This is a genomic window from Pseudomonas sp. BP11-1-1 (assembly GCF_052112105.1).
GTDB lineage: Bacteria > Pseudomonadota > Gammaproteobacteria > Pseudomonadales > Pseudomonadaceae > Aquipseudomonas > Aquipseudomonas alvandae.
In genome coordinates this window covers 110768-201247 of sequence record NZ_JAUTYU010000009.1, presented here as the reverse complement: position 1 = coordinate 201247, position 90480 = coordinate 110768, and the positions used below count along the sequence as shown (strand labels likewise).

The 90480-nt window shown below is 61.4% G+C and carries 86 protein-coding genes, 1 tRNA gene, 1 pseudogene and 1 riboswitch (1 of these 89 running past the window's edge); of the genes and pseudogenes, 44 read left to right on the top strand and 44 right to left on the bottom strand.

Annotation, left to right across the window (positions count from 1 at the left end; genetic code table 11):
• Positions 1–45: 45 nt before the first annotated feature.
• The gene (gene alaC / locus Q7C33_RS18945; protein WP_030139333.1) at positions 46–1263 is read right to left on the bottom strand and encodes an alanine transaminase; all 1218 of its coding nucleotides are present in this window, start codon (positions 1261–1263) and stop codon (positions 46–48) included.
• A gap of 206 nt (positions 1264–1469) precedes the next feature.
• Between alaC and Q7C33_RS18940 the strand changes: the two genes are divergently transcribed.
• Both Q7C33_RS18940 and Q7C33_RS18935 read left to right on the top strand, forming a co-directional pair.
• On the top strand, positions 1470–2132 hold the full coding sequence (locus tag Q7C33_RS18940; RefSeq protein WP_258648158.1) for a LysE family translocator: 663 nt from the start codon (positions 1470–1472) through the stop codon (positions 2130–2132).
• 79 nt (positions 2133–2211) lie between these two features.
• Positions 2212–2700, top strand: a complete 489-nt coding sequence (locus tag Q7C33_RS18935; protein WP_030139331.1) for a GyrI-like domain-containing protein — start codon at positions 2212–2214, stop codon at positions 2698–2700.
• A 36-nt stretch (positions 2701–2736) separates the two neighbouring features.
• Here Q7C33_RS18935 and Q7C33_RS18930 read toward each other — a convergent pair whose 3' ends face one another.
• Positions 2737–3339 (bottom strand): pyridoxamine 5'-phosphate oxidase family protein, encoded by a 603-nt coding sequence (locus Q7C33_RS18930; RefSeq protein ID WP_030139330.1) that lies wholly within the window; start codon positions 3337–3339, stop codon positions 2737–2739.
• Positions 3333–3857: a GNAT family N-acetyltransferase gene (locus Q7C33_RS18925; RefSeq protein ID WP_051065940.1), complete on the bottom strand. Its 525-nt coding sequence runs from the start codon at positions 3855–3857 to the stop codon at positions 3333–3335. The genes Q7C33_RS18930 and Q7C33_RS18925 overlap by 7 nt, the downstream gene beginning before the upstream one ends.
• A gap of 141 nt (positions 3858–3998) precedes the next feature.
• Between Q7C33_RS18925 and Q7C33_RS18920 the strand changes: the two genes are divergently transcribed.
• The 3 genes from Q7C33_RS18920 (at position 3999) to Q7C33_RS18910 (ending at position 6159) form a co-directional block, all read left to right on the top strand.
• Positions 3999–4433 carry a YybH family protein gene (locus Q7C33_RS18920; protein WP_407683928.1) on the top strand — a complete coding sequence of 145 codons (435 nt, stop codon included), beginning with the start codon at positions 3999–4001 and terminating at the stop codon, positions 4431–4433.
• A 56-nt stretch (positions 4434–4489) separates the two neighbouring features.
• A complete protein-coding gene (locus Q7C33_RS18915) occupies positions 4490–4834 on the top strand; it encodes a YciI family protein (RefSeq protein ID WP_030139327.1) in 345 nt (114 codons plus the stop codon).
• 89 nt (positions 4835–4923) lie between these two features.
• Positions 4924–6159 carry an RNA polymerase sigma factor gene (locus Q7C33_RS18910; RefSeq protein ID WP_407683927.1) on the top strand — a complete coding sequence of 412 codons (1236 nt, stop codon included), beginning with the start codon at positions 4924–4926 and terminating at the stop codon, positions 6157–6159.
• Between the two features lie 215 nt (positions 6160–6374).
• Here Q7C33_RS18910 and Q7C33_RS18905 read toward each other — a convergent pair whose 3' ends face one another.
• The 4 genes from Q7C33_RS18905 to Q7C33_RS18890 all read right to left on the bottom strand — a co-directional run bounded on the left by Q7C33_RS18905 (position 6375) and on the right by Q7C33_RS18890 (position 11835).
• Positions 6375–7718 (bottom strand): imelysin family protein, encoded by a 1344-nt coding sequence (locus Q7C33_RS18905; protein ID WP_030139325.1) that lies wholly within the window; start codon positions 7716–7718, stop codon positions 6375–6377.
• 264 nt (positions 7719–7982) lie between these two features.
• A complete protein-coding gene (locus Q7C33_RS18900) occupies positions 7983–10034 on the bottom strand; it encodes a putative bifunctional diguanylate cyclase/phosphodiesterase (protein WP_198798228.1) in 2052 nt (683 codons plus the stop codon).
• 428 nt (positions 10035–10462) lie between these two features.
• Complete coding sequence (locus tag Q7C33_RS18895; RefSeq protein WP_030139323.1) at positions 10463–11059, bottom strand: superoxide dismutase; 597 nt, start codon at positions 11057–11059, stop codon at positions 10463–10465.
• A 173-nt stretch (positions 11060–11232) separates the two neighbouring features.
• On the bottom strand, positions 11233–11835 hold the full coding sequence (locus Q7C33_RS18890; protein WP_198798227.1) for a LysE/ArgO family amino acid transporter: 603 nt from the start codon (positions 11833–11835) through the stop codon (positions 11233–11235).
• A gap of 96 nt (positions 11836–11931) precedes the next feature.
• On the opposite strand from Q7C33_RS18890, the gene Q7C33_RS18885 reads away from it, so the two are divergent.
• The 4 genes from Q7C33_RS18885 (at position 11932) to Q7C33_RS18870 (ending at position 15884) form a co-directional block, all read left to right on the top strand.
• Entirely contained in the window at positions 11932–12825 is an 894-nt protein-coding gene (locus Q7C33_RS18885; protein ID WP_407683926.1) for a LysR family transcriptional regulator ArgP, read from the top strand.
• 55 nt (positions 12826–12880) lie between these two features.
• The gene (locus tag Q7C33_RS18880; protein WP_407683925.1) at positions 12881–13873 is read left to right on the top strand and encodes an NAD-dependent epimerase/dehydratase family protein; all 993 of its coding nucleotides are present in this window, start codon (positions 12881–12883) and stop codon (positions 13871–13873) included.
• A gap of 107 nt (positions 13874–13980) precedes the next feature.
• Positions 13981–14859, top strand: a complete 879-nt coding sequence (locus Q7C33_RS18875) for a hypothetical protein (protein WP_030139319.1) — start codon at positions 13981–13983, stop codon at positions 14857–14859.
• A 188-nt stretch (positions 14860–15047) separates the two neighbouring features.
• A complete protein-coding gene (locus Q7C33_RS18870; RefSeq protein ID WP_217860177.1) occupies positions 15048–15884 on the top strand; it encodes a cache domain-containing protein in 837 nt (278 codons plus the stop codon).
• A 239-nt stretch (positions 15885–16123) separates the two neighbouring features.
• Here the strand turns inward: Q7C33_RS18870 and rapA are convergent, their stop codons facing one another.
• Positions 16124–18970 carry an RNA polymerase-associated protein RapA gene (gene rapA / locus Q7C33_RS18865; RefSeq protein ID WP_198798224.1) on the bottom strand — a complete coding sequence of 949 codons (2847 nt, stop codon included), beginning with the start codon at positions 18968–18970 and terminating at the stop codon, positions 16124–16126.
• Between the two features lie 247 nt (positions 18971–19217).
• Here rapA and Q7C33_RS18860 point away from each other — a divergent pair, with 247 nt between their 5' ends.
• The 3 genes from Q7C33_RS18860 to ccoM all read left to right on the top strand — a co-directional run bounded on the left by Q7C33_RS18860 (position 19218) and on the right by ccoM (position 20056).
• On the top strand, positions 19218–19559 hold the full coding sequence (locus tag Q7C33_RS18860; RefSeq protein ID WP_030139316.1) for a hypothetical protein: 342 nt from the start codon (positions 19218–19220) through the stop codon (positions 19557–19559).
• A 16-nt stretch (positions 19560–19575) separates the two neighbouring features.
• Positions 19576–19794, top strand: coding sequence for a hypothetical protein (locus Q7C33_RS18855; RefSeq protein WP_033864460.1), 219 nt, complete (start codon positions 19576–19578; stop codon positions 19792–19794).
• Positions 19795–19939: 145 nt separating this feature from the next.
• A complete protein-coding gene (gene ccoM, locus Q7C33_RS18850; protein ID WP_030139315.1) occupies positions 19940–20056 on the top strand; it encodes a cytochrome c oxidase subunit CcoM in 117 nt (38 codons plus the stop codon).
• 255 nt (positions 20057–20311) lie between these two features.
• Here ccoM and Q7C33_RS18845 read toward each other — a convergent pair whose 3' ends face one another.
• On the bottom strand, positions 20312–21787 hold the full coding sequence (locus Q7C33_RS18845; RefSeq protein ID WP_198798223.1) for an inorganic phosphate transporter: 1476 nt from the start codon (positions 21785–21787) through the stop codon (positions 20312–20314).
• 363 nt (positions 21788–22150) lie between these two features.
• Entirely contained in the window at positions 22151–22351 is a 201-nt protein-coding gene (locus Q7C33_RS18840; RefSeq protein WP_030142302.1) for a hypothetical protein, read from the bottom strand.
• Positions 22352–22918: 567 nt separating this feature from the next.
• Between Q7C33_RS18840 and pcaR the strand changes: the two genes are divergently transcribed.
• The 11 genes from pcaR to pcaC all read left to right on the top strand — a co-directional run bounded on the left by pcaR (position 22919) and on the right by pcaC (position 33993).
• A complete protein-coding gene (gene pcaR, locus Q7C33_RS18835) occupies positions 22919–23761 on the top strand; it encodes a pca regulon transcriptional regulator PcaR (RefSeq protein ID WP_030142301.1) in 843 nt (280 codons plus the stop codon).
• 122 nt (positions 23762–23883) lie between these two features.
• The gene (locus Q7C33_RS18830; RefSeq protein ID WP_258648153.1) at positions 23884–25230 is read left to right on the top strand and encodes an MFS transporter; all 1347 of its coding nucleotides are present in this window, start codon (positions 23884–23886) and stop codon (positions 25228–25230) included.
• A gap of 240 nt (positions 25231–25470) precedes the next feature.
• Positions 25471–26331, top strand: coding sequence for a CoA transferase subunit A (locus Q7C33_RS18825; protein ID WP_217860175.1), 861 nt, complete (start codon positions 25471–25473; stop codon positions 26329–26331).
• The gene (locus Q7C33_RS18820; protein ID WP_258648152.1) at positions 26328–27107 is read left to right on the top strand and encodes a CoA-transferase subunit beta; all 780 of its coding nucleotides are present in this window, start codon (positions 26328–26330) and stop codon (positions 27105–27107) included. The genes Q7C33_RS18825 and Q7C33_RS18820 overlap by 4 nt, the downstream gene beginning before the upstream one ends.
• Positions 27104–28309 (top strand): 3-oxoadipyl-CoA thiolase, encoded by a 1206-nt coding sequence (gene pcaF, locus Q7C33_RS18815; protein ID WP_198798231.1) that lies wholly within the window; start codon positions 27104–27106, stop codon positions 28307–28309. The genes Q7C33_RS18820 and pcaF overlap by 4 nt, the downstream gene beginning before the upstream one ends.
• Before the next feature lie 37 nt (positions 28310–28346).
• On the top strand, positions 28347–29051 hold the full coding sequence (gene pcaH / locus Q7C33_RS18810; protein WP_030142296.1) for a protocatechuate 3,4-dioxygenase subunit beta: 705 nt from the start codon (positions 28347–28349) through the stop codon (positions 29049–29051).
• A 1-nt stretch (position 29052) separates the two neighbouring features.
• Positions 29053–29619 (top strand): protocatechuate 3,4-dioxygenase subunit alpha, encoded by a 567-nt coding sequence (gene pcaG / locus Q7C33_RS18805; RefSeq protein WP_407683924.1) that lies wholly within the window; start codon positions 29053–29055, stop codon positions 29617–29619.
• Between the two features lie 280 nt (positions 29620–29899).
• Entirely contained in the window at positions 29900–31195 is a 1296-nt protein-coding gene (locus Q7C33_RS18800) for an MFS family transporter (protein WP_258648151.1), read from the top strand.
• A gap of 217 nt (positions 31196–31412) precedes the next feature.
• Positions 31413–32777 (top strand): 3-carboxy-cis,cis-muconate cycloisomerase, encoded by a 1365-nt coding sequence (locus Q7C33_RS18795; RefSeq protein ID WP_217860172.1) that lies wholly within the window; start codon positions 31413–31415, stop codon positions 32775–32777.
• Between the two features lie 12 nt (positions 32778–32789).
• Positions 32790–33590 (top strand): 3-oxoadipate enol-lactonase, encoded by an 801-nt coding sequence (gene pcaD / locus Q7C33_RS18790; protein WP_030142292.1) that lies wholly within the window; start codon positions 32790–32792, stop codon positions 33588–33590.
• Positions 33591–33600: 10 nt separating this feature from the next.
• Positions 33601–33993 carry a 4-carboxymuconolactone decarboxylase gene (gene pcaC, locus Q7C33_RS18785; protein ID WP_030142291.1) on the top strand — a complete coding sequence of 131 codons (393 nt, stop codon included), beginning with the start codon at positions 33601–33603 and terminating at the stop codon, positions 33991–33993.
• Positions 33994–34201: 208 nt separating this feature from the next.
• On the opposite strand, the gene Q7C33_RS18780 is transcribed toward pcaC, so the two are convergent.
• The 4 genes from Q7C33_RS18780 to Q7C33_RS18765 all read right to left on the bottom strand — a co-directional run bounded on the left by Q7C33_RS18780 (position 34202) and on the right by Q7C33_RS18765 (position 41605).
• The gene (locus tag Q7C33_RS18780) at positions 34202–35455 is read right to left on the bottom strand and encodes an OprD family porin (RefSeq protein ID WP_334598177.1); all 1254 of its coding nucleotides are present in this window, start codon (positions 35453–35455) and stop codon (positions 34202–34204) included.
• Positions 35456–35825: 370 nt separating this feature from the next.
• Positions 35826–37283 (bottom strand): AdeC/AdeK/OprM family multidrug efflux complex outer membrane factor, encoded by a 1458-nt coding sequence (adeC, locus tag Q7C33_RS18775; RefSeq protein ID WP_407683923.1) that lies wholly within the window; start codon positions 37281–37283, stop codon positions 35826–35828.
• A complete protein-coding gene (gene emhB, locus Q7C33_RS18770; RefSeq protein WP_198797099.1) occupies positions 37280–40444 on the bottom strand; it encodes an efflux RND transporter permease subunit EmhB in 3165 nt (1054 codons plus the stop codon). Before emhB ends, adeC begins: the two co-directional genes overlap by 4 nt.
• A gap of 3 nt (positions 40445–40447) precedes the next feature.
• A complete protein-coding gene (locus Q7C33_RS18765) occupies positions 40448–41605 on the bottom strand; it encodes an efflux RND transporter periplasmic adaptor subunit (RefSeq protein WP_198797100.1) in 1158 nt (385 codons plus the stop codon).
• Between the two features lie 264 nt (positions 41606–41869).
• On the opposite strand from Q7C33_RS18765, the gene Q7C33_RS18760 reads away from it, so the two are divergent.
• Entirely contained in the window at positions 41870–42502 is a 633-nt protein-coding gene (locus tag Q7C33_RS18760) for a TetR family transcriptional regulator (protein ID WP_030142282.1), read from the top strand.
• A gap of 208 nt (positions 42503–42710) precedes the next feature.
• Here the strand turns inward: Q7C33_RS18760 and Q7C33_RS18755 are convergent, their stop codons facing one another.
• The 4 genes from Q7C33_RS18755 to Q7C33_RS18740 all read right to left on the bottom strand — a co-directional run bounded on the left by Q7C33_RS18755 (position 42711) and on the right by Q7C33_RS18740 (position 46102).
• Positions 42711–43220: a hypothetical protein gene (locus Q7C33_RS18755; RefSeq protein ID WP_407683922.1), complete on the bottom strand. Its 510-nt coding sequence runs from the start codon at positions 43218–43220 to the stop codon at positions 42711–42713.
• A 313-nt stretch (positions 43221–43533) separates the two neighbouring features.
• Entirely contained in the window at positions 43534–44583 is a 1050-nt protein-coding gene (locus tag Q7C33_RS18750; protein ID WP_323154531.1) for an alkene reductase, read from the bottom strand.
• Between the two features lie 32 nt (positions 44584–44615).
• Positions 44616–45782: an MFS transporter gene (locus Q7C33_RS18745; RefSeq protein ID WP_198797102.1), complete on the bottom strand. Its 1167-nt coding sequence runs from the start codon at positions 45780–45782 to the stop codon at positions 44616–44618.
• 17 nt (positions 45783–45799) lie between these two features.
• On the bottom strand, positions 45800–46102 hold the full coding sequence (locus Q7C33_RS18740; RefSeq protein ID WP_030138446.1) for an ArsR/SmtB family transcription factor: 303 nt from the start codon (positions 46100–46102) through the stop codon (positions 45800–45802).
• 155 nt (positions 46103–46257) lie between these two features.
• Between Q7C33_RS18740 and Q7C33_RS18735 the strand changes: the two genes are divergently transcribed.
• Positions 46258–46836: an acyl carrier protein phosphodiesterase gene (locus Q7C33_RS18735; RefSeq protein WP_198797103.1), complete on the top strand. Its 579-nt coding sequence runs from the start codon at positions 46258–46260 to the stop codon at positions 46834–46836.
• A gap of 110 nt (positions 46837–46946) precedes the next feature.
• Here the strand turns inward: Q7C33_RS18735 and Q7C33_RS18730 are convergent, their stop codons facing one another.
• Both Q7C33_RS18730 and olsB read right to left on the bottom strand, forming a co-directional pair.
• Complete coding sequence (locus Q7C33_RS18730; RefSeq protein ID WP_198797104.1) at positions 46947–47741, bottom strand: lysophospholipid acyltransferase family protein; 795 nt, start codon at positions 47739–47741, stop codon at positions 46947–46949.
• Positions 47741–48496, bottom strand: coding sequence for an L-ornithine N(alpha)-acyltransferase (gene olsB, locus Q7C33_RS18725; protein WP_030138449.1), 756 nt, complete (start codon positions 48494–48496; stop codon positions 47741–47743). The genes Q7C33_RS18730 and olsB overlap by 1 nt, the downstream gene beginning before the upstream one ends.
• A gap of 155 nt (positions 48497–48651) precedes the next feature.
• On the opposite strand from olsB, the gene Q7C33_RS18720 reads away from it, so the two are divergent.
• From Q7C33_RS18720 to Q7C33_RS18700, 5 genes are all read left to right on the top strand, one after another.
• Complete coding sequence (locus Q7C33_RS18720) at positions 48652–49527, top strand: acyl-CoA dehydrogenase (RefSeq protein WP_030138450.1); 876 nt, start codon at positions 48652–48654, stop codon at positions 49525–49527.
• A gap of 183 nt (positions 49528–49710) precedes the next feature.
• A complete protein-coding gene (locus tag Q7C33_RS18715) occupies positions 49711–50805 on the top strand; it encodes a serine hydrolase domain-containing protein (RefSeq protein ID WP_407683921.1) in 1095 nt (364 codons plus the stop codon).
• Positions 50802–51110 (top strand): amidase, encoded by a 309-nt coding sequence (locus Q7C33_RS18710; protein ID WP_407683920.1) that lies wholly within the window; start codon positions 50802–50804, stop codon positions 51108–51110. Before Q7C33_RS18715 ends, Q7C33_RS18710 begins: the two co-directional genes overlap by 4 nt.
• 250 nt (positions 51111–51360) lie before the next feature.
• Entirely contained in the window at positions 51361–51951 is a 591-nt protein-coding gene (locus Q7C33_RS18705) for a YceI family protein (RefSeq protein WP_198797108.1), read from the top strand.
• A gap of 1 nt (position 51952) precedes the next feature.
• Positions 51953–53110 (top strand): phospholipase D-like domain-containing protein, encoded by a 1158-nt coding sequence (locus Q7C33_RS18700; protein WP_030138454.1) that lies wholly within the window; start codon positions 51953–51955, stop codon positions 53108–53110.
• 129 nt (positions 53111–53239) lie between these two features.
• On the opposite strand, the gene bglX is transcribed toward Q7C33_RS18700, so the two are convergent.
• Positions 53240–55531, bottom strand: a complete 2292-nt coding sequence (gene bglX, locus Q7C33_RS18695) for a beta-glucosidase BglX (RefSeq protein WP_030138455.1) — start codon at positions 55529–55531, stop codon at positions 53240–53242.
• Between the two features lie 261 nt (positions 55532–55792).
• On the opposite strand from bglX, the gene Q7C33_RS18690 reads away from it, so the two are divergent.
• The 5 genes from Q7C33_RS18690 (at position 55793) to Q7C33_RS18670 (ending at position 60142) form a co-directional block, all read left to right on the top strand.
• Complete coding sequence (locus Q7C33_RS18690; protein WP_030138456.1) at positions 55793–56401, top strand: LemA family protein; 609 nt, start codon at positions 55793–55795, stop codon at positions 56399–56401.
• Between the two features lie 107 nt (positions 56402–56508).
• Entirely contained in the window at positions 56509–57258 is a 750-nt protein-coding gene (locus Q7C33_RS18685; RefSeq protein WP_198797109.1) for a TPM domain-containing protein, read from the top strand.
• Positions 57259–57286: 28 nt separating this feature from the next.
• Positions 57287–57904, top strand: coding sequence for a TPM domain-containing protein (locus Q7C33_RS18680; protein WP_407683919.1), 618 nt, complete (start codon positions 57287–57289; stop codon positions 57902–57904).
• Positions 57905–58130: 226 nt separating this feature from the next.
• Positions 58131–59357: a class I SAM-dependent methyltransferase gene (locus Q7C33_RS18675; protein WP_217860160.1), complete on the top strand. Its 1227-nt coding sequence runs from the start codon at positions 58131–58133 to the stop codon at positions 59355–59357.
• A gap of 203 nt (positions 59358–59560) precedes the next feature.
• Positions 59561–60142: a DJ-1/PfpI family protein gene (locus Q7C33_RS18670; RefSeq protein WP_030138460.1), complete on the top strand. Its 582-nt coding sequence runs from the start codon at positions 59561–59563 to the stop codon at positions 60140–60142.
• 14 nt (positions 60143–60156) lie between these two features.
• Here the strand turns inward: Q7C33_RS18670 and Q7C33_RS18665 are convergent, their stop codons facing one another.
• Positions 60157–61176, bottom strand: coding sequence for a DUF4917 family protein (locus Q7C33_RS18665; protein ID WP_030138461.1), 1020 nt, complete (start codon positions 61174–61176; stop codon positions 60157–60159).
• A gap of 142 nt (positions 61177–61318) precedes the next feature.
• On the opposite strand from Q7C33_RS18665, the gene yiaY reads away from it, so the two are divergent.
• A complete protein-coding gene (gene yiaY / locus Q7C33_RS18660; protein WP_030138462.1) occupies positions 61319–62467 on the top strand; it encodes an L-threonine dehydrogenase in 1149 nt (382 codons plus the stop codon).
• Here yiaY and Q7C33_RS18655 read toward each other — a convergent pair.
• A complete protein-coding gene (locus Q7C33_RS18655; protein WP_407683918.1) occupies positions 62464–63627 on the bottom strand; it encodes an MFS transporter in 1164 nt (387 codons plus the stop codon). The two genes, yiaY and Q7C33_RS18655, sit on opposite strands and share 4 nt — an antisense overlap.
• A 12-nt stretch (positions 63628–63639) precedes the next feature.
• Positions 63640–64875: an aminotransferase class I/II-fold pyridoxal phosphate-dependent enzyme gene (locus Q7C33_RS18650; protein WP_217860157.1), complete on the bottom strand. Its 1236-nt coding sequence runs from the start codon at positions 64873–64875 to the stop codon at positions 63640–63642.
• Positions 64876–65318: 443 nt separating this feature from the next.
• On the opposite strand from Q7C33_RS18650, the gene Q7C33_RS18645 reads away from it, so the two are divergent.
• From Q7C33_RS18645 to Q7C33_RS18635, 3 genes are all read left to right on the top strand, one after another.
• Positions 65319–66668, top strand: coding sequence for a sensor domain-containing protein (locus Q7C33_RS18645; protein WP_198797113.1), 1350 nt, complete (start codon positions 65319–65321; stop codon positions 66666–66668).
• 349 nt (positions 66669–67017) lie between these two features.
• Positions 67018–67521: a DUF4142 domain-containing protein gene (locus tag Q7C33_RS18640; RefSeq protein ID WP_198797114.1), complete on the top strand. Its 504-nt coding sequence runs from the start codon at positions 67018–67020 to the stop codon at positions 67519–67521.
• A 77-nt stretch (positions 67522–67598) separates the two neighbouring features.
• Positions 67599–68507: an SDR family oxidoreductase gene (locus Q7C33_RS18635; protein ID WP_030138467.1), complete on the top strand. Its 909-nt coding sequence runs from the start codon at positions 67599–67601 to the stop codon at positions 68505–68507.
• Between the two features lie 45 nt (positions 68508–68552).
• Here Q7C33_RS18635 and Q7C33_RS18630 read toward each other — a convergent pair whose 3' ends face one another.
• Positions 68553–68957 carry a low affinity iron permease family protein gene (locus Q7C33_RS18630; RefSeq protein ID WP_030138468.1) on the bottom strand — a complete coding sequence of 135 codons (405 nt, stop codon included), beginning with the start codon at positions 68955–68957 and terminating at the stop codon, positions 68553–68555.
• A 176-nt stretch (positions 68958–69133) separates the two neighbouring features.
• Here Q7C33_RS18630 and Q7C33_RS18625 point away from each other — a divergent pair, with 176 nt between their 5' ends.
• The gene (locus Q7C33_RS18625; RefSeq protein WP_217860155.1) at positions 69134–69280 is read left to right on the top strand and encodes a hypothetical protein; all 147 of its coding nucleotides are present in this window, start codon (positions 69134–69136) and stop codon (positions 69278–69280) included.
• A 123-nt stretch (positions 69281–69403) separates the two neighbouring features.
• Here the strand turns inward: Q7C33_RS18625 and Q7C33_RS18620 are convergent, their stop codons facing one another.
• From Q7C33_RS18620 to Q7C33_RS18610, 3 genes are all read right to left on the bottom strand, one after another.
• Positions 69404–69814, bottom strand: coding sequence for a type II toxin-antitoxin system HicB family antitoxin (locus Q7C33_RS18620; protein ID WP_323154539.1), 411 nt, complete (start codon positions 69812–69814; stop codon positions 69404–69406).
• A complete protein-coding gene (locus Q7C33_RS18615) occupies positions 69815–70030 on the bottom strand; it encodes a type II toxin-antitoxin system HicA family toxin (RefSeq protein ID WP_030138470.1) in 216 nt (71 codons plus the stop codon). It abuts the gene before it with no gap.
• Positions 70031–70306: 276 nt separating this feature from the next.
• Positions 70307–70936 carry a LysE family translocator gene (locus tag Q7C33_RS18610; protein ID WP_217860153.1) on the bottom strand — a complete coding sequence of 210 codons (630 nt, stop codon included), beginning with the start codon at positions 70934–70936 and terminating at the stop codon, positions 70307–70309.
• Positions 70937–71080: 144 nt separating this feature from the next.
• Between Q7C33_RS18610 and Q7C33_RS18605 the strand changes: the two genes are divergently transcribed.
• On the top strand, positions 71081–71557 hold the full coding sequence (locus Q7C33_RS18605; protein ID WP_030138472.1) for an Lrp/AsnC family transcriptional regulator: 477 nt from the start codon (positions 71081–71083) through the stop codon (positions 71555–71557).
• Between the two features lie 172 nt (positions 71558–71729).
• The gene (locus tag Q7C33_RS18600; protein WP_198797119.1) at positions 71730–71915 is read left to right on the top strand and encodes a hypothetical protein; all 186 of its coding nucleotides are present in this window, start codon (positions 71730–71732) and stop codon (positions 71913–71915) included.
• Between the two features lie 6 nt (positions 71916–71921).
• Here Q7C33_RS18600 and Q7C33_RS18595 read toward each other — a convergent pair whose 3' ends face one another.
• From Q7C33_RS18595 to Q7C33_RS18535, 13 genes and pseudogenes are all read right to left on the bottom strand, one after another.
• Positions 71922–72518, bottom strand: coding sequence for a hypothetical protein (locus tag Q7C33_RS18595; protein WP_407683917.1), 597 nt, complete (start codon positions 72516–72518; stop codon positions 71922–71924).
• Positions 72519–72639: 121 nt separating this feature from the next.
• Positions 72640–72713, bottom strand: a tRNA-Gly gene (locus Q7C33_RS18590).
• A gap of 145 nt (positions 72714–72858) precedes the next feature.
• On the bottom strand, positions 72859–73743 hold the full coding sequence (locus Q7C33_RS18585) for an alpha/beta fold hydrolase (RefSeq protein ID WP_030138315.1): 885 nt from the start codon (positions 73741–73743) through the stop codon (positions 72859–72861).
• Between the two features lie 309 nt (positions 73744–74052).
• Positions 74053–74745 carry a pseudouridine synthase gene (locus Q7C33_RS18580; RefSeq protein ID WP_407683916.1) on the bottom strand — a complete coding sequence of 231 codons (693 nt, stop codon included), beginning with the start codon at positions 74743–74745 and terminating at the stop codon, positions 74053–74055.
• A gap of 35 nt (positions 74746–74780) precedes the next feature.
• Positions 74781–74999, bottom strand: coding sequence for a cysteine-rich CWC family protein (locus Q7C33_RS18575; protein WP_030138313.1), 219 nt, complete (start codon positions 74997–74999; stop codon positions 74781–74783).
• Positions 74992–75648 (bottom strand): annotated as a pseudogene (locus tag Q7C33_RS18570) (GGDEF domain-containing protein); the annotation flags it as partial. The pseudogene Q7C33_RS18570 and the gene Q7C33_RS18575, both read right to left, overlap by 8 nt.
• 211 nt (positions 75649–75859) lie before the next feature.
• Positions 75860–77638: an allophanate hydrolase gene (gene atzF / locus Q7C33_RS18565; RefSeq protein ID WP_407683915.1), complete on the bottom strand. Its 1779-nt coding sequence runs from the start codon at positions 77636–77638 to the stop codon at positions 75860–75862.
• A gap of 22 nt (positions 77639–77660) precedes the next feature.
• Positions 77661–81341 carry an urea carboxylase gene (gene uca, locus Q7C33_RS18560; RefSeq protein ID WP_407683914.1) on the bottom strand — a complete coding sequence of 1227 codons (3681 nt, stop codon included), beginning with the start codon at positions 81339–81341 and terminating at the stop codon, positions 77661–77663.
• 300 nt (positions 81342–81641) lie between these two features.
• Positions 81642–82283 carry an urea amidolyase associated protein UAAP2 gene (locus tag Q7C33_RS18555; protein ID WP_334598155.1) on the bottom strand — a complete coding sequence of 214 codons (642 nt, stop codon included), beginning with the start codon at positions 82281–82283 and terminating at the stop codon, positions 81642–81644.
• Between the two features lie 11 nt (positions 82284–82294).
• Positions 82295–83020 carry an urea amidolyase associated protein UAAP1 gene (locus Q7C33_RS18550; protein ID WP_217860144.1) on the bottom strand — a complete coding sequence of 242 codons (726 nt, stop codon included), beginning with the start codon at positions 83018–83020 and terminating at the stop codon, positions 82295–82297.
• Positions 83021–83033: 13 nt separating this feature from the next.
• Positions 83034–83822, bottom strand: coding sequence for an ABC transporter ATP-binding protein (locus Q7C33_RS18545; protein WP_407683913.1), 789 nt, complete (start codon positions 83820–83822; stop codon positions 83034–83036).
• Positions 83819–84634: an ABC transporter permease gene (locus tag Q7C33_RS18540; RefSeq protein WP_030138307.1), complete on the bottom strand. Its 816-nt coding sequence runs from the start codon at positions 84632–84634 to the stop codon at positions 83819–83821. Before Q7C33_RS18540 ends, Q7C33_RS18545 begins: the two co-directional genes overlap by 4 nt.
• A 15-nt stretch (positions 84635–84649) precedes the next feature.
• The gene (locus tag Q7C33_RS18535) at positions 84650–85717 is read right to left on the bottom strand and encodes a putative urea ABC transporter substrate-binding protein (protein WP_407683912.1); all 1068 of its coding nucleotides are present in this window, start codon (positions 85715–85717) and stop codon (positions 84650–84652) included.
• Between the two features lie 60 nt (positions 85718–85777).
• Positions 85778–85879, bottom strand: a riboswitch (guanidine-I (ykkC/yxkD leader).
• A gap of 304 nt (positions 85880–86183) precedes the next feature.
• On the opposite strand from Q7C33_RS18535, the gene Q7C33_RS18530 reads away from it, so the two are divergent.
• A complete protein-coding gene (locus Q7C33_RS18530) occupies positions 86184–86588 on the top strand; it encodes a hypothetical protein (protein ID WP_198797128.1) in 405 nt (134 codons plus the stop codon).
• Positions 86589–86758: 170 nt separating this feature from the next.
• Here the strand turns inward: Q7C33_RS18530 and Q7C33_RS18525 are convergent, their stop codons facing one another.
• Positions 86759–87871: an enoyl-CoA hydratase/isomerase family protein gene (locus Q7C33_RS18525; protein WP_407683911.1), complete on the bottom strand. Its 1113-nt coding sequence runs from the start codon at positions 87869–87871 to the stop codon at positions 86759–86761.
• Between the two features lie 131 nt (positions 87872–88002).
• Here Q7C33_RS18525 and ung point away from each other — a divergent pair, with 131 nt between their 5' ends.
• Positions 88003–88695, top strand: a complete 693-nt coding sequence (ung, locus tag Q7C33_RS18520; protein WP_109755900.1) for a uracil-DNA glycosylase — start codon at positions 88003–88005, stop codon at positions 88693–88695.
• Between the two features lie 107 nt (positions 88696–88802).
• Here the strand turns inward: ung and Q7C33_RS18515 are convergent, their stop codons facing one another.
• Entirely contained in the window at positions 88803–89843 is a 1041-nt protein-coding gene (locus Q7C33_RS18515; RefSeq protein ID WP_407683910.1) for an AbrB family transcriptional regulator, read from the bottom strand.
• Positions 89836–90480, bottom strand: partial view of a tripartite tricarboxylate transporter permease gene (locus Q7C33_RS18510; RefSeq protein WP_053178420.1) — the 3' portion only. It continues 870 nt past the right edge of the window; only the last 645 of its 1515 coding nucleotides appear in the window; its start codon lies beyond the right edge, outside the window; it ends in the stop codon at positions 89836–89838. The genes Q7C33_RS18515 and Q7C33_RS18510 overlap by 8 nt, the downstream gene beginning before the upstream one ends.

Sequence of the window (90480 nt, the reverse complement as noted above, 5' to 3'; positions counted from 1 at the left end):
ACACTCAGCCTTCGCGAGCAAGCCCGCTCCCACATTAATTTTGTGTCAGGCCTCAGGTTTTTTGATCAACCCATCCGCCCGAAACATCCCCCGAATCCCCCGCACCGCCTGGCGAATCCGGTCCTGGTTCTCGATCAGTGCAAAGCGCACGTGATCATCCCCATATTCCCCGAACCCCACCCCCGGCGAGACGCAGACCTTGGCCTCGGCCAACAGCTTCTTGGCGAACTCCAACGACCCCAGGTGCGCATAGGCATCGGGAATCTTGGCCCAGACGTACATCGACGCCTTCGGGTTTTCCACCATCCACCCCAGTTCATGCAGGCCCTTGACCAGCACATTGCGGCGCTGGCGGTATTGCTCGGCGATATCGCGCACGCATTGCTGGTCGCCTTCGAGGGCGGCGATGGCGGCGACTTGCAGCGGGGTGAAAGTGCCGTAGTCGTGGTAGCTCTTGATTCGCGCGAGGGCGCTGACCAGTTCCGGGTTGCCGACCATGAAGCCGATGCGCCAGCCGGCCATGTTGTAGCTCTTGGACAGGGTGAAAAATTCCACCGCGATGTCTTTCGCGCCGGGCACCTGCATGATCGACGGGGCTTTCCAGCCGTCATAGACGATGTCGGCATAGGCCAGGTCGTGGATCACCAGCACGTCGTACTGCTTGGCGAGGGCGATGACCCGCTCGAAAAAATCCAACTCCACGCATTGCGCGGTCGGGTTGGAAGGGAAGCCGAGGATCATCATCTTCGGCTTCGGGATCGAGCCGCGAATGGCCCGTTCCAGCTCATCGAAGAAATCCACGCCAGGCACCAGCGGCACCGAACGCACCTGGGCGCCGGCAATCACCGCGCCGTAGATGTGGATCGGATAGCTGGGGTTGGGCACCAGCACCGTGTCGCCCTGGTCCAGGGTGGCCAGCATCAAGTGCGCCAGGCCTTCCTTGGAACCGATGGTGACGATGGCTTCGCTTTCCGGGTCGATGTCGACTTCGTAGCGGTCCTTGTACCAGCGCGAAATGGCGCGGCGCAGGCGTGGGATGCCTTTGGACGTGGAATAGCCGTGGGTGTCTTCACGCTGGGCGACGGTGACCAGTTTCTCCACGATGTGTGGGGGCGTGGCGCCGTCGGGGTTACCCATGCTCAAGTCGATGATGTCTTCGCCGCGCCGACGCGCAGCCATCTTCAGCTCGGCAGTGATATTGAATACGTACGGGGGGAGTCGATCGATGCGCGCAAAGCGGCGCGGCGAACCTTGTTCGGCCATTGTTGCCTCGAGATACGTGAGCGCCCGGAACCGTCCGAGCGACGTTGGCCACTGCGGTGGCCTGCGGCGCAAGATAATCGGGCTGATGTCAGATTGTCCAGTAGCCGCATCGAACTATTTTCGACGACACTGTTGCCCCGGCTGCGGTGCCGCCGCCGGTCCGTGGATCGGTAAACACTGCACACCCAATCTTGATGGAACGAATGATGGAATTTTCCAGCGGTTTCCTGCTGAGCCTTTCGCTGTGCCTGGACATTGGCGTGGCCAATATCGCGATGATCACCCTGGCGATGCAACGCGGCTATTTCCAAGGCTTTGCCCTGGGCCTGGGCACCTGTGTAGGGGATTTGATCTACGCACTCCTGGCGTTGGCCGGGATGACTGTGTTGTTGCAATACGACACGGTGCGCTGGGTGCTGTGGATCGGCGGCTCGGTCCTGTTGTTGTATTTCGCCGCGAAGATGGTTCATTCAGCGATCTACCATCATGCAGTGTTGGCCGAGGCCGGCGAAACTCGAGGCAACTCGCCACGGCAGGAGTTCTTTCGTGGAATCTTCCTCGCGATGTCATCTCCCAGTGCCATTCTCTGGTTCGCGGCGGTGGGCGGGACGCTGATTGCCCGCTCTGGTGGTGGCACTGTGCTCAGTTCGGCGTTGTTCCTGGGAGGATTTCTCAGCGCCGGGTTGCTTTGGAGCGCGGGCCTGTGCCTGGCGGCGACCCAAGGCGGAAAATTGTTAGGGGACAAGTTGCTGCGCTACTCCTATTGGGCTTCCGCGGCGATCTTCTGTTATTTCGCCGTTTACGTGATTGTTTCTGGCTACAACGAGTTTGTAGGAAAAAACGCTACGGCTATCCTGCCTGGACTTTGACAAGCGAAACGGTCTGGCAATCACGGTTTGGCTTCTATACTGCCAAGCCCGACTTCAAGTTTTCCGGAGTGTTGAAGCAATGGAAACGCAAAAACGCGTTAACGCAGGCGAGCCGCGCTTTGAACAGGGACGCTTTCAGCTGATCGCCGGTTTCGGCGCGCGTTTTACCCAGGACACTGCCCAGGACATCCCGCAGCTCTGGGAAAAATTCCTGCCTTGGCTCGGCAAGGTGCCGGGGCAGAAAGACGAAGTCACCTACGGGGTGTGCTGCAACCCGGACGGTCAAGGTGGCTTCGAATACATTGCCGGGGTGGAAATCAGCCGGCTCGACGACCTGCCCGAACAGTACCGCTGGATAGAGGTCCAGCCCGGGCCGTACGCGGTGTTCGAGCACAAGGGGCCGCTGAAAAACCTGCCGGACACCTTCCAATACATCTGGAAGGAATGGCTGCCTCGATCCGGCCACGAAGCGGCGGACGAGCCGGAATTCGAGCGCTACAGCGAAGACTTCAATCCCCGGACCGGCGAAGGCAGCCTGGAAATCTGGATTCCCCTCAAGCCAAAGTAACCCGCCCCATGCGTCCTCAGGCGCGAAGAGGATTATTCAATACAGGCTGGCCTGCACCCGCGCAGGTGTTTCACGGTCATAAGCCTCGGCATCGAACCCCTCATTCAAACGCTTGTGGATCGCTCCGGCGCTGGGAACTGCCGAGCGATCAAGGTAGCGCTCCGGGTTCCACAGCTCTGAGCGTACGATAGCCTTGGAGCAATGAAAAAACGCCGCTTCGATCGCGATCAGCAGTACCGTGCGAGGCAACTTCCCGTTGACAGCGAAGCGCTCGAGCAGCTCGGGTTCGACGCTGATGCGCGCGGTGCCGTTGACTCGCAACGTCTCACCGATTCCGGGGATGATGAACAGCAGGGACACCCGAGGGTCATGAAGGACGTTGCGTAGGGTGTCGATGCGGTTATTGCCCGGGCGGTCGGGGAGCGCCAGAGTGTGTTCGTCGAGGATCTGCACGAAACCCGGTGCGTCGCCACGGGGCGAACTGTCCAAGCCATCAGGCCCTGCCGAGCCGATGATCACCATTGGCGAGGCCCGGACCATCGCCTGGTAATCCTCGTTGAGAAAAGGGATCTGTTTGCGCACTGCCCGCTCATGGGGCTGGCCGTAGATCGCTTCCAGTTGTTCAATCGAGGTCAACATGGATCAGTCCTCCCGGCGGCTGATCCGCCTGGTTGAAACACCAACCCCATCCGCCGCTCATAACCGATGCGGCCCTTGTAGGCCTCTCCGCTGTCGACCCAGCCCAGCCGGGCGTAAAGGGCGATGGCCGAGTCGTTGTCGGCATCGACCGAAAGCTCCAATCCCTTGATTTCCGGCCACGCTGCCCGTGCCACGGCGGGGAGCGCTTGCAGGCAGGCCTTGCCATAGCCTTTGCCCTGGGCACGATGGTCGACTTGCAAGGCGTGCAGAGTCGCGCTGTGTTCGTTGGCCCAGGCCGGCAACACGGGCGGACGCTTGAGCAACAGGAATGCCACCGGAACCTCGCCGGCCAGCAACGCGAAACCCTTGACCCCTGGGCCGGGCTTGGACAGCAGCGTGTGCAACGCGCCGTGGATGTCGCCGGAAAACTTGATTTGTTCGGGGTGGATTTCGATGGATTCGACCTGTTGCCGTTGCAGCGGGGTCAGGTCTTCATAAGGCACGAGCTGGGCGGTCATCAAAACGTCCGTTGTTTGCCGACAGAATGGACTCTGGATTCTAGCGAAATTTTTTCTTTGGATTATTTTTGTTTGGCTGTCGATTCGCCGTTTCTCCAAACGACAAAGGATGTCTCTAACAAAAAACTGCGGAGAACCACCATGAACACCCAAGCCACCGAAACCGAAATCCAGGCGCTGATCGACACCTATCGCCAGGCTGTCATGGCCAAGGACGTGGAAAAAGTCATGGCGCTCTACGACGACAACATTGTCTCGTTCGACGCCATCCAGGCCCTGCAATTCAAGGGCAAGGTCGCCTACCGGGCCCACTGGGAGGCCTGCATGGAAATGTGCCCCGGCCCGCACAAGTTCGATTTCCATCAGGTGCAGATCACGCCAGCCGACAATATTGCGTTCGCCCACTGGCTGGCCTATTGCGGCGGCACCAACGACAAAGGCGAGGAGCAGGCTTGCTGGATGCGCGTAACGGCGTGCTACAAACGTTCCGCCGGGCAGTGGAAAATCGTCCATGAGCATTGGTCGGCGCCGTTCGATCCGATGGCCGGGACGGCGATTTTCGATCTGCAGCCCTGAGCGGCTGCGGTTCGCTTCTGCCATCCTTGTCGATCAGTCCGATCACGGAGTTTTCCATGAAGTATTTATGCCTGGTGTACAGCAACGAACAGGTTCTGCATAACTCGCCGGACAGTCCCGAGGACGCCGAATGCATGGCCTACGCCGAATCGATCCAGGGCAGCGGCCGGATGGTCGCGGCCGAAGCCCTGGAGTCGGTCCAAACCGCCACCACGGTGCGCATGCGCGGCGGCAAGTTGTCGATTACCGACGGCCCGTTCGCCGAAACCAAGGAGCAACTGGCGGGCTTCTATCTGATCGATGCCAAGGATCTGAACGAAGCTATCCAGGTCGCCGGCAACATACCGGCGGCCCGGGTTGGCTGCGTCGAGGTCCGGCCTGTGCGGCAATTGAATCCCTGAACGTTCATCCTCCACGGGAGCGCTTTCATGAGGCTTGAGCCTGTTTCCAGCCGAGCCATCAGGCCGGTGACCCAAGGCCTGTCCGCCTGATGCCCGCCGACGCGGTCAAGGCACGGGTCGAGCAGGTTTATCGCCAGGACTCGCGGCGAATCCTGGCGACCCTGATTCGCCTGCTGGGGGATTTCGACCTCGCTGAAGAAGCCCTGCACGAGGCCTTCTTTATCGCGGTCGAGCGCTGGCAGCGTGACGGTGTGCCCGATAACCCGCGGACCTGGCTGGTATCGGCCGGACGCTTCAAGGCGATCGACAGCTTGCGTCGGCGGGCGCGCTTCGCCGCCTCGCAGCCGATGCTGATTGCCCAGCTTGAAGAACTGGAGCAAACCGAGTGGAGCGATGAAGACGTGGAAGACGATCGGCTGCGGCTGATTTTCACTTGTTGTCACCCGGCACTGGCAGCCGATGCGCAGGTGCCGTTGACCCTGCGTGAAGTCTGCGACCTGACCACCGAGGAAATCGCCCGGGCCTTCCTCGCCGCGCCAGCGACCATTGCCCAGCGCATCGTGCGGGCCAAGGCAAAGATTCGCGACGCGAAGATTCCCTATCAGGTGCCGTCCCGTACGGAGCTGCCTGAGCGGCTCGACAGTGTGCTTCGGGTCATTTACCTGGTGTTCAACGAGGGCTATTCGGCATCGATGGGCGCCGAATTGACCCGCGAAGACCTGACGCGCGAAGCCATCCGTTTGGCGCGCCTGTTGATGGAGTTGCTGCCCGAAGCCGAAGTCATGGGGTTGCTCGCATTGATGCTCTTGCACGAATCGCGGCGGCCGGCACGAACCTCAATGACTGGCGAGTTGGTTTTGCTGGACGAGCAGGACCGGTCGCTGTGGGATCGCGCCATGATCACCGAAGGCTGCGCCATGGTCGAGGCCGCGCTCAATACCCGGCGGTTCGGGCCTTATTGCCTGCAAGCGGCGATCGCTGCGGTGCACGCCGAAGCACCGACGGCGCAAGAGACCGACTGGCCGCAGATCGTCGGCCTCTACGACGTGCTCTTGCGCGCGGTACCATCACCGGTGATCGAACTCAACCGGGCGGCCGCCCTGGCCAAGCGCGACGGGCCACAGGCGGGGCTGCAGCTGGTCGACGGGATATTGGGCCGGGGCGAATTGACCGACTATCACCTGGCCCATTCGGCGCGGGCGGAGTTCTGTCGGCAGTTGGGGCGGGTTGAAGAGGCGAGGGCGGCGTATCGACGTGCGCTTGAACTGACGCAGCAGTTGCCGGAACGGCGGTTTATCGAAGCCAGGCTTGCCGGGTTGCAATGAGGTGGCGCCGGGCACAGCCCCGTGGCGAGGGAGCTTGCTCCCGCTGGGTCGCGAAGCGGCCCCCCGCGGTGTGCCAGTTAAATGAAAGGAGCTGCTGCGCAGCTCAGCGGGAGCAAGCTCCCTCGCCACGGGTTTTTGCTTATGTCCGTGCGCAGAAGGGCACTCAAACAAAAAAGGCGACCCGAAGGTCGCCTTTTTCAATCGTCCAACGTTGATCAGAACTCGTGATCAGCATTGTCCGGGTTCAGGTCGCTGATGCCCAGCTTGCCCGCGGCCTGTTCGATCGAACCGGTCTGCTTGACCAGGGCGGCGATGGCGTCGCGTACGATCTGGTTGCCCGCGGTGTTGCCAGCAGCGATCAGTTGGTCGTAGTGCTCACCCTTGTTGGCGTGATCGACCATGACCTGGATCTTGGCTTCGGTGTCGGCCAGGTCGGTCTTGAGCGCGGTGTCGGCGGCCGGGTCGGCCTTGGCCACGAGGGACGACAGGCTGGCGCCAGTCATCTTGGTGCCGTCGACGCGGGTGTATTCGCCCAGGTAGACGTTACGCACGCCCTTGGCATCGTAGAAGTGCGAGTTGTGGGTGTTATCGCTGAAGCAATCCTGTTCGTCTTCCGGGGAGTTGGCTTCCAGGGAGACTTTCATACGCTCGCCCGCCAGTTCGCCCAAGGACAGGCTGCCCATGCCGAACAACATCTTGCGCAGGCCGGTTTCGGCAGGTTCGGCTTCCAGGGTGGCGCGGTAGTTGTCGGCCACGTTCGGCTTCCAGTTGCCGACCATTTCCTGCAGGTCGTTGACCAGCAATTGGGTCACGGACTTCAGGTAGGCACGACGACGGTCGTTGTGGCCGCCAGTGGCGCCGGCGCCTTCCAGGTAATCCGAGGCCGGGCGATTGCCGGCGCCAGGGCCGGTACCGTTGAGGTCTTGGCCCCACAGCAGGAATTCGATGGCGTGGTAACCGGTGGCAACGTTGGCCTCGGAACCACCCAGCTCGTTCAGGCTGGCGAGTTTTTCCGGGGTGATGTCCTTGACGTCGACCTTGTCTTCGCCAACCTGGACTTCGGTGTTGGCGATGATGTTGGCGGTGGCGCCCGGGTTGCCCAAGGCGTGTTCGTAGGATTTGTCGACGTAGTCGATCAGGCCTTCGTCCAGGGGCCATGCGTTCACTTGGCCTTCCCAGTCATCGATGATGGTGTTGCCGAAGCGGAACACTTCGCTCTGCAGGTAAGGCACGCGCGCGGCAACCCAGGCAGCCTTGGCGGCTTTCAGGGTGTCGGCATTCGGCTTGGCGAGGAAGGCGTCGACGGCGGTTTGCAGGGTCTTGGCGGTGGATTCGGCATCGCTGTAGACGGCATAGACGATGTCGGCGTAGTGCGCGACAACAGCCTTGGCGGCGGTTTCGTCGATCTTGCCAGCGGCAGCGGGGGCCGCCGGTGCAGCGGCGCTGGCGGCCGGCGTTGGCGCTTGCGGCGCGGCGGCCTTGTCTTTGCCTTCGCCGCAACCGGCGAGGGAAATGGCGATGGCCAACAGACTGGCGGTAGCCAGAGGCATACGAATCATGGCGTAGATCCTGCTTCGATGATGAGTGGGGCTGGCGCGAGGGTGCGCAAAAACTGCGACATAATGCGAAAGATTTGCATTATGTGTAAAGGGTGCGGCTGTAAATATTTCTTGTTTGATAATGCAGATCGCCGCCTTTCGGCGGCGTCTGTAGGCGCTGCCTCGCGAAGCGAGGCTGCGATCCTTTGATTGACCCTTGAATCCCAAGCGAACATCAAGGGATCGCAGGCTTCGCCAGCGCCTACAGGTGCATGGCAGCAGGGATCAGACGATGGAGGCCTTGATGCGCTCCGCCTGCTTCAGATAGAGGCCCAGCTCCCGGGCCGGCAGGGGTTTGCTGTAGTAGTAGCCCTGGCCTTCGTGGCAGCCCTCGGAAATGATGTAGGCCTCTTGCTCGATCGTTTCGACGCCTTCGGCAATGACCTGCATCCCCAGGCTTTTGCCCAACTGGATAATGGCGCGGACGATGGTCGCGTCGTCTTCGTCATCGAGCAGGTCCTGGACGAAACTCTTGTCGATCTTGATCTTGTCCAGCGGCAGGCTCTTGAGGTAACTCAGCGACGAATAACCGGTGCCGAAGTCATCAATGGCGATCAGCGCTCCGGAGCGACGCAGGCTCAGCAGATGCTGGGCAGCAGTGGTGATGTCTTCCATCAGGCCGGTCTCGGTGACTTCCAGTTCCAGGCTCCGTGGCGGCAAGCGGTACATCTGCAGGAAGTTGTTCACCACCCGTGGCAGCTCGGCGTGGTGCAACTGCACAGTGGACAGGTTCACCGCCATGCGCATGTCGACAAAGCCCTGGTCGTGCCACTCGCGCAATTGCTTGCAAGCCTGGTCCAGCACCCATTCGCCGATGGCGATGATGGTGCCGTTCTGCTCGGCCAGGGGAATGAACAGGTCCGGCGGCACCAGGCCGTGTTCGGGATGATGCCAGCGAATCAAGGCTTCGGTGCCCACCACGCGCAAGTCGCGGTAACTGATCTGCGGCTGGTACACCAGCGTGAACTGTCCACGGGCCAGGGCTTCGCGCAGGTCTTTTTCCAATTCGCGGCGCCGCCGCATCTCGCTGTCGACGCTTGCGATGTAGAACTGGTAGCGATTGCGCGAGCGGGTCTTGGCCAGGGTCATGGTCTGCTCGGCTTTCTGCAGCAGTTTCTCCGTGCTGTCACCGTCTTCGGGAAACAAGGTGATACCAATCGTGGCGCGCAGGCGGATCTCGTGATCATCGATCGCGAACGGCGCTTCCAGGTCGTCGAGGATACTCTGGGCCAGTTCGGCGGCCTCGTAGGGTTGCTCGATATCGGCCTGGACCAGGGCAAACTGGTCACCGCCCAATCGCGCCAGCGCGCCGAGACGCCCGCTGTGGGCGCGCAGTCGATCGGCCAGGGCCAAGAGCAACTGGTCGCCAGTCTGATAGGTGAATTGTTCATTGATGCTCTTGAAATCATCCAGACCTACGCACAACACCGCTACGCGACGTTGCAGGCGCCCGGCATCCACCAGGATCTTGTCCAATTGCTGCTGAAGTTGCTGGCGATTGGGCAGGCCGGTCAGGAAGTCGTACTGGGCCATGCGCAGCAGGCTGTTTTCTGCTTCATGGCGCAGGTGCGTGTTGCGCTCGATGGAGGCGAGTAACTGGTTGGCGGTATTGATCCACAGGCCCAGCTCATTGTGCTCGTGCCCCGGCAATTGCGGGATCTTGTGCGCGCTGGGGCGGTCGGGATTGATTTCGGTCAGGTGCTGGATAATCCGCGACAGGGGTTTGGTCAACAGCCAGTGATAAACCAGGTACAGCACCAGGCCCATCGCCAAGGCGCGCAGCATTCCGGAAGTAAAGATGATCACCGAACTGATGATGAAACCCTGGCCATAGGTGGCGGTGTCCAGGGTAATGCTGAGGTCGCCGTAATATTCGCTGTAGGGGCCACGACCCACCAACTGCGTGGTGAAGGTTCGTTCCTGGCCGAGAATCAGGTCGGTCAGCCAACGGCTTTTGGAATGCTGCAAAGGCCGGGTCTTTTCCGCGAGCATGGTTTCACCGGGGTGGCCGATGGACGCCATGCGCACGGCTTCGTCCCGGAACAGCCCTTCGATCACCTGCATGCCCATTTCCCGGTCCAGGCTGTAGACCGCCTGGGTAGAAGGATCGCGGAACATATCGAGGATGCGCTGGGCGTCGTCAGTAACGGCCTGGTTGGTTTTGTAGGCATCGAACACGATCTGGGCACAGCTCAAGATCATGCCAACGATCAATGCCGAGAGGAGCACGACCCGGAGCAACTTCACAGACAAGCTGTTCTTGAGTTCCAGCTTCAAAGAGAGATTCCTTGTTCCGTGCGGGTAGCGTCAAGTTGCCATGAGTATTGGCAATCCTGTGATGTCAGTCAAAGGGACAATCAAACACAAGGGTTTTCGCCTGAAACCTGGCCGTTATACGGTGTTTACAGAGTGATTACTCTACGACCATTGTTTCGGTTGGAAGGGCCTGCAACTTGAGGCCTGGCGGGATTTTTTCTTGGATTTCAGACGCGAGGTCATCTGCCCTGGGCGATTGTTGCTCGTTCACCGCGAAGCTTGTGGTGGGAGCGGGCTTGCTCGCGAAAGCGGAGTATCAGCCGACGGACAGGTTGCCTGCCACTCTGCCTTCGCGAGCAAGCCCGCTCCGACACAACAATCCAAGCGCCCCCCCAAAAAAAACGGCGCCTTCCCGTCGGGAAAGCGCCGTTTTTTATTGGCATCACAACTTACGCAGTAAAGGCCTTGCCTTCGAACTGCTCAGCCACGAACTTCCAGTTGACCAGGTTCCAGAACGCTTCGACGTACTTTGGACGAAGGTTGCGGTAGTCGATGTAGTAGGCGTGTTCCCAGACGTCGCAGGTCAGCAGCGGGGTGTCGCCGCTGGTCAGCGGGTTGCCGGCGCCGATGGTGCTGGCCAGGGCCAGGGAGCCGTCAGCTTTCTTCACCAGCCAGCCCCAGCCGGAACCGAAGGTGCCGATGGACGTCTTGCTGAATTCTTCCTTGAACTTGTCAAACGAACCGAAGGCGGCGTTGATGGCTTCAGCCAGGGCGCCGGTTGGTTGACCGCCGGCGTTTGGCGCCAGGCAGTTCCAGTAGAAGGTGTGGTTCCAGACCTGAGCGGCGTTGTTGAAGATACCGCCCGAGGAAGTCTTGACGATTTCTTCCAGGGTCTTGCCTTCGAACTCGGTGCCAGGCACCAGGTTGTTCAGGTTCACGACATAGGTGTTGTGGTGCTTGTCGTGGTGGTATTCCAGCGTTTCTTTGGAGATGTGTGGCGCCAGTGCGTCGTGTGGGTACGGCAGCGGCGGCAATTCGAAAGCCATGGTGATTCTCCTAATCAGGTCAGTTGCGGTGAGCGCAAGGCCGATCACGGGCGGCCAGACTAGCGCCAGCGAGTTTGTACTCTTTGGGCGCAGGAGTCGGATCATAGCACCGGGGGTGCGGCATAACCACGCAACAACTGTGTGGGATAGAGGTTCCAGAGCGGTTTGGAATATCAGCCCGAGACGATTAATTGCATCGCCACGGTGAACATCATCAGCGCCACCAGCAGGTCCAGGACGCGCCAGGTAGCGGGCCGGGCCAACCAGGGCGCCAACCACGCGGCACCGATGGCGAGAACGGAAAACCACAGCAGCGAGGCGCTGGCCGCCCCCAGGACATACGCACCGGGCACGCTTTGCTGGGCACCTAGGGAGCCGATCAGCAGCACGGTGTCGAGGTAGACGTGAGGATTGAGCAACGTGACCGCCAACGCACTGAGCAGCACCGTGCGCAATGAGCGCGCCGCCTGTTTCTCGTCCCGTTGCAGGCTTTGTTTCGAAAAGGCCCGGCGCAATGCCTGGCTGCCGTACCAGAGCAAGAATACGGCGCCCCCCCAGCGGGCGATCGACAGCAGCAGCGGACTTTGGGCCAGCAGGGTTGCCAGCCCGAATACCCCGGCAGCCACCAACAGCGCATCGCAGGTCACGCAGAGCGCCGCCACGGGCAAGTGATGCTCGCGGCGCAAGCTCTGGGCGAGGACGAAGGCATTCTGGGCGCCAATCGCCATGATCAACCCGAGGGCCACCAGCAGGCCGTTCACATAGCTTTGCCACATAAGTATTTCTCCATCCGAGTTCGCAATGCTGGCCATTCTCCGGTTCGTCGAGTTATAAGAAAAACCAATCTTGCTGATTGCTCATTAGGAAAACTGATGTTCGACTACAAATTGCTTTCCGCCCTGGCGGCCGTGGTCGAGCAGGCCGGTTTCGAACGTGCTGCGCAGGTCCTGGGGTTGTCGCAATCGGCCATTTCCCAGCGGATCAAATTGCTCGAGGCGCGCGTTGGCCAGCCCGTACTGGTGCGCGCCACGCCGCCGGCACCGACCGAGATCGGCCGTCGCCTGCTCAACCATGTCCAGCAGGTCAGGTTGCTGGAGCGTGATCTGCAAAGCCTGGTACCAGCGTTGGACGAGGAGGGACTCCCCGAGCGCCTGCGGATTGCCTTGAATGCCGACAGTCTGGCGACGTGGTGGGCCGGCGCCGTGGGGACATTCTGCGCCGAACAGCATCTGTTGCTGGACTTGGTGGTAGAGGACCAGACCGTTGGCCTCAAGCGCATGCGTGCTGGCGAAGTGGCGGCTTGTGTTTGTGCCAGCGAGCGTCCCGTGGCGGGTGCCCGCAGCGTATTGCTGGGGGCCATGCGTTACCGTGCCCTTGCCAATCGGGCCTTCATCGCCCGGCATTTCCCCGATGGAGTGCGCGCCGATCAACTGGCTCGCGCGCCGGCCCTGGTGTTCGGCCCGGATGATTTCCTGCAGCACCGATACCTTGCGTCCCTCGGCGTCGAAGGCGGTTTCGAGCATCACCTGTGCCCTTCATCCGAAGGTTTCATTCGCCTTGCCGAGGCGGGGCTTGGCTGGGGGCTGGTGCCTGAATTACAGGTCCGTGAGCAACTGGAGCGGGGCGAACTGGTGGAGCTGGTGGCAGATAAACCGATCGATGTGCCGCTGTACTGGCATCATTGGCGCAATGGCGGGCAGTTGCTCGGCTTGTTGACCGAACAACTGGTTCGCGCGTCTGGGCAGTGGCTGGTGCCGTTGGGCTGATTCGCAGCGTCAGGATTGCACGCAATACGCAAAACCTTCTTCATCGGAGCACTACATGAAAATTCTCGTCACCGGCGCGAGCGGCTTCATCGGCGGACGCTTTGCGCGTTTCGCCCTGGAGCAAGGCCTGGATGTTCGGGTCAACGGCCGCCGGGCCGAAAGCGTCGAGCACCTGGTGAGGCGCGGCGCCGAATTCATCCCAGGCGACCTGAGCGACCCGAAACTGGCCCGTGAACTGTGTCGGGACGTTGATGCGGTGGTGCATTGCGCCGGCTCAGTGGGGCTGTGGGGCCGCTATCAGGATTTTCACCTGGGTAATGTCCAGCTCACCGAAAACGTTGTCGAGGCTTGCCTCAAGCAGAAGGTTCGGCGGATGGTGCACCTGTCGTCCCCGTCCATTTATTTCGATGGCCGTGACCACGTGGGACTGACGGAAGAACAAGTGCCCAAGCGCTTCAAGCATCCCTACGCCGCCACCAAATACCTGGCGGAACAGAAAGTCTTCGGCGCCCAGGAGTTCGGCCTGGAAGTGTTGGCGCTGCGGCCGCGCTTCGTCACCGGGGCCGGAGACATGAGCATTTTCCCGCGCCTGTTGAAAATGCAGCGCAAGGGTCGGCTGGCGATTGTCGGCAACGGACTGAACAAAGTGGATTTCACCAGCGTCCAGAACCTCAATGAAGCGCTGCTCAGCAGCCTGCTGGCCACGGATTCGGCGTTGGGCAAGGCCTACAACATCAGTAACGGGACGCCGGTTCCGCTGTGGGACGTGGTCAACTACGTGATGCGAAAAATGGAAGTCCCGCAGGTCAGGCGTTATCGGCCCTACGGGCTGGCCTACAGCCTCGGTGCCGTGAACGAAGGTTTGTGCGCGCTTTGGCCCGGTCGCCCCGAACCGACGGTGTCGCGCCTGGGCATGCAGGTCATGAACAGAAATTTCACCCTGGACATCAGTCGGGCCAGGCACTATCTCGATTACGATCCACAGGTCGGTTTGTGGACCGCCCTCGATGAATTTTGCGCCTGGTGGCGTGTCCAGGACGCCCGCTGATCGCCCCGTCATGAACCGAGTGCCCGGTTCGGGGTCAATGGGTGCGGCGGGCGAGGGGGTTATACTCGCCACATCAAGCCATCCCCGGTTTCCCAAAGGTTAGACCCATGCCCATGCGTAACGATGCCAACGACGACTTCGATGATGTACCGAGCCTGCGGATGCGGGCCGACATTCCCGATGACGATGACTTCATGCCCAACCGCCAGCCCCACGTGCAAGCGCGTCCGGCGCCCGTTGCGGCCGCCAAGGTCAAGGGCCCGAGCACAGGGCCGTTGTGGGCACTGATCGGCGCGCTGCTGTGCGCCTTCGCGTTCCTGGCGTGGTGGAGCTTCCAGCAGATTTCCCTGATGGAACAGCAACTGGTGGCCACCCAGGAAAGCTTCGCCCGGATCAGCGAGGATGCGGCGGGGCGCTTGCAGGACATTTCCGGCAAGGTTGTCGCCGGCCAGTCAAATGTCATGAGCGACAGTGAAGCCTTGAAACTGCAGATCAAGCAGTTGGACAACAAGCTGCAGGAGCAGGGCCGGCAATTCGAAAGCCGGTTGCAGGAGGTGAACAAGCCGCAGCAAGGCGCGTTCGGTCCGTCCGATGACCTGGGCAAGGAACTGGCCCAGATCATTACCCAGGCCAGCGCACAGGAAAACGCCACCGCTCAGTTGCAGGCGGCCAACAAAGAACTCCAAGCCCAGCTCAAGACGCTGACGGCTGAAGTGACTGCCCTGAAGAACCAAGGCGAGGGCGGTGCCCTGGATGCCCAGCTCAAGAGCATCGGTGCCGACATCACGGCCCTGAAGCGAGCCACTTCCAACTCGGCCATCGAGCGCCTGGAGCAGGACATGGTCGTGCTCAAGAGCCAGCAGGACAACCGTTCGGGCAACACCGCCGAATTCGATGCGTTCCGTGGCCAGGTCACCCGCAACATCAACACGCTGCAATCGCAGATTCAGTACCTGCAGCAGCAACTGAGCGCTCGGTCCCAATAAGCCTGGGTAGCTCTTGGCCAGCGCCTACCCCGTAGGCGCTGGCGAAGGCTGCGATCTTTTGATCTTCAGGTCTTTCGCTCAAAACTCAATTGTCAGGGAAAAGATCGCAGCCTCGTTGCACTCGGCAGCTCCTACTTATCCCACGCCGTCTACGCTCTTGAAACACCAACAAGAACGAGGGCGCGCGCATGGGGTTTATTCGAAGGCTGGCCGGGCTGGCCGCACTGCTGATATTGGTCCAGGCCCAGGCCGCCGCGCCGGACGACGGCCAGGCCGCCCGGGCATTGCTGGAAAAGGCCCTGGCCTACTACCACGACAACGGCGACAAAGCGTTCGCCGCGTTCAGCCGCCAGGGCGAATTCGTCGACAAGGACCGCTACGTGTTCGTGGTCGATACCCAAGGCGTAATGCTTGCCAGCGGCGGTCCTTCATCAGCGTTGATCGGGCGTGACGTTTCCGAGGTGCTGGGACCTGACTTGCGCAAGGCTTTCAAAGAGGCGCTGAAAACCCCCGAGGCCAGCGGTATCCAGCAGGCTGACTATCGTTGGCAGAACTGGGCAGACGGCAAGGTCGAGCGCAAGCATGTGTATTTCCAGCGGGTCGGCGAGCGAATCCTCGCGGTTGGCTACTACCTGCCAAGGGCCTCCGCCGAACAGGCGAGGGCGCTGTTGGACAAGGCGGCGGGTGATTTGCTGAAGAACGAGAAAGGCACGCTGACGGCGATCAACTCGCTCAAGGGCGGCTACCTTCAGGACGACTTGTATGTATTTGTCGTTGACCTCGATACCCGTCGCTATGTTGGGCACGGCACCAACCTGCGGCTGATCAATACCGATTTCGCCAAGATCAAGGATCCGGACGGCAAGCCTGTGGGCGAGCCGATCCTGGCCATGATCGGCAAGCAGGACGCTGGGGAATATGAGTATCGCTGGAAGAATCCGGTGACGGGGAGGGTTGAGAACAAGCATGCGTATTTGAAGAAGGCGGGACATTTCCTGGTGGCGGTGGGGTATTACAGTCCTTGAGTTTCTAACATGAGACTCGTGACTGTTGGAGAACCCCTGTGGGAGCGGCGTACGCAAGACCAGTGGCTGTTGATAAGCCAGTGTGGGAGCGAGCTTGCTCGCGAAGGCGGCAGCACAGTCGATGAAGGTGCTGGACGTGCCGGCCTCTTCGCGGGCAAGCCCGCTCCCACAGGTGAAAACAGAACCAGGTCAGCTTTAAGGCCGAAGATACGGATATACACCCATAACCCAGCCGAAAATCACCCGGCCACCAACACCCGAATCGCCTCCAACCGCAACGCCGCCTTCTCCAGCATCGCCAACCCCTGCTCACGTTGCCGGCGCAGTGCCTCCAGCTCACTGTCCCGAACAGTAGGGTTAACCGCTTGCAGCGCGGTCAAGCGGGCCAGTTCTTCCTCGGTATCAGCCGCCAGGCGACGTTGAGCCTCGGCCACGCGTTCGGCGTGACGCGGGGTGATCTTCTCTTCGCCGGCATTGATCCGCGGCGCGAGCTGGTCACGCTGGGCCTGGATGAACTTGTTGGCGCTGGCGCGAGGCACGCTTTCGAGCTGGTCGTTCAAGGTCTCGAACGAGACCCGGGCCGCCAGGTCGTTGCCGTTCGCGTCCAACAGGCAGCGCAAGGCGGCCGGTGGCAGGTAGCGGCCCAGTTGCAGCGAGCGCGGGGCAACCACTTCGCTGACGTACAGCAGTTCCAGCAGCACGGTGCCGGGCTTGAGCGCCTTGTTCTTGATCAGCGCCACGGCGGTGTTGCCCATGGAGCCGGACAGCACCAGGTCCATGCCGCCTTGCACCATCGGATGCTCCCAGGTGATGAACTGCATGTCTTCGCGAGACAGCGCCTGGTTGCGGTCATAGGTGATGGTCACGCCTTCGTCGTCGCCCAGCGGGAAACTGGCGTCGAGCATTTTTTCGCTCGGCTTGAGGATCAGCGCGTTGTCGGAGTGGTCCTCGCTGTCGATGCCGAAGGCGTCGAACAGGGTCTCCATGTAGATCGGCAGGGCGAACTGGTCGTCCTGTTCGAGAATCGCTTCGACCAGCGCGTCACCTTCGCCTGCGCCGCCGGAGTTGAGCTCCAGCAGGCGGTCGCGACCGGTGTGCAGCTCGGCTTCCAGGCGCTCGCGCTCGGCGCGGGCCTCATCGATCAGCGCTTGCCAGTCGCCATCGTCGGCTTCTTCCAGCAACGGCAACAGGCGCGGACCGAACTGATGCTGCAAGGCGTTGCCGGTCGGGCAGGTGTTGAGGAAGGCATTCAGCGCTTCGTGATACCACTGGAACAGCCGCGCTTGCGGGCTGGTTTCCAGGTAGGGCACGTGCAGCTCGATGGTGTGTTTCTGGCCGATCCGATCCAGGCGGCCGATCCGCTGCTCCAACAGGTCCGGGTGCGACGGCAGGTCGAACAGGACCAAGTGGTGAGCGAATTGGAAGTTGCGGCCTTCGCTGCCGATTTCCGAACAGATCAGCACTTGCGCGCCGAACTCTTCATCGGCGAAGTAGGCGGCGGCACGGTCACGCTCGAGGATATTCATGCCTTCGTGGAAAACCGTGGCCGGAATGCCGGAGCGCACGCGCAGGGCGTCCTCCAGGTCCATGGCGGTTTCCGCGTGGGCGCAGATCACCAGGACCTTGGTGCGCTTGAGCATTTTCAGTTGGTCGATCAGCCACTCGACGCGCGGGTCGAATTTCCACCAGCGCTCTTCTTCGCTGGCGTCCGGCTGGGCCTGGAAGCTGACTTCCGGGTACAGCTCGGCGTGATCGCCCAACGGCAGTTCGAGGTATTCGTCCGGGCACGGCAGTGGATAGGCGTGCAGCTTGCGCTCGGGGAAGCCTTGTACGGCGGCGCGGGTATTGCGGAACAGCACGCGGCCGGTGCCGTGGCGGTCCAGCAGCTCGCGAACCAGGCGGGCGCTGGCTTCGATGTCGCCATCGTTGACGGCGGTCAGCAGTGCTTCGCCTTCGTTACCCAGGAAACCCTGGATGGTCTTGTGGGCTTGGGGCGAGAGTCGACCTTTGTCCAGCAGCTCCTGGACGGCCTCGGCCACCGGGCGATAGTTTTCGCTTTCGGCGCGGAAGGCCTGCAGGTCATGGAAACGATTCGGGTCAAGCAGGCGCAGGCGGGCGAAGTGACTGTCCTGGCCGAGTTGCTCCGGGGTCGCGGTGAGCAGCAACACGCCGGGGATGGTTTCGGCCAGCTGCTCCACCAGCGCATATTGCGGGCTGACGTGATCTTCATGCCACACCAGGTGGTGGGCTTCGTCGACGACCATCAGATCCCAACCCGCGGCAAACAGCGCGTCCTGGGCTTTCTCGTCTTCCACCAGCCATTCCAGTGCCACCAACGCCAGTTGGGTGTCTTCGAACGGGTTGCTGGCATCACTTTCGATGAAACGCTCTTCGTCGAACAGCGCCACCTGCAGATTGAAGCGCCGACGCATTTCAACCAGCCATTGGTGCTGGAGGTTTTCCGGCACCAGGATCAGGATGCGGTTGGCACGGCCGGAGAGCAGTTGCCGATGAATGATCAGTCCGGCTTCGATGGTCTTGCCCAGGCCCACTTCGTCCGCCAGCAACACGCGCGGCGCGATGCGGTCGGCCACTTCGCGGGCGATGTGCAGTTGATGGGCAATCGGCTGGGCACGTACGCCACCCAGGCCCCATAGCGGGGACTGCAATTGGCGGCTGGTGTGTTCCAGCGTGTGGTAGCGCAGGGAGAACCACGCCAGGGGATCGATCTGGCCGGCGAACAGGCGGTCGCTGGCCAGGCGGAACTGGATGAAGTTCGACAGTTGGGTTTCCGGCAGCGTGACGACTTCGTTCTGTGCGTTGAGGCCGTGATAGACCAGCAGCCCGTCGACGTCATCGACTTCGCGCACGGTCATTTTCCAGCCTTCGAAGTGAGTGATCACGTCACCCGGCGAAAACCGCACGCGAGTGAGGGGCGCATTCCGTAGCGCGTACTGGCGAGTGTCGCCAGTGGCCGGATAGAGCACGGTCAACAAGCGGCCGTCCTGTGCCAGAACGGTGCCTAAACCCAGCTCGGCTTCGCTGTCACTGATCCAGCGTTGCCCCGGTTGATACTGCTGCGCCATGCTGCCTGACTCCCGCCTTGAAAAAGCCGGCTATCTTAACGGAATGCTCCGTCAGACCAAAGGATTTACGCACGCATGCAGCCTTCGCGGCGACTTGTCATCCAGTGATCCAAGGGAACTTAAGCGGGCTCGGTGATCAAACAAGCTTGTGTCCTGCCGGGGCGTAATGCCAACCAGGTCACAAGTTTCGGACCAGCGGTTCAAGCCACACCTCCCTTGGCCGACAACCTGAAGACAGGAGACCTTTATGTTGCCACCCATGCTCCCTTTGAGCGCCGTACCCATCACCGCTCAACAGGATCCGGTTCGCCAGCGACCGGACATACCGCCCGTGGTCCCGGTGCAACAGAGCTCCAACGAAAGCACCATCGACCTGCAGAACCGCGATCCGGAAGAGGCCGCGCTGCTATTGCGCGAGGAACAGCAGCGCCAGCAGGAGCGCAACCGGCGCCGCCGTGAAGCGGATGAGGATCCCGAGGAGCACCTGGCGGTCCCCGGCACGGAACTGAACGCCGATAACACCGTTCCGGTTGTCCCGCTGGTGGAGGGGGAATCGCGCCAGGGCCTGTGGGTCGATATCCAGATCTGATGCGGGCTTTGCCAATATGGCCGACAGCCCGCATCATGGGCGCATCGCCATTCACTGCACGATGCCGTACGCCATGAGCCAAGACGACAAACTGATCGACTTCAGTGCTGAACGCGCCAAGCGCGTCCATGACCTCAACGAAAAGCGCCTCAATGAAGTTCGCCAGGCATTCGAACAGGCGATGCCTTTGGGCAAGGCGAAGAAAAAGCCGAAAAACAAACCGAAAAAGCGCTGAAATCCCCTCGATCCATTGATGCAGATCAGTTATTTCCCCCTCTTCGCGCCCCGTTGCGGGCGTTATTGACGCCGGTCAATTTTCATCCAGGCCTGATTGGTTAACTTGAACCCATCGCAACAGGGACAAGACCAGGAGGCCAGTCATGTTTATCGATAATGTGGTGTTTGCCGGTGTATTGACGGTTGGCCTCATGTTCGTGTTTTTCGCAGGTTTCGGATTATTCATCTGGAAAGACGCTCACAAGCGCAAAAAGCCGTAGGTCTTTCCAGCGACAACGAGCACGCAAGGCATTTTGGGCGACTTCGGTCGCCCTTTTTTTTGTGCGCATTTTTTCTAGGGCAACGCTAAATCAGTGTGGGAGCGGGCTTGCTCGCGAATGCGGCATGTCAGCCACTGCATCGCTAACTGACCCGCCGCCTTCGCGAGCAAGCCCGCTCCCACAGTTGTCAGGTGTGCGGGCATAAAAAAAGGTGCGAACCGCAAGGAACGCACCTTTTTTTGTGAGCCGCTGGAATCAGCTGCCCAAGGCCTTGGACGCCAGCCAGAACAGCCCGGCCGACAGGGCGACTGTCGCTGGCAGGGTCAGCACCCAGGCCAGGAGAATGTTGCGCACGGTGCCACCTTGCAGGCCGCTCTTGTTGGCGACCATGGTGCCCGCCACGCCGGAAGACAGCACGTGGGTGGTGGAAACCGGCAGGCTGAAGATGTTCGCCGCGCCAATCATGCAGGCGGTGGTGATCTGCGCCGACATGCCTTGGGCATAGGTCATGCCTTGCTTGCCGATCTTCTCGCCAATGGTCAGTACCACGCGTTTCCAGCCGACCATGGTGCCCAGGCCGAGTGCCAGGGCAACCGCCAGGATCACCCAGAACGGGGCGTATTCAGTGGTGGCGGTCAGGTCCTTGCGCAGCTTGTTCAGGTCGTCTTTCTCGCGGGCCGCCAGGCCTGGCAACTTGCCGACCTTCTTCGCCGTGTCGTCCAGGCAAAGTAGGTAGCGACGAACCTCGATGCGTCTTTCCGACGGCAGCGAGTGGTAGTCCGCCACGCCTTTGAGGGTGTCGAGCAGGGCGTTGATCGTCGGTTCGGTCTGTTGCGGGTTGCAACGGAATTTCTCCGGCAGATCACCTTCGACGCTTTTGCCCAGCGCCAGGAACTCACCGAGGGAGTCGCTGTTGCGCGTGTAGAACTGGCTCAGGTGCAGGGTCGCATCACGAGTACGCTCGATCTGGTAGGTGGTGCTGGTCAGGTCGAGTACGAACTGCGCCGGCACGATACCGATCAGCACCAGCATGATCAGGCCGATACCTTTTTGGCCATCGTTGGAACCGTGGACAAAGCTGACCGCCATGGCCGAGATCACCAGGACCAGGCGATTCCAGAACGGCGGGTGCTTCTTGTCGTCGATCTTGCGACGCTGCTCTGGCGTCTTGTGCATCTTCGACAATGGACGCCACCACTTCAGGCCAATCAACACCAGGGCGGCGATGAGGAAGCCGGCCATGGGCGAGAACACCAGGGAAGCGCCGATATCGATCGCCTTCTGCCAGTTCACCCCGTCGGCCAACGGGATATCGTTGATCAGCGCATTGGCCAGGCCGACGCCGAGGATCGAACCGATCAGCGTGTGGGAGCTGGACGCTGGAATACCGAAGTACCAGGTGCCCAGGTTCCAGGTGATGGCCGCTGCGAGCAGCGAGAACACCATGGCCAGCCCGTGTCCGGTGTTCACATTGATCAGCAGTTCCACCGGCAGCAAGTGAACGATGGCATACGCCACCCCCACGCCGCCCAGCAGCACGCCGAGGAAATTGAACACGCCGGAAAAGAACACCGCCAGGTGAGGTGGCATGGCTTTGGTGTAGATAACAGTGGCAACCGCGTTAGCGGTGTCATGAAAGCCGTTGATGAACTCGAAGGCGAGGACAAAAGCCAGGGCGAGCAAGAGGCTCACAAGCACCCAAGCATCCAGTCCGCTGAATAAATCGATCATGAAGGTTTTCTGACCCGGGAATAAGGGGGCGCGATTATGCCAGAAAACCTCGGTAATCGATGCACTGCCTGCTCATCGGTCACATTCTTCTACGAAGTAATCGGGAGGAAACCGTGCGTGGCATGGTTTTGCCGGGGAGCTGCAAGCCTTTGTTTACAAGGCAGAAAGCCCTGCGGACACGCTTCTCCTCGGGGTAGGAAGGGGCCTGAAAATGTGTATGAAATATCTGGAAGAGAGGTCGGGCATGAACGCCCCCAACCGGCGGTGGCGAAAATGGCGGCCCGCTTTTGGCGGGCGCTTGACGACGAGGGCCGGCCAGGGTGGCGACCGGATACCGTCCACAGAAAACATCAAGCCCGGAGGTTAGCTCTCTTCGGCCTTGAGTTCCTTTTCCATCTTCTGAAGTTCCTGGCTGAACGCCTGATCCTGGACGGTGGCGCGTTTACGCCAAGGTTTGCGTTCCGGTTCAGGTTGCGCGGCGTAGGTGGTGATCTCCCCGCCGTAAACTTCCTTGTAACGTTGTTCCTGGCGCTCAAGTTCCGCGCGCAGTTCGTCTTTCGTCACAGTGTTACCTAATTAATTAATTGAATCTGGTGATACGCACTGCATGGGAACATGCAGACGGCCACGGCACCAGAGCTGAGCTGACGTAGCATCAGGGCTTCGTGTTGTTGCCGATACAGGGGAAGCGGCCACAGGTGCTTCAGGCACCGGCAGGCGACACAACAGCGATGAACTGTCGTGCCTGCGGACGGTAAGGTCGATGGGCCTCGCCGTCACTGAAACGCATTATAGCGGTCCGTTGGGAGAACTCTATCGGTAAAGATAAAACCGCTGGTTGTTTGTGTGAATCAATATTTGTATGGACTACTAGTTGTGTCAACAGACGTATTTCCCTAACTGTCGATATCCTGACGTCATTGTTGGCGACAAGTTCAATTTTCGAGTGGGGACATGTCCATTGCCGGCCGCTTTCGAAAGCGCTGTGCGGGTCAGTCGGGACATGGATTCATCATCACTTGATTGCGATTATCGATCGGCGGTTCGATAATCGAACGGTGTCGGCGATCCGTCCTTGTGCGTCTGCCGGCCCGCCAGTTGTAATAGCCGATATTCCGCAGAGGATCCGACATGAACGACCAATTGCGCAACGCTTTCACCTCAGTCGCGCCGCCGATCGTTGCCTCGCCTGCCAAGCGGATCCAGGCGTTGACTGGCGATCCGGATTTCATGACGTCGCTGGCCCGCGGCCTCGCCGTGGTCCAGGCATTCCAGGAGCGCAAGCGGCACCTGACCATCGCCCAGATCAGCCACCGCACGGAAATCCCCCGTGCCGCTGTCAGACGTTGCCTGCATACCTTGATCAAGCTCGGCTACGCCACCACCGATGGACGTACCTATTCGTTGCTGCCCAAGGTGCTGACCCTGGGTCACGCCTATCTGTCGTCGACACCGTTGGCCGTGTCCGCCCAGCCGTACCTGGACCGCATGAGCGAGCAGCTGCACGAGGCCTGCAACATGGCGACGCTCGAAGGTGACGACATCCTCTATATCGCCCGCTCGGCCACCACCCAGCGGCTGATTTCCGTGGATCTGTCCGTGGGCGGCCGTCTGCCGGCGTATTGCACATCGATGGGCAGGATCCTGTTGGCTGCCCTGGACGATGCGTCGTTGCGCGATTACCTGGACCACGCCGACTTGCAGGCCAAGACCAGCCGGACGTTGCATACACCCGAGGCGTTGCTCGAATGCCTGCAGCAGGTTCGGCAACAAGGCTGGTGCATCGTCGACCAGGAACTGGAGCAAGGCCTGCGCTCGATCGCCGTGCCGGTGTATGACGCATCGGGCCAGGTGGTCGCGGCGCTGAATGTCAGTACCCACGCGGGTCGGGTCAGCCGCAACGAGTTGGAGCAACGCTTCCTGCCGGGCCTGCTGGGAGCCAGCCGGGACCTCAGCGCGCAATTGTTCAGTTAAGTGTTCAGGCTAAGTTGTTCGATAAACGCACACAGTCGGCCGGGATGAATTGACGGTATTTGCCTGGTCTCATTAATGTCGCGCAGCGTCATCTGGCGTCCCTTGCGTGGAATAAAAATAAAATGAACCAGCCCCAGACTTCCGTAGGCACTTGCCTCGATGTGCAGTCCTTCATCAACGCTCAACCGATTTCGCGCTATCAGTGGCGCGTGGTCATTCTCTGTTTCCTGATTGTTTTCCTCGACGGCCTCGATACGGCGGCCATGGGCTTCATCGCGCCGGCCCTGTCCCAGGACTGGGGCATCGACCGGGCCAGCCTTGGACCGGTGATGAGTGCCGCGCTGATCGGCATGGTCTTCGGCGCGTTGGGTTCCGGGCCCCTGGCGGACCGCTTCGGGCGCAAGGTCGTGCTGGTCGGGGCCGTCGCCCTGTTCGGCGCATTCAGCCTGGCTTCCGCCTACAGCACCAATGTCGACCAATTGCTGGTGCTGCGTTTCCTGACGGGCCTGGGCCTGGGCGCTGGCATGCCGAACGCCACGACGCTGCTCTCCGAGTACACGCCGGAGCGCAAGAAGTCGCTGCTGGTGACGAGCATGTTCTGTGGCTTCAACCTCGGCATGGCTGGCGGCGGGTTCATTTCGGCCAAGTTGATCCCGGCATTCGGCTGGCACAGCCTGTTGATGATCGGCGGAATCCTGCCACTGATCCTGGCGGTGGTGCTGTTGTTCTGGTTGCCCGAGTCGGCGCGTTACCTGGTGGTGCGGAACCGTGGCACGGACAAAGTGCGCAAGACCTTGGCGCCGATTGATCCTTCGACTATTGCCCAGGCATCCAGCTTCAGTGTGCCGGAACAGAAAACCGTGAAGGCGCGCAACGTGCTGGCGGTGATTTTCTCCGGGACCTACAGCGCTGGCACTTTGTTGTTGTGGCTGACGTATTTCATGGGGCTGGTGATTGTCTATCTCCTGACCAGTTGGCTACCGACCCTGATGCGTGACAGTGGCGCGAGCATGGAACAGGCCGCGTTTATCGGTGCGTTGTTTCAATTCGGCGGCGTCTTGAGCGCGGTCGGCGTGGGGTGGGCGATGGACCGGTTCAATCCGCACAAGGTCATCGGCATTTTCTATTTGATGGCCGGGCTGTTTGCCTACGCGGTAGGGCAGAGCCTGGGCAACATCACCTTGCTCGCCACCCTGGTGTTGGTGGCCGGCATGTGCGTAAACGGCGCGCAATCGGCGATGCCTTCCCTGGCGGCGCGCTTCTATCCGACCCAGGGCCGGGCCACCGGGGTTTCCTGGATGCTGGGCATCGGTCGGTTCGGGGCGATCCTTGGCGCCTGGATGGGCGCGACGTTGTTGGGCCTGGGCTGGAACTTCGAGCAGGTCCTGACGGCGTTGGTCATTCCTGCGGCCCTGGCGACCACGGCGGTGGTGATCAAGGGCATGGTCAGCCATGCGGATGCGACCTGAGTTTTTCCGAGCCTGAATCCTCACCCGTGGCGAGGGAGCAAGCTCCCTCGCCACAGTCCCGCGTGTTTCCGATGGCAGGGGAAATCGATAGCCAAACAACAATCTGTTCGATAAACGAACACTCAGTCGATTATCGGATTGTTTTGCCGTCATCCCGAAGCTTAATCTTCAGTCACTCCGGCGCTTGACCTCGCGCCTTTTTCTTCACGTCGGTCTACTGGAAAAACGGGAGCCTGCCCCATGGCTGAAATCCTTTCGCTGCACGACGCGGTGAAGCAATTCGTCAACGACGGCGATACCGTCGCGCTCGAAGGCTTCACGCACCTGATACCAACGGCGGCGGGTCATGAAATCATTCGCCAGGGCAAGAAAGACCTGACGTTGGTACGCATGACGCCTGACCTGATCTACGACCAGTTGATCGGCGCCGGTTGTGCTCGCAAGTTGATTTTCTCCTGGGGCGGCAACCCTGGCGTCGGGTCCTTGCACCGCCTGCGCGATGCCGTGGAAAAACAATGGCCGCACCCGCTGGAGATCGAAGAACACAGCCACGCCGACCTGGCCAATGCCTACGTCGCCGGTGCCTCCGGCCTACCGTTCGCGGTACTGCGAGCCTACGCCGGTTCCGACCTGCCGAAGGTCAACCCACTGATCAAGAGCGTGACCTGTCCCTTCACCGGTGAAGTATTGGCCGCTGTACCTTCGGTACGCCCGGACATCACGGTGATCCACGCCCAGAAAGCCGACCGCAAGGGCAACGTGCTGCTGTGGGGCATTCTCGGCGTGCAGAAAGAAGCCGCCCTGGCCGCCAAGCGTTGCATCGTCACCGTGGAAGAAATCGTCGACGACCTGAACGCGCCGATGAACGCCTGCGTGCTGCCGACCTGGGCGTTGAGCGCGGTGTGCCATGTCCCCGGCGGTGCCCATCCGTCCTACGCCCACGGCTACACCGAGCGTGACAATCGTTTCTACCAGGCGTGGGATCCGATCGCCCGGGACCGTGAGACGTTTACCGCATGGATCAACGAATACATCCACGGCACTCGGGATTTCAGTGAATTCCAGGCCCGACTGGCAGCCGCTTCGCAGGTGAAAGCATGAACTACACCACCAACGAAATGATGACCGTCGCCGCGGCGCGTCGCTTGAAGAACAATGCCGTGTGCTTCGTCGGCATCGGCCTGCCGTCGAAAGCGGCCAACCTGGCGCGTCTGACCTCATCGCCAGACGTCGTGCTGATCTATGAATCCGGCCCGATCGGCGCCAAGCCCAGCGTGTTGCCACTGTCCATCGGCGACGGCGAGCTGGCGGAAACCGCGGACACTGTCGTCCCGACCGGTGAGATTTTTCGCTATTGGCTGCAGGGCGGGCGCATCGACGTCGGCTTCCTCGGCGCGGCCCAGGTCGACCGTTTCGGCAACATCAACACCACGGTGGTGGGCGATTACCATCAACCGAAAGTCCGCCTGCCGGGTGCCGGTGGCGCGCCGGAAATCGCCGGTTCGGCCAAGAGCGTGTTGATCATCCTCAAGCAGTCGGCGCGTTCGTTTGTCGACAAGCTGGATTTCATCACCTCGGTCGGTCACGGCGAAGGCGGCGATTCGCGCAAGCGCCTGGGCCTGCCGGGCGCAGGTCCGGTGGGCATCATCACCGACTTGTGCATCATGGAACCGGAAGCCGGCAGCCATGAATTCGTGGTCACCGCATTGCACCCCGGCGTGACCCGTGAGCAAGTCATTGCGGCCACCGGGTGGGCGATCCGTTTCGCCGACCAGGTGCACACCACCGCCGAGCCGACCGAAGTCGAGCTGCGCGCATTGCGCGACCTGGAAGCTCGTACCGCGGCGGCCCATGGCCAGGCACCGGGAGAAGCCTGATGCGTGACGTTTATATCTGTGATGCGATTCGAACCCCCATCGGCCGGTTTGGCGGCGGTTTGTCCGGCGTGCGCGCCGATGACCTGGCCGCCGTGCCGATCAAGGCATTGATGGAGCGCAACCCGTCGGTGGATTGGAGCGCGGTGGACGAAGTGTTCCTCGGCTGCGCCAACCAGGCCGGTGAAGACAACCGCAACGTGGCGCGCATGGCGCTGCTGTTGGCGGGCCTTCCGGACAACATTCCCGGCGTGACCCTCAACCGGCTCTGCGCCTCGGGCATGGACGCTATCGGCACCGCGTTCCGCGCCATCGCCAGTGGCGAGATGGAACTGGCGATTGCCGGCGGCGTGGAATCGATGTCTCGTGCACCGTTCGTGATGGGCAAGGCCGACGCGGCGTTTTCCCGCAACATGAAACTGGAAGACACCACCATCGGCTGGCGTTTCATCAACCCGTTGATGAAAGCCCAGTACGGCGTGGATGCGATGCCGCAGACCGCTGATAACGTGGCGGATGATTACGCAGTGTCCCGCGCCGACCAGGACGCTTTCGCCTTGCGCAGCCAGCAACGCACGGCGGCGGCCCAGGCGGCAGGGTTTTTCGCCGAGGAAATCGTGCCGGTGCGCATCGCCCATAAAAAGGGCGAAACCGTGGTCGAGCAGGATGAACATCCTCGCCCTGACACCACGCTGGAAACCCTGGGCAAACTCAAACCGGTCAACGGTCCGGACAAGACGGTCACCGCCGGCAACGCTTCGGGCGTCAATGACGGCGCGGCCGCGTTGATCCTGGCGTCGGCCGAAGCAGTAAAAAAACATGGCTTGACGCCCCGCGGAAAAGTGTTGGGCATGGCCAGCGCCGGTGTGGCGCCACGGGTGATGGGCATCGGTCCGGTGCCGGCGGTGCGCAAACTCACCGAACGCCTGGGATTGGCCGTCGCGGATTTTGATGTGATCGAGCTTAACGAAGCCTTCGCCAGCCAAGGTTTGGCGGTATTGCGAGACTTGGGACTGGCGGACGATGCGCCGCAAGTCAACCCGAACGGTGGGGCGATCGCCTTGGGTCATCCGCTGGGCATGAGCGGCGCACGGTTGGTGATGACAGCACTGCATCATCTGGAAAAAACAGGCGGCAAGAAAGGCTTGGCGACCATGTGTGTCGGCGTCGGCCAAGGTCTGGCGCTGGCGATCGAACGTGTCTGATGCGTCGCTCTACTAATAAGAAACCGAGGAATGCTTCATGACTGACAAGCCTGGTTATCGTCGCCCACAAGCGGGCACCCAGCCGGAGTATCTGCACCCGCCGTACCAGTCCACCAACCTGCGATCGCCGTCCAAGCCGCTGGTGTACCTGCCTCATTCGCTGTCGGAAATTACCGGGCCGACCGTAGGTGCCGATCGCCTGAAGGAGAAGGACCACGACCTGACCGCCCAGCATGCTGGCGAGCCGCTGGGTGAACGAATCATCATTCACGGGCGCGTACTGGATGAGCACGGCGAGCCAGTGCCGGGCATCCTCGTGGAGATCTGGCAGGCCAACGCCGCCGGTCGCTACAACCATGACCGTGACGACCACGATGCGCCGCTGGATCCGAATTTCACCGGCACCGGTCGCACCGTCACCGACGCCGACGGCTGGTATCAGTTCCAGACCATCAAGCCCGGCGCCTATCCGTGGGGTAATCACCATAACGCCTGGCGCCCGGCGCATATCCATTTCTCACTGTTCGGGCCGAGCATCCTGACGCGCCTGGTGACGCAGATGTATTTTCCGGGCGATCCGTTGCTGGAATACGACCCGATCTACAATTGCGTGCCGGACACAAGTGCCAAGGAACGCCTGATCGCCCGTTTCGATCTGGAAAAAACCGTCCCTCACTACGCCCTCGGTTATCGCTGGGACATCGTCTTGCGCGGCCGCGATGCCACGCCGATGGAGAAATAAGATGACGCTCAACGCCACTACGTCCCACACCGTCGGGCCTTACTACCACATCGGCCTGACGTGGCTGAACCGCGAAGACCTGACCGTTGCCGAGACGCTCGGCCAGCGCGTGGCGATCACCGGGCAGGTGGTCGATGGCAACGGCCAGTTCGTCAACGACGCGATGCTGGAAGTCTGGCAGGCCAACGCCGCTGGCAAATACGCGCACCCGGAAGACGACCAAAACAAACCCCTGGACCCACATTTTGACGGTTTTGGTCGGGTGCCGGTGGATGCCGAAGGACGCTTCCGCTTCACGACGATCAAGCCCGGCACTGTGCCGGGGCTGGGGGGCACGACCCAGGCGCCGCATCTGGTGGTGCTGGTGTTCGCTCGCGGGCTGGTCAAGCATCTGCTGACGCGGATCTATTTCGATGGCGAGCCCGCCAACGAAGCCGATCCGCTGCTGGCCTACGTTCCCGAGGAACGTCGCGGTACCCTCGTCGCCAAGCCCGATACGTCGGGCGTGTATCAGTGGAATGTGATCCTGCAGGGCACGGATGCCGAGACGGTGTTCTTCGATTATTGAATGAACCCCCCGTGGCGAGGGAGCTTGCTCCCGCTGGCTTGCGCAGCAAGCCCATGGCAGGCGCCTCGATGTATCAGAAAGGTCGCGGTGTCTGGTTTTGCGACTGCTTCGCAGCCGAGCGGGAGCAAGCTCCCTCGCCACAGAGATGATGCAATCCCTGTGGGAGCGAGCTTGCTCTTGATGGCGGTAGTACAGGCACTACACGTTGAAAAACTGTTTGTGGAACGGGAGTGTTACGAAGTGTGTCTAGACTTCGTCAGCCCCAACGAGTGAATAACCCATGACCACCCCAACCAGCCACTACACCGGTGAGGAGCGCAGCAAGCGCATCTTCGCCATCGTCGGTGCCTCATCCGGCAACCTGGTCGAATGGTTCGACTTCTACGTCTACGCGTTCTGTGCGATTTACTTCGCGCCGGCCTTCTTCCCCTCGGACAACCCGACGGTGCAACTGGTCAACACGGCCGGTGTGTTCGCCGCCGGATTCCTGATGCGACCCATCGGCGGCTGGATCTTCGGGCGGGTGGCGGACCGTCATGGGCGCAAGAACTCAATGATGATCTCGGTGCTGATGATGTGTTTCGGCTCGTTGCTCATCGCCTGCCTGCCCACCTACAAGGACATCGGCGTCTGGGCACCGCTGTTGCTGTTGTTCGCACGCCTGCTGCAAGGCCTGTCGGTCGGCGGCGAGTACGGCACCACCGCCACCTACATGAGCGAAGTCGCCCTGAAAGGCCAGCGTGGCTTCTTTGCGTCGTTCCAGTACGTGACTCTGATTGGCGGACAACTGCTGGCGGTGTCGCTGGTGGTGATCCTGCAACAGTTTCTCAACGAAGACGAACTGCGTGCCTATGGCTGGCGGATTCCGTTCGTGGTGGGCGCGGTAGCGGCCGTGATATCCCTGTTCCTGCGCCGTTCCTTGAAGGAAACCAGCAGCAAGGAAATGCGCGAAAACAAGGACGCCGGCAGCATCGCCGCGCTGTTTCGCGACCACAAGGCCGCGTTCATCACCGTGCTCGGCTACACCGCCGGTGGCTCGCTGATTTTCTACACCTTCACCACCTACATGCAGAAATACCTGGTGAACACCGCCGGCCTGCACGCCAAGACCGCCAGCTACATCATGACCGGCGCGCTGTTCCTCTATATGTGCATGCAGCCGCTGTTCGGCATGCTGGCGGACAAGATCGGCCGGCGTAACTCCATGCTCTGGTTCGGTGGCCTTGGGGCGCTATGCACGGTGCCGATCCTGCTGACGCTGAAAAGCATCAGCAGCCCGTTTTTGGCCTTTGTGCTGATCACGTTCGCGCTGGCGATCGTCAGTTTCTATACCTCCATCAGTGGCCTGGTGAAAGCCGAAATGTTTCCACCTGAAGTGCGCGCGCTGGGAGTAGGGTTGGCTTACGCGGTGGCCAATGCGATTTTTGGTGGATCGGCGGAATACGTCGCCTTGAGCCTGAAAGCCCAAGGCATGGAGAACGCGTTTTATTGGTATGTCACGGTGATGATGGTGGTGGCGTTCCTGTTCAGCCTGCGCCTGCCCAAGCAACCGACGTATTTGCACCATGATCTTTGATCCATTCACTTAAGGCTTGTTTGAATCATTGTGGCGAGGGAGCTTGCTGTGGCGAGGGGATTTATCCCCGTTGGGCTGCGCAGCAGCCCCAAGGTCGGCTCGATCAGTCGTCTGACGAGAGCAGGTATTAAGGGCCGCTTCGCGCCCCAGCGGGGATAAATCCCCTCGCCACAGCAAGTAGTGGCCACAAAGGCAACCATTTTCCGAAGGACTGTTTATGAGCGAACGACCGGCCAATCAGCTGTTCGATGCCTACTTCACCGCCCGCGACATGCGCGAGATCTTCTGTGATGCGGGGCGGGTCCAGGCGATGCTGGATGTCGAGGCCGCGCTGGCCCGGGCCGAGGCGCGAGTAGGACTGATTCCCCAGGACGCGGTGGCACCGATCGAGAACGCCTGCCGTGCCCAGCTGTACGATTTTTCCGCGTTGAGCGAAGCGATTGCCAGCGCCGGCAATTCGGCGATCCCGCTGGTGAAAGCGTTGGGCAAGCGCATCGCCACCGACAGCGCCGAGGCTGAACGCTACGTGCACCTGGGCGCCACCAGCCAGGATGTGATGGACAGCGGGTTGGTGCTGCAACTGCGCCAGGCGCTGGCGCTGATCGAGGAAGAGTTGGCGCAACTGGCCGTCATCCTGGCCCGACAAGCTGACCGCTATGCCGCCACACCGCTGGCCGGGCGCACCTGGTTGCAACACGCCACGCCGGTGACCCTGGGCATGAAAATCGCCGGTTGGCTGGGGGCGGTTACCCGCAGCCGACAACGCCTGCGCGAACTCAAGCCGCGTCTGCTGGTGCTGCAATTCGGCGGTGCCTCCGGGACACTTGCCGCGTTGGGTGAACAGGCGCTGCCGGTGGCCGAAGCTCTGGCCGCCGAGCTGCAACTGACCCTGCCGGAACAACCGTGGCACACCCAGCGCGATCGTCTGGTGGAGTTCGGCGCGGTGCTGGGGTTGGTCGCCGGTAGCCTGGGCAAATTGGGGCGCGACATCAGCCTGTTGATGCAGACCGAGGCCGGCGAAGCGTTCGAGCCGTCGGCGCCAGGCAAGGGCGGTTCGTCGACCATGCCCCACAAGCGCAACCCGGTTGGTGCGGCCGTGCTGATCGGCGCGGCGACGCGCGTGCCTGGCTTGTTGTCGACACTGTTCAGCGCCATGCCCCAGGAACACGAGCGCAGCCTGGGCCTGTGGCACGCCGAATGGGAAACCCTGCCGGAGATCTGTTGCCTGGTCTCCGGTGCCTTGCAACAGGCGCGACTGCTGGCCGAAGGGTTGGACGTGGATGCGGCGCGCATGGCCCGCAACCTGGAACTGACCCAGGGGTTGGTGCTGGCGGAAGCGGTGAGCATCGTCCTGGCCCAACGTGTGGGGCGCGATACCGCGCATCACTTGCTCGAACAATGCTGCAAGCGCGCCGTGGCCGAACAGCGGCATCTGCGCGCTGTGCTGGGGGATGAACCCCAGGTCACCGCGCAGTTGTCCACGACCGAGCTCGATCATCTGCTCGACCCGGCCCATTACCTCGGCCAGGCCCAGACCTGGGTTGCCCGGGCCGTGGCCGAACACCTTGCCCTGAATGCCTGAAAGGAGATAGTTGTGGGATTCGTCAAACTCGCCGAAGGCGATCTGAACTACCGATTCGATGGGCCGCAAGACGCCCCGGTGCTGGTGCTCTCCAACTCCCTGGGCACTGATTTGCATATGTGGGACGAGCAGATTCCTGCCTTTAGCGAGCATTTTCGCGTGCTGCGTTTCGATACGCGGGGGCATGGCCAGTCGCTGGTGACCGAAGGTCCCTATAGCATCGAACAACTGGGCCGCGATGTGCTGGCGATGCTGGATCAGTTGAATATCGACAAGGTGCACTTCTGCGGCCTTTCCATGGGCGGGTTGATCGGCCAGTGGCTGGGCATCCATGCCGGTGAACGCCTGCGCAAATTGGTGGTGTGCAACACGGCGGCCAAGATCGGCGATCCGTCGGTGTGGAACCCGCGCATCGAAACCGTGCTGCGTGATGGCAAGGATGCGATGGTGGCGTTGCGTGACGCCTCGATTGCCCGTTGGTTTACCCCGGACTTTGCCGAGGCCCAGCCTGCGACGGCAAAAAAAATCACCGACATGCTGGCCGCCACGTCGCCCCAAGGTTATGCAGCCAACTGCGCGGCGGTGCGTGATGCCGATTTCCGCGAGCAATTGATGTCGATTCGCGTGCCGCTGCTGGTGATCGCCGGCACCGGAGATGCGGTGACGCCGCCGTCGGGCGGGCACTTCATCCAGGAGCGCGTCAGTGGGGCCGAGTACGCCGAGTTTTACGCTGCACATCTTTCCAACGTCCAGGCCGGTGCTGCGTTCAGCGCGCGGGTGGTGGATTTCCTGCTTGATTCCGGCCGGGCCTGAGGAATTTTTTGTGGACGAGAAACAACGTTACGACGAAGGCATGCAGGTACGCCGCGCCGTGCTGGGCGATGCCCACGTGGACCGCAGCCTCAACGCCCTGACTGAATTCAACAGCGAATTCCAGGAGATGATCACCCGTCACGCCTGGGGCGACATCTGGACCCGCCCGGGACTGCCGCGCCATACCCGCAGCCTGATCACCATCGCCATGCTGATCGGTATGAACCGCAACGAAGAACTCAAGCTGCACCTGCGCGCCGCCGCCAACAACGGCGTGAGCCGCAGCGAGATCAAGGAAGTGATCATGCAGAGCGCCATCTACTGCGGCATCCCGGCAGCCAACGCCACCTTTCACCTGGCCGAATCGGTCTGGGATGAACTGGGCGTCGAATCACGGGGGTGAGACCCACCCCCGATCCCTGTGGGAGCGAGCCTGCTCGCGGAAGCGGTGGGTCAGCTTGCATCAATGTTGAATGTGATGATGCCTTCGCGAGCAAGCTCGCTCCCACACTGGATCTTCAGGGAACACAAATTTTGTGCTCGACATTTAACCCTGTGGGAGCGAGCTTGCTCGCGATGACGGTGGTACAGCCTCCCTCCATGTTTGGCTTCTACAACAGACTGATCGGATAGCTGACGATCAACCGGTTCTCATCGAACTCATTGGTGCTGAAGTCCCGGCGCATCGTCGAGTTACGCCACTTCACGTTCAGGCTCTTCAGCGCACCGCTCTGCACGGTGTAGGCCAGTTCGGTTTCACGGCCCCATTCCTTGCCGTCATCGACGGTGGCGGTGTGCACGTTGTCACCGCTGATGTAGCGGTTCATCAGGGTCAGGCCCGGCACGCCGACAGCAGCGAAGTTGAAGTCATGGCGCACTTGCCAGGATTTTTCCTTGGCGTTGTCGTAGCTGGAGTTGTAGCTATCGTTCGCCAGGGTGCCGCCGCTGGTGCCGTTGACGCGCATCCAGGCATCATCGCCGCCGACTTTCTGCAGGCCGACGTAGAAGGTGTTGCCGCCGTATTTGGCGGAAAGCATGGCGAACGCGGTTTTGTTGTCGAGGTCGCCGGCCAGCGCGCTGCCGTCTTCCTTGCCGGTGAAGTAACCAAGGTTGGCGCCCAGGGTCCAGTCGCCGATCGGCTGGCTGTGGGTCAGGTTGAAATACTGCTGCTGGTAGATGTCGGACAGTTCCGCGTACCAGACGCCGACCTGGGTGCGTTTTTCGTTGAAGGCGTATTCACCGCCGCCGAAGTTGAAACGGTCGGAGGTGAAGGCACCACGGCCGTTCATCGACATGTCTTCCATGCTCGCGTCGTTGCGCGGGCTGTTGGCGCGGAACTGGCCGCCGTAGAGGCTCAGGCCGTTGATTTCGGTCGAAGTGACCTGGCCGCCACGGAAAGTCTGGGGCAGGGAACGACCGTCGTCGGAGCGCAGGATCGGCAGCACCGGCATCCACTCGCCGACCTTCAGTTCGGTCTTCGAGACCTTGGCCTTGAGGGCGACACCGAGGCGACCGAAGTCATCGGCCGGGCGACCGTCGTCATGCACTGGCAACAATTGGGTGCCGGCGGTGCCGCGACCGCCGTCGAGCTTGACCGAGTACATGCCCAGCACGTCCACGCCGAAACCGACCGTGCCTTGAGTGAAGCCGGACTTGGCGTCGAGGATGAAACTCTGGGTCCATTCTTCGGCTTTGCCTTGGGCGGCGTTGTCGTTGGTGAAGTTGCGGTTGAAGTAGAAGTTGCGCAGGTTCAGCGTGGCCTTGGCGTCTTCGACAAACCCCGACTCCGCCGCCAGGACGGGCAGGGCGGTACTGCTCAGGGCGACGGCAATGAGGCTGGGGAACAGGTGCTGTGTGGGCTTCATGGGCGTTGTCTCTTATTTTTTGTGGACGAAGCGAGTTGTTGCCGCATCTTTTGGGTGCGAACGGTACAGTTGGGCCAGGTTGTTAAAGCGACCGAGGATCAGCCGGACGGTGCAGGGCGTGGGGACATGGCATCGAACCTGTTGTTATTGGTTTTGTGCGAGCGATGGTGAAGGGCGGCCCGGGATCGGTTCAATTGCTGTTTGCGGGTTTTGGGCGATTATCGAACGGCAAAGTAACCGAATGGATGGTCGCAATCCCCTGTGGGAGCGAGCTTGCTCCCACAGGGTTGTGTGTTGAACTCGGATATTTATTAATCCTTAAAAACACGAAGCCCACCTTTCGGTGGGCTTCGTGTTTTCAGACGTCAAATCAGAACAACTTCGTTTCCGGCGCCTTCTCCGCCACCGGTTCGCTCTTGCCCGTCTCGGCATTCCAGCCACCGCCCAGGGCCTTGTACAAATTGACCTCGCTGGTCAGTTGCGCAAGGCGGTCGGTGATCAGCGATTGTTGCGCGCTGAACAACTGGCGCTGGGCGTCGAGGAAGGTCAGGTTGCTGTCGACACCGATGCGGTAGCGACGCTCGGCCAGGCGGTAGTAGTCCTGGTTGGCGGCGACGAAGTCGGTCTGGGCCTGCAACTGCTCGTTGTAGGTCTGGCGCGCGGCCAGGCCGTCGGAGACTTCCTGGAACGCCGTCTGAATCGACTTCTCGTACTGCGCGACGTTGATGTCTTTCTGGATCTTGGCGTAATCCAGGCTCGCCCGCAGGCTGCCAGCGTTGAAGATCGGCAGGTTGATCTGCGGCGCGAACGTCCAAGTGCCCGAACCGCCCTTGAACAGGCCGGACAGGTCCGGGCTCAGGGTGCCGGCGTTGGCCGTCAGGCTGATGCTCGGGAAGAACGCGGCCCGCGCGGCGCCGATGTTGGCGTTGGCGGCGAGCAGGTTGCGTTCGGCCTGGAGGATGTCCGGACGACGTTGCAACAGGTCCGACGGCAAACCGGCCGGCACTTCGCTGAGCAGGTCATCGCTCAACGGTTGGGTGCGCAGGTTGGCCGGCAGGCCGGTGCCCAGCAGCAGGGTCAGGCTGTTTTCATCCTGGGCCACCTGGCGGGTGTAGCGGGCCAGTTGCACGCGGGCGTTTTCCACCGCCGTGCGCGCCTGGCTCAGGTCCAGGGCCGAGGCCACGCCAACTTCGGCGCTGCGGGAGGTCAACTTCAGGCTCTGCTCGTACGTGCCCAGGGTTTCCTGGGTCAGCTTGAGCAGTTCCTTGTCGGCCTGCCAGGTCAGGTAGGCATTGGCGACGTTGGCCACCAGGCTGATCTGCGTGCTGCGGCGGGCTTCTTCGGTAGCGAAGTAGCTTTGCAAGGCTTGCTCGCTCAGGCTGCGGACGCGACCGAACAGGTCCAGCTCGTAGGCGCTGATCCCCAATGTTGCCGAGTAGGAACTGCTGATCGCCGCTTCGCCGGTTTGCGAAGCCCGTGCCGGTACCCGCTGGCGGCTGCCGGAGCCGGTGGCCGAGACTGCCGGGAACAGGTCCGCGCGCTGGATGCGGTACTGCGCGGCGTAGGCATCGATGTTCAGCGCCGCGACGCGCAGGTCGCGGTTGTTCTCCAGGGCAACCTGGATCAATTGCTGCAGCGCAGGGTCATGGAAGAACTGCTTCCAACCCTGTTCGGCGGCAGCCTGGCCGGGCGCATTGGCTGGCTCGTAGGCCGGGCCCTGCGGGTATTGCGCCGCGACCGGTGCTTCGGGCCGCTGATAGTCGGGGATCAGCGAGCAACCGCTGAGCACGACGGCGGCGATGGTCAGGGAAAGTAGCGACTTGCTCATTGGCCAGCCTCTTTAGAAGTTTCAGGAGTGTGGTCCTGGTCGATATTCTTGCGACGACCCATCGACGACACCGTCACGAAGAACAAGGGCACCCAGAAGATTGCCAGGATGGTCGCGGTGAGCATACCGCCAATCACGCCGGTACCGATGGCGTGCTGGCTGCCCGAGCCGGCGCCGGTGGAAATCGCCAGCGGAACCACGCCGAGGACGAACGCCAGGGACGTCATGATGATCGGTCGCAGACGCATCCTACAGGCTTCGATGGCAGCTTCCATCAGGGTCCGGCCCTGTTCGTGGAGTTCCTTGGCGAACTCGACGATCAGGATGGCGTTTTTCGCCGCCAGGCCGATGGTCGTCAGCAAGCCCACCTGGAAGTACACGTCGTTGGACAGGCCGCGCAGGCTGGTCGCCATCAGCGCCCCGATGATCCCCAGGGGCACCACGAGCATGACCGCGATCGGAATCGACCAGCTCTCATACAGCGCTGCCAGGCACAGGAACACCATCAGCAGCGACAAGGCATACAACGCCGGCGCCTGGGAGCCCGACAGACGTTCCTCGTAGGACAGGCCCGTCCAGGAAATGCCGACACCGGCCGGCAGCTTCTTGGCGATGGCTTCGACTTCGGCCATGGCTTCACCGGTGGAATAGCCGGGCGCCGGGGTGCCGAGGATTTCCATCGCTTCCACGCCGTTGTAACGAGCCAGTTTCGGCGAGCCGTAGACCCACTCACCCTTGGCGAACGCCGTGAACGGCACCATGGTCCCGGCGCTGTTGCGCACGTACCACTTCTGCAGGTCTTCGGGGCTCATGCGTGCGTTCGGCTGGCCCTGGACGTACACCCGTTTCACCCGACCACGGTCGATGAAGTCGTTCACATAGCTACTGCCCAAGGCAATCGACAGGGTGTTGTTGATCTCCGAGAGGGTAATGCCCAGGGCACTGGCCTTCTCGTCATCGATTTCCAACTGGTATTGCGGTTCATCGTTCAGGCCGTTTGGACGCACCTGGGCCAGTATTTTGCTCTGGGCCGCCATGCCCAGGAACTGGTTGCGGGCTTCCATCAGCTTGTCGTGACCGATGCCGGCGCGATCCTGCAGGAACACGTCGAAACCGGTGGCGTTACCCAGTTCCATCACCGCTGGCGGGGCGAAGGCGAACACCATCGCGTCGCGGAAGGTGAAGAAGTGTTGCTGGGCGCGGCCGGCGATCTTGAACACGGTGTTATCCGCGTTACGCTCTTCCCACGGCTTAAGCATGATGAACGCCAGGCCGGAGCTCTGGCCACGACCGGCAAAGTTGAAGCCGGTCACGGTGAACACCGAGGCCACGCCATCGCCTTCGCCGCCGTCCTTGCTCGGACGCAGCAGGAACTCACGCATCTTGTCCACCACCACCTGGGTACGCTCGGCGCTGGAACCGGCCGGTGTCTGCACCTGGGCAAACAGTACGCCCTGGTCTTCTTCCGGCAGGAACGCCGTCGGGATGCGGGTGAACAGCCAGACCATGCCAACCACGATGATGATGTAGGCCAGCAGGTACGGGGCCTTGTGCTTGAGCATATTGCCCACGCCGCGTTCGTAGCTCCTGACGCCACGGTCGAAGGTGCGGTTGAACCAACCGAAGAAGCCGCGTTTCGGCGTGCCGTGCTCACCCTTGGGGATTGGTTTGAGCATGGTGGCGCACAGGGCCGGGGTGAAAATCAGGGCCACCAGGACCGACAGGGCCATGGCCGAGACGATAGTGATGGAGAACTGCTTGTAGATCACACCGGTGGAGCCGCCGAAGAACGCCATCGGCAGCAATACCGCCGAGAGCACCAGGGCGATACCCACCAGGGCGCCCTGTATCTGGCCCATGGATTTCTTGGTGGCTTCCTTGGGCGACAGGCCTTCTTCGCTCATCACCCGTTCGACGTTTTCCACCACGACGATGGCGTCGTCCACCAGCAAGCCGATGGCCAGCACCATGCCGAACATGGTCAGGGTGTTGATGCTGAAGCCGAACGCCGCGAGGATGCCGAAGGTGCCGAGCAGTACCACGGGTACGGTCATCGTGGTGATGATGGTGGCGCGGAAGTTCTGCAAGAACAGGAACATCACCAGGAACACCAGTACGACCGCCTCGACCAGGGTTTCAACCACACCCTTGATCGATTCGCTCACCACCGGCGTGGTGTCGTAGGGGAACACCACTTCCAGACCTTGCGGGAAGAACGGCTTGAGGTTTTCCACGGTCTGGCGCAGGGCCTTGGCCGTGTCGAGGGCGTTGGCGCCAGTCGCCAGTCGCACCGCCAGGCCGGAGGCCGGGGCACCGTTGAACTGCGCGTTGATGCTGTAGTTCTCACCGCCCAGGGCCACATCGGCCACGTCGCCGACACGCACTTGCGAGCCGTCCGGGTTGACCTTGAGCAGGATTGCCTTGAACTGCTCGGCGGTCTGCAAGCGGGTCTTGCCGATGATGGTGGCGTTCAGTTGCTGGCCGGGCATGGCCGGCAGGCCGCCAAGCTGGCCGGAAGCGATCTGGACGTTCTGCGCGGTAATCGCCGTGCTCACATCCACCGGGGTCAGGTTGAAATTGTTCAGCTTGGCCGGGTCGAGCCAGATCCGCATCGCGTATTGGGCGCCGAAGACCTGGAAGTCACCAACACCCGCGGTGCGCGAGATCGGGTCCTGCATGTTGGACACGATGTAGTTGGACAGGTCTTCCCGGGTCATGCTGCCGTCGCGCGACACCACGCCGATCACCATCAGGAAGTTTCTCACTGACTTGGTCACGCGAATGCCCTGTTGCTGCACTTCTTGCGGCAGCAGCGGGGTGGCCAGGTTCAGCTTGTTCTGGACCTGGACCTGCGCGGTATCGGAGTTGGTGCCTTGCTCGAAGGTAGCAGTGATGGTCATGCTGCCGTCGGAGTTACTTTCCGACGATACATAACGCAGGTTGTCGATGCCGTTGAGCTGCTGCTCGATCACCTGCACCACGGTGTCCTGCACGGTTTGCGCGGATGCGCCCGGGTAGGTCACCTGGATCGCAATGGCCGGCGGCGCAATGCTCGGGTACTGGTTGATCGGCAACTTGAGGATCGACAGAGCCCCGACCAGCATGATCACCAGGGCGATCACCCAGGCGAAAATCGGACGGTCGATAAAAAATTTCGACATGGTTTACTCCCCTTTGCCGCCGGCGGCTTTATCAGCTGCCTGTGCGGGGGCCGGGTTCTTGGTATTGACGTTGGTGGCCTCGGTGGCTTTGACTTCCACGCCCGGGCGTACGAACTGCAACCCCTCGGTGATCACGCGATCGCCGGCCTTGAGCCCGTCTTCGATCAGCCATTGGCTGCCAACGGTGCGGCTGGCCTTGAGCTGACGCAGTTCGACCTTGTTGTCGGGGCCAACGACCAGGGCGGTCGGCGCACCCTTGAGGTCACGGGTCACGCCTTGCTGCGGTGCCAGGATCGCCGCGCTGTTCACGCCGGCCTGCAGTTGCGCGTGGACGAACATGCCCGGCAGCAAGGTGTGGTCAGGGTTGGGGAACACGGCGCGCAAGGTCACCGAACCAGTGGTCTGGTCGACCGAAACTTCGGAAAATTCCAGTTTGCCCTCGTGCGGATACTGACTGCCGTCTTCCAGCGTCAGCTTGACCATGGCGGCATTGTCGCCTGCCTTTTGCAGGCGCCCGCTTTCCAGCTCGCGGCGCAGTTGCAGCAGCTCGACGGAGCTCTGCGTCACGTCAACGTAGATCGGGTCCAGTTGCTGGATGGTCGCCAGGGCATCGGTCTGACCGTTGCTCACCAAGGCGCCTTCAGTCACCGAGGAGCGGCCGATACGACCGGAAATCGGCGCATAGACCTTGGTGTAGCGCACGTTGATCTGGGCAGTCTGCAGGTTGGCTTCCGACTCCAGGCGATTGGCCACGGCGGTGTCGTATTCCTGCCGGCTTACGGCCTGTTCGTTGACCAGTTGCTGGTAGCGGTCGGCAATCGACTTGGTAGAGCGCAGGTTGGCCTCGGCACTCTTGAGGGTCGCCTCATAGACGGCCGGGTCGATCTGGTAGAGCTGCTGGCCGGCCTTGACGTCGGCACCTTCCTTGAAAAGGCGCTTGAGGATGATGCCGTTGACCTGCGGGCGCACTTCCGCGACGCGGAACGCACTGGTGCGGCCCGGCAGTTCGGAGGTCAGGGTAAAGGGCTGGGTCTTGAGGGTTACCACACCGACCTGGGGAGGGGGAGGCGCAGGGGCAGCCTCTTCCTTTTTGCATCCGCTGAGCAGCGATGCCAGGGCGATGGCAGTGACCAGAGCGGTAACAGCTGGCTTGAATTGCATGGAAATCCTCGGGTCCAGGCGCGTAACAGGCGCGCTCGAAGGTGGAAGGTAAAAAAGAGCAAGATAAGCAATTAGTAGGATGCTAAGAAATATACTTACGTACACGGTTGTTTGTAAACAGCCAAATTGCGTACCATCCGTATTTACAAAAGCCTTACAAAGGCCGATGCGAATCGGGGACGCATGTCGACGGGCACTGCCTCATGGATTGTCATGCTGAACCTTACGCATCGCTTATGCATCCTGATTGAGGTGTTTACTGCCATGGTCCGTCGTACCAAAGAGGAGGCTCTGGAGACTCGCAACCAGATACTCGAAGCGGCCGAAAAAGCGTTCTTCGAGCGAGGCGTGGCGCGCACCACGCTGGCTGACATCGCGACGCTCGCCGGTGTGACGCGGGGCGCCATCTACTGGCATTTCAGCAACAAGGCGGATCTGCTCCAGGCCATGCTCGATACGTTGCATGAACCGCTCGATGAGCTGGCACGCGCCAGTGAGAGCGAAGAGGAGGTCGATCCCCTGGGATGCATACGCAAACTGCTGGTGCGGTTGTTCCAGCAGGTGGCCCTGGATCCGAAAACCCGACGCATCAACGAGATTCTTTTCCATAAATGCGAGTTCACCGATGAAATGTGTGACCTGCGCCAGCAGCGGCGGCAGGTCAGCCTCGACTGTAATGTGCGTATTGCGCTGTCGCTGCGCAATGCGATGAAACGCGGCCAGTTGCCGGATGACCTGGATCCCGAAAGGGCGGCGGTGGCCATTCATGCTTACATTGACGGCATCCTCTACCAGTGGCTGCTGGCCCCCGACAGCTTCGCACTGGCAGGTGAAGCGGAGCGCTGGGTGGAAACCGGGCTGGACATGCTGCACTTGAGCCCTAGCCTGCGCAAATGAAACAAAATGCGTAATTGAGTCGGTTTGTGTCAATAGCCGATCAGGAAGTACCCCGCCGGGCATTTATCCTGGCGGGGTACTTTATATAGGCACCGCCTCAGCGTTGAAAGACGGCGCCTCGGCTATTTTGTAGGAAAATTGTTGCGTGTTTGCCAAGTCGCATCCTGCTCAGGCGCGTGCCCTGGGCCTCAGGCTCGCTAACATTGGATCAGGTCGGGTTGTTGTCATTGATCGTCAGGTTAATGGTGTAGCTGAAGGGCGGTTCCAGCATTCTTTGGGTAATTACTGACCGACAGGAATATTCGCCATTCCCGGTATACGCGGTTCTGCTTTGCCAATTTGGTTTGTAGCTGGGTTCCAGGAAACCGAAAATAACTCGGGCGTCAAACAGGGTTTGCAGCTGGCAGCCGAAGTTAAAGTTGGTCATCTGATAGGTCAGAACCAGTTCAATAGGTTTTATTTCCCTCAGTCTGGGTTGCCAGCCAGCAGCGGGGTAGGTGAATTTTCTTTCATGTTTGAATTGAAACTTCATACTTGCGTCGGCGGGGACGACAGGAAAATCGTCAGGTATGGAAAGCTCACCCAGAAGGTTAGTCATTTCCAGATCATGGGACGTATCGTTTATAACATTGACGATGATGTTCGTATTGGCCAAGCTGACGGCGGCCGCCAAGGGGCCCAGTAACAGGGCGAGAATCAGGTTTTTCATAAGGCTCATAGTAAGATCCCTCTAAAGAGTTTCAGGCCGCTAAAGCCTGCATAAGATAAACAGTATTTGATTATGTTTTGGGTTGGTAAAGCGTGAGGTTGCATGTTTGTATTTTTTGGTGGTGATGGGGTTCGTTCAGTGGATGGGTTGTTGTTCGGGCTTATTATTAGCGTTGTTGGAAGTGTTAATCCACGGTGAGACGGTGCTGTGTTGTTATTTGATATTTCAACTTTAATAATTGGGTTGGGGTCAAAGTCATTGGATGTAAAAAAGCCCCGGCTCTTTCGAGTCGGGGCTTTTTTACAAGGCTGCGTGGTTTAAATTACATCAATGGATAATCGATATAACCCACCGGACCTTTCCCATAGAATGTTTCCGGATGCGGCTCGTTCAATGGCGCGTCGGCTTTCAAGCGTGCCGGCAGGTCCGGGTTGGCAATGAACGGCACGCCAAACGCCACGGCGTCAGCCTTGCCTTCTGCCAGCCAGGCATTGGCACTGTCCTTGGTGAAGCGTTCGTTGGCAATGTAAGGGCCGCCGAAGGCTTGCTTGAGTTGCGGGCCGATGCTGTCTTCGCCTTCTTTCTCGCGGGAGCAGATAAACGCGATGCCACGCTTGCCCAGCTCGCGGGCAACGTAGCTGAAGGTTTCCAGGCGGTTCTCGTCGCCCATGTCGTGGGAGTCGGCGCGCGGTGCCAAGTGCACGCCCACGCGGCCGGCGCCCCAGACTTCGATGGCGGCGTCGGTCACTTCCAGCAGCAGGCGGGCACGGTTTTCCAGGGAGCCGCCGTAGTTGTCGGTGCGCTGGTTGGTGCTGCTTTGCAGGAACTGGTCGAGCAGGTAACCGTTGGCGCCATGGATTTCCACGCCATCGAAACCGGCGGCCTTGGCGTTTTCCGCGCCGACGCGGTAGGCATCGACGATGTCGGCGATTTCAGCGGTTTCCAGTGCGCGTGGGGTCGGATAGTCGGCCAGCGGACGCACCAGGCTCACGTGGCCCTTGGGTTGGATGGCGCTCGGTGCCACTGGAAGCTCGCCGTCCAGGTAGGACGGGTGGGAGATTCGGCCCACGTGCCAGAGCTGCAGGAAGATCTTGCCGCCAGCGCCGTGGATGGCCTTGGTCACGTTGGCCCAACCGCGGACCTGATCGTTGGACCAGATGCCCGGCGTATCAGGGTAGCCCACGCCCATCGGCGTCACCGACGTGGCTTCACTGAGGATCAGGCCGGCGGAGGCGCGTTGCACGTAGTATTCGGCCATCAACGCGTTGGGCACACGGCCGGCGTCTGCACGGCAGCGAGTGAGCGGGGCCATGATGATGCGGTTCTTCAGCTCGATGTCGCCGAGTTTGATAGGGTCGAAAATTGTCGCCATGAAATACAACCTCGCAAGTAAAGAATTAAAAGTCAGTGAGTGGCAGGGGCCAGGTCGGCATTGCCGCCCTGGCGGAAAGTGATCAGGGTCACCAGCAGCGCGAGCACGGCCAGCGCGCCCGCCGCCAGGGGCACGGAAGTCAGGCCCAGGCCATGGTCGATGACGCTGCCGCCGACCCAGGCGCCCAGGGCGTTGCCGATGTTGAAGGCGCCGATGTTCAGGGTGGACACCAGGTTGGGTGCGTCTTTGCCGAAGGTCACCACGTTGACCTGCAGTGCCGGCACCGCGGCGAAACAGGCGGTGGCCCAGAGGAACAGCGTGATCTCGGTCGGGATCAACGCCACGCTGGTCCAGCTCAAGATGGTGGACACCACCGCCATGGTCAGGAATACGCCCATCAGCGTGTTCGCCAGGCTCTTGTCCGCCAGCTTGCCGCCGATGATGTTGCCCAGGGTCAGGCCTAGGCCGATCAGCACCAGGGTCCACGTCACGCCACGGGGCGATACGCCGGTCACTTCACCCAGCAGCGGGGCGACGTAGGTAAACAGGGTGAACACCGAGGCGGAGAACAGCGCGGTCATGCTCAACGACAGCCACAGGCCCGCTCCCTTGAGCGCCACCAGCTCCGAACGCATGTCGAGTTTTTCCTCGTCGCGCTTGGCTGGCAGGAAGCGGATCAGGCCGATCAGGGCGACTACACCGATGATCGTTACCGCCCAGAAGGTCGAACGCCAGCCGGCTTGCTGGCCCAGCGCGGTGCCCAGCGGTACGCCAAGCACGTTGGCCAGGGTCAGGCCGGTGAACATCAGGGCCACGGCCGAGGCACGCTTGTTCGGCGCCACCAGGCCGGCGGCGACCACCGAACCGATGCCGAAGAACGCACCGTGGCACAGGGCGGTGACGACTCGCGCAAGCATCAGCACGTTGTAGTCGCTGGCGACGGCGCAGAGCAGGTTGCCAATGATGAAGATCCCCATCAGCGCCACCAGCGCGGCCTTGCGCGGCAGCCGCGCGGTGGCCAGGGCCATGAACGGCGCACCGATGGCCACGCCCAGGGCGTAGCCGGTGACCAGCCAGCCGGCGCCGGGAATCGACACGCCGAGGTCCGCCGCCACGTCGGGCAACAAGCCCATGATGACGAATTCCGTCGTGCCGATGGCGAAGGCGCTCAGCGCCAGGATGAAGAGGGAAAGGGGCATGTCGAATCCTTGTCAGATCAGAGCTCTTGGCTCATTTGCTTGAGGAACTGTTGGATCACTTCCTCGTTGCGTTTGAAGAAGTGCCACTGACCGACCTTCTGGCTGGTGATCAACCCGGCCCGTTGCAGCACCGCCAGATGTGCGGAGACCGTGGATTGCGACAGGCCGCAACGCTGGTCGATCTGGCCGGCACAAATGCCGAATTCATGGTTGTGCAGCTGCTCGGGAAACTGGACCTTGGGGTCCTTGAGCCAGTTGAGGATGTCTCGCCGTACTGGGTGCGCCAGGGCTTTTATTATTTCGTCGAGGTCGAGGGGCATGGTGGCAGGCTCGGGTGAGTAAAACGCTATATCGCGATGAAGCGAACCTTAAATCGTTAATTCGCGATATACCAATATGTATTTGATCTGAACCCCGAACAAATCGCTATATCGGGTTATAACGATATGGGCGCGGTGGTGCTAAGCTGCCCGCCATGAACTACCTCGCGCACCTGCACCTCGGCGGCCCTGGCCGGGAACAACTGCTCGGCAGCCTCTATGGCGATTTCGTCAAAGGGCCGCTGCAAGGGCAATTCGACCCGCGGATCGAAGCGGCGATCGCCCTGCATCGACGCATCGACATGTACACCGATCGCCATCCGTTGGTGGATATCGCCTTGTCGCGCTTTTCCACAGTGCGGCGGCGTTATGCCGGAATCGTACTGGATGTGTTCTTCGACCATTGCCTGGCCCGGGATTGGACGCTGTACGGTGAGGGGCCGCTGATGGACTTCACCTCCCGCGTCTATCAGGTTCTCGCCGCCGAACCGCAGTTGCCGGGGCGCCTGGCGCACATCGCACCGTTCATGGCGGCGGATGACTGGCTGGGGTCCTATCAGGAATTCGAGGTGATCGGGCAGGTGCTGCGCGGCATTTCCCGGCGCTTGTCACGGCCGGAGGAGCTGGCGGGGGCGATGACGGAACTGGTCAAGCTCTATGAGCCGTTGAGCGAGGATTTTCGGTTGTTCTATCCGCAGTTGCAGGATTTCGCCCAAAACCAAACCACACCATAAACCCATGTGGGAGCGAGCTTGCTCGCGATAGCGGTATATCAGCCAGAACATCTGCTGAATGTTGAATCGCTATCGCGAGCAAGCTCGCTCCCACAGGGATCTCACACGGATCAAGCCGCAATCGCCGCCGGCCGAACCGGCACCGGCTGCTTCTCCGGCATCTCGCCGAACAACGCCCGGTGCACCGCCTGCTGGGCCTGGAACGCCAGTACCGCGCGTTCCTGGCCGTGGCAGGCAATCGGTTCCAACAGATGGATTTCCACGTCGCCGCGATCATTGGCGAACAGCCGCATCAGGTGCGACAGCAAATCATCATCGCCAATGAATGGCGCCAGCGAATCCGGTTCTCCGTTGCGCAGGTAACGGATCGCCACCGGTTGCAGGGCCACGTCGGCATCGATGGCCGCCGACAACAGGCGACCGTGGAAGGTGCGCAGCGAACGGCCATCGGTGGTGGTGCCTTCCGGGAACATCAACAGCGGATGAGCCTGTTCAAGATGACGGCTCATCTGCTTGCGGATCAGTTGGCTGTCGCCCGAACCGCGACGGATGAACAGGCTGCCGGCCTTGGCGGCGAGCCAGCCGGCCACCGGCCAGGTGCGTACTTCGGCCTTGGACAGGAACGACAGCGGCGTGAGCATGCCCAGCAGCGGAATGTCGGTCCAGGACACGTGATTGCTGACCCACAGCATTGGCTGTCGCGGCAGTTGGCCGTGGACCGTCACCGAAAAGGGCAGGGCATTGGTCAACCGCGTCATGAAAAATCGCGACCAACGCTGGCGACGGACCATGGAGTTGGCAACGCCCAGGCGTTCGAACAGGCCGAACACGCTGGCCATGCTCAGGCCCAGCGCCACCACCAGCAATACTCGCGCGATGCGCGCGTACACCCGCAACCGGCTCATCAGACCGCTGCCTTGAAGTGACGGGCGTAGCGTGGGCAGAGTTCGTCGCGCTTGAGCAGGATGAACACGTCGGCCACCTGGAAATCTTCGTCCCAGCACGGCTCGCCGCAAATCTTCGCGCCCAGGCGCATGTAGGCCTTGAGCAACGGTGGCATCTCGGCGATGACGTTGGACGGTACGTCCAGGCTCGGCAAGGGCTTTTTCGGCACCGCCTGCAGGTGTTCGGTGCACAGGTAGCGTTCGCGCAGGCGCTGCATGATCGCCTGGGCCTGGATGCCGCCGTCCTGCATCGGGATGCTCGCGCAACCCATCAGGTAGCTGTAGCCGCCTTCGTTGAGGACTTCGGCCAGTTCGCCCCAGAGCACCGCGATGGTGCCGCCGTTGCGGTAGGCCGGGTCGACGCAGGTACGGCCGATTTCCAGGATCGGGCCTTGCAGATGAACCAGGCCGTGGAGGGCGAATTCTTCTTCGCTGTAGAACCGGCCCAGGCTACTGGCGGCCTGGTGGTCGAGCAGCCGAGTGGTGGCTACGAGGCGGCCGGTGTTCAGGTCGCGTACGCCGATGTGGGCGCAGTGAACATCATAATCATCCATGTCCAGACCCATTTCCGCGCCTTTGAGCTTGGCGTTGAATTCGCCGCTGAAGACGTTGAAGCGCAGGGCCTGTGCTTCGTGCAAGGCCTGGGCGCCGATCAGGCGTTCGGCTTGCAGGCGGCGTTCATTGCCGGTGTCGCGGATGCGGGCGATCTGGGTCATAGCGAGTCTCCGTGCGGGCTGTCTACCCGTCTTGGGTTGAGCCAATCGACTTTCTTTATGCAGCCATGTTGTGCAAAGTCAGGCTATGTAGCCCCGGTGTCACCGCCATGAAGCTTTGGTGATGCTTATATGACAGCCCACGAAAGGAGCCCTTCATGCCTTGGCAAACCCTGATCGAACGCGGCGAGCGGTTGCCCGCCTGGGCGGATCTGGCTGAAGGTTATGCCGCGTTGTTGCACCGCCTGGGGACGGTCACGCCGTTCGAGTTGGCCGTGGTCGGGGCGCGGTCGATGGCGACGCCTGGGTTGGCGTTCCTGGTGGGCTATCAGGCGGCGCTGCGGACGCTTTGGCCGAGCGCGCCGCAAAGTCTCGGCGCGTTGTGTGCCACCGAGCAGCGCAGCCTGCGGCCGGCAGATATGCAGACCCGCCTGACCGACTTGCGGGTGAGCGGGCGCAAGGACTTCGTCACCGCTGGCGATGCTGCCGAATGGCTGTTGATCGCGGCCCGAAGCGAGTCGCCGGAAGACGAGCGCCCGCGATTGAGTCTGGCGGTGGCCTACGCAGGCGAACCGGGTGTGGTGCTGGAAAAACTCCCGGGCCTGCCCTTCATGCCGGAGATCAGCCATGGTCGGGTGCTGTTGGAGGGCGCGCTGTGCGAATTGCTGGCGGGTGACGGCTGGGACGCCTACGTCAAACCGTTTCGTACCCTGGAAGACCTTTATGTGCTCAGCGCGATGACTGCATGGTTGTATGGCGTCGGGCAAGAATGCGCCTGGCCCCAGGCGTTGCGACTGCGCCTGTTGGCGCTGCTCGCCGGGTGCGCGGAGGCGAGCCGCCACAATCCTTCGAGCGCGGCCACGCATGTGCTGCTGGGTGGCCTGTTCGCCCAGTTCCAAGGGCTCGAAGCCGAACTGAACGACGCCTTGGCCGGTGGACCTGCGGCGTGGCGTGAGATGTGGGGGCGTGACAAGGCGGTGATGGACATTGCGGCGGGGGCGCGGGCCAAGCGGTTGGACAAGGCGTTGGGGTAGCCCCTCAAGCGGCTGCCCCCTGTGGGAGCGAGCTTGCTCGCGATAGCTGTTTGTCAGTCGCCATATGCTTAGCTGACACTCTGCTATCGCGAGCAAGCTCGCTCCCACAGGGGGCCACACACGCCTCGAAATTGTCATCAAGTCTGAATAGGCTCTGAAGGTTCAATCCTGCGAGCCCCGTGAATGTCCAAAGGCTGGTTCCTGATCCCGCTGTTGCTGCTCAACCTGAACGCCCAGGCCGAGGATTGGCCCGGTGAGCAATGGTCAAGCAGCCCGCCCCCCACTGGGCCGGCCATCGAAGCCCTGGAGCAATACGCCTTCGTACCGAGGGACGACGCTACCCGCCAAGGCATTCGCACCGACGCGCTGCTGGTGATCCAGGACGGTCGGCTGGTCTACGAACGCTACGCCGGACCGACTGACGCACACACACCGCACCTGACCTGGTCCATCAGCAAAAGCCTGCTGGCAACGGTGTTCGGCGTGGCCTACGGTGAGAAACGCTTTGCCCTGGATGACCCGGCGGCCCGGTACTACCCGCCGCTGAAGCGACACCCGGGCATGACCCTGGCCGATCTGTTTCATTGGGCGTCCGGCCTGGACTGGCAAGAAGACTACGAATACGCGCCGCTCAATTCTTCGGTCGTGGCGATGCTCTATACTCGCGGAAGCCACGACATGGCGGCGTTCACCGCCGGGCACGACAGCTTCAGCCCGCCCGGCCAGGTGTTCCGCTATTCCAGCGGCGACAGCAATCTGCTGGCGGCAGCACTGAAAACTATCGTCGGCCCGGCGAGCTATGCCGATTATCCCTGGACAGCCTTGTTCGATCCCTTGGGCATCCGTCACGCGACCTGGGAAACCGACGCCAGCGGCACGTTTGTCGGTTCGTCTTATGCTTATCTCACGGCTAGGGACCTGGCGCGTGTCGGCCTGTTGATGCAACGGGATGGCCGTTGGGGCGATCGACAATTGATTCCCAAGGATTGGATTGCGTTCAACCGCGAGCCGTTTACCCGCTTCCAGGCCGGTCAGGACGAAGCCGTGCCCGGCGGACACTGGTGGCTCAATCGCGCCGCTGACCGAACGATCCGCCCGTGGCCGGACGCGCCACCGGATACCTTCGCCGCTCTTGGGCATTGGGGCCAGGCGCTGTACATCATTCCGAGCGCCCGGTTGGTGATCGTGCGCTACGGCGACGATCGCGACGGAAGCTATCGTCACAACGAATTGCTCAAGCGCGCCATGGCGGCTTTCGCCGGGACGGTGCAGCCATGATGCGCAAAGTGTCGCTTACCTTGATGGCGGTGCTGCTGGTTGCTCTGTTCGGTTGGGTCTGGCAGGAGCGGGTGGCGTTGCGCGCGTTTCCCGGCATCATCAGCGCCTATACCGCCAAGGAATATTGTTCGTGCCGCTATGTGATGCAGCAACCGGCCGAATATTGCCGGGGTTATGTGAAGCAGTCGGTGCCCACCTACGATTTTCTCGACACACCTGAAGCCAAGCGCATCACCGTCAGCGGCTTGGGGCGCAGCCACAGTGCGCGGTGGATGGGAGAGCGACAGGGGTGTCGGTTGGAGTAATCCAGAAACGACGCGAACCCTGTGGCGAGGGGATTTATCCCCGCCGGGCTGCGTAGCGGCCCTATAGCTGAACTAAGTTTCTCCCTAATGCAATGCTTCGCCTGTTTTGGGGTTGCGGCGCAACCCAGCGGGGATAAATCCCCTCGCCACGAAAGCTGGGCGATTTCTGGTTGTTGTTGCTACAGACAGTTTGCAAGCGCCCTCGGCCCGGTTAAGGTTCGCCACAGGTTTATCTGCCCCCCGAGTCTGTATGTTCAAGCGGTCTTTCTCCCACGTTGTCACCACCTTGCTGCTGGCCTGCGCCGCGCTGCCGGCCGAGGCCGATTGGTATCTGGACGGCGAGTCGTCGCGGCTCTCTTTTATCAGCAGCAAAAACGGCAATGTCTCCGAGGTCCAGCGTTTCCTCGTGCTGCACGGCCAGGTCCAGCCCAAGGGCCTTGCGCGATTGGAGGTCGAACTCGAATCCATCAACAGCGGCATTCCCCTGCGGGACGAGCGCATGCGCGCCGAGTTGTTTGAAATCAAGCAGTTCGCCGAGGCCACCATCACTGCGCAGCTCGACCTGATACCGATCCAGGATTTGGCCAATGGCGCGCAACTGGAACTGCGCCTGCCGGTGACGGTGGATTTGCATGGCAAGCAGCACGAATACAACGTTCAACTGCTGGCGACGCGCCTGGACGAGCGTCGCTTCCAGGTCGTGACCCTGGAGCCAGTCGTGCTCAACGCAGCGGATTTCGATCTGGCGCCGGGTTTGGAAACGCTTCGAACATTAGCCGGATTGTCGGCCATCAGCCTGTCGGTGCCGGTGAATGCGGTACTGATCTTCACGGCGCGCTGACATGAGCGGCCCGGTATTCCCTTGGCGCGAAGGCAATCGCTTCGAGCTGTTGATCGACGGTCCGCAGTTTTTCCCGCGCATGCTGGTGGAGATTGCCCGCGCCCAGGAACAGGTCGAACTGGAGTTGTACCTGGTGGAGGCGGGCGCTTGCGCCGAGGCGATGGTCCAGGCCCTCGTCCAGGCCGCCGAACGTGGCGTTCGCGTGCGCTGCCTGTTCGACGACTATGGCAGCCTGGCGTTTACCCTGGGCCTGCGCAATCGCCTGGTCCAGGCGGGTGTGGAACTGCGTTTCTACAATCGCCTGAGTTGGCGCCGCTGGGTGCGCAATCTCTACCGCGATCACCGCAAGCTCCTGCTGGTCGACCAACGCTTGGCGGTGGTCGGTGGCACCGGGGTGACCGATGAGTTCTGGAACCCCTTGGATGACCACAGTGACTGGCATGAAGTGATGGTGGAAATCGTCGGTCCGCTGGTGCTCGATTGGCAGTTGCTGTTCGACCGCCAATGGCTCGCCAACCGTCATCGACGGGCCTGGAAACCGGCGTCCAATTTTGGCCTGCCGCGCCTGCCTCGGGTTCCGCCGGTGGGCGAGGGCATGGGCCGGGTGGCGTATGCCGACGCTCGCCAGCACCGCGACATCCTGCAGTCACTGTCCCGGGCATTGAACAGCGGCCAGAAACGCATCTGGATGGCTACGCCGTATTTCCTGCCGACCTGGAACGTGCGCCGCTCGCTGCGCAAGGCCGCCGCGCGGGGCATCGATGTGCGCCTGCTGCTGACCGGCCCGCGCACCGATCATCCGTCCGTGCGTTACGCCGGCCATCGCTATTACCCGCGCCTGCTCAAGGCCGGGGTGAAAATCTACGAATACCAACCCTGCTTCCTGCACTTGAAAATGGTGCTGGTGGACGATTGGGTCAGCATCGGCTCGTGCAATTTCGATCACTGGAACCTGCGCTTCAACCTCGAAGCCAATCTGGAGGCGCTGGACTCCGGATTGAGCAAGGCCGTGGCGGCCAGTTTTGAACGGGACTTCGAGCAGAGCCTGCAGATGAGCCTCGACGCCTGGCAGCGCCGGCCATTATGGAAGCGGTTCAAGCAAAGGGTGTGGGGATTGGTGGATCGGGTGGTGGTGAACTTGTTGGATCGGCGGGGCTAACCATCCACCGCAAAACCAATGTGGGAGCGAGCTTGCTCGCGATGGCGGCCTGACAGTCGATGATGCGGTGACTGATGAGGCCTCATCGCGAGCAAGCTCGCTCCCACAGGGTATTTCAGTGTTGCTGGATCAGAGCAACTCAAAGCTCTGTTGCTTCACATCCTGGGAATCCAGGCCGATCTGCACGTTGAATTTGCCCGGTTCCGCGGCGTACTTGAGCTGGGCGTTGAAGAACTTCAGGTCGTCTTCGGTGATGTCGAAGTGGATGACCTTCTTCTCGCCGGCCTTGAGCATCACCTTGCGGAAGTTTTTCAATTCCTTCACCGGACGGATGATCGAGCCGGTCACGTCCTGGATATACAGCTGCACCACGGTTTCGCCGTCACGGTCGCCGGTGTTTTCCAGGGTGATGCTCGCATCCAGCTTGCCGGTCTTGTTCAGCGTGGTGGACGACAGGGCCATGTCCGACAGGCTGAACGTCGTGTAGCTCAGGCCATAGCCGAACGGGTAGAGCGGGCCGGTGGTGTCGTCGAAGTACTGCGAGGTGTAGTTGCCTGGTTTGCCCGGTGTGAACGGCCGACCGATGCTCAGGTGGTTGTAGTAGGTAGGAATCTGCCCGACGGAGCGTGGGAAGGTGATCGGCAACTTGCCCGAAGGGTTGTAGTCACCAAACAGCACGTCCGCGATGGCATTGCCGCCTTCGGTGCCGCTGAACCAGGTTTCCAGGATCGCATCGGCCTGCTGTTTTTCTTCCAGCAGCGACAGCGGACGGCCATTCATCAGCACCAACACCAACGGCTTGCCGGTGGCCTTCAGTGCCTTGATCAGTTCGCGCTGGCTGGCCGGGATATTCAGTTCAGTGCGGCTCGACGATTCATGGGACATGCCACGGGACTCGCCCACGGCGGCCACGACCACGTCCGCTTCCTTGGCGGCTTTAACCGCTTCATCGATCAATACCTGGGCCGGACGCGGGTCGTCCACGACTTCAGGGGCGTCGAAGTTGAGGAAGTTCAGGTAGTCGAGCACTTTCTTGTCGCCGGTGATATTGGCACCACGGGCATAGATCAGCTTCGACTCACCGCCCAGGGCCCGGGCCATGCCGTCGTACACGGTGACCGACAGCGCCGGACGCCCGGCGGCGGCCCAACTGCCCATCATGTCGATCGGCGCCTTGGCCAGCGGGCCGACCAAGGCGATCTTCGCGGTTTTCTTCAGGGGCAGGGTCTGGTTGCGGTTTTCCAGCAGCACCAGGCTGCGGCGCGCCACGTCGCGGGCATCGGCGCGGTGCATGCGGCTGTCGGCGTAGACGTCGGCGGGGTCATCCTCGGCCTTGCCGATACGCAGGTACGGGTCCTTGAACAGGCCCATGTCGTACTTGGCGGCCAGTACTTCGCGGACCGCATTGTCGATGTCGCTCTGCTCGATCTCGCCAGCCTTGAGCAGGCCGGGCAGCTCCTTGCCGTAGAGCGAGTCGTTCATGCTCATGTCGATGCCGGCCTTGATCGCCAGTTTGGCCGCTTCGCGACCGTCCCGGGCGACGCCATGCTTGATCAACTCGAAAATCGCGCCGTGGTCGCTGACGGCCAGGCCCTTGAAACCCCATTCCTTGCGCAACAGATCGTTCATCAGCCAGGTGTTGGCGGTGGCCGGTACGCCGTTGATGGAGTTCAGCGCGACCATCACGCCGCCTGCGCCAGCGTCGATGGCGGCGCGGTAGGGCGGCAGGTAGTCCTGGTACATTTTCACCGGGCTCATGTCCACGGTGTTGTAGTCCCGACCGCCTTCCACGGCGCCATACAGGGCGAAGTGCTTGACGCTGGCCATGATGCTGTCGGCTGCGTTCGCACCGCTGCCCTGGAACGCCTTGACCATCACCCCAGCAATGCGCGACACCAGGTAGGTGTCTTCGCCGAAGCCTTCCGAGGTACGGCCCCAGCGTGGGTCACGGGAAATATCGACCATCGGTGCGAAGGTAATGTCGAGGCTGTCGGCCGCCGCTTCCTTGGCTGCGATGCGGCCGGAGCGGTAGATGGCATCCATGTCCCAGCTCGAGGCCAGGGCCAGGGGAATCGGGAAAATCGTGCGATGGCCATGGATCACGTCATAGGCGAAGAACATCGGGATCTTCAGCCGGCTGCGCATGGCCGCGTCCTGCATCGGACGGTTTTCATCGCGGGTAATGGAGTTGAACGTGCCGCCGATGTTGCCGGCGGCGATCTCCTTGCGGATCATCTCCCGGGGCATCTCCGGGCCGATGCTGATCAGGCGCAGTTGGCCGATCTTTTCCTGAAGGGTCATCTGTTTCATCAGGTTGCTGATGAAAGCGTCCTTGTTCTCTATGGGGGCTGGCGGGTTGTCGGCTAATACGGATTGACTGGCCAGGGTGACAAACAGGCCCAGCAAACACAGCTTCTTCATGAATAGTTTTCTCGCAAGCCTAAAGGGCGGTGATCAGTACACGCCGGTCAGCCTAAATGTGAGGAGCGGCTATTGTTGTTCGGGTGTTATCCAATTAAATGCAGCACACTTTCGAACCTGTGGCGATGAACTTAGTTTCGCACCGCGCATCTTTTAGCCCATAGACCCGATTCGATCCAGTGCGGCGGCGATTATGCCCCAGACACCGGCAAGATAGGTGGCGGTGTTTTGTTAATGCAATGCAACGGAGAGCTTCACCTGATGAATCCACGACTGAACCACCGCAGCGGCCTGCAACTGCTGGCCCTGATGCTGTTCACTACACTGCTGGCCGGTTGCGGCATCAACAACATCCCGACCCTGGACGAACAGGCCAAGGCGGCCTGGGGCCAGGTGCAGAACCAGTACCAGCGCCGCGCCGACCTGATTCCCAACCTGGTGGAAACCGTCAAGGGTTATGCCCAGCATGAGCAGGAAACCCTGACCGCAGTGATCGAAGCGCGGGCCAAGGCCACTTCGATCCAGGTCGATGCCAGCACTCTGGACAATCCGGAAAAACTCAAGCAGTTCCAGCAAGCCCAGGATCAGTTGAGCGGCGCATTGAGCCGCTTGATGGTGGTGTCCGAGCGCTACCCGGACTTGAAGGCCAACCAGAACTTCCTGGCCTTGCAGTCGCAGCTCGAAGGCACCGAGAACCGCATCGCCGTGGCCCGTCGCGACTTCATCCTGGCGGTGCAGAAATACAACACCGAAATCCGCACCTTCCCCGGTCGCCTGTGGCACAGCGTGATGTACAGCGACTTGCCGATCCGCGAGACCTTCGAGGCCACCAGCCCGAATGCCGAAAAAGCGCCTGAAGTGAAGTTTTGAAAAAACTGTGGGAGCGAGCTTGCTCGCGATGGCGGCCGCACATCCAACATTGATGCAAACTGATCCACCGCTATCGCGAGCAAGCTCGCTCCCACACAGGAGTTCTGATGCGAGTGTTGAAATTTGGCCTGGTGCTGTTGCTCTGGGTCTTTGCCATCACGGCCCAGGCCGAATTGAGCTTCCCGGCATTGACCGGGCGGGTGGTGGACTCCGCCCAACTGCTCGACCCGTCGGTCCGCGCGCAACTCGATGGGCAACTCAAGGCCCATGAACAGGCCACCGGCGAACAGGTGGTCGTCGTCACGCTGGCCAACCTCCAGGGCGCCAGCATCGAAGACTTCGGCTATCAATTGGGCCGCCACTGGGGCATCGGGCAGAAAGACAAAAACAACGGCGCGCTGCTGATCGTCGCCCGCGATGATCGTAAACTGCGCATCGAAGTGGGTTATGGCCTGGAGGATCGTCTGACTGATGCCCAGAGTTCGGTGATCATCAACCAGGTAATCACCCCGGCGTTCAAGACGGGCAATTTCAACAAGGGCATCAGTGACGGCGTGGCGGCGATGCTCGTGGTCCTGGGCGGCAGTTCCCTCGATGAACCGGCAGCCGCGTACAACGCGGGTGAGCAGGACGAGAGGGATTTCGTCGAGCGCCATCCGGGGCTGTTCATCTTCCTGGCGATGCTTTTCATCCTGACGATATTCGTCTGCCAAGTGCTCGGTATCCTGCCCAGCGGCGGCGGTTCCGGTGGTAGCAGTTACAGAAGCGGCGGTGGTGGCTTCGGTGGCAGCGGAGGCGGTGGCTTCAGCGGTGGTGGCGGCAGTTTCGGGGGCGGCGGTTCGTCGGGCGGCTGGTGAGAACAATAATGAGCGGGCTTTTTCAAACATGGCATTACTGACTGAACACGAACAACGCAAAGTGGCCGAGGCCATCGCCCGGGTCGAGCGCGACACCGACGCCGAGCTGGTCACGGTGCTTGCCGCCCGCGCTGATGACTACGCCTACATCCCGTTGCTCTGGGCCAGCCTGCTGGCACTGGTGGTCCCCGGCGCCTTGCAGTACCTGACAGGTTGGCTGACCCTGCACAGTCTGCTGTGGGTGCAGTGGGCCAGTTTCATCGTGCTGTGCCTGGTGTTTCGCATGCCTGGCATCACCACGCACCTGATCCCTCGCTCCGTACGCCACTGGCGGGCTTCCAACCTGGCGCGCCGGCAATTTCTCGAACAGAACCTGCACCACACCGTGGGCAGCACCGGCATGCTGATCTTCGTCTGCGAGGCCGAGCGCTATGTGGAGATTTTGGTGGACGAGGGCATTTCCAAGCGACTCGACAATACACATTGGGATGCGATTGTCGCGGTGTTCACCCAGCAGGTTCGCCAAGGCCAGACGTTGCAGGGTTTTGTGACGTGCATCGAGGCTTGCGGCGAATTGCTCAAGGAGCACGTACCGGTGACCCATGCGCGTAATGAGTTGCCGAATCGGTTGGTGGTGTTGGGCTGAGTGTCTGCCGGACACCGTTGTGGCGAGGGGATTTATCCCCGTTGGGGGCGTAGCCCCCTTTAGCCGACAGCCGGTTATGGGTCGAGATCTGTTGTCTGATTTGGGTCTGCTGCGCAGCCCAACGGGGATAAATCCCCTCGCCACAGGAAATTCCCCGTGCCCTGGCACCCCATCCCCCCTAAAATACCCGCCATTCCCGATCCGCCCGCCCCGAGGCCGCTTGTCCATGTCCGTCACTGCAACTCCCGCCCGTCCCGCGCCGGATCACCACGCCCAGTTCATCGCGCTGCTGCAAGCCAATCTCGAGCAGAACGCGTTCATCAAGCTGGTGCTGGCCAAGTACGTCGGTGACGAAACCGATCTGCAGCGGCTGATCATCAAGCAGCTCACGGTCAAGGATCAGCCTTGCCTGTCCTTCGTCTATCGCTACAAGACCCGCGACATCACCAAGAATTTCCCGCTGGCCGAAGGCGTGGATACCATCGCCGCGCTGTTGCCGGCTTCGTTCAAGAACGCGCATCTGCTGGCGATCACCGACGAGGCGCAATTGGAGTACAGCAAGAAGGGCAAGAGCTCGCTGTTCAAGAGCAAGCCCCAGCAATTGCGGGAGGTGCCATCGACCGAGCACAACCGCGAGAAGAACCGCTTCCTCGACTTGAGCCGGCCATTCCTGGCTGACCTGGGCGTGACTAACCACAAGCACGAACTGATTCCGGCGATGTCGCGCAAATGGAAGCAGATCAACAAGTTCATCGAGGTCTTCAGCCATGCACTGACGTCTTCGCCGCTGGCCCTGGACAAGCCGGTGCGGGTCTCGGACTTCGGCTCGGGCAAGGGCTACCTGACCTTCGCCATCCACGATTACCTGCGCAACACCTTGCAGGCCGAAGGCGTGGTGACCGGGGTCGAGTTGCGCGAAGACATGGTCAAGCTGTGCAACGAAGCCGCCGCGCGGCTTGAGCACCCGGGCCTGAGCTTCCAGCATGGCGACGTGCGCAGCGTGGCGCCGAGCGCGGTGGATGTGATGATCGCCTTGCACGCCTGTGACATTGCCACCGACTACGCCATCCACATGGGCATCCGCTCGGGCGCCTCGATCATCATGTGCTCGCCGTGCTGCCACAAACAGATCCGCCTGCAGATCCAGAGCCCGGCGCTGCTCAAGCCGATGTTGCAGTACGGCTTGCACCTGGGCCAGCAGGCGGAAATGGTCACTGACAGCTTGCGGGCGTTGTTCCTCGAAGCCTGCGGCTACGAGACCAAGGTGTTCGAGTTCATTTCCCTGGATCACACCAACAAGAACAAGATGATCCTCGCGGTCAAGCGTGCCGAACCGGCGGATCCCGCCGAACTGCTCGCCAGGATCGAAGAACTCAAGGCGTTCTATCACATCACCGAGCACTGCCTCGAAACGCTGCTGCGGGCGGATGGCTACCTTGCCGCACAGCACTGACCTCTTGTGGGAGCGAGCTTGCTCGCGATGAAACGACAACGCGGTGTGCCTGAAACACCGCATCGCCTGAATCGCGAGCAAGCTCGCTCCCACGAGGGGCAGAGGTACAGCCCGTCAGGTAATCAGCGCTTATCCCTCACCTACCGATGTACCGGTCTACCTTTAATGCGTCCACCCTCACGCATTCCAAAGGAGCCCAGTCCATGGCCGCAAAGAAAATCCTCATGCTGGTCGGCGATTACGTCGAAGATTATGAAGTCATGGTGCCGTTCCAGGCGTTGCAGATGATCGGCCACACGGTGCATGCCGTGTGCCCGGATAAAACGGCTGGCCAGACCGTCCGCACCGCGATCCATGATTTCGAGGGCGACCAGACCTACAGCGAAAAACCGGGGCATTTGTTTGCCCTCAACCATGACTTCGCCAAGGTCCTGGCCGCCGATTACGATGCGCTGCTGGTGCCGGGCGGTCGCGCTCCGGAATACCTGCGCCTGAATGAAGAGGTCCTGCAACTGGTGCGTGATTTCGATCTGGCCGGCAAGCCGATCGCCGCGGTGTGCCACGGTGCGCAATTGCTCGCGGCGGCGGGCATCCTGGAAGGCCGCGAGTGCAGCGCCTATCCGGCGTGTGCCCCGGAGGTGCGCTTGGCCGGCGGGACTTTCATCGATATTCCGGTAACCGAAGGTCACGTCCAGGGCAACCTGGCCACGGCACCGGCCTGGCCGGCGCATCCGAACTGGTTGGCGGGGTTCCTGACGTTGCTGGGCACGGCGATTACCCTGTAGACGTCACCGGGAGACTACACCTCAACCGGCACTGCCAGCTTCGGATCGCCCAGCGGATGACTCTTGGCATCGAAGAAGCGCAGCTCAATGTCCAGGCCTTGGAATAGCTTGGCGTAATGCCGTTTCTGGTGCTGGATAAAAGCCTGGCTGCGCGGATAGATCGAGATGGCCAAGGTTCTCGGCGCGGCCTGGCGCAGGGCATCAACGATGTGGCTGTCCTGCTCGCCCAGGGCGTGGCCGAACAGGCACAGGTTGTCGCCGTGCTGCAGCAACTGGTCGTAGCAGAACGACAAGTAGTCACTGCTGCGGATGGTCTTGAGTTTGTCCTGGCTCGGGCCTTCGTTGATGAACAGTGGGACATCATCGAGGGTCTTGAGGGTGTTGTTGATCGCGAAACTGCCCAGCAAGGTGCCCTCGGTGGAGGTGAGCTTGCGTGCCGTGCCGTCCTGGTTGCGCACCAGGTGCAAGCCACCGTGCAAGTACAGCAGGCATGGTTTATCCGTGTTGGCCTGGCTCAGGTCGAAGCTGTGATCGGCTCCCAGGAACAGGTCGGTGACGGTGTCGGGAGCGTGCTGGATCGCCCAGTAGCTCAGCAAATCGTAGTTGGTCGTGAACACCGTGCGGTAGCGGCCCAGTTCCTGGTTGAGACGTTGCAGGGTCGACGCTTGCACCAGTCGCCAGGGGATGTGCATGGCGTGCACGGCGTTGATCAACGCTTCCTTGATCGCGTAGTAGCGATTGCGCGGCGCGGCGGAGCTCACCGCCAGGGCCTTGTTGACCCGGCTGGTGGTTTTCAGCGCACCCAGCACCTGCTCGAAACTGCGGGTCTGCAGCGCATCGAACACGCTCAGCTCCGACGGACTGAGGGGTTTTTCCTCGACGGTACGGGCGTTTTCGAACAACGAGTCATAGCCGAAATCGTCCCACACGGCGCGGCTGGCGCCGTTGCCTACCAACAGGCCGCTGAAGGCCGTGTCGGCGCGCAAGGTCTCCCAATCTTCGAGCCGGGCGTCGTATTCCTGGAAATCGGTCATTGCGAAAGTCATCTCAAAACGTGGCAAAGGCAGGGCGTGACTTTATCACGACCCAGTCTTGAGCCAGATCAAGATACGTTGTGACCAGTCGGTCAATCCTGTACGCCCCTGCCGATCCGGCCTCTTTCAGGAGCGTGTCCCCATGAGCAGCACTTTTTTCATTCCCGCCGTGAACATCATGGGCCTGGGTTGCCTCGACGAGGCGATGACCGCCATCCGCAACTACGGCTTTCGCAAGGCACTGATCGTCACCGACGCGGGGTTGGCGAAGGCCGGCGTGGCCTCCAAGGTGGCCGAGTTGCTGGCATTACAGGATGTCGACGCGGTGATCTACGACGGTGCCAAGCCCAACCCGAGCATCGCCAACGTTGAACTCGGGCTCGGCTTGCTGAAGGAAAGCCGCTGCGATTTCATCGTGTCGCTGGGTGGTGGCTCTCCCCATGATTGCGCCAAGGGCATCGCGTTGTGCGCGACCAATGGCGGGCAGATCCGCGACTACGAAGGCGTCGACCGCTCCAGCAAGCCGCAACTGCCGCTGATCGCCATCAACACCACGGCAGGCACCGCCAGTGAAATGACCCGTTTCTGCATCATCACGGACGAGACGCGTCATGTGAAAATGGCCATCGTCGACCGCAACGTCACGCCGCTGATGTCGGTCAACGACCCGGCCCTCATGGTGGCGATGCCAAAAGGATTGACCGCCGCGACCGGCATGGATGCGCTGACCCATGCGATCGAGGCTTATGTCTCCACCGCCGCCACGCCCATCACCGACGCCTGCGCCCTCAAAGCGATTACCTTGATCAGCAACAACCTGCGCCTGGCCGTGCGTGACGGCAATGACTTGGCCGCACGGGAGAACATGGCTTACGCGCAGTTTCTGGCGGGGATGGCATTCAACAATGCTTCGCTGGGTTTCGTGCATGCGATGGCGCATCAGTTGGGCGGCTTCTATGACTTGCCCCATGGCGTGTGCAACGCCGTGTTGCTGCCCCATGTGCAGAGTTTCAATGCCGCGGTCTGTGCCGTCCGGCTGACGGACGTAGCCCATGCCATGGGGGCCGATATTCGTGGGTTCAGCCCTGAAGAAGGTGCGCAATCCGCCATCGCGGCGATTCGCAGCCTGGCCGTGGATGTGGACATTCCAGCGGGCTTGCGTGAGCTGGGCGTGCGCCTCAATGACGTGCCGGTACTCGCCGCCAACGCCTTGAAGGATGCCTGCGGCCTGACCAACCCGCGAGCGGCGGACCAGCGCCAGATCGAGGAAATTTTCCGCGGCGCGTTCTAAGTGGCCCGAGGCGGCATGAACCTGACGCACAACATCGCCGCCATCGCCAACAGCGTGCACAACAGCGCCAATGGCCAGGCCTGTTGACTCAACAACAGGCTGGCCAAGGCGCCGATCGCGGAGGCCATCAACTGGTGCAGGAAACCGCTCAGTGCCATGGCGTATGCGCCGGCGACTGGCGAGCCCTCGTTCGCCAATGACAGGCTGATGGGGTAGTTCAACGACTGGCCGAACACCGCGAAGCAGTACGGGAGCCAGAACAGCGGGGCAACACTGCCCAATGCAATGCTTCCCGCCAGCATGGTCACGCTGCCGCCCAGCACGAGCGCGATGCCCCAGCCCATCAGTCGACGCTGGCCGGTGCGTAGCACGAATGCATTCACCGCCAACGCGCCGAGCAGGTACGCCGCGCTGATCGGCCAGCCCAACAGGCCGTATTCGATGGCGGACCAATGGAAACTTTCCTGCAGGATCAGCGGCGCACCGGTGTTGAAGGCGATGATCACGCCATACCCCAGCCCACCTGCCAGTGCAGGTAGCAGAAAACCGCGATGCCTGACGATTTGGCCGTACACGTGCCACGCCGATTGCCCACTGTTTACTTCGGTCAATATCGGAAACCGGGCCCTGGACACCGCCGCTGCCATCACCAGGCTGACCGCACCCAAGCCCAGGAAAATCGCCTCCCACCCGAACGCGAGCTGGATCAACGAACCGAGGTACTGGCCGATGCCGAGGGCAACCACGAAGGCGATCGATATCCACGACAGCGCCTTGGCCAGCACGTCGCCGCTGAACGTGTCGCGGATCAACACCCGCGCCATCACCGAAATACCGCTGGCACCGATGCCCTGGATCAACCTGAACGTCAAGAACGCTTCCAGTGACGTGCCCAACGGCAAGGCCAGGTTGCCCAGGCCGTACAGGACCAATGCCGCAAGCAAGACGGGTTTGCGCCCGAGCCGCTGGCTCAGGCTGCCCCATGACAGCATGGGCAGCGCCATGCCGATCAGGTAGACCGACAATCCCCACGACACCTGGGCCGCATTGGCCTTGAGGTCCAGGGCAATGTCAGGCACGGCCGGCAGGTAGATGCTCATGCCCAGTTGTGCGAGGAAAACGGTGGCGCAGGTGACGATCAGGGTTGTGCGGTTGTTCATCAAGGGCTCGATTCAAGGGCGAGTGTCGCGCCCGTGGGCCAACAGCAGGTCAATGACCTGCTCGCAGAACGAACGGATCACCTCAGGCGTCATGTCGGCACGCAGGGTGATCCGGATCGCGGCTTTGTCTTGTGGCACCACGGGGAAAAAGACCGCTGAGGTGAAATACCCCAGTTCGGCGAGTTCAACCGCGAGACGCGTGGCCAGGACCGCCTCGCCGCAGTGCACCAGGCGAATCGCCATGGGGCTGGCGTACTGTTCGGTGCGGATAAGGCTGTCGAACAGCCGGATATTAGCTTGCAAACGCTCCTGCAACGAACTGAATTCGGGACTGCGGTGCAAGCGGATCGAGGCCATGCCTGCGCCGATAGCGGCCGAATTCAGGCTTTGCGACCAATTGCTTGGGCCGCCGTAACGTTGCACCAGGGTCTTGTGCCGTTCACTGCCAAACATGGCCAGTCCACCGCTGGCACCGAATGATTTGGCCAGCGAGGCGACAATCAGGGTGCGTTCGTCCACCGCCTGGATTCGCGATCGCACCAGGCCAATGCCGGAGGGCCCCACGGCGGACAACGCATGGGAATCGTCCAGATAAAGGAACAGGCCATGGCGCTGCTTGAGACACATCAGGCTATCCAGGTCCGCCATGCCGCCCATGCTGTAGGCGCTGTCCGCCACGTAGGTCACGTTAGCGTGGCGTTTGCACACGTCTTCGAGGAAGTCCATGTCGTTGTGTGGGCAGGTGATGACCTGGGTTTCATCCGCACAGGCGGCCTTGATATGGTTCATCGAGTAATGGGCCTGCTTGTCGAAGACCATGACCGGTGGTCGATTGCCGGTCAAGGCACCGCTGGCCAGCAACGGCAGTATTCCCGAGCTCGCTGCGCTGCAAGACAATGCACTGAGGCAACTGGCGCCGAACAACTCCGACAGTTGGCTTTCGTATTGGTCGAGGATTTCCAGCTTGCAGCGATTTTTCGAGTTGGCAACGCGCAGGGTTCCGGCTTCCCATAGCGCCGTCATGGCTCCATCCAGCAAGGCGGGGTGATAATCCAGGCCCAGGTAGGATGTCGTACAGAAGTGGTGGAAGGTCCGACCATGCTGGTCGACCAGCACATTGGGGCTCTCGATGTGCACATTCAATCCGGCGGCTTTTCCGGTGTCGGCGTTCTGCCAGTCCTGGTCCGCCAGGGAAATCACCTTGCGATAGTTGCTGAAGCGATGGGGTGGTAGCGCAGTCTGGTTCATGGTTCGAGTACATTCCTTGGTGATGCGTTGCTGTCCGTGGGTGTTTCACTTTGTGTGTATGTCGAGACTTTACAGACTGCTGGGCAGGGCTTTGAATCGGCTGTTTCCGGTGTATTTGAGAGTGATCGGAGAGTTCTACGTAGGACCTTGCCTAGGGAGATGGACGGGAAATCCATTTGCGGCGTGGGAGTAGGGTTTCGACCCGTGAATTTGCTGCGTTTGCTACCCTGCGCGCGTGGTCAACCCATTGAATATGGATTTCGCTTCGGTCTTGTCCATCGCGTGTTGGCAAAATGATGTCAATTTTCCAAGGGCGGTCCCATTGCCTGCGCTATCCTCATCGGTAATGTGGGTATACGTGGTTGCGCATGTCTGCAGGGCGGCGCGGATTGACGGATGCCCGGTTCTCCCATGGCTGTATCACCCGGATGGCTTACCGCGTCATGGATACTCGAAATCCCGCGCCGCTGGCCAGTTACCTCGATTTGTTGCTGGACGCCGTATGTGCCGTCGACGCCCAAGGCTGTTTCGTGTTCGTCAGTGCGGCGTGCGAGCGCATTCTGGGCTACACGCCACAGGAGCTGATCGGCCGGCGAATGATCGACCTGGTGCATCCCGCCGACCGCCAGCGGACCCTCGACGCTGCGCGGGAAATCATGGAGGGCGAGCCTAAGCTCAATTTCGAGAACCGCTACCTGCGCAAGGACGGTGGCGTGGTGCATATCCTGTGGTCGGCCCGCTGGTCGGAGGCTGACCAACTGCGCATCGCGGTGGCGCGTGACATCACCGAGCGCAAGCAGGCGGAGTCCCGTCAGGCGGCGTTGTATGCGATCTCCGAGGCAGCCCATGCCGCCGCCGACCTGCTGGCCTTGCTCAAGCGCGTCCACCTGATCATCGGCGAGTGGCTACCGGCGCTGAATTTTTCGGTGGCGCTGTATGACGAGCAATGCGAGCAGATCGACTTTGCGTATCACGTCGACGATCGAGAGCGACAACCCGAATTGCCCGGTACGATGATCGGACGCTTGTGCGCCGAAGTCATCCGCAGTGGTCAGCCGATCCTGCTCACCCCCGGTTGCAGTGCCTTGCCCGCGGAGTTCCATGACCTAGTGTCGACGCCGCAATCGCCTTGTTGGCTGGGCGTGCCGCTGAATTCGCAGAACGGTACGATCGGTGCCTTGATCGTCAAGAGTGCCCCGGACAGCGAACGCTACACCGAACAAGACAAGGAATTGCTGCAATACGTCTGTGCGCAGATCACCCTCGCCATCGAGCGCCAGCAATTGCACGCCCGGTTGCAGCACATGGCGCAGTACGACCAACTGACCCAGGTGCCCAATCGCGAGCTGCTGCGCGAGCGGTTCAAGGCTGCGCTGGCCACGGCCCGTGCCGCGTCGGGGCGGATGGCCTTGCTGTATATCGACCTGGATCGTTTCAAGCAGGTCAACGACACCTATGGCCACGGCGTTGGCGACATGTTGTTGCAAGCGGTGGCGAGTCGGCTCAGGGGCTGCATTCGCGAAACCGACACCGTCGCGCGCATCGGCGGTGATGAATTTGTCGTCTTGTTGCACAGCATCCAGAACGTCACAGACGCCGAGCGGGTGCAGGCAAAAATCCGCCGTGCATTGGCTGAGCCGCTGCGGCTGGATGGCCACTGCCTGAGTATCGAACCGAGCATCGGCGTGGCCTGCTTTCCCGACCATGGCACCGAAGACATCACCCTGTTCCGCCACGCCGACGAGGCGATGTACGCCGCCAAGCGTCACAACCACCGAGCCTTCGGCATCTGAGTCCGCGCCACCGTTCGTCGTGGCATTCGTGTGTTTTTCAAACCTTGAGACTTGGGCCATTTCCAATGAAATACGGGGCATGCGTGCCCGTCATTTCTTGCAATACGGAGGGCCGGGCCATGCGCGGATCTAGCAACATTTATCCGGGAAACGTCGTCCACGATCGAACGAAGGTGTCCGAAGCAGGTCGCAAAAGTGGGAGAACCACCATCGCGAGCGTCGATAAAAGCCCGCTGAAGGCCGAGATTGGCCGCAAGCCGGGTCGCACGTCTCGCTGAATACCCAACGGTGGTTCTGATTTCTGCGACGGAAATTGCGTCGCGACTTTATTTCAGAGGAGGGCGCGACCATGAGCCGGATGGCCACCTTTTTACGCACCACCAGTGTTGTCGTGCTGATGGGCCTGGGTGCCAACAGTGCCTGGGCCCAGTCACCTGTCGAATTCATCAACGATGCATCCGCCAAAGGCATGGCCGACATCGAGGCCAGCCGTGAGGCGCATTCGAAAGCGGAGTCACGGGAGGTCAAGGACTATACCATCATGGTGATCAACGACCGCACCACCGCCAACCAACATTTGGCGAAAATCGCCAAGAAGCTCGACTTGCCTGTCGCGCCACGGGAAGAGGTGGCGGACAAGGCCAAGACCCTGATGCCGCAGGTGGCCGAGGGCGAGTCGTTCGAAGCGGCTTATGCCGCCAGCCAGGTCAAGGCCACTGAAGAAGCCATCGAGCAGATCCAGCAGCAGGCCCAGACCACCGACGTGCCGGAGATCAAGGCGTTCGCTGATGAAACGCTGCCCAAGCTGCAAACCCATCTCGAGATGGCCAGGGCGTTGCAGGCCAGCCGCTGATCCACTGCACCGACTTATGTCCAGGACCGGGGCGCCAACGTCCCGGCTCGTTTTGCCCGCAAGAAAGGAGAACCTCGATGTCTACACGCCGAGAACCCAACCAATACGCGATGCAGAATCCGCTGACCCAATACCCGCGTCCGGAATTTCCGGACCAGCCGCAGTCCCCGCCGGGCATCGACCAGGACATGCTGCCGCAACCCGATCATGGCGAAAAATCCTATCAAGGCTTCGGCCGCCTGGAAGGGCGCAAGGCACTGATCACCGGCGGTGACTCCGGGATCGGTCGCGCCGCCGCCATCGCCTACGCCCGGGAAGGCGCCGATGTCGCGATCAATTACCTGCCCAGCGAAGAGCGCGACGCCCAGCAAGTCATCGAACTGATCAAGGCTGAGGGCCGCAAGGCCATCGCCATCCCTGGCGACCTCAAGGATGAAGCGTTCTGTGCGCAAATGGTCAAGATGGCGCAACAGCAACTCGACGGCCTGGATATCCTGGTCAATGTCGCCGGTAAGCAGGAGGCGCAAAAAGACATCGCCGATATCACCACCGCGCAGTTCGACGACACCATGAAAACCAACATCTATGCGATGTTCTGGATCTGCAAGACTGCGGTGCCACTGATGCCGGCCGGTGCGACCATCATTAATACGGCGTCGATCCAATCCTACGATCCGTCCGCGACGCTGCTGGACTACGCCACCACCAAGGCGGCGATCGTGGCGTTCACCAAGGCGTTGGCCGGGCAAGTCATCAGCAAGGGCATCCGTGTCAATGCAGTTGCGCCGGGGCCGATCTGGACCGTGCTGCAACCCAGCGGGGGACAACCACGGGAAAAGATTCCTACGTTTGGCTCCCAGGTTCCGATGAAACGTCCCGGACAGCCTGCGGAATGCGCGCCGCTTTATGTGCTGCTTGCATCGCAAGAGTCGAGTTATATCACCGGGGAAGTGTTTGGCGTGACGGGAGGCAACCCGTTGCCCTGATGCGCAAAAAATGCGCGAGTGGCATGGACCACTCGCGCCTCTGCATCAGCACTGGTTCAAGTCGATCTTGTTCTTCTGCTCAATACCGTCAAGGCTCTTGGCTTCGTCTTTGCCCATGTCCTGATATTGCTTGCGCAGCGCTTCAAGTTGCTTGAGGTCCAGCGATTCGAGACCGAGCATTGCGTTCTGCGCGTCCTTGGACGCCCGCAGCAATTCATCGATTTTCAAATGCAAGATATCCGTATCGCGGTTCTGGGTGTTCTGGATCAGGAACACCATCAGGAAGGTGATGATGGTTGTCGAGGTGTTGATGATCAATTGCCAGGTGTCGTTGAAACCGAAGAAAGGTCCGCTGGCAGCCCAGAGCGCCAACAACACGATGGCCCCCAGGAATGTCTTGGGGCTCCCCGCCCAGAGGGACAGTTTTTGCGCGATTTTTGCGAACGTCATTGCCGTGTTTCCTTATGGGATGCACCTGTCTGGTGTGACAGCAACGAGTCGGTGAAAATTCTACTTACATTTCAACCGCAAACGTTCGTCGACGTTCATCGTCCGGCACGATGACAGTCGCAACCATTGCCACGCTCGCAGGTCACTCCTTAAAGCCCCCAGCATCGGAGTCCATCATGAATTTCGCCCGCACTTTTTGCCTCGCCTGCTGCCTGTTCGCCCTGCACGGCTGTTTTGACAACTCGGGTAACGAGACCAAGGACAACACCGACGGCACCAAATCTTCGGTGCAGATGCAGGAGTCCAAGCCGGAGAGCAAATAAGGACCAAACCTGTGGGACCGAGCTTGCTCGCGATGGCGTCAGATCAGCAGCCTCGCTGTCGACTGATTAGCCGCTATCGCGAGCAAGCTCGCTCCCACAGGTTTGTATTTTGTCAGCGGTTGCTCATCGCCCTTGTTGCAGCACCTTCAGCGCTGCCGATGCCAGGAAGCCGGAGCGGCTCTTCTCTTCAGGATGATTCAACACATATTCATCAATCCGGTTGAGCAGGTAGCCGGGCAACGTGATGTTGAGTTTCTGCGCCTTGCCCAGGTATTTGGTCACATCAATATCCACCAGCGCCCAAGTGCAGCCGGCATATTGTGGATTGGCTGCATGCAGGGTAACGGTATTGGCCGATGGAATCGGTGAGCCGTCTTCAGCCAGAATCTCGAAATGCCCCTCGATCGCCTCACGCGCCATCGCCATGGCCTCATCCAGGTCGTCACCTGCGGAAAAACAACCGGGAATATCCGGCACCTCAACACCCCAGGCGTGCTTGTCATCGCCCATGGAAATCGCAATCGGGTAAAGCATTCAATCGTCCTCCGGAAAAACGGGGCAACTGGCTGTCTGGAGAAGGGCCTGTTGCAAGATACTGATGGCCGTCTTCTTGAGCAGGTCCTTCTTGGGATGAGGAACCGTGACCAGCCCCGGTTTGGTCGGGTGCTTGAAGTGATGGTGACTGCCTCGGATACGCACCAGGTACCAACCATCCGCAACAATTTGGCTTATCAAGAATCGGCTATTCACAACACCTCCCTGTGGTGTTATTGGTGGTTACTATACCTACTGATGAGGAATGATCAACACCATAACCACCGTGAGCGACGGTTGGGACTGGTGGGCGCTTCGCTTGAAGTCTAGAAGCGGCGTCGGGCCAGAGCGGGATAGGGCGGGGTTGGCTTTATTTAGGGATGTGAGATGAGGGGCTGATATAGACGTGGCGAGGGAGCTTGCTCCCGCTGGGCTGCGAAGCAGCCCCGGTTTTGAGCCGTTTTCCCAGTAGGACTCCTTTATCCACAGGACCTACGACTGCTGCACAAACGTCAGCCGCACCGCAAAACCAATCAGCAAACTCCCAAACAACCATTGTTGCGCGCGCTGGGCCGAAGGCGAGCGTCGAAGCCAGCGTCCGAGTGCGACACCCACCAATGCATAGGCGGAATCGAACAGCAGGCCAACGCCGACCAGCACCATACCCAAGATTGCGAATTGCTCCAGCACCGGCCCGTCCTGTGGATGGATGAACTGCGGCAGCAACACCGAGCAAAACAGCAAGGCCTTGGGGTTGAGCAGGTTCGTCAGCAGGCCGCGCTGGATCGCCTGGTGCCATTGTCGCTTTCCGATCGCAGGTGCGTCTCCTTCGAAGCTGGGCAACAACGTCGTCCGCAAACATTGAAACCCGATCCAAGCCAGGTAAGCAGCCCCGGCCAGGCGCACCACATCGAAGGTCCAGGGTGCCGTCTTGAACAATACCGAGAGGCCCATCGCTGCCAACGCGACATGGCATGCCCGGGCAATCCCCAATCCTACCGCCGTCGCTAGCGCCGCGGCCCGGCCCTGACGGGCGCCGGTTTGCAGCACGAGAATCATGTCCGGCCCGGGCAACAGGTACGCCACCGTCAACGCCATGAAAAACAGCCAGAGCTCTGTCATCGCACACCCCCGCAATCAGTGAATTGAAGGTGTCAGTCTATGGCCGAAGGGCAGGGCAGGTGGTTGCGTACTCAGCTTCTAAAGCTTTAGAAATTGGCATAACCTGCCAAGTGGTTCAGTCATATAAATTGAAAATGCCAAATTATGAAACTTGACGGTTACGACCGCAAAATCCTGACGGCACTGCAACGGGACGGGCGGTTGAGCAATGTGCAACTGGCCGAAGAAATCGGCTTGTCGCCGTCACCGTGCCTGCGCCGTGTGCGGATGCTCGAAGAAGCGGGAGTGATTCGCGGCTATCAAGCCATCCTGGACCGCGATGAAGTAGGCCTTGGTATGACGATCTTTGTCGGCATCAAGGTCGAACGGCACACCGACGAAAGAGCCGAGGCGTTTCGTCAAGCAGTGACCGCACTGCCCGAGGTGATCTCGGCGTTCCTAGTGTCGGGCGAGTCAGACTTCCTGCTGCAGGTGGTGGTGCCCGACCTGCGGGCCTATGACCGGTTCGTCACAGGCAAGCTGCTGAAGCTGCCAGGAGTGAGTGATATTCGCAGCAATTTTGCAATTAACACGGTGAAGGCGCCGGGACCGTTGCCGTTGGGGCATTTGGCTGGGGACTGAGGCCGTTGTCTGTCGTACGCAACTTGCTGGTTTTGCCTACAAACCACGCGGAAATCACCCACTATCCGTAACCGAGCAGATAGGAAATAGTGGCTTTAGAAGCACGCCACTCACATTGCTCAAAGTAGTCCAAGGGCTCAACTCGAGCCGCAGCCTCGTAGGAGAAAGAAACGTGCCCGCACCTCGTAATTATCAAGCGAGCATCGAGCAATTACATCAAGAGGTGGAAGCGCTAGCCGAAGAAATGAGGCGCCCGGCCCCGACTAAAATCCGGGTTACGTTGCTGCCGTTCAGCATCGGTGCTGCGTTTGCCCTGACCATGTTTGCAGTTATCGCTTTTGCGTTGAAGCATGTTTGATTCTCGCTAAATCAAATCGTCGGTGTGGTCCCCTGACGTGCTCTTCAAAGCTCCTGCCGCGCAACGTCTCGCAATCGCCTTCAGCATGCTCCGACGGATGAGGCCACTGACCGGACGAATCAAATACCAATAGGCAGTAAAACTTCGCAATGCATCAGCATCGATGCACTGTACCCGTGTCTGGGTAGTGACTCTTGTCAGACCCGGTTGTAGGGACTGGCAGGTGAAGTTTATCGCCAGCTTCACATTGCCCGGTTCGTTGAAGGCCTCGAACGCTTCGGCATCAGCGATGAAGACTTGGCCGTAGTCGGCTTTCCAGAGCTTGCCGGCGAGCCCGTAGGCAATCTCTGCGTCGCCATTGCGCTGGAGCAGCGTGAAGTTATCCAGGCCGAATGACGCGGATTGACCGGCGCGGTGGGATTGAGAATGGCCCAACAGTCGCATCGGCAACTCGCGAAGCTTGATTGCGTACCGAAACAATCGGACGTCTTCGGGGCGATGGGCCAGGATTGCCGCCATTGCGCTGGGCGGATCTGTCGGAACATCCAAGGCATGGAGTTCCCGAAATTGGTACGCAGGCAGGTATGAGTCGATCAGGTGCATCCTTGCTTCCTTCTATATTTGCTGAAATTCCACAAATCGCAGACCAAAAAAAACCGGCCACCAAGAGCCGGTTTTTTTAATCCCCCGTCAAAACCACCACGACGCAGGACCTGAATTCGATTGGAGCGGGTGAAGGGAATCGAACCCTCGTTATCAGCTTGGGAAGCTGGAGTAATGCCATTATACGACACCCGCTCAGAGCGGCTGACTTTGTACCAGATGTCGCCTTGGATTTGAAGTTTTTCTTTCCGGACGGTGAGGTTGCCGTCTGCGCAAGCCTCAAAGCAGAGCGGTCTTCGCGGGCAAGCCTCGTTGTCGGAGGCTCGCCCGCGATGACTTTTCAGATAGCCAGTGCATGGTAGTCCTGCACATAGCTGTAGCGCGGTCGGCTTTCGTGGCGGGTCGGCTTGAGGAAGCCCAGCAACGCGTCGCGGCTGTCGCGGCAGGCGGCTTTGTGTTCCATGTCCAGGAAGTGCCCGGTGGCTTGCAGCGTGGTGAAGGTGCTGTGCTGGACGTGGTCGGCAAAGAGCCTGGCGTCGGTGGCAGAGGTGTATTCGTCCCATTCACCGTTCAGGAACAGCACCGGAACGTTGACCTTCTTGGCGGCGTTGACGTAGCACTGCTGGTCGCTGTGGAGCACGTCGCTGATGTGGAAGTGCATCTGCCCGTATTCGTGCTCGGCCAGGCTGCTGACGTGGCGATAGTTGAAGCGCTTGAACAGTGGCGGCAGGTGCTTGCCGATCGTGTTGTTGACCAGGTGGCCGACACGGTCGCCGTCCAGGCTGCTCAAGTAATCCACACCGCGTTCGAGGTAGTCGCGCATCGGCGCGTTGAGCACCGGTGAGAACGAACTGATCACGGCTTTTTCGATGCGCCGTGGCCGCTGCGCCAGGGCGCTAAGCGTGGCGGCGCCGCCCCAGGAAAACGACAGCACATGCTCGGCGGCGAAGTGGTCGATCAATTCCAGGAGAATCTGACCTTCGATTTCCTTCGTGAGCATTTTCTCGTGGCGGTTGTGGGCCTTGGACTTGCCCGCGTAGGGCTGGTCGTACAACACAACGTTGAATTGCGGGTAGAGGTTTTTCGCGGTCTGAGCAAACGACGCGGTGGTGGCCATCGAGCCGTTGACCAGGATAATGGTCTTTTGCGCGGCGTCTGCGCGATAGAACTCCGTGTAAACCCGATACTGACCCTGTATATCCAGCACAGCGATTTCTGGCCTCATGTCATAAGACTCCTGGCAAGCGGGTATGCGCGCAATGAGATTGCACGGGCAATGTGACAGGTAGGCATTCGCCTGGAAGATAAGGCCCATGTCGATCCATGACAGCCGGTCGACGGGTGTTGTTATGGCGGGCAGTTTGCCGACGCATGAGGCGGAACCTGAGGGCTCCAGCCGGCAAAAAGTTTCTTAGAGGTATGGTGTGACTCGTCGGTCACATTTCGGCCGACGGTTTGATTCAAGCAGGGGGCCGGCGGTTGCGCAAGTGCTCATTGGAAATTGTTCGACACTTCTGCCCAGCGGTCATTTCCCTCAGACCAGGCAGATTTCTTCCGGGCCCAGGGCGCGATATCTCCCGGGCTCCAGATGGGCGTCCAGTACCAGCGGGCCCATCCGTTCGCGATGCAGGCGCAGCACTTTATTGTTGAAGTGACCGAACATGCGCTTGACTTGGTGATAGCGCCCTTCAACGATGCTCAACCGTGCGGACGTTGGCCCTAGCAGCGTTAGTTCCGCCGGTTGGGTGGTGAGGTCCTCGAACGCGAAGTACAGGCCTTGGGCGAAGGTGACGGCGTACTCGGCGGTGATGGTTTGCTCGGTCTCGACGTAGTAGACCTTCGGCAGCTTGGTCTGCGGTTGGGTCAGGCGCCGCGACCAACTGCCGTCATTGGTGATCAGCATCAGCCCGGTGGTGTTGAAATCCAGGCGACCGGCGATGTGCAGGTCATCCTTGTCTGGTTCGTCGAGCAAGTCGAGCACGGTACGGTGCTGCGGATCGCGTGTGGCGCTGACGCAGCCGGGCGGCTTGTGCAGCATGAAATACCGCGCCGGTCGCCCTGCTTGGAGCACTTCGTCATCCACCTCGACGCGGCTGAATTCACGCACGTGTGCCTGTGGATCGATCACGGTCTGGCCGTCGATCCGTACGCGACGCTCCACTAACAAGAGGCGGACCTGTTGGCGGTTGAAACGCGGCAGATTGCTGAGGAAGCGGTCAACGCGCATGGGCAGTACGGGCTAGGAGGCGGAGGGCCGGCATCTTACGCGATCGGTCGGGGCTTGGCGCGCAGTTGGTCATCCACGCGGGCGCACCGTGGGCACAGGCAGGATTTGTCGCGCAGCTCGGCCGGCAATGCCTGGAGCACCGCCGGGTCGATGCTCACGCCGTAGCACCAGCAGGCGCGATCGGCGGTTTCCGGGTCGGCGAGGGCGCAGTCATTGACGGCACCGCAGGCCGGACAGAGGTCAAGTTTATTCATAGCTGGAGTGAGGCATTTCCACGCAGGTTCGATTGCTCCCGGTCTGTCGGGCGCGCTGCAGCGCATGATCGGCCCGGGACAGCAGGCTGTGCAAGGTGTCTTGATCCTGCAGGGTGGTGACGCCGATGCTGATGGTGACTCGCAATTGTTTTCCGCTGCAAAAATAGCGCTGCTGCTCGATGCGCTGGCGAATCTTCTCGGCGATCTTCAGACCGTTCTGGCCGTCGGTGTCCTTGAGCAGCAGGGCGAAAGCATCGGTGCTCCAGCGGCAGATAATGTCCGAATGTCGCAGGTTATCGGTCAGGTCACGGGCGAGGCCGGTCAACAATTGATCGCTGGCGATGTGGCCATGGGTGGTGTCCAGTTGCTTGAAGTTGTCCACCTCCAGCAACAGGGCGCTCAAGGGCTTGGGCTCGCGCTGGGCTTCGTGCAGGGCTTGCACCGCCAGCAGGTCGAAACCCCGGCGATTCGGCAGTTCGGTCAGGCCGTCGAGAATGGCTTGGGCGTCGATCCGGCGCTGGTAGCTGGCAATCAACCGATAGAGCACCACGAGGGCGGCCGCTGTCACCAGCACGCCGATCAGCAGATTGAGGTAAAACGCCTTGAGGGCATTGTCCCGCAGCGAGGTGTTGGCGGCGTAATAGCCCAGCAATGAAGTCACCAGGAAGCCGGCACAGAGCAAAATGGTCAACAGCAGCAATGGTGAGCGAGGGGAATACAACGGCGAGCGAAGCGACATGGCGATTCCCTTGAAGTGACCCAATGGAATCAGTTTAGTGGCCTTGCGGAAAAAGGTATCTGGATTTGCAGTTTGTGGACGCTGTGGTGAGCGAGTGTGCTCTCCCACCACAGGTTCACCGCTATTTCTGACTGCGCAGGTAAGTTCGCCAACCTCCCAGGTGACTGATGTCCTGCGCGCCGTCCAGGCCATACGGCTCGCAAATGAACCCGCTTTCCCAGCGGCCGTCGGCCAGTTGCACCTTGCCCAGCCCAAGCGGCGCGGGAATACCAGTCAGGAACGAGCCCAATTCACTGCTCGGCAGTTCCCAGACTTCCACTTCAATCGCCACGCCACCCTCGCCGACGCGAAGCATGCCGGGACGCAATGGTGGGCCGCCGGCCAGGGCATAGAGGCGGTAATCCGGCGAGCTGAGGGTCGTCTCGATCAGATGCGCGCCACGCTGCTTGAGTTGCCCGTTCAGTGCCAACCCATCCAGATGCGCGCCGCACACCACCAATCGAGCCCGATCATGGCGCGCCGGATGGGCGGGTGTTGGCAGGCCAGGCAGTTGCTGGCGTTGCAAGGCGTCAGCCACGCCCAGCAGGTATTGATCGGTGAAAGCCCGGCCGAACAGCGTGACGCCCCAAGGCAGACCATTGGCCATGAAAGCGCTGGGCACGGCCACGGCGGCGTAGTCCAGCAGGTTCATGAAGTTGGTGTAGTAACCCAGCTCCGCGTTGCGCAGCAGCGGTTCGGCAGCGAGTTCGGCGAGCGTCACCGGGCGCCCGATGGTCGGGGTGAGCACGCAATCGAGGGCTTCCATCGCACGGTCGCATCGGGCCTTGAGCGCTTGCAGGCGGTACTGGGCGCGGAAGGTTTCGACACCCGTCACCGTAGGCGCTTTCGCCAAGACGGCGCGGATCACCGGCAACACCGCGTCGGGTTCGCGCTCGATCAATTCGCCGGCGATGCTGTAGCGTTCGGCGACCCAGGGCCCCTCGTAGAGCAAGCGTGCGGCTTCGAGGAAGGGCGACATGTCCAGCTCGACGGCTTCGCCGCCCAGGCGTTCGAGGCGCTCGATGGCTTCGCGGAACAACCGTGGGCCTTCGTCACAGCCGAAAAAATCGAGGTCTTGCCAACGGGGCACGCCGAAGCGAAAGCGTCGTGGCGCGCCGAACGCCGAGCCGTCGTTCCATTGCGGGTTGCGGCGGCTGTATTCGTCGCGCGGGTCGAGGTGCGCAGTCAGTGCCAATAGCTGGCTGGCTTCCCTCGCCGTCGCGGTGAACGTGGTCACGCAATCCAGCGTTCGGCAGGCCGGCACTACGCCTGCGGTGGAAATCAAACCTTTGGTGGCTTTCAGTCCGACCAGATTGTTCAACGCCGCAGGCACCCGACCGGAGCCTGCGGTGTCGGTGCCCAAGGCAAAACTTGTCAGACCCAGGGCCACCGCCAGCGGCGAGCCGGCACTCGAGCCACCCGACGGATAATCCGCCAGCACGCTGTTGCGACAGGCACCGTAGGGGGTGCGGGTGCCGTTGAGCCCGGTGGCGAATTGATCGAGGTTGGTCTTGCCCAGGGGAACAGCCCCCAGCGCCAGCAACTGCTCGACCACCGTCGCCGAACGTTTTGGCACGTAGGCAAACGCCGGGCAGGCGGCGGTGGTGGGAATGCCGGCCAGGTCAATGTTGTCCTTGATCGCAAACGGCACGCCATACAGCGGCAGGCTTTCCGGGTCGGCGCCTTCCAATGCTGTCAGGAAGGGTTCCAGCTCCTCGGGCGACAGCAGGTGGATGAACAGGTGATAGTCCGGGTTGAGCGCAGCGGCTTTTTCCCGCAGGGCAAGCAGCAGTTTGCGCGGTGTGATATTGCCGTTGCGGTAGGCGTCGCGCAGGTTGTCCAGACGCAGAGAGAGGTTCATCGCATTAATCCCTTGATTGAGTTCAGTCACGTTCCAGCACCACGACACGCTGTCCGGCGCGCACCGCCGAACCGGGTTGGACGCGCACCTCGCGAACCACGCCGGCCATCGGCGCAAGCACCGGGATCTCCATCTTCATGGACTCCAGGATCACCAACACGTCACCGGCGGCGACCCGCGTGCCCACTTCTATCTGGACTTGCCAGAGATTGCCGGCGATGTGGCTGTCGACGCTCAATTGGTCCTCGCCCAGCAACGTCTCTTCGCTCGGCGCGGGTGTCGGTTCCTCGCTGTCGAAATGCGCCTGGCCGCTGGCGATCCAACGCTCGCGCTCGGCCTTGAAGGCTTGTTGTTGCTGCTGACGAAACGCGGCGATGCTGTCCGCTTCCCGGGCCAGGAAACCCTGATAGTCGGCGAGGTTGAGCTGGCTGTATTCGATGTTCAGGTCGAAGCGGCCCAAGGGGAAATCCCGCCGGATGCGCAACAGTTCATCGGCGCTGACCGGATAGAAGCGGATCTGGTCGAAGAACCGCAGCAGCCAAGGCTTGCCGTCAAACGCGGCAACATCCCGATAACGATTCCACATCTGCAACGTGCGCCCGACGAACTGATAGCCGCCCGGACCTTCCATGCCGTACACGCACATATAGGCGCCGCCGATGCCCACCGAGTTTTCCGCGGTCCAGGTCCGGGCCGGGTTGTATTTGGTGGTCACCAGCCGATGCCGTGGGTCGAGCGGCGTGGCGACTGGCGCCCCGAGGTAGACGTCCCCCAGGCCCATCACCAGATAGCTCGCGTCGAATACCGTGCGTTGCACTTCGTCGAGGTTGGGCAGGTCGTTGATGCGCCGGATAAACTCCAGATTGCTTGGGCACCAAGGGGCGTCCTTGCGCACGGTGGTCATGTATTTTTCGATGGCCAATTGGCAGGCCGGGTCGTCCCAGGACAGCGGCAGGTGGACGATGCGCGAAGGCACTTGCAGGTCTTGCGCGGCGCACACGGCATCCCACTCACCGGCGACGATAGCCAACAAATCGGCCAGCGGCAGTTGCTCGGGCTGGTAGTGCACTTGCAGCGAGCGAATGCCCGGCGTCAGGTCGATCACACCGTGCAGGTGCTTTTGTTCCAGGGCCTGCATCAAGGCGTGGGCGCGGAAACGCAGCACCAGGTCCAGTTCGGGGGCGCCGATTTCCAGCAGCAGGTGGGTGTCGCCAGCCAGGCGAGCGACCAGGCGGGTATCGTCCTGGCCGATATCCAACACCACGGGTGACACCAATGTTTGTGTATCCCCAAAACCTGTGGCGAGGGAGCTTGCTCCCGCTGGGTCGCGCAGCGGCCCCGACTTTTCACCGGTAAGCGTGTTGTCCGGCGAGCGCTGCGCACTCGAGCGGGAGCAAGCTCCCTCGCCACAGGGGAAATCCATTGCCAGTGCGCGCGCGGTCTCCAAGTCCACCGGCACAAACCGCACCTTGTCCCCCGCCTTGAGCTGCCCCAACTGCCACAGGTCCGCCTCGATCACCGTCACCGGGCAGACGAAGCCTCCCAGGCTGGGGCCGTCGGGGCCGAGGATGACGGGCATGTCGCCGGTGAAATCCACGGCACCGATGGCGTAGGGATTGTCATGGATGTTGGACGGGTGCAGGCCTGCTTCGCCGCCGTCGGCCCGGACCCATTCCGGCTTCGGCCCGATCAGGCGCACGCCGGTTCGGCTGGAGTTGAAATGCACCTCCCATGAGGTGTCGAAAAACGTCTGGATGTAGCGTTCGGTGAAATATTCCGGCGCGCCATGCGGGCCGTAGATCACGCGGATCTGCCGCACGGCTGGCAAGAGCAGAGGCGGCTCGTCCACCATCGGCCACACGGCGCGCTCATCCAGCGCAGCCAGGTGCAGCACGTCGCCGGTGCACAGCGCGCGTCCGCCATGGCCACCGAATTGGCCGAGGGTGAAGGTGCTTTTGCTGCCGAGGTAGTCCGGCACTTGCAAGCCACCTTGCACGCACAAATAGCTGCGCGCCCCGGCGCCGCTGATGGTGCCCAGGGCCAGTGTTGACCCGGCAGTGATCGACAACGGGGTGTTCATCGGCACCGCTTCGCCGTCCAGGGCCAGGGCAATTTGCGCACCGGTCACCGTCACCCGGGCGTTGCAGTTGAAGCGCAGCAAAGGTCCGCTCATGGTGATCTCCAGCGCCGCCGCACCTTCGTCATTGCCCAGTAGTCGATTGCCCAAGCGGAGCGAGCGGCTGTCCATCGGTCCCGACGGCGGTACGCCCACCGCCCAATAGCCGAGGCGGCCAGGGTAATCCTGGACGCTGGTCTGGGTGCCGGGGCTGAGCACCTCGAACGTGTTGGCGCGGTAGGCCAGGGTCTCCAGGCAACGCGTCCAGGGCTGGCCGGTTGCGAAGGGCGCGTAGAGGAGAATCTGCTGCAAGTAGGTGCGGTTGGTTTCGACGCCGTATAGCAGACAGTCTTCCAACGCTTGATGCAGGCCCTTGCGCGCCTGCTCGCGGGTCGGGGCCCAGCGAATCACCTTGGCGATCATCGGATCGAAGTAGGGCGGGATCTGACAGCCTGCCTCGACCCACGTGTCGATGCGCAGTGCCTTGCCGTCGGCCTGAGGAAACGCCACCGCCGTGAGCAGCCCTGGGCTTGGCTGGAAATCCCGACCCGGATCCTCGGCATACAGGCGCGCCTGGATCGCGTGGCCGCAGGCTTTCAAACCCAGGCTCAGTTCGCTCAGTGGCGGCAGCTCACCGGCGGCCAATTGCACCATCCAGCGCACCAGGTCGACGTCCCAGACCTGCTCGGTGACGCCATGCTCAACTTGCAGCCGCGTGTTCACCTCCAGGAAGTAGAAGCGCCCGGCGTCACTGTCGTAGACGAACTCCACGGTGCCCGCGCTGCGGTAGTTCACCGCCCGGGCCAGTTTGATCGCCGCCGCGCAGAGTTCCTCGGCCATGCCTTCGGGCAGGTTGGGTGCCGGGGTTTCCTCAAGGACTTTCTGGTTGCGCCGTTGCACCGAGCAATCGCGCACGCCCAGGGCGATCACTTGGCCCTGGCCGTCGCCGAAAACTTGCACCTCCAGGTGACGAGCCCGTTCGATGTACTTCTCGATGAACACGCCGGCGTCGCTGAAGTTGTTCTGCCCGAGGCGTTTGACCGCTTCGAAGGATTCGCTCAACTCGGCGGCGCTACGGCACACGCGCATGCCGATTCCGCCGCCGCCCGCCGTGCTTTTGAGCATGACCGGATAACCGACCTGCGTTCCGGCCAGCAGCGCGACGTCGAGGCTGTCGAGCAACTCAGTGCCTTCAAGCAGCGGCACGCCGTGCTGGCGGGCGAGGTCTCGTGCGGTGTGCTTGAGACCGAACACGCGCAGTTGCTCCGGTGTCGGCCCGATGAAGGCAATATTCGCGGCCTCGCAGGCTTCGGCGAAAGCGGCGTTTTCCGAGAGGAAGCCGTAGCCGGGATGAATCGCCGTCGCGCCGCTGCTCTTGGCGATCGCCAGCAGCTTATCCACCGCCAGGTACGTACCGGCCGCCGCGCCTTCGCCCAGGCAGTGGGCTTCGTCGGCCTGGAGGATGTGCAGGCTGGCAGCGTCGGCTTGGGAGTACACCGCGACGCCCTGGACATTCAATTCGCGCAACGTCCGCAGGATGCGGCAGGCGATGGCGCCACGGTTGGCGATGAGGATTTTTTCGAACATGGCATTGCCCCCTCAGGCATACGTGCTGCCTGAACTGGGATGCGGGCCGTCCCGCAGTTTTCGATGGCCAACGGGGTCGTCCCCGATAGCGAAATAATCAACCTTCAGAACACCGCTAGACCCTGTGGGAGCGGGCTTGCTCGCGAAAGCGCTGTGTCAGTCAACATCAATGTCACTGTCGGACCGCCTTCGCGAGCAAGCCCGCTCCCACATGAGGTTGTTGGTGTCAGTGTTATTTGATGCACTGCCCCGACCGGCTCTGGCACAACGCGAACAACCAGCGGCGCAGGCGCACGAATTTCAGTTCCATATCAGAAGCTCCGCTGGCGTGGGGTTGTAGGCGTTGCACGGGTTATTCAACTGCGGGCAGTTGGAGATCAAGACGATCACGTCCATCTCGGCCCGCAGGTCGACGTATTTGCCCGGCGCCGAGATCCCGTCTTCGAACGTCAGGCCGCCATCGGCGGTGACCGGCACGTTCATGAAGAAGTTGATGTTCGGCCCGATGTCGCCCTTGCCCAGCCGACCGTCGTGGGCGCAGGCCCGCAGGTAGTTGTCGCGGCAGCTGTGCATGTGGCGTTTTTCCAGGGCGTAGCGCACGGTGTTGCTTTCCTGGGCGCAGGCGCCGCCGAGGGTGTCGTGACGCCCGCAGGTGTCTTCGACGATGGTCAGCATCGGCCGGCCGAGGTTGGAATACAGCACGCTCCCGGTGCCCAGGTAGACGCTGTTCTGCCGGCGCAAGGTGCGCTGCACGTCATAGCGTTCCCTGGGGTTGGCCAGGCTGTAGAACAGCGTATCGACCGCCTGGTTGCCCTCCAGGTCGAGGATGCGCAAGGTCTGGCCGGCCTTGACTTCGGTCAGCCAAGGTTCGCCGGCAGGAATCGTGGCGCGGTAGATGGCGGTCTCGGGTTGTTTGTGTGCAGTGGCGATGGCGAGTGACATGGCGACGATCCTCAGGCGAACAGGCGGTCGGTGTTGATGAAGCCGCGCTGGTTTTCCGGGCGCGATTGGCGGCAGTGTTCGGCGACGCTGGGGGTGGCGTTCATCCAACTGAGCTTGAGCGGTTGCGGGGCGTATTGCGGGTTCGGGTCCATCGGGTGTTGTAGCGCGGTCAGCACTACCAAGGTGTCCATCGGCGCGTACAGCTCGATGTAATCGCCAGCTTTGGAATTGCCCTCCACGAAGTGAAAATGGCCGGCCGCGTCGACGTCGACCCGGCTGAACAAGTTGAGGGTCATCAGCAGGTCGGACAGGCCCAACCCCCATTTGCCCAGCTCCACCAGCAGGTTGTCGGTGCCGTTGCGAAAGAAGCCGTTGCGCAGCTCCTGATAACGACCCTGACCGTATTTCTCAGCGACCTCTTCGGCGCAGAGCACACCGCCAAAACTGTCGCTCCAACCACAGGTGTCAGCGGTGATCGCCGCCAGCACTCGCCCCATGTCCGAATACAGGCAATGGCCGGCGGTGAGCTTGGCGGTGTGTTGGCATTTGAGGCTGTCGGGCAGGTTCAGGCGTTCGGTTTTTTCGTTGGCGTTGAGCAGTGTCAGGCTCACGTTGGCGCCACCGCGCAGATCGGTCAGGCGCAGCAGTTGGCCGCGCTTGAGCACGAACGAGCGATGGCCGCCACCGGGCAGCAGTTCTTCGGCGAAGGGGGGGAACAGCTGGATCGAATCGGTCATGGAAAAACTCCTTTCAAGCGATACGCAACGTGCCGGCCAATTCGGCGGGCAGGGCGTCGACGGCGGCACGGGCGGTGCGGCGGTCGCTGTTCAATGGAATGTCGTAGGTGATGCGTGCACCGTAGGCGCCAGGTGCGTGGGGATCGACGCGCACCTTGTCGAACACCAGCAGGCGCGTGCCGAGGCTGAAGCCTTCGGACAGGTCATGGGTGACCATGAACACCGTCAGTTGGGTCTCGCGCCACAGCGCCAGCAACAAGGCATGCATGTCTTTGCGGATACCCGGGTCGAGGGCGCCGAAGGGCTCATCCAGCAGCAGGACTCGGGGCTTCATGATCAGCGCCTGGGCAATCGCCAATCGCTGCTGCATGCCGCCGGAAAGCTGCGCCGGGTATTTGTCCAACGCGTGGCCCAGGCCGACCTTGTCCAACAATTGCGCAGCCTCTTCGCGAGCCTGGCGCTTGGCACTGCCGAACAGACGGCCCAGCAACGGTGAACGCGGCAACTCCAGGCCCAGGGCGACGTTGTCCAGCACCGTGAGGTGTGGGAACACCGAGTAGCGCTGGAACACCACGCCCCGGCTGGCGTCTGGTTCGCCGGCCAAGGGTTCGCCATCCAGCAGGATTTGTCCGCGACTGGTGCGCTCCTGGCCGAGCAACAAGCGCAAGAAGGTCGACTTGCCGCAACCCGACGCGCCCACCAGTGTGCAGAACTCACCCTCGGCGACGTTCAGGTTCAAGCGTTCCAGCACGACCTGATCGTCGTATTGCTGCCAGACGTTGTTTACCTTGATGAAGCTCATGCTCTCGCCCCCTCGTACCAAGGGAACGCTCGAAGGGTCAGGCGCTTGAGCCCCCAGTCCATCAGCCAGGCGAGCAGCGTGATCCACACCACGTACGGCAGGATCACGTCCATCGCCAGGTAACGACGCACGAGGAAAATCCGATACCCGAGCCCATCGGTGGAGGCGATGGCTTCGGCGGCAATCAGGAACAGCCAGGCCGAACCCAGCATCAATCTCAGCGAGATCAGCAAGCGTGGCAGCAGTTGCGGCAGCACCACGCGCAGCATCAGCGTCCAGGTCGAGGCGCCGAGGGTCTGGGCCTTGATCAGCAGTTCGGACGGGATCTCCCGGGCGCGCTGTTCCAGATCCCGCGCCAGGCACGGCGTGATGCCGATCACGATGAGCATCACTTTCGACAGTTCCCCCAAGCCGAAGACGATGAACAGGATCGGCAGGATCGCCAGGGGCGGCACCATCGAGACCACGGTAAGCAACGGCGACAACGGCGCGCCGAACAGCGGTAGCGTGCCGGCGGCGATGCCCAGGCACAGCCCGGCCAGGGCGCTGATGCCCAGGCCAATGGCCAACCGGCGTAGGCTCGACGCGGTGTCTTGCCAGAGCAGGTAGTCGCCACTGCGGGCATCGGCGGTGAAGGCCAGGCGTTTCACTGCATCGATCATCTGCCCGGCACTGGGCAGCAGCTTGTCGTTGGGGTTTTCTGTCAGTCGTTCGGCCGAGCCCATGAAATAGGCGAACAGCACCAGCGCGAATGGCAGGATGACCAGCAGCAAGCGGCTGGGGCGATCCGGGTAGCGGTTGATCAGGCGCATGCCAGGTCCTCCGGTCTACAGCTTGGCGTCGGCGGCCAGCTGTACGTAGGTGGGGTCGAAGCGCAGCTTGAGGTTGGCCTTGTCGCCGCGGGTCACGCCATTGGCGAATGCCATGCCGACCGCGTTCGTGTCCTTGGCGCCTTCGCCCAGCAAGCCGTGCTTGAACGAGAAATCGGCCACCTTGCCCATGGTGGCGGGCAGTTGATCGCTGGTGGCGAAGCCCAGCGCTTCCTGGGGCGTGGCGAATAGCTTGGTGGTGTCCAGTTGCGCCTGGAAACCCTTGAGGTCGGTACCCGAGGCCTTGGCCATGTGTTCCAGCGCGGCATTGGCGGCGGCGTTCCTGGCGTTCATCAGCGCCACCACTTCGAACCAGGCGCCGGTCAAGGCCTTGCCCAGGGCTGGGTTGTCCTGGAGGGTCTGGGTGTTGACCACCATCATGTCCATGATCTCGCCAGGCACCTGGCTGGAGTTGAACACTTCGCTCACGCCTGGTTGCGCCTTGATGTCCGAGAGCATTGGGTTCCAGGTGGTGACGGCCTTGACCTGGTCGGTGTTGAAGGCGGCGGAAATGTCGGCATCGGAGGTGTTGACGACTTTCAGGTCTTTCTCGGCGAGGCCGACCGAATCCAGCGCGCGGGCCAGCAGGTAATGAGACACCGACAGCTCCACGAGATTGACGTCCATGCCCTTGAGGTCGGCGACTTTCTTGCCGTCGCCCTTGAGGACGATGCCGTCGTTGCCGTTGGAGAAATCACTGACGATCAGCGCTGTGCTGTCCACGCCACCGGCGGCGGGAATGGTCAGGGCGTCCATGTTGGTCATGGTGCAGCCGTCGAACTGACCGGCGGTGTACTGGTTGATGGATTCGACGTAATCGTTGAGCTGCACGACATCGATGGTGATGCCGTATTTTTTCGCCCATTTGTCGACGATGCCTTGGCTGCCGGCGTATTCCCAGGGCATCCAGCCGGCGTAAATGGTCCAGCACACGCTGAAGTGATCTTTTTGCGCGGCGGCGGACGAGAAGCTCATGAGGGCCGAGAGCGCGGCGAGGAGCAGGGCGGACAGACGAAGCTTGAACATGGTGGTTCTCCAGTTGATCAAGGGCGGACAGGAGCAACGCGGCACCGCGAACGGTGGCTTGTCTCCCGGGCTTTTGTCCCGCCGTGTAACCTCAACTGGAGGTCGCCAACTCTCGGACCAGCCACTCGCCAGAGGCGAGCCGGAACCCTAGTCAGCCATTGCAAATTGTGGTGCCGCGAACCTGTGATGACTCCTGCACGGGGATTGTTAAAGCGAGAGCCGTGCCAATTCAGGCAAAGGCCCATACCAGAGCGGGCGAGCGTCGGAGAGGGATGATTGAGGGCAGATTCGTGCTTGCTTGTGGTGCCATGGCGCACCGGAAGAGGGCGACGAGTGACATGTTTCCAGTTGTTGCCATGTCGCACCAGATTCCGATTTTGCTGTCTGAATATTCGTCAGTCACACAACGTTGACTGCCGCCCATCAGCGTCGCTGATGCGGCCCATTCGCGGTCCAGGAGGCCGCCATGTATCGACGACTGCTCCTCATTGCATTTCTTGGTCTGACTCTTTCGGCATGCGTGCCTTACTACGACGGAGACTCGAGCTATTACCGTTCAGAGGTCTACACCTCGCCAGGGCCGGCCTATTACAGCGGAGGATATTATTCGGCACCGCGTGGCTATTACGCACCGCGGTATTACCAACCGGCGCCACGCTATTACTCGGCACCGCGTTACTACCAGCAAGGCCCACGCTATTACTCGCCGCCGCGTGCATACCGGTCTTATCCGGATCGTGGCGGCTGGGGTGGCCGTGACCGGGGTGGTTGGAACGACGACCGGGGCGGTCGAGGCGGGCGAGATCATTGGGGACACGGCGATCGTGCTCGCGGACATGGTGGTCGCGATGGACGGGGCAACCACCGTTGATCCCAGGGCAACAAAAAAGCGGCGCATTGAGCGCCGCTTTTTTGTGCCTGGCATAAACCCGCCCTGTGGGAGCGAGCTTGCTCGCGATGGCGTCGGGTCAGCCAACATCGATGTGTCTGGCATGCCTCTATCGCGAGCAAGCTCGCTCCCACAGGAATCTTCTAGCTCGGCTATTCATTGGACAAATCCGCCAACGGATGCCGCCCCTCCCACACCTTGTGGAAATGCGCCTCCACTGCCGCTTCGGGCACATGATTGATGTCCGGCCAGTGCCAACGAGGCTTGTGGTCCTTGTCGATCAACCGTGCCCGCACGCCTTCGCTGAACTCCGGATGGCGGCAGCAGTTGAGGCTCAGGGTGTATTCCATGCGGAACACACCGGCCAAGGACAAATGCCGCGCTCGGGCGATTTGCTCCCAGACCAGGTGCGCCGTCAGCGGTGAGCCTTCGGCCATGGTCTTGGCTGCCCGGGCGATCAGCGGATTGGGATGGTTCACCAGCAAGCTCAGGGCTTTCCAGGCGCAGCGCACATCGCTGACATCCAGCCATTCGTCGATCTTCTCCCGGCGGGGCAGCCATTGGGCTTCGGGCAGTTGGGGGAGGGCTTCTTGCTGCAAGGCCTTGAGCAGGCTGTTGAGCTGCATCTCGGTCTGCTCCTGCCAGTTAAGCTGCAGCAGGCCCTCGATCAAATCGTCCTGTTGACCATCGAGCAGGAAACGGTCGGCCAGGCCAAGGTCGATGGCGTCGCGGGCATTCATGTGGGCGCCGGTCAGGCCGAGGAACAGCCCGAGCTTGCCCGGCAGGCGCGACAGGAACCAACTGGCGCCGACATCCGGATACAGGCCGATGCTGATCTCCGGCATTGCCAGGCGACTGCTCGGCGTGACGATCCGCGTGCTTACGCCTTGCAGCAAACCCATGCCGCCGCCCAGCACATAGCCGTGGCCCCAGCACAGCAGCGGTTTGGGGTAGGTGTGCAGGTTGAAATCCAGGCGGTACTCCGCCGCGAAGAATTGCGCGGCCAGCGGTGGCACCTCACCGGGATGAGCCCGGCAAGCCTCCACCAGGCTGCGCACTTCACCACCGGCACAGAACGCCTTGGCGCCGTTGCCGCGCAGCAGGACACAGACGACCTGCGGCTCCCTGGCCCAGGCATCCAGGCGATCCTGCAGGGCATTGATCATCGGCAGCGTCAGGGCATTCAGGGATTTTTCCGCATCCAGGGTGGCGATGCCGAGCCGCGCACCATTGATACCCGTAAGTTCTTCGAAGTGCAGATTCATCGTGACCTCGATCAGAAATTTGAATGTTCAGTATGACCGCTACGTAGGAAAGTGCCGGTTCTGCGTCAGATCAATTGACAAGCCCTGTAGGCTTTCCTAGGGTGCGCCCATTGTTTTTACCGGATGCAACCATGACTGCTGACGACCGTATCAAACTCGAACCGAGCTGGAAGCAGGCACTGCGTGCCGAGTTCGACCAGCCCTACATGGCAGAGTTGCGCGAATTCCTGCGTCGGGAATACGCCGCCGGCAAGGAGATTTACCCACCGGCATCGTTGATTTTCAACGCCCTCAATTCCACGCCGCTGGATAAGGTCAAGGTGGTGATTCTCGGCCAGGACCCTTACCACGGTCCAGGCCAGGCCCATGGCTTGTGTTTCTCGGTGCAGCCGGGCGTGCCGACTCCGCCGTCGCTGGTGAACATCTATAAGGAATTGAAGCGCGATCTGAACATCGACATTCCGAATCACGGCTACCTGCAAAGCTGGGCCGACCAGGGTGTGTTACTGCTCAACACGACCCTGACCGTGGAGCGCGCCAATGCCAACGCCCACGCCAAAAAAGGTTGGCAGCACTTTACCGACAGGATCATTGAAGTCGTCAGCGAACACCAGCCGCACTTGGTGTTCCTGCTGTGGGGCGCCCATGCCCAGAGCAAGCAGAAGCTGATCGATGCGACCAAGCATTTGGTGTTGACCTCGGTCCATCCGTCACCGCTGTCGGCCCACCGAGGTTTCATCGGTTGCGGGCATTTCAGCCGGACCAACAAGTTTCTCCAGCAGCAGGGCGAGAAGCCGATCGATTGGCGGTTGCCGCCGGTTTGAATGGTTGGCTGTGAGGGCCCCATCGCGAGCAAGCTCGCTCCCACAGGGTTCTAGGGCAACACAAATCCCCTGTGGGAGCGAGCTTGCTCGCGATGAAGGCAACTGGGTTACGAATTTGAACCCGGCCTGCTCGCCCAATACCTGAACAACGGCTCCGCCAGAAACAGCACGAACAGCAACCGCATCACCTGCAACGCCGTCACCAAGGGCACCGACAGTTGCAGCGTCTCCGCCGTCAGGCTCATTTCCGCGATGCCGCCGGGCATCATGCCCAGTGTCACCGAACGCAGATCCAGATGGGTCAAGGTGCTCAAGCCAAGGGCTGCAAGCGTGGCGATCAGCATCGTCAACACCGTGCCAACCAACGTGCGGCCCATGAACGACGGTGCCCGACGAAAGAACTGCCGGTTGAAATGACAACCCAGTCCGCTGCCGATCAGCCATTGGCCGATCTGGCTGGCGCCGTTGGGCAGGCCAATGTGCAGGTCCCAACCGACGCTCACCGCCGCGCTCACCAGCAACGGCCCGAACAACCAGGGATTGGGTTGGCGCAAGCGTTCCCAGACCCAGGCGAGCAGGGCGCCCGCCGGAAACAGGAGCGCCAGCCACAGCCAGTCCACCGTCGTGGCGTGTTGCACCGGCGCCCCTGCGCCCAGCAGGTATTTGAAGGCCGCCGGCACGCACAGCACCACCACCAGCACCCGCAGGCTCTGGCCCGCCGCGACACGGCTGAGGTCCGCGCCGTTGCGGGCGCCGAGGTTGACCATTTCGCCGGAGCCGCCCGGCATGCTCGAGAAAAACGCGGTGGCACGGTCCTCGCCGGTGCGACGCATCAGCCAGACACTGACCACGCTGGACACGCTGGTGATCAGCGCACCGAAGAAGATCAGGCCAAAATGGCTCAGGACCTGCTCCATCACCACGGGAGTGAAGTGCAGGCCGATGCCGATGCCCACCACCCATTGGCCGCATTTACGGCCGCCGGGGATTTCCATCAGTTGCCACGGCGTAAGACAGCGCACCAGGATGATCGCCAGCAACGAGCCGACCATCCAGGGCAACGGCCAGCCGATCAGGCTGGCCAGGTAACCACCGGCCAGGCCGACCAGCGGTGTTGCCCACCATTGCCTGAAGGTCGCCTCAGACATTGGCCAGGGCGCGACGTTGTGCGGCGCGGCGACGCCAGATCCGCAGCAATGGCAAGACCAGCATGACGGCCGTCAGCGCCCAGCAACCCAAGGTGATTGGGCTCGACCAGAGGATGTCCAGCGCACCGTTGGAAATCGACAGAGCACGACGCAGGTTCTGCTCCATCAGCCCACCCAGGATGAAACCCAGCAGGATCGGCGACAACGGGAAGTCCAGTTTGCGCAGGATGTAGCCGAAGATACCGATGCCGACCATCAGGAACAGATCGAACGTCGTGGCGTGCACCGCGTAGACGCCGATCCCGGTGATGATGGCGATGAACGGCACCAGCGCCCAGTTCGGCACCGACAGGATGCGGGTGAAGATACGGATCATCGGAATGTTGAGGATCACCAGCATGATGTTGGCGATGAACAACGAGGCGATCAGGCCCCAGACAATGTCTGGCTGTTGTTGGAACAACAGCGGGCCCGGCGTGATGTTGTACAGCGACAGCGCGCCGATCATCACGGCCGTGGTGCCAGAGCCGGGAACACCCAGTGTCAGCATCGGTACCAGCGCACCACAGGCTTCGCCACCGATGGCGGTTTCCGGGGCGGCGAGGCCGCGCTTGTCACCTTGGCCGAACGTGCCGCT

Bases quoted from the DNA above. Each gene is read 5' to 3' on its own strand.
- alaC (WP_030139333.1), bottom strand. From the start codon at position 1,263: ATGGCCGAACAAGGTTCGCCGCGCCGCTTTGCGCGCATCGATCGACTC.
- Q7C33_RS18940 (WP_258648158.1), top strand. From the start codon at position 1,470: ATGGAATTTTCCAGCGGTTTCCTGCTGAGCCTTTCGCTGTGCCTGGAC.
- Q7C33_RS18935 (WP_030139331.1), top strand. From the start codon at position 2,212: ATGGAAACGCAAAAACGCGTTAACGCAGGCGAGCCGCGCTTTGAACAG.
- Q7C33_RS18930 (WP_030139330.1), bottom strand. From the start codon at position 3,339: ATGTTGACCTCGATTGAACAACTGGAAGCGATCTACGGCCAGCCCCAT.
- Q7C33_RS18925 (WP_051065940.1), bottom strand. From the start codon at position 3,857: ATGACCGCCCAGCTCGTGCCTTATGAAGACCTGACCCCGCTGCAACGG.
- Q7C33_RS18920 (WP_407683928.1), top strand. From the start codon at position 3,999: ATGAACACCCAAGCCACCGAAACCGAAATCCAGGCGCTGATCGACACC.
- Q7C33_RS18915 (WP_030139327.1), top strand. From the start codon at position 4,490: ATGAAGTATTTATGCCTGGTGTACAGCAACGAACAGGTTCTGCATAAC.
- Q7C33_RS18910 (WP_407683927.1), top strand. From the start codon at position 4,924: ATGCCCGCCGACGCGGTCAAGGCACGGGTCGAGCAGGTTTATCGCCAG.
- Q7C33_RS18905 (WP_030139325.1), bottom strand. From the start codon at position 7,718: ATGATTCGTATGCCTCTGGCTACCGCCAGTCTGTTGGCCATCGCCATT.
- Q7C33_RS18895 (WP_030139323.1), bottom strand. From the start codon at position 11,059: ATGGCTTTCGAATTGCCGCCGCTGCCGTACCCACACGACGCACTGGCG.
- Q7C33_RS18890 (WP_198798227.1), bottom strand. From the start codon at position 11,835: ATGTGGCAAAGCTATGTGAACGGCCTGCTGGTGGCCCTCGGGTTGATC.
- Q7C33_RS18885 (WP_407683926.1), top strand. From the start codon at position 11,932: ATGTTCGACTACAAATTGCTTTCCGCCCTGGCGGCCGTGGTCGAGCAG.
- Q7C33_RS18880 (WP_407683925.1), top strand. From the start codon at position 12,881: ATGAAAATTCTCGTCACCGGCGCGAGCGGCTTCATCGGCGGACGCTTT.
- Q7C33_RS18875 (WP_030139319.1), top strand. From the start codon at position 13,981: ATGCCCATGCGTAACGATGCCAACGACGACTTCGATGATGTACCGAGC.
- Q7C33_RS18870 (WP_217860177.1), top strand. From the start codon at position 15,048: ATGGGGTTTATTCGAAGGCTGGCCGGGCTGGCCGCACTGCTGATATTG.
- rapA (WP_198798224.1), bottom strand. From the start codon at position 18,970: ATGGCGCAGCAGTATCAACCGGGGCAACGCTGGATCAGTGACAGCGAA.
- Q7C33_RS18860 (WP_030139316.1), top strand. From the start codon at position 19,218: ATGTTGCCACCCATGCTCCCTTTGAGCGCCGTACCCATCACCGCTCAA.
- Q7C33_RS18855 (WP_033864460.1), top strand. From the start codon at position 19,576: ATGGCCGACAGCCCGCATCATGGGCGCATCGCCATTCACTGCACGATG.
- ccoM (WP_030139315.1), top strand. From the start codon at position 19,940: ATGTTTATCGATAATGTGGTGTTTGCCGGTGTATTGACGGTTGGCCTC.
- Q7C33_RS18845 (WP_198798223.1), bottom strand. From the start codon at position 21,787: ATGATCGATTTATTCAGCGGACTGGATGCTTGGGTGCTTGTGAGCCTC.
- pcaR (WP_030142301.1), top strand. From the start codon at position 22,919: ATGAACGACCAATTGCGCAACGCTTTCACCTCAGTCGCGCCGCCGATC.
- Q7C33_RS18830 (WP_258648153.1), top strand. From the start codon at position 23,884: ATGAACCAGCCCCAGACTTCCGTAGGCACTTGCCTCGATGTGCAGTCC.
- Q7C33_RS18825 (WP_217860175.1), top strand. From the start codon at position 25,471: ATGGCTGAAATCCTTTCGCTGCACGACGCGGTGAAGCAATTCGTCAAC.
- Q7C33_RS18820 (WP_258648152.1), top strand. From the start codon at position 26,328: ATGAACTACACCACCAACGAAATGATGACCGTCGCCGCGGCGCGTCGC.
- pcaH (WP_030142296.1), top strand. From the start codon at position 28,347: ATGACTGACAAGCCTGGTTATCGTCGCCCACAAGCGGGCACCCAGCCG.
- pcaG (WP_407683924.1), top strand. From the start codon at position 29,053: ATGACGCTCAACGCCACTACGTCCCACACCGTCGGGCCTTACTACCAC.
- Q7C33_RS18800 (WP_258648151.1), top strand. From the start codon at position 29,900: ATGACCACCCCAACCAGCCACTACACCGGTGAGGAGCGCAGCAAGCGC.
- Q7C33_RS18795 (WP_217860172.1), top strand. From the start codon at position 31,413: ATGAGCGAACGACCGGCCAATCAGCTGTTCGATGCCTACTTCACCGCC.
- Q7C33_RS18780 (WP_334598177.1), bottom strand. From the start codon at position 35,455: ATGAAGCCCACACAGCACCTGTTCCCCAGCCTCATTGCCGTCGCCCTG.
- adeC (WP_407683923.1), bottom strand. From the start codon at position 37,283: ATGAGCAAGTCGCTACTTTCCCTGACCATCGCCGCCGTCGTGCTCAGC.
- emhB (WP_198797099.1), bottom strand. From the start codon at position 40,444: ATGTCGAAATTTTTTATCGACCGTCCGATTTTCGCCTGGGTGATCGCC.
- Q7C33_RS18765 (WP_198797100.1), bottom strand. From the start codon at position 41,605: ATGCAATTCAAGCCAGCTGTTACCGCTCTGGTCACTGCCATCGCCCTG.
- Q7C33_RS18760 (WP_030142282.1), top strand. From the start codon at position 41,870: ATGGTCCGTCGTACCAAAGAGGAGGCTCTGGAGACTCGCAACCAGATA.
- Q7C33_RS18755 (WP_407683922.1), bottom strand. From the start codon at position 43,220: ATGAGCCTTATGAAAAACCTGATTCTCGCCCTGTTACTGGGCCCCTTG.
- Q7C33_RS18750 (WP_323154531.1), bottom strand. From the start codon at position 44,583: ATGGCGACAATTTTCGACCCTATCAAACTCGGCGACATCGAGCTGAAG.
- Q7C33_RS18745 (WP_198797102.1), bottom strand. From the start codon at position 45,782: ATGCCCCTTTCCCTCTTCATCCTGGCGCTGAGCGCCTTCGCCATCGGC.
- Q7C33_RS18740 (WP_030138446.1), bottom strand. From the start codon at position 46,102: ATGCCCCTCGACCTCGACGAAATAATAAAAGCCCTGGCGCACCCAGTA.
- Q7C33_RS18735 (WP_198797103.1), top strand. From the start codon at position 46,258: ATGAACTACCTCGCGCACCTGCACCTCGGCGGCCCTGGCCGGGAACAA.
- Q7C33_RS18730 (WP_198797104.1), bottom strand. From the start codon at position 47,741: ATGAGCCGGTTGCGGGTGTACGCGCGCATCGCGCGAGTATTGCTGGTG.
- olsB (WP_030138449.1), bottom strand. From the start codon at position 48,496: ATGACCCAGATCGCCCGCATCCGCGACACCGGCAATGAACGCCGCCTG.
- Q7C33_RS18720 (WP_030138450.1), top strand. From the start codon at position 48,652: ATGCCTTGGCAAACCCTGATCGAACGCGGCGAGCGGTTGCCCGCCTGG.
- Q7C33_RS18715 (WP_407683921.1), top strand. From the start codon at position 49,711: ATGTCCAAAGGCTGGTTCCTGATCCCGCTGTTGCTGCTCAACCTGAAC.
- Q7C33_RS18710 (WP_407683920.1), top strand. From the start codon at position 50,802: ATGATGCGCAAAGTGTCGCTTACCTTGATGGCGGTGCTGCTGGTTGCT.
- Q7C33_RS18705 (WP_198797108.1), top strand. From the start codon at position 51,361: ATGTTCAAGCGGTCTTTCTCCCACGTTGTCACCACCTTGCTGCTGGCC.
- Q7C33_RS18700 (WP_030138454.1), top strand. From the start codon at position 51,953: ATGAGCGGCCCGGTATTCCCTTGGCGCGAAGGCAATCGCTTCGAGCTG.
- bglX (WP_030138455.1), bottom strand. From the start codon at position 55,531: ATGAAGAAGCTGTGTTTGCTGGGCCTGTTTGTCACCCTGGCCAGTCAA.
- Q7C33_RS18690 (WP_030138456.1), top strand. From the start codon at position 55,793: ATGAATCCACGACTGAACCACCGCAGCGGCCTGCAACTGCTGGCCCTG.
- Q7C33_RS18685 (WP_198797109.1), top strand. From the start codon at position 56,509: ATGCGAGTGTTGAAATTTGGCCTGGTGCTGTTGCTCTGGGTCTTTGCC.
- Q7C33_RS18680 (WP_407683919.1), top strand. From the start codon at position 57,287: ATGGCATTACTGACTGAACACGAACAACGCAAAGTGGCCGAGGCCATC.
- Q7C33_RS18675 (WP_217860160.1), top strand. From the start codon at position 58,131: ATGTCCGTCACTGCAACTCCCGCCCGTCCCGCGCCGGATCACCACGCC.
- Q7C33_RS18670 (WP_030138460.1), top strand. From the start codon at position 59,561: ATGGCCGCAAAGAAAATCCTCATGCTGGTCGGCGATTACGTCGAAGAT.
- Q7C33_RS18665 (WP_030138461.1), bottom strand. From the start codon at position 61,176: ATGACCGATTTCCAGGAATACGACGCCCGGCTCGAAGATTGGGAGACC.
- yiaY (WP_030138462.1), top strand. From the start codon at position 61,319: ATGAGCAGCACTTTTTTCATTCCCGCCGTGAACATCATGGGCCTGGGT.
- Q7C33_RS18655 (WP_407683918.1), bottom strand. From the start codon at position 63,627: ATGAACAACCGCACAACCCTGATCGTCACCTGCGCCACCGTTTTCCTC.
- Q7C33_RS18650 (WP_217860157.1), bottom strand. From the start codon at position 64,875: ATGAACCAGACTGCGCTACCACCCCATCGCTTCAGCAACTATCGCAAG.
- Q7C33_RS18645 (WP_198797113.1), top strand. From the start codon at position 65,319: ATGGATACTCGAAATCCCGCGCCGCTGGCCAGTTACCTCGATTTGTTG.
- Q7C33_RS18640 (WP_198797114.1), top strand. From the start codon at position 67,018: ATGAGCCGGATGGCCACCTTTTTACGCACCACCAGTGTTGTCGTGCTG.
- Q7C33_RS18635 (WP_030138467.1), top strand. From the start codon at position 67,599: ATGTCTACACGCCGAGAACCCAACCAATACGCGATGCAGAATCCGCTG.
- Q7C33_RS18630 (WP_030138468.1), bottom strand. From the start codon at position 68,957: ATGACGTTCGCAAAAATCGCGCAAAAACTGTCCCTCTGGGCGGGGAGC.
- Q7C33_RS18625 (WP_217860155.1), top strand. From the start codon at position 69,134: ATGAATTTCGCCCGCACTTTTTGCCTCGCCTGCTGCCTGTTCGCCCTG.
- Q7C33_RS18620 (WP_323154539.1), bottom strand. From the start codon at position 69,814: ATGCTTTACCCGATTGCGATTTCCATGGGCGATGACAAGCACGCCTGG.
- Q7C33_RS18610 (WP_217860153.1), bottom strand. From the start codon at position 70,936: ATGACAGAGCTCTGGCTGTTTTTCATGGCGTTGACGGTGGCGTACCTG.
- Q7C33_RS18605 (WP_030138472.1), top strand. From the start codon at position 71,081: ATGAAACTTGACGGTTACGACCGCAAAATCCTGACGGCACTGCAACGG.
- Q7C33_RS18595 (WP_407683917.1), bottom strand. From the start codon at position 72,518: ATGCACCTGATCGACTCATACCTGCCTGCGTACCAATTTCGGGAACTC.
- Q7C33_RS18585 (WP_030138315.1), bottom strand. From the start codon at position 73,743: ATGAGGCCAGAAATCGCTGTGCTGGATATACAGGGTCAGTATCGGGTT.
- Q7C33_RS18580 (WP_407683916.1), bottom strand. From the start codon at position 74,745: ATGCGCGTTGACCGCTTCCTCAGCAATCTGCCGCGTTTCAACCGCCAA.
- Q7C33_RS18575 (WP_030138313.1), bottom strand. From the start codon at position 74,999: ATGAATAAACTTGACCTCTGTCCGGCCTGCGGTGCCGTCAATGACTGC.
- atzF (WP_407683915.1), bottom strand. From the start codon at position 77,638: ATGAACCTCTCTCTGCGTCTGGACAACCTGCGCGACGCCTACCGCAAC.
- uca (WP_407683914.1), bottom strand. From the start codon at position 81,341: ATGTTCGAAAAAATCCTCATCGCCAACCGTGGCGCCATCGCCTGCCGC.
- Q7C33_RS18555 (WP_334598155.1), bottom strand. From the start codon at position 82,283: ATGTCACTCGCCATCGCCACTGCACACAAACAACCCGAGACCGCCATC.
- Q7C33_RS18550 (WP_217860144.1), bottom strand. From the start codon at position 83,020: ATGACCGATTCGATCCAGCTGTTCCCCCCCTTCGCCGAAGAACTGCTG.
- Q7C33_RS18545 (WP_407683913.1), bottom strand. From the start codon at position 83,822: ATGAGCTTCATCAAGGTAAACAACGTCTGGCAGCAATACGACGATCAG.
- Q7C33_RS18540 (WP_030138307.1), bottom strand. From the start codon at position 84,634: ATGCGCCTGATCAACCGCTACCCGGATCGCCCCAGCCGCTTGCTGCTG.
- Q7C33_RS18535 (WP_407683912.1), bottom strand. From the start codon at position 85,717: ATGTTCAAGCTTCGTCTGTCCGCCCTGCTCCTCGCCGCGCTCTCGGCC.
- Q7C33_RS18530 (WP_198797128.1), top strand. From the start codon at position 86,184: ATGTATCGACGACTGCTCCTCATTGCATTTCTTGGTCTGACTCTTTCG.
- Q7C33_RS18525 (WP_407683911.1), bottom strand. From the start codon at position 87,871: ATGAATCTGCACTTCGAAGAACTTACGGGTATCAATGGTGCGCGGCTC.
- ung (WP_109755900.1), top strand. From the start codon at position 88,003: ATGACTGCTGACGACCGTATCAAACTCGAACCGAGCTGGAAGCAGGCA.
- Q7C33_RS18515 (WP_407683910.1), bottom strand. From the start codon at position 89,843: ATGTCTGAGGCGACCTTCAGGCAATGGTGGGCAACACCGCTGGTCGGC.